Source organism: Enterococcus sp. AZ101 (assembly GCF_050499005.1).
Classification (GTDB): domain Bacteria; phylum Bacillota; class Bacilli; order Lactobacillales; family Enterococcaceae; genus Enterococcus_L; species Enterococcus_L ureilyticus.
In genome coordinates this window covers 230,685-346,027 of sequence record NZ_JBMHEZ010000002.1, presented here as the reverse complement: position 1 = coordinate 346,027, position 115,343 = coordinate 230,685, and the positions used below count along the sequence as shown (strand labels likewise).

Here is a 115,343-nt window from a genome sequence, read left to right as displayed (position 1 = left end):
AAAAACCTAGAACCATTCCATTTAGATAGATATTTTCATATCCATTATATTCTGGATTAAATCCTGATCCCAGCTCTAATAAAGCGGCAATTTTCCCGTCTATTTCAATACTTCCGCTCGTTGGTGTCAATACACCCGTAATGATCTTTAGTAAAGTTGATTTTCCTGAACCATTTTCACCTACAAAACCGATCATTTCACCTTTTTCAACAACAATATTGACATCTTTTAATGCATAAAATATATCATGATAGCTTTTCTTTAAAGGATTCAAAGCTTCTTTCATACGATCTTTGGGTTTTGCATACATATTATACGTTTTAGTTAAATCTTTTATTTCAATTGCATAATCAGACATAAGTCAATCTCCAATCCTATTTTATAAAACATCCGAAAAGTGTGGTCTCAATCGTTTGAAAACAACAGAACCCACTAATAACAATATAAATGTAATAATCCAAAAATAAACAGTTTGTGCCCAATGTTGCCAGAACCAACCTTGACCTAAGAATGCTTCACGATATCCATTGATAACATAATACATAGGATTAAATTTTAAAATCTTGATTACCCAAACTGGAAAGTTTTGTGGACTCCATAAAATAGGTACTGACCACATCAATGCCTGCATGATTACTGCTATAAATTGACTAATATCAGAAAAAAATGGTTGAATTGATGCAGTAATCCAAGTTAGTCCAGTCAAAAATGCACTCATGCAAATTAGATAATAAATAATTTGAATCGTTTGAGCTGTCGGAAAAATTCCGTAAATAAATGTGAGAATAAACGTTACTGCTAAAAAGAACAGATGAGTATATAAATTTGATATTAACTTAGCAGTAGGTAGTATTTTTATATTGAACACTACTTTTTTTACTAAATAGCTATACTCTCTGAAAACACCTGTCCCACTTGATAACACATCAGAGAAAAAGAACCATGGCACAATCCCTGTTACTAAATAAACAATAAATGGAATTCCTTCTGTTGGTACAGCTTTCAATCCAAAGCCAAAAACAAACCAATAAGTGAATACCATAACTAAAGGGTTAATAAATGCCCATATAATCCCGAACATAGATCCTGCATAACGTGACTTGAAATCATTATACGAAAATTGTATCAATAGTTTTCGGTTTTTGAAAATTTCTGTAAAAAAAGAAAATAAGTCTTTTAACATTTTATCTATCCTTCCAAATGAAGCCTTTTTGTTTTAATAAATCAGTTTTTGTATCCTACCTCACTTTTTAACCAATACTAACATTTTACTTAAATTGCCGTTGAAAAGCAAGAATTCTTTAGTTTATACAGTAAACTATTAAGAAAAAATAAATATCCACTAAAATGTATTTCATTATATAAAAAATACGTACTTTTAGTGGATATTATTCAACATTATTTTACTTCAACCGGAGTTGCAACCGTTCCGTTCACCAGTCCATTGTTAGAATATAAGTAAACATGCACTGTGTAATTGCCAGTATTATATTTGTGATCTTTTATATCTACTTTTACTTTATAGGTGCCATTTGTTTGTCTGGTTGCCGTATACCAAATTAGATCAGAACGATCTGCTTGACTCCACACAGGTATACGGATATTTTTTACTCCTGAGACGGTGGTTGGTGTTACTATTACATCAAAACTATTTGTCTCTTTGTTATACGTCGTGGTTTTTACGTTCATGTTTGGCGGTGTAACATTAAATGTATCTGAAGAGATACATTGCATTGTACCATTTGATAATTTCACGTAGGTATCCGCAAAATATTTTCCCGCATTTTTATGATTCTTGATATCAATTGTTGTATTATAGGTTCCATCACTATTTTTAGAAGCTACATACCACTTCAAATCATTACCTGACCACGTAGCTACATATACAGTCATAGCTCCTTGATAATTTCCTTGGTTAACTGTTGTGGTGGCTTTATAAGTTGTTTCTTTGCCATTTGTATCTTTAATCGTTGTTTTACCTGTCAAAGACCAAGAAACCTCAACTGGAGTTGCAACCGTTCCGTTCACCAGTCCATTGTTAGAATATAAGTAAACATGCACTGTGTAATTGCCAGTATTATATTTGTGATCTTTTATATCTACTTTTACTTTATAGGTGCCATTTGTTTGTCTGGTTGCCGTATACCAAATTAGATCAGAACGATCTGCTTGACTCCACACAGGTATACGGATATTTTTTACTCCTGAGACGGTGGTTGGTGTTACTATTACATCAAAACTATTTGTCTCTTTGTTATACGTCGTGGTTTTTACGTTCATGTTTGGCGGTGTAACATTAAATGTATCTGAAGAGATACATTGCATTGTGCCATTTGATAATTTCACGTAGGTATCCGCAAAATATTTTCCCGCATTTTTATGATTCTTGATATCAATTGTTGTATTATAGGTTCCATCACTATTTTTAGAAGCTACATACCACTTCAAATCATTACCTGACCACGTAGCTACATATACAGTCATAGCTCCTTGATAATTTCCTTGGTTAACTGTTGTGGTGGCTTTATAAGTTGTTTCTTTGCCATTTGTATCTTTAATCGTTGTTTTACCTGTCAAAGACCAAGAAACCTCAACTGGAGTTGCAACCGTTCCGTTCACCAGTCCATTGTTAGAATATAAGTAAGCATGCACTGTGTAATTGCCAGTATTATATTTGTGATCTTTTATATTTACTTTTACTTTATAGGTGCCATTTGTTTGTCTGGTTGCCGTATACCAAATTAGATCAGAACGATCTGCTTGACTCCACACGGGTATACGGATATTTTTCACTCCTGAGACGGTGGTTGGTGTTACTATTACATCAAAACTATTTGTCTCTTTATTATACGTTGTTGTCTCTACGTTCATGCTTGGCTGCGTAACATTAAATGTATTAGACGAGACACCAATTTGGGTATTTCTGTTCATTTTTGCATAAGTGTGTACTATATACTTACCCGCTTTAGCATGATTCGTGACATTTATATTAGCTGACCATGTTCCATTTTCATTTCGTTGTGCACGATACCATATTAAATCGTCTTGGCCTCCATCTTCTGACCATGTCGCAAAATAAACTTCAGCCGGAGAATAGCCACCGGCATCAATGTTTGCCGTTGCTTCAAAGATAGATTCATTTCCGCTTTTGTCCGTTATCTTTGTCGATCCTGTCACAGGAATAGAATTATCCCACCCACTATCACCAGTAAACAGCCCCGTATAATCCGTATTAATATCAAATGGATGAGCGATACCAGGGAAATAAAAATTCGATGACCATTGCCAAGCGCTATAATCATTATTCCATTTTTGAGAAGCAGTAGGTGTAAAAGGATATTGAGCTACCCAAATATTTCCTTTTCCAAAAATATTCGTTTTAAAATTTCCGCCTGCAATATCTAGCCAACTTCTAGACATATAGTACGCCACACTACCATATCCCAATGAATTCAATTTTTCTTTAAAAGCAGTTGTATTAGCATTTAAATTTGCTGTATTCATTGATGGCTCTTCAATATCTGAAACCATTACTGTAGTTTTAGTTAAACCTAATTCATTTGCTTTGTTTGCAAAATAAGTAGCTTCAGATACTGCACCTGCTCTAGAAGTATAGTGGCTATAATGATAAACAGAAACAGTCATACCAGCTAATTTAGCGTTCTGGATTTGTGATTTTGCATAAGAATTGAAGTAAGTTACTCCTTCAGTCAATTTCACAACCACACCTGTCACACCATATGATTTCATCATTTGGAATTGGTTAACTGAAATATTTTCATTATGAGAAGAAATATCAATAAAATTAGCTGCTGGTCGATTATTTTCACCCGCCTTAACTATGTCTATTGTATTTCTTGTCATTCGACTGTTAATCGATGGTTCAGTAGTTAAATCAGAACGACTTCCAACAGAAGGTTCATAATAATCATCAACTTCTTCTGTTAGGTTGTCCTCTTCAGCTTTAACATCATCAGTCCTAGACATTTCAGTAGTATCAAAAGTTTTATCTGTTTCTGATGTCAATGTGTCACTAGTTGCTGCAGATGATTCTATATTCTGTTCAGTAGTCGTTTTTGTTGAATCGAAGGACGCAACTGTACTTTCTGATGATTCAACAATTTCAGCATTTACTTGAATCATAGGAACAAAATTACTAAGAATAAGATATGTACAAAGAGATGTATACACTATAGACCTTTTTTTCATGGTATTCCTCCAATTTTTTATTCAAACCAGTATCGCACATATTCTACATGATTGAAATTAATAAATCAAATAGCTCTCAAAAAAGCTCAAATTAAGAAATGAAAAAAAATCATTTCATTAAAAATAGATTTTTATATTAAATGAATTATAGCGATATGTGTAATTAAAAAAGATAGATAAAATCAGATTTGCTCTATAGAAGTTTTTAGAGTAAAATCAAGGATGATACTTTAGTAGGAAGAGAGACTTTTATGAATAAATTATTAAAAAAAGCGTTTAACATTTGTGGAAATATTATTACTTTGATTGCTATTTATTTTGTCTTTAAAAAATTGTTTTCAACTGACTTAGATTATTCAGAAATATTTAATCAAAAAGATATTTCTATTGTATTGATTGTTACAATTATTTTGAGCATTATCATTATTTTAAACTGTTTTCCTTGGAAAACATTGGTAGAGATGTTTTCCAAAGAAAACATGCCTTGGCTTGATACAACAAAGGTTTATACAAAATCTAATTTATTAAAATATCTACCAGGTAATGTTTTTCAATATGTTGGTAGAAACCAACTTGCTTCTAAAATGAACATTTCTCATATTCAAGTTGCAGCAGCTACCATATTCGATGTTGCGGTAAATGTTTTAGCTGGAATTGTTTTGGCCTCTATTTACCTTTTTAAAAATAATTTATTTGCTGATTTTTTTAAAAATCTGCCACTCGGATTGACATTAGGCTTCTGTCTATTACTTATTCTTTTTATAGGAACAATACTCTATGTTTTGAGAAACAAAATTCAACCAATTTTTTTAAAATATCGTTACCTATTTACCAAGTCCACTGTTAAAAGTCTGTTTATTTGCTTAGCTTACTATATTTTAACTATGCTGATTCAAAGTTTATTGTTCATTGTTGTACTCGTTTATGTGGTTGGAGTATCACTTGATCTAAATCTATTTTTAAGTTTATTTTCTGCCTATACTTTTTCTTGGTTAGTAGGTTTTGTAACTCCAGGTGCTCCTGCTGGTATCGGGATTAGAGAAGCGGTGATGGCTGGTGCAACTGGCGGATTAATCAATGAAGGAACCATAACCTTTGCAATGGTTATCTTCCGTGTCTTAACAACTTTAGCTGATGGCATTGCCTTTTTAGCAGTCTTAGGCTACGATAAGTTAGCAAAAAAGAATAAAAATTACCACTAAATATCTTAGTTTCACTTTAGAGCTACTAAAAATAAATAAACAATCTTAGCGCATAATGTTCGTCAAAAAAGAAAGGAGCTGAGCTTAGGATCTAGATCCCAAGTTCAGCTCCTTAAAAACCGAATAAGAAGTATGCGCTTTTTTCAATGCTTCTAAAAAAATCAAGTAATCGACCTCATGCTATTCCGGCTCTATACTTTCTGATGTTGGTGAGAAATCACCGGCATCTTTTTAATGCAAAATAATAGAAAAGACACCCTGATATCCTTTAGAATTAAGTCGTCTAAAACCATTCGAAAAGGAGGAAATCAAGATGTCCTACACCAATCTTATCAAAGAAACCTTAGATATTCTAGACTTAAACATTACTTTTAATGAAAATGGCTTAAAAAAAGAACGAATCAAAGGTAGAATCTGTCAGGTCTTCTCAGGTACGCTCGATTATGCTGCTCATGTTTGTCCTCATTGTGAATCGAAAGAGAATGCCGCCATTATACGTTGGGGCTTTACAACTTGTCTGATTTTACTGAATGATGTTTCGGAGTATCAAACGTATTTACGATTGAAGAAACGCCGTTTCTTCTGTTACTCCTGTAATCGATCGTTCGTTGCTAAAACGAGTCTTGTTGAAAAACATTGTTCGATTTCAACTAAAGTGAAGCTATCCATTGCCGATAGACTCAAAAAAACCACTTCTATGAGTTTTATCATGATGGATGGTCAAACAAAGCAGTTAATTGATGTCGTTGAAAATCGTCAGCTCCCTTTTCTAGAGCGGTATTTTTCACGTTTTCCTTTGGCTGTTCGTAAAACGGTTAAGTATATTGTTTGCGATATGTATGGCCCTTATTTTTCTCTCGTTAAAAAGTTATTTCCGACGGCTCAGATTATTCTTGATCGCTTTCATATAGTCCAACTCATCAGCCGAACCTTTTTAAAGCACCGTATTCAGAGAATGAATACATTTCTTCATCAGGGAAATACAGAAGCAAAAAAATATCGACACTTGAAGAAATACTGGAAACTTCTTCAAAAAAATCAGTCGAAGCTTGATTTTGAAAAACGCCTTTGGCGTTCTTCCTTCCGCACCTATTTAACTGAAACAGAAGTCGTGGATCGTTTACTTGCGTATGATGACGAATTGAAAAGTGGCTACACCTGTTATCAGGACTTTCTTTATGCCGTACAGACAAGAGATTTTGCTCGGTTTTATGCACTATTAGACGAAGATTTTTGTCGTCTTCCTACCTATTACCAAACGACTATTGGTACTTTTAAGAAGTACAAAAATGAAATTAAAAATGCGCTAGAATTGCCTTATTCTAATGGACCATTGGAATGTTTAAACAACCATATTAAAGTGTTGAAGAGAAATGCTTATGGGTTTCGTAACTTTTACAATTTTAAGTTGAGAATTTCTTTATGTTTTGGCACTATTCTTTTTCAAGAAAATAGAAAAACCTAGAGGAAATTTCCTCTAGGAATCATATTAATCGATTTAATTCTTTAGATTTTCTTCACCAACATTAGTTGACAAAGAGCCGCTATTCCCTGTCATACTCGAGATAGTTTATAGATTGATCACTTGATTTTCATTTTATTTCATAGCGGTAATCTTATGAATATTCGATCCAGTCCAGTCTATTTTTGGTTATCTAGTTTCAAAAATTTTTCTGCAATTATTTTACCTTGATTCTTTACATAGTCTCATCTTTATTAAACAACTAAATAATCTTTAAAATAGTATAAGAAATAAATGAAATCACCGTATAACAGAAGCAAAATGAATACAATACAGAAAATAGAAATAGCATTCGCTATAAGCTTACTTGATGAACGTTCTTCAATTGACACTCTTTCAATAAAACTATCTCTTGTTTCACTTAACAACTTAACACAAATAAAGCCTAAGACTGCTATAAAACACAAGTAGTATCTTGTTTGATGTGTCCCTGGATAACCATCTAGATAAAAACGATCAATTGATGTTTTAAATTGGAGAAGCACAGTAAATAAAATAGATGAATAGAATACTTTTAGCAATGTCATCGTATTATCTTTTAGTTTATTCTTTGTAACTAAATAAATAGTTGGTAAAATTAAAACAAGTATCGAACCTAATTTTTCAAGTGATAGCCAAGAATTTTCCTTAGATAAAGACACATGAGATTCGATAGATGTCCAAGATTGAAATAATTTAGGGAAATAATACATAATATATTCTGAAAAATTCATTTGCATTCTTTCACCAAAAGTTTTGTAGAAAACAGAATTATAAAAATCTGGTATATCCATTGACTGTAATGCCGGTTGAAATGTATCAAATCTTTTATAAACAAGTATGAAGTACACAAAGGTGATAAGATACAATGGTATAGTCATAAAAAATTCTTTGCATAGAATAAACTTGACGTTCTTTTGTTTGTAAATAGAGTAAGCTAAATAAATTACAGCTGCCAATATTACTCCAATTCCGGCAGTTACTTTCGTCCACATTGTTAAGTTAATTCCTAATGCGATTAATAAATACGTAAGGAAATTTAAACGATTTTCAGAGAAACGGAGCATGCCCAAAAAGAAAATGGTAACAGTCAGCAATGTCAAATTATCGTTGTTAACACCACTAAAGCCGTATATAAGCATTGGAATACTTGTTAAAATACTGGCGTATAACAAGTGATAAATTGGTTCTTTTTTCAGCCTAGAATAGCCAACATAAAATGCTAACAATAATCCTGACATACCAATCATAATATTCATAATCAATAGTCGCTTATCTTTAACAAGATATGATCCATCTCCTTGATTATCTACCACTCTAGCCAAATGAAGAATTTCATAGTATAACGGAGGATGGCCTAAATAATTATAAACTGCCTCATCATGAATGACCAATCTATCCTTATCTTCCAATACACCTACTTTAATCTTAAAATAATCAGGAACAAAAAACTTATTCTCATCTTCTAGATAAGCTAAATAAGAGATATGTGCATCTTCATCAGGTGTCCGCCCCACATATTCATGATAATAATTTATCCGATACACTGAATAGATAGAAAATACCAGATAAATCAATATAATTGCCCATTTAGCAGGAATATTCAATTTTTTATAATTTAATACGATCAATAAAAATAGTACCCCAACACAAATTATTATAATTAATGTTGCTTGAGCATTAAATCGTTCAAATATCGGCATAAATACTATGCTATTCGATTCCTGCACCTTATCACTTTGCATATTAGCAACTAAATAATTTGAGCTCTCTCCAGTAGCAATTTGTGCTGGAAATTTTTTTACTTCATTTATACTATTTAGAATTATTCTATAGCTTTTGGCATGAGAATTAGCTTGTTTTTCAAATTTAATCCTATGAGAACTTTCATTGCCTTCAATTTCTTCACCGTAAATAATTTGTTTTGTTATTGTTTGTCCACTATCGACATCAAGTAATGAGAGGTAAATATCTTCTGTTTCTCCCTTTTCACTAGGGTATAAAAATAGTTCAATACCACTCAAGTCGTCAAAGCTAGACATAAAATTTTGGCTATATTCTTTGTCCAGTGCTACTGTTTTTACAGGATCTTCTGTAATAATTCCAAGATCTTTACTATTTGAAGCATTTGTGTAGTTCAAGCATAGATTACCAATGTACAAAATCAAAATTCCAGCTGCAAGCATAGCTCCTGTATATTTTAAGAAAGAGACTTTTTTAAAATAAAGGATTCTTAAACAATAAGCAATATATACCACCAGTACCAGTGCATATAAATATAATTTAATCACACTTTTTTTGTAGATGACTTTTTCAAATTCATTTCTAAACTCTTTAGAAAAAGTCAATTTGGCTTTGCCATCTGATTCTTTTAAAGAAATATTATTATTTTCATTAGAAATCGTGCCCTTATTATCTATTAAGTACTTCGATAGTTCATCTCCACTGTAATTCTTTATGAGTAGCTTTTTATCCTCCGTACCAGAATTAATTTCTATATTCTTTATTAAAACGCTCTTTTCTGAAACATTTTCAAATAAAAGTTCTAGTTTATCTAATTTAAAATATTGAGGATCAATAGCGAAAACTGATTGACTATTCACTACCCTTTTAGAATTAGTTTCTATACCGGATTTGTTATTTTCCATTACCAAAGAAGTCTGACTCATTTCAATATCGTTATCATAATTAACAACAAAACCAATGTTAGTTGGTAACACATTGATCAATCTAATCAAGACAATAATCATAATGCATACCAAACTGGCTATTAAAACTTTAGTATTTTTTTTTGTCATTTTTCTCCCCTATTAACTAGTTATCATAATCCATTTTTTTTACTCGGTATTGAATATCTTCCAAGATTTTTCTATTTGCAGAAATCAAGTCTGCTTGTAGCCCAATGACAAAAGTTTGGAAACCAATTAATAACAGAGTGCTGGCCAAAATCAGTGACTGAATATGACCCGAACCTGACCCTTGAAAAAAGAAAACTAAAAAACGGATACCTACAATTGCACCTACGGTAAAAATGATACCACCCAAAATACTAAAAAACATCAAAGGTTTATACATCATAAATGCACGAAGTATTGTTAGCATTGATTTTTTTATGTAACCAAACATACTGCTAAATAATCTTGATGGTCTCAGCTCACCATTTGTTCTAATCGGTACAGACATCATCGCAACCTTATTTCTACCAGCTTGTACAATTGTCTCTAAAGTATATGTGTATTCATTTGCAACATTCAGTTGCATAGCTGCTTCTCGACTATAGGCTCTAAACCCACTAGGAGCATCTGGTATATCAGAATTTGAAGCTTTTCTAACAACCCAACTTCCAAATTTTTGTAATTTTTTCTTTAAAGGCGAAAAATGTTCCGTTTCAGCAATAGGTCTTTCTCCTATAACAATATCTGTTTTGCCTTCAAGAATAGGTTGTACTAATTTGGCAATATCCGCACCATTATACTGATTGTCAGCATCAGTATTTACAATGATATCAGCACCATTCCTGAGGCAAGCATCTAACCCTGCCATAAACCCTTTTGCCAAGCCTTTATTTCTTTTAAAATTAACTACATAATTGACCCCCCAATTGCGAGCCACTTCTACAGTGTTATCTTGACTACCATCATTAATAATCAAAACTTCAATTTCATCGATACCACTAATTCTTTTTGGTAAATCGTTTAACGCAATTTCTAATGTTTCAGCTTCATTGTAACAAGGTATCTGAATTATAAGTTTCATCGTTTCCATCCTTTGTATTTTTATATTAAACCATTTCGTACCAAAATATAATTGCTAGGTTATAGTTTCATAATAGCTATACCAGCTATTATTACAACGGTACCAATTATCTCTCGAGCACCTATCGTCTCATGTAATAAAAAATAAGAACCCACTAAGATAGCTATATTGATACAAGCGATTGACAATGGATAAATGTAAGATAGCTCTGATTTATTTACAATAACTAACCAAAGTAAGAAACTAGCCAGATAACATAAAATCCCTGCTATAACAATCCAAGACATTGACAGAGAGAAAAGCCCATTCTGAAGCAACATCGTTAAATCCTTCGATCCTAACTTAAATAAAATTAATCCTAATGAAGATAATACAACATATATAAAAAATAAAATCATCGATTGTTCTCCTTCTCTTTTTCAGATTTGATTATTGAAATTTCTTGAATCAGATTCTTAATTTTCTCTTCTTGAGTAGACATTAACACACTCTGAAATATTGAGAAAGCTAATAAAAAGATGATTGCACAAAAATACAAAAAGTTAGAGGTTGTTTCAAAACCAAAAAAAATACTTAATGCTTCTGGTAATTTGGGAAACAATGAAAAGATAACTAATCCCAGAGAGAGAACCAAGAGACTAGTAGAACGTTTTAAAGTTAATTTATTTTGATTAATTGATCGCACAACAAAAATGAAAAATGCTATTGCAACAATAAACATCTCAATTCGAAAAATAGTCGTCAATTTAATCTCCCTCCTTCATGAATGCAGCAATAAGAATCGCTCCTCCAACTTCAATCATATATTTTACAGATTTAAAAGAATGAATGGAAGATTGTCCGCCCATTCTTTCTTTCATATTTACAGGACATTCTTTTACCCGTACCTTCTTTTTTATCAAATGAACAATCGTTTCAGGCTCAGGGTACTCTACCGGATAACGACTACAAAACATTTTAATAATATTTTTATTTGCAGCTCTATATCCAGAAGTAACGTCATATATTTTTTCTTTCGTCACCAATTTAATCAACATTGAAATGATTCTTATACCTAGACGTCTCATATATGTTGTTTGAAATCCAGATGATGTAGAATCAATAAAACGGGAGCCAATACAAAAATCTGCTTTATTGTCAATGATTGGTTGGACGATTTCAAGAAGACTATTAATATCATGTTGCCCATCTCCATCAAATTGGACAGCAATATCATAATCATGTTCAAATGCATATTTATATCCAGTTTGAACGGCTCCACCAATTCCTAAATTTTGTATCAAATGAACAGCCGCTTTATTGTGATTTTTTAAAATCTGTTTTGTCCTATCCGTAGATCCATCATTTATTACGATATAGTCTAACGTCAAAGAATGTAGTAATTGTTTGTTCTCTTTCTTAAAATTTTCAATCGACTCAATGGTCTCTAAAATACTGGCTTCTTCATTATATGCTGGAATGATCAATAGAACCTTCAAATTAGCACCTCTCTCCTATTTAAATACTATAAAATGCTATTGTAAAAATTATCATGCTTATGACAAAGTAGGTTGATATAGAGATAAGCCAAAGATTTTTTTCTACATTTAATTTTTTCTCTTCTTTTCGTTTTTCAATAACTACTTCATCAATCAAAATTTGTTCAGTTTCAACATTTTGTTTGTAAAAAAGATTTGAAACATTTGTCAAAACAGGTATTAAAACAAATAATCCTATAAAATATCTCCCCTGAACACCTATAACAGTTAATTCACCTACTGGAGTCCATGTTAAATATTGACTTAAAATAATCATTAACATGACACCAACAATAATGAGAGAGAGACCTAATTTATTGAATGACGATAATTTTTTCTTCACATTGAAAGGGAAAAAGAGACACATTCCGCCAAAATACGCTAAATATAAAAGTCCAACATGAGCAGAAAAATATTTTAACCATCCAAATCTAAAGTTCATTTGAAAAAGATTTATACTATCTACTAGTGCAGTAATTAACACACGCGTAGAAATAACAAGATTCTCTTTAATAAAACGCAACTGTTCGCTAGGGTTAACTTGAGCACCTCTATGAACAGGCTGAATCGTTGAATAATACAAGTACCAACTTAGTGTTGCTACTATCAGTACGCCTAATAGAGCAAGCGCCATAAAGTATGTTTTTTTGTCTTTATATTTTTTAGGTTCTATAAAAATAAGTATCCCTGACAGTATTACATATGGTAATTTACATGAAATCATAATCAAGCATAATATAAAAAAGGTAAACAGTTCTTTATGCTCAATCTTCTCAGTAGCGAAAAGTAAATTGACTAAATATGAACATGTAAGCAGGATCAACCCATTTGCAAGTGCATCTTGGCTGTACGAAGCTGCCAAATAAATAGACATTGGAAAAACAGCAATCGTAGTAAACATCGGCTTATAATATTTAACCTTTTTGATAGCCAAATATGCAAGCAATGCATAAATCATTAAATTAAATATCCGTCCCAAATAAAAAGTCCAATATAAACCTAATGATAACACCTTCCCTACAATTAAACCTAAAGCTTGAGGAATATATCCAATAAAAGAATAAGTCGAAGTCGTAGTAATATAAACTTGTGCTTGTTTTTCACTTGAAGTTTTGACAGAGCCTAAATCATTTTTAAAAGTCTGTTTCACTCGCTCATTCATTGCTTGATAATCTTTTGATATCTTCAATTTTTCTACTTTATCACTCATACCTAAATTTCCTTCTGCAACATAAAACGCACGTGCCAAATGACTCGGCTCATCTGGAGTATCTAAAACAGGAGTGATAAAAGTAAATACTGTACCTAAAACAAGAATACAACATAGTGCACTTGTCTCTAGTTTTTCTTTCACAAAAACAATAGGAATAGCAGATAAACAGACTAACAAAATGATTAACTTTTTAGGTATCGGATTAAATTGAAAAAAGAAGATTGTAGCTATTAATACAACCACTACCAGTCCAAACAAATACTTCCACCTAGTTTTTAACAGATTGTGGAAATAAGAAGTAATATTACTCACCGCACTCATTAATTTTCCCCTTTTACACATTATTTATTTAGGTATTGACTACTAATACAAATATCACTTAAATATAAATCCGTTACTTTTTAAATATACAGATTTAAATAAAAAATCCACATAATTCAACACTTTCCTAAAAATTCTAACACTTATACTGTGTTATTTCAAGTAGTGCGAGATTACTCTAATGAAAGAAAAATGTCTTATAAAGAGGCTCTTTTAGTCCCTTTCAAAAATATCTCTAGTATAAACTTTTGCCTTCACATCAAATAATGTATCTTCCATTCGATTCGTCACAATTATATCTGAATCTTTCTTAAACGTATCAAAATCTTTCTCAACTTTTGAGTTATAAAATTCTTTTTCCGTTAATGTAGGTTCATAAACAATAACCTCTATGCCTTTTGCTTTTAGTCGCTTCATGATTCCTTGGATAGAAGAATATCTAAAATTATCCGAATTAGCTTTCATTGTTAATCGATAAATACCAACAACCTTAGGCTTTTTAGCCAATATTTGTTCAGCAATAAAATCCTTACGAGTTGTATTGGCATCCACTATCGCTCCAATTATATTATTAGGTACTTTATCATAATTTGCGAGCAACTGTTTCGTATCTTTAGGCAAACAATATCCGCCATAACCAAAAGATGGATTGTTGTAAAATGAACCAATTCTCGGATCTAATCCAACCCCTTTAATAATTTGTTTAGCATCCAATCCTCTAACCTCAGCAAATGTATCTAATTCATTAAAATAGGCTACTCTGAGTGCTAAATACGTATTGGAAAATAATTTGATTGCTTCAGCTTCTGTAGCATGAGTCAATAATAGTTCAGAATTTTTTTCAATCGTATTTTCTAAAAACATATTTGCAACTTCTTCTCCACGCTCTGAACATTCACCAACAATAATTCTAGATGGATGTAGATTATCATACAATGCTTTTCCTTCGCGTAAAAATTCAGGTGAAAAAATAATATTCTCCGTTTGATATTTTTTTCTTATACTATCTGTATAACCAACAGGTACAGTTGATTTTATAATAAATACAGCATCTTTTCGAATAGCCAATGCTTGTTCAATAACATTTTCCACAGTAGACGTATCAAAGTAATTTCTATCTTCATTATAATCCGTTGGAGTAGCAATAATCAGATACTCACCAAAATTAACTGCATCTTCAAAATCCTTCGTAAATTCTATAGTTAAATCCTTTCTATCTAAAAATGCATGTATTTCATAATCTTCTAAAGGAGAAATACCTTTATTTAACAAATCAATTTTTTCTTCAACAATATCATAAGCCTTCACTTGTTCATTTTGACTTAGCAATAAAGCATTTGCCAATCCTACATATCCTAACCCAAATACTGAAATTTTTTTCATTTTTTATTCCTCCAATCAATATCATTCATGATTTCAACTCAATAATTATATCTTAGATGTCAGTAAAATAAAAGATAGCTTATTTTGTATACTACGCTTAAGTTTCACAACTACTATGTATTGAAGACTGAGATATAAGTTAACTTATATCTCAGTCGTATAAATTAGAAACGACTATTTCGGTAACAAACCAGCCTGCACAAAAACCAGTAATGGTTCAAACCTGAATACTCAATGCCTTATTCAAAAAATAATTTTTATGAATTTACTTTTATGGTTATAAAAAATGATACGACAGAACAAAATCGGCTTTTCATTAAATATGCTCATTATTTAAAGACAAACTGCTTTTAAGTCAAGCTTTTTACAATGTATTCAACATCATTTGCAACGCTTCTTGCCAAGTAGGAATTTCAAATCCTAAGGCTTTCGCTTTACTAATATCCATCACTGAATATTTAGGTCGAATTGCTTTTTGCGGAAATTTACTTGAGTCAACTGGTAGGACTTCTACTTTGGTATCTTTCAAAATTTCTTTGGCAAATTCATACCAGCTACAGCTATTATCATTTGACAGATGGTATACGCCATAAGGTGCCTCTTTTTTAATAACAAATACCATAAATTCTGCTAAGGTTCTAGTCCAGGTCGGACGTCCAAATTGATCATTGACTACAGTCAGTTGATCACGTGTTTCGGCTAATTTCTGCATTGTAAAAACAAAATTATGACCATACTGACCAAACACCCAAGAAGTCCGTATAATGTAATATTTTTCCATCGATTTTTGAACGATTTGTTCCCCTAGCAATTTTGTACGACCATACTCATTTTGAGGATTTGTTTGATCATCAACCTTATACATCTCTTCTTTTTTTGTGCCATCAAATACATAATCTGTACTGATATAAACTAACGTTGCATCGACAGCCTTGGCAGCATCGACTACATTTTGTGTTCCCTCTACATTAATTTTTTCATCTAGCTCTTTTCCTTCATCCTCAGCTTTGTCCACTGCCGTATAGGCTGCACAATGATAAATCAATTCAGGTTTTAAATTAGTAATAAACGCCATTGTCTGTTCCGCATTTGTAATATCCATTTCTTTTGAGTCAGTCGAAACATATTCTAATCCTTGTTCATCCAATAAATGACGCAATTCTGTTCCTAATTGGCCATTGCCACCAGTTAAAAGTATCATGGTTATTTCCTCCCTCAAGAAAAAAAGCAGGACTTCTCCTGCCTTACTAATTTTTATTTCAGTCACTGTGTCAAAAAGCGTTAACTTTTTTTATCACAAGCTACTGCCCATTTTTAGCATAATTTGCTTCTACAGCAGCTTTATCAGCTGTCCACCAATCAGAATTTTCTGTATACCATTGAATTGTATCAGCTAATCCATCACGGAAGTTCGTAAATTCTGGTGTCCAACCTAATTCTTCGCGTAATTTTGAAGAATCGATTGCATAACGTAAATCATGTCCTGGACGATCATTTACATGCTCATAAGCATCTTGGGGTTGCCCCATTAGCTCTAAAATCAGTTCCATTACAGCTTTATTATCTTCTTCTCCATCAGCACCAATCAAATACGTTTCACCAAGCTTGCCTTTTGTTAAGATTGTCCAAACCGCTGAAGAATGGTCATTTGTATGAATCCAATCGCGGACATTTTTACCGGCACCGTATAGTTTTGGTGTGATTCCGCTTAAAACATTGGTAATTTGACGCGGAATAAATTTTTCAATATGTTGATAGGGTCCATAATTATTTGAACAGTTAGAGATCGTTGCTTTCAGTCCAAACGAACGTCCCCAAGCTTTTACTAATAAATCTGACCCTGCTTTCGTTGAAGAATAAGGACTAGATGGGTTATAAGGTGTTTCAGCTGCGAATTTTTCGCCTTCCCCCTCACCATGTCCTGGTAAGTCTTCACGTAATGGTAAATCCCCATACACTTCATCTGTGGAAACATGGTGATAACGTACGTCGTGTTTACGACATGCTTCGATTAGTGTATATGTCCCAATGATATTAGTTTGTACGAAAGGAAATGGGTCATTCAATGAGTTGTCATTATGAGATTCTGCTGCATAGTGAACCACAGCATCTGTATTTTTGACCAAACGATCAACCAATTCAGCATCTGCTATATCTCCGACAACTAATTCAACGCGATTGGTTGGTAATCCTTCAAGATTTTTTTCGTTCCCAGCATATGTCAACTTGTCTAATACAGTGACATGAACTTCGGGATGATTGTTCACTACATAATGAACAAAGTTTGATCCAATGAAACCAGCTCCACCAGTAACAATAATGTTTTTCATCTTCAAGCTCGCTCCTAGTCTTTTATATTTCACCGTAAATAAACGGATTTTCTGATTCAAATTCTTTTAAGGTTGGATGCTTCTTGTCTTTTTCAGATGTGATTGCTTTTTCAATAGCAATCGGCCATTCAATTGCTAAATCAGGATCATCAAAGGCAATCCCACCGTCAGCCGCTGCATTATAATAATTATCACACTTATACATAAAGTTAACATCTGGCGTCAAAGTAACAAAGCCATGTGCATAGCCTTTAGGAACTAATAATTGACGATGATTATGTTCTGATAGAATATACCCTTCCCATTGTCCATAAGTTGGGCTTCCTTTTCGGATATCAACGATGACGTCTAGCACCGCACCAGTAACTACACGAATCAATTTGGTTTGAGCGGCTTTACCTTTTTGAAAGTGCAACCCACGTAGTACACCGGCTTCACTGGATAACGAGTGATTGTCTTGGACAAAATCGAAATCTAATCCTTGTTCAGCAAACTTTTCTTTAGAATAGCTTTCAGTGAAAAAACCACGATGGTCTCCAAAAACGTCCATTTCGATTATTTTTACATCTTTCAGCTTAGTATCCATAATTTTCATTATCTATTCGCCCCTACTCTGTTTCTGCTAATCGTAATAAGTATTGTCCGTAACCATTTTTTTTCAGAGGTTGGGCCAATTCAACTAACTGTTCTTTCGTGATGTACTTCATTCGATAAGCAATTTCTTCTAAACAAGCTACCTTTAAATTTTGGCGCTTTTCAATTGTTTCAATAAATGTTGATGCTTCTAAAAGAGACTCATGGGTGCCAGTATCTAACCAAGCAAAACCACGACCCATTAATTCAACAGATAGATTATTTTTTTCCAAATAAACTTTATTGACGTCTGTGATTTCTAGTTCACCACGATCAGATGGTTTTATGTTTTTGGCAATCTCGATTACCTCATTATCATAAAAATACAGACCTGTTACGGCATAATTTGATTTTGGTTTCTCTGGTTTTTCCTCTATAGAAAGAGCTTGCATATTATTGTCAAATTCAACAACACCAAATCGTTCTGGATCATTTACGTGATAGCCAAAAACAGTAGCGCCATTTTCTTTTGAGGCAGCACGCTGCAGCATATTAGATAGACCGCCACCGTAGTAAATGTTATCGCCTAGAACAAGACAAACACTATCGTCACCAATAAATTCTTCACCAATAATAAACGCTTGCGCTAGTCCATCTGGGCTTTCTTGTACTGCATATTCAATATGGATTCCAAGATCTTTCCCATCACCAAACAGGCTTTCAAAACGCGGAGTATCATCAGGAGTTGAGATAATCAAAATTTCATTGATTCCAGCCAACATCAAGGTTGACATTGGGTAATAAATCATTGGTTTGTCATAAATCGGCATTAATTGTTTTGAGGTTGCCTTTGTTAATGGGTATAGTCTTGTTCCACTTCCGCCAGCTAAAATTATTCCTTTCATGGAAAAACTCCTTTAATTTATTTATTTCGTTTAATTGCTTACGCCACTAAACATTATCGCATTATCATAGAGACTTGTCATGCTTTTTGAGGTTATTTTACAAAACTGTAAAATAACTCTCATTTTACTTTCAGTATTTTTCTCCCTATAAGAGCGATAATGAGTGCCATTCGCCATTTTAATTGCTGACAGCGACTTGCGCCTGTATCAATTTCACTTGCATTACTAGCATGTCTGCGATAAAGAGTAAGTTTTTGTGGAATCATCGCACTTTTGTTTTTTGATGCAGCAATTAGACCAATCCACATGTCATGCATCGGCACATTATTAGGAATGGGTAGTATTTCCTTTTTTAAGGTCCCACGAAACGCCATACCAGCTCCAATGTACTTATTCTTAACGATATTATGAATAAACCCAAGTTTTACATTACGATAATCAAAATAAGAGGCTTCTATTACATCAAGACTCTCATTTACGATCACTAAATCACTAATTACCAAATCTATTTTTGGATGCTTTTGGAAGAAAGCTATTATTATTTGAACCTTTTCTGGTAACCAAACGTCATCTTGGTCTGCTAAAAAAATAAACTCTCCTTGACTTTGTTTAATTGCAAACTCAAAATTAGCAATTACGCCTTTTCCAGGACCTTTAAAAAACTTGATCCGCTGATCTTGCTCCTGATAGTTTTTAATGATATTCAACGTTTCATCTACAGATCCATCGTCAGATATTATCAGCTCATCAGAAGGTCCTATTTGAGGCAAAATACTTACAAGTTGTTCTTCTAAATATTTTTCACCATTGTATGTAGCAATACAAACTGAGATCATTTACTTTCCTTTCATTAATGTTCGATATTCTAAGAATGTTCGGCGCCAAATGTTACGATTTTTAACAAATAAAAATTGCTTGACTGCTCTCAAAAACAAATGCCTTCTGTGAGTATAAAATTTATCTTGATCGTATTTTTGATAGAACAGCGTTTCTGCACGAATAATTGATTCATACCTTTGGCTACTGACCGTTTCATAATTTAACACAGATAAGTCATGCATCAGTTGATGGTCTAAAACGCTGATTTTTTTATTTAAGTTGCGTATTTCCCAAAAAAGCCAATGATCTAAAAAATCCAAAGGAAAAGCTGTGTTAAATGGCGCAATCTTGTCGAGCATCTCTTTTGAAATAGCCGTCCCTGAGTTGATCCCCATGATAGGTTCTGAATAGACACCGACTTTTGGTAACTTAGAGTCACGTCCGATATATTGATCGGAAAATACCGGTGATATCTGTCTCCCATGAGAATGAATAATTGGAACATAGGCGCCAATAGCTTGATTTACTTTTAAATTCAATAATGTCTCAATATAAGTATCATCTAAGAGGGTATCTTGATCCAGTAACAGCAATAAATCGCCTTGAATCTTTTTAAGATACAGACTTCCTTTATTGTATGCCTCAGCTAAGCCTGGATTTGTTTTATCGTGGATATACAGGACATTTTCTCTATGAAAAAATTTATTGTCTTGTATTTTTTCACTATTATCGTAAACGAATAAATAAACAGACTTATTCTTCTTAATCGCTTTTTTGATAATTTCATAACTGGGGGTTTGTGAGAATTCTGTTCGATATAGAACCATTGTAATGACTAATTTGTTCTCCACTAGAAAAACCTCCAGCCCCATTTATTAAAGTATTTGACCATTGATTGTAAGAAAATTTTAAATAACTTTTTATTTTTGTGTGCCCCTTTTTCGTATAAATGAATCACCGTTTCAAAAGGTGTATACAAAATTTTATATCCTGCTTTTCCAAAACTCATACAAAGATCGTTGTCTTCAAAATACATAAAGAATCGCTCATCAAAACCACCAATTTGCTTGAATTTATCGACATCAACGACCATTAAACAACCTGATCCCATTTTGATATAAGAAGTTTTATCCTCTGGCAAATCGCGGCATTCATAGTAACTCAAGCGTTTATTAAATAGTTTCTTAACAGATTGAAACGGAATAAAACGAAGCATATAATCAAACACATCTAATTTTTGTCGGACTAAATACTGGGTTGTTCCATCTGAATTTAGTACCTTAGGGCAAACAGCGGCCAATTGCTCTTCTTTTTTTATCCGTTGCATCATCTTGTCTAAAGTATCTTTGGTAATCAAAACATCTGGATTAAAAATAACGCCATAACTAGTTTCTACCTCTTGTAAAACCTGATTATGTCCATAGCCAAAGCCTTTATTTTCTTTACAAGCATGCAGTGTAATAAACGAACCATAGCGCTCTAATTTATTTAAATAACTTTGCTCTGACCCATTGTCAAATATATGTATGTCATATTTTGATTTGAAGCCTAATTCATTTTTTAAATTATCAAGCACATCAAAAATATGACGGCTATTGTGTGTAACAATGGAAATCGTTATGCTATCATTCATATTTTTGCCCCTCGTTTACGATAAAATCAGGTAAATCATTCAATTTTAAACTATTTAGCTATAGCTTTAGCACACTTGTTAGACGACTAAAACACGCTGTACAGTTTTCATGAATCATTGAACCCATGAGAGCGGAGCAAAACTTATTATGTTTTGTCCCGCTCTCACCTTTACTCAGTCTACAAATTATAACAGAGCTTAACAAATCTAAAAAGAAACGCATCGATTATTTACTTTTTCTTAGAATGTTTGCCCAATCGTTTTTCCATCTGCTGTTGACGAAATTCACGATTTCCAAATACTCGCAAAATATACATCAATGGTTGATGATTTTCACCAACTAATCCAATCATTTCAATAAACAATTCTAAGCCAATAGCACTAAAGACAATCAACAGAATCGAACCGACATTACTTGCATAGCTAAACAGCAATGCTACAAACGAAAAAACTAACGCTAAGCCATAGATCGTCATCACTGCTCCCTTATGGGTAAAACCTAGTGACAGCAAACGATGGTGTAAATGCATTTTATCCGCTGAAGAGATCGGTCGTTTGTTCATTAAGCGTCGAATAATTGCATAGACGGTATCTGTGATCGGTACACCTAAAATGATCATAGGTGTAATCACTGTAATAAACGTAGCATTTTTCAATCCCTGCAATGACATGACCGCAATCATAAAGCCTAAAAACAAAGCCCCAGTATCACCTAGAAACACCTTAGCAGGATAAAAATTATAAGGAAAAAATCCTGCAATACTAGCGACTAAAACAAAAATTACAATTGGAATAAAAACCGTTTTCGCATGGAGGAAAAAATAACCAATTACACCAATTGTTGTTAAACTGATAATGGAAACACCTGATGCTAAGCCATCTAGTCCATCGATCAAATTGATCGCATTAGTGATTGCTAGTATCCAAAATAACGTTAGTGGTAAGCTAAACCAACGTAAGTCGATTTGACCGAAAAAAGGTAAGCTCACAAAATCGATTCGAATCTCTGCTACAAAGTAGATAACTAAGGCACCTAGTAAGATACCCACTGTTTTTTTCTTTGGAGATAACTCATAAATGTCATCGATCAAGCCTGTCGCCACTACTATTCCTGCGCCCAAAAGAATCGGCCATATATAATCTATGGGAATGATCGACTGAAATAATACTAAACAAGAAAACGAAAAAACAAAATAAATACTCAAGCCTCCAGCTGTCGGCATATTTTTTGTATTTATCCTTCTTTCACTTGGCGCATCATATGCCCCTATTCTAAAAGCCAACAGCTTTACTATTGGCGTTACAATCAACGATAAGATAAACGTCAGAAATAGACGAATCACAATTTCATAAATAAACATCGACATGATGACCCTACTTTCTTAATGTACATCGTATATTATACCGAATCATTCAACATTTACAAGTTGGAACAGGTGTTTCCGCTGAAGAAGAAAGTCTAATCTCTTATTCTTTTGTTGAATCAAGCAGATTCAGTCTATTTCTTTGATTTTTCTTTAATCTTATCTACTAGACGATTGATCAAGCCATAGCGGTGTTGAATTTTTTCGTTTGATAGATACTCTTTGACTACTGCATTGATAATACCGCCCAAAATAATGATTGTTGCTGCAAAATTCAGCCATAACATCAGGATAATGAAACTTCCAATGATTTGATAGCTGGCGATTTTTGAGCTGAAATATTTGATATATATCCCAAAAGCTTGTGAAAGCAACATCCAACCGACCGTTGCAAAAACAGCACCTGGAATAATCGAACGAAAACTCAGCTTCGCATTAGGAACAACTCGATAAATCAGACACATAATGACAAGTAAAACCAATGACGTAATCGGCCACTTCAACGCTTGGAAGGTATCAATAAAATCAGTTGAAAAATGCAGTATTGGTTGCAGCAAATCTAAAATCGTTTTACCTAAACCTAAAACACCCACAACACCAACGATTGCAATCATAAACAAGAGAAGCACAAGTAAAGACATAATACGAACAATAATAAAGTTTTTACGTTGTTCAACACCAAAAGCTTTATTCATTGCCGTCTGCAATGCATTGATACTTTGACTAGCACTCCATAAAGCCGCCAACGCAGAGATTGACAGCAATCCGCCCGAACGTTGTGTAAGCAAAGATTGAATTGCTGGTTTTAAGTCATCGAAAATGGCCTTAGGGATTGCTTCTGCAATGTAAGGCAAGACTTCGTTTGGATCGATATGTAAGTACGGCAGCAAATTCCCCACCGCAATCAATAGAGGAAACAGGGACAAAAGTAAATAATAAGCTACCACGACCGACGTATTGCCAATCTCTGAATCAACCATGCGATGCTGTGTTGTTTCAATAAAACGCATAAGGTTTTCATTTTTTTTTACTTTGTCCACCAGTTTCATAAAATTCTCCTCTAATCGATTAGTATGTTCCTTCTTCTCCTTGAGAAGTTAAAATTTTAGGACCATCTTTTGTTATAGCTAGTGTATGTTCAAATTGACAACTTATGCCACCATCTAAAGTATATGCTGTCCAACCATTTGGATCCATTTTCATACGCCAAGTTCCTGTGTTGATCATAGGCTCGATCGTAATGACCATTCCTTCTTTCAAGCGTAACCCTTTACCAGCCTCGCCATAATGAGGAATAACCGGGCTTTCATGAATGGTCGGTCCAATGCCATGGCCTACAAAGTCTCTTACTACAGATAGATCTTCACTTTCTACGTATGTTTGAATCGCGTGTCCAATATCTCCAATGCGATTACCGACTTTTGCTTGCTCAATCCCTAAATAGAGAGCTTTTTTAGTGACTGCCATCAAATGATCTAATTCTGGCGTAGAGTTGCCCACTACATAAGCCCAGCAAGAATCTGAAACTGCTCCTTTTAGATCGATACACATGTCAACTTTGATCAAATCGCCGTCTTTTAACGGTTTTTTCCGAGGAAAGCCATGACAAATTTCATCATTGATACTGCAACATGTTGCATATTTGTAATCTTCAAACCCAATTTGTGCTGCAATTCCACCATGGCTTTCAATAAAGTCTCTAACAAATACTTCAATATCCCAACTCGTCACTCCTGGTTTTATAAACGTACGTAAATGACGGTGTACATCTGCCAATAATTCTCCAGATTCATCCATCATTTCAATTTCTCTTGGTGATTTTAGTGTAATCATTTACTATCGTCCTCCTAAATTTAAAAGCTGAAAGAGCTTGGTCCGCCTTGACTGGAAAATAAAAAAAATAAATCTGGTGCTCCTTACCACAACTATTTTTATCTTTTTCCCGAAACCTTCAATCCATAGAGTTTTAGCTCTTAGGAATTGATACGATTGGGGCAGCGCTTAGTGACTAGCCCACGTAGCTAGATAATCTTTATCTAAGAGTATTTTATCATATTTTATGAAAATTTCACTGAAAAGTAGTTGTTAAAAATCGTTTACTTTCAAATTCCCTCCTCTCGCCTTCCATAAACGGTGCTATATAAGCCGATTCTTCTCCTCTAAGAATCATTTTGTAATTTACATGTCCTTTGTTCTTCTGATATAATCAAAGTGGTATTATTTGAAGGAGGAAATCCAATGACCTTAGCTAAAATCGTTTATGCAAGCATGACTGGAAATACAGAAGAAATCGCAGATATCGTCGCTGAAGCCTTTGAAAATTTAGATATTGAAGTTGAAATCAACGAGTGTACTCAAGTTGATCCTGAGGACTTTGAAGATACAGATATTTGTGTTGTCGCAACCTATACTTATGGTGATGGCGAATTACCAGATGAAATCGTCGATTTCTATGAAGAGTTACAAGAAATCGATTTATCTGGAAAAACATATGGTGTCTGCGGTTCTGGCGATACGTTTTACGATGATTTTTGTAAATCAGTAGATGATTTTGATGCTGTTTTCACAAAAATTGGGGCTGTAAAAGGCGCAGAAAGTGTAAAAGTCGATCTAGCAGCTGAAGAGGAAGATATTCAAAATCTTGAAGCCTTTGCTAAAAAGTTATCAGAAGCAGTAAAATAAAAATCGAACAAATGGAGGCAGGAATAAAACTTAATGGGTTTTACTCCTGCCTCCTCTTTCAATTAGGTTTAAATATCGATATCGATTGGCTCTTCCCGCTGTAAAATCTGATCGATCGCTTCTTTCATTAACTGTTCAATTTGTTGATCACTTGGACGAATGATGCCAGAAGTCATCAAGGCTGCGATGCCTGTTGCAACGATCCATGTGCCCATATGAAGTGAATTGATTTGTGTATCACTTAATTTCTTATACACAGGATCTTGCTTGACTGCATTCGAAAAGTAACTATAGGAAAATTCCTGCATTCTTTTTCCGCCGCCATATTCTTCTAAATACAACGAACGATATAATTTGCTTTCATTTTTAGCAAAGTGAATATAATTCAAGGCTAAGTCCACAATTGTATTTCCAGTATGAGTCACAGGAAATACTTCTTTTGCTAAATATTGATGAATCTTTTCAAATAGCTCTTCTTTTAAATCATCCATATTTTTAAATTCTAAGTAAATTGGTTGTGTTGAGCATTTCATTTTGGTTGCAATGTTCCGTGCGGTGAATTTCGAAAAGCCTTCAGTGGCCACTACTTCGTATGCAGCATTTAAAATCTGATCTTTAGTAATCGTTTTTTTTCTTGCCATAATCTTCCAATCCCCTCTGCCTATCCTTTAGAACGCTTCCATATAAATACTATAGTTATTGTAACACGATTTGTTTAATCTGCAAAATACTAGTCCTTCAATTTATATTATTTTATTTATTTGATTAGACTGGACTTTCGAGCGTCTTTTTTACTAATTAAATAATGACTGTAGCCTTCTCGATTGTTTGAGTTCGTACTCTGTACGTGTTATGATATGGACGATTATATGAATGAAAATCTAGGAGGTTATTCTATGACATTACCGAATTTTGATGAGATTTTAAAAAAATACGCTCGACTTATTGTCGAAACTGGTGTCAACGTTCAAAAAGGACAAAGTATCGTTTTACAAATTAGTGTTGATCAGGCGCCTTTAGCCCGATTAATTACAGAAGAAGCCTATAAATTAGGGGCAGGCGAGGTAATTGTCCAGTGGAATGATGATAGTATTCAACGTGAATTCTTATTACATGCAGACGAAAAATTTATAGAAACTGTTCCTCAATATAAAATAGACCAAACTGATGATTGGGTTGCTAAAGGGGCTAGCCGTATCAGTGTTGTCTCAGCCGATCCTGATGCTTTAGCTGGAGTTGATGCAAATCGCGTCGCTACTTTTCAATCAGCTACTGGAAAAGCATTGGTCAACTTAAGAAAAGCAACACAGGCCAATAAAGTTAGCTGGACAGTCGTTGCAGCTGCTGGAAAACAATGGGCTGAAAAAGTGTTTCCTGATTTGGAAAATAGTGAACAACAGGTTGATGCTCTTTGGAATGAGATTTTTAAAACTACTCGTATTTATGAATCCGATCCAGTTGCAGCTTGGAAAGCCCACGACAATAAGCTTGCCACAAAAGCTGAAGAGTTAAACAAAGAGCAATTTAAAGCACTGCACTATACTGCTCCTGGGACCGACTTAGTCATAGGCTTACCTAAAAATCATTTATGGGAAGGTGCCGGCAGCGATAACGTACGTGGTGAAAAGTTCATGGCCAATATGCCAACAGAAGAAGTCTTTACCGCACCAGATAGACGTCATGTTGACGGTGTTGTTTCAAGTACTAAACCCCTAAGTTATGCAGGAACCACTATTTCTGGAATGAAGTTCACCTTTAAAGATGGAAAAGTTATTGATTTTTCTGCTGAACAAGGTGAAGAGGTACTGGAAAAATTACTAGAAACAGATGAAGGGGCAAGACATTTAGGTGAAGTTGCCTTAGTTCCAGACCCATCTCCGATTTCTCAATCGGGTATTATTTTCTATAATACTTTATTCGACGAAAATGCCTCAAATCATTTGGCTTTTGGCTCAGCGTATGCCTTTAATTTGCAAGGTGGAACAGAAATGAGTGAAGAAGAACTAACAGAGGCTGGTCTAAATCGCAGTCAAACTCATGTTGACTTTATGGTTGGCTCAGATCAAATGGACATTGATGGAATTAGAGAAGATGGTACACGGGTGCCCATTTTCCGTAATGGGGATTGGGCATAAGAGATAATGGTACAAACTAAATCCCTACGAAATGTTAATTTCGTAGGGATTTATTACGTTCCCGACTGGAATCGAACCAGCGACCTATCGCTTAGGAGGCGATCGCTCTATCCTACTGAGCTACGAGAACATTCTTTCTCTATTTTAAAAGTCTTTATAGTCACTGTCAATGAAAAATAAAGAAAGAGGAATCCTGACTTAAAATCAGAATCCCTCTTCTCCTTTATTTTTTACTTTCTTTTTTGCCCTTCAGCATTTTAACGAAGTAAAGCCCTCCGATGACTACAGCTAAAGTTTTGCCGATCTTACCATTTCTTGCAACTTTTTCTTCTTTTGTTTTACTCATACTTTTCACGGCCTTTCATTAATTGACAATTTTGTGCCTCTATATTTATATTATAAGGACTTTCACTAACTTGTACCAATCATTTGCTCCTAAACAAAAAACTCGCTTAGTATTTTTATAGATGTTAGGATAGAACTGTACCACTTGCAATCAACAAAAAAAGAGATGGAGGTAACATGTATGACTGATAAGACAAAAGAAAAGATTTTTGCCGAGCGTCAAGATCAATATAAGCAGGAAAAAGAAGACATTTTTAAAGAAGCCTTAGAAGAGTACCATGACTCCCCTTCAAAAGAAAAGACGCAAGATAATAAAAGGAAACCATAAATCCAAATAGGCGAAGTGAGTGTTTAAATAACGAACTCACTTCGCCTATTTTTTAGAAATAATCAGCTAAAATCGGCTTACCTTTCACTAAACGCTGGTCTAATGACTGGATCAATTCTTCATTTCCACCAAGCTTTCCATAAAACCTTAATTCACTCCCCGTACGATAGCCCATGAAAAGCTGCGTCAAGATTTGGATTGTGCTTACAATCATTTCATCTTCTCTCAATGATTCAGGAATTTGTTCAAGTTTTCTTATAGAACTCTGACCACTTTTGGTTACGCACAATTCCCATATCCCTTCATTCCACTGACCGTACTCATCTTCAACTTTAAGAATATAAGTTTCTTCATTCCCTTTTACAAAAGGATATTTACCAAGAAAACCTTCTAGATCAACAATTCTTCCCATCATAAAAGACGTGATGTTCATTTCTACCAATGGAGAGGACATTAGATAGCTTAAATTCGTGCCGTCAAACCCTATTTCTAAATGAAATTCTCTTGACGAACCATTATGCGAACCAATGAATCGAACGAGAGATTGAAAGGCTGACTTCGTTAAATAGCCCCATTCTTTAATCACAAAGCGTTCTGCACTCGATTGATAAATCAAGTATCCCTGTGGATTTCCCAATTCATCTTCATAGAGTGCAAATTGATTCTTATCATCTAGACCAAATGTATAATTAAACCACCAAGCATCCCGAATCACAGCCCCTCTTTGATTGTTTGGTAAGTCAGAGTAAATGTGCTGACAAACACTTTTAGCTTCTTCATAAGTAACTCGTTTTATCTTACCAGACATGGCCTTCACATTTGGCCAATCTTGGGCTTTAACTGTATAACTAATTTGTTCAAAGACTTGCTCAAAACCATATTTCCGATAAAAAGGATAAGAAAATGGGGCTAAGTAAGCAAGTTCCACCTTAGTTTCAGCTAATTCTGTTAACATCTGTTTCATAATCGTTGAAATACCACCTTGTCCACGATATTCAGGATAAGAAGATACACAACCGATTCCAGCCATTTGATAACTTATTCCATGAAATGCTACTTTAAATGGCGTACAAATCACTTGACTGGTTAAGACATCCTCTGAAAAATACCCATAATTCAAAGAATGTCTAACTATACTCTTAAAACGCTCTTTGCGTTCTTCAGTTCTAGCGGCATTAAAGGCATATGCAGCTAAATCAAACATCCCATCAATTTTTTCTTCACTCATAAGACAGACTTCTTTTTCCACTGTGACCACCCTAACTAAAAGTAACTCTTTATTTTTCATTGTACCCCAATGAAAAACGATGTCCAGAAAAAAGCTAACGCTGCAACCTATAAAAATAACTGGGACACGACCACTAACGTCGTTATCCCAGTATCGTTCATTCATATTCATTTACATTAAACCATCACAATAGCTGTTTCGCTTATTCTTCTGGCTCACCTAGAGTTGGATCCATTTTATTGGCTGCAATCACAAATGGCGCCCAGATTACCAATGCGACAGCCAGATTTACAAGGGTTAAGACAATTGCACGCCAATCACCAGCCGTTGCTAAGAAGCCACTAATGATCGTCGGCATAACCCAAATCACATTCACAACTACAGGATTTACTAAACCAGCCATTGTCGCAAAGTAAGCGATTGTAGCGGTTGCTAATGGTGCAACAATGAATGGAATCAGCATAATTGGATTCAATACAACCGGCATACCAAACATTACTGGTTCATTGATATTGAAGATTCCTGGCCCTAAGCCGAGTTTACCGACTGTTTTGTAATCCGCACGTTTAGAGAACAGTAAGATTGAAATAATCAAAACGAGTGTAACACCTGCTCCACCTGGCCACACAAAAGCCTCAAAGGAACCAGCAACCCATTTATAAGGGATTTCTTGTCCTTGTTGGTAAGCATTCGTATTATCAACCATTGCCACACCATAAATTGATTGTAAAACGGGGGACATAATGTTGGTGCCATGTAAGCCGAAGAACCATAACACATGTACGAGCAACACAATCAAAACAACTGCCCCGTAGCCCTGAGACAAACCAAGTAAAGGCGTCTGAATCGATTCTGAGATCCAGTCAATCAATAGTTTACCTGTTAATTTTTCAAACACATGATAAATCAATCCTGAAACATATAAAGCGACCACACCTGGAATAATAGCAGCAAACGCTTTTGAAACTGCTGGAGGTACTGAATCAGGCATTTTGATGACAATATTTTTCTTGATCAATTTAGCAAAGATAATAACAGAAATAAAACCAAAAATCATTGCGGTAAATAAACCTGTTCCACCCATGTATTGACTAAATGGGAAATACCCCCAAGCACCTGCATCTACTGCTGAAACACCATCAACTGTGTTAACAGTAGCACCTGCATCCGTGAAAAGTTGGGCAATATTCTTTGGCAATTTTTCGGCCAAAGTAACAGTCGCTGTTGCACTTTGTGGCAACCCAATAAAAAATGCAGCTAATGAGACCAACATACCTGATAAAGCATCGACATCATAAGCTCTTGCAATGTTATAGCCCAAAGATGCAGCAAAAACAACGGCCATGATCGCTAAGGTTCCGGTCCAAACTAAACCATTGATTGCAATCACTGGTTCAAAGAAACTAGTAATAGCATTCCCTTCCCCAATATACGTGTTAGGGAAATCACGCATAAATGCATTTAACAAGACAGCAATGGCTCCCGCCATCGTAACCGGCATCATACCGATAAACGCATCTCTGAGTGCAACTAAATGTTTCTGTGACCCAATTTTCGCAGCTACAGGTAAAATGTATCTTTCCATCCAAGCTGTTAATCCATTCATTTTTTTTCCTCCCAAAATTTATTTATTCAAAAAGCTTTCACTTTTTAAAACAGATTCATCCAGACCAGTTCATAAACGCATTTACAACACAAAAATGTTGTATCAATATAATCTTACATTCTTATAATAAGCAAAAATCATGCCAAATTGATCTAGACCAAAACCTTTGTATCATAAAGCGCTTTCTTTACACTCTGCTTTTACACACAATATACACAGTGCAATTTGTGTGTAAAAGAACGTAAAAAAAAGAGTGCCTTTATGAAGTGAGCCCCCTAAGTTAGACCAGAAAATCTAACTTAGGGGGCTTTTTATAGTGGCTAAATATGATTATGACTTTAAAAAATCAGTAGTTGAAGCGTATCAGAGGGGAGAAGGTGGGTATGTGGCTCTAGCTCGCCGATACGGTATTCCAGCGGATTCAACAGTAAGAAAATGGGTAAAGATTGTAGAAAAATTGGACTTTAATGCCTTAAACCGACGTAAAAATAAACAAACTTATTCTTCCCAATTCAAGCAAGATGTCATACACTATTATTTGACTAGCGGTGACTCTTACCTTAATGTCGCATTGAAATATGGATTGCCATCTGGAAATCTACTCCAACATTGGCACCAACTATTTCTGCGTGAAGGCATTGAAGGTCTCTTACCGAAACTGAAAGGAAGGCCTTCAATGACTAAGAAAAAGAAGAAACAAATACCAAAAAGGCCGTTAACGCGTGAACAAGAACTGGAACGAGAAAATGAACTGCTTCGTGCAGAACTGGCCTTCGTAAAAAAGCTCCGAGCTTTAGGGATGAATATCCCAGATCGACTCAAGAACGAGATGCACGAATCATCCACGAACTCCGAAAGGAGTTCCGATTAACGATTCTTCTTGAAGCGACAAAATTTCCTAAAGCGACATACATGTATTGGCAAAAGCGATTGAATCGTGGGAATCCAGATGCCAAGCTAGAGGAAACCATTCAAGAAATCTTCGAAGAAAACGATGGGAACTATGGGTATCGTCGGATTCAAATCGCCCTGAACGAACAGGGAGTAAAGGTAAATCAAAAGAAAATCCGTCGAATCATGCGTAAGCTTGGGCTGAAGAGCGTAAAGTTTACACGCAAATCACGTAAGTACAATTCCTACAAAGGGACTGTTGGACGAGTGGCAAAGAATCGGATTCACAGACGATTTGTTACCTCGGTTCCTCATCAAAAGATTACAACTGATACTTCTGAATTTAAGTATTATGAACAAGATACGAACGGAAAACCTGTCATCAAGAAGCTGTATTTAGACCCATTCCTAGATCTGTTTAACGGGGAAATTCTGTCCTATCGAATATCAGAAAAACCAAATGCAAAGGCCGTTCTTGATGCTCAAAAAGAAGCCATAGAACAAACCGCGGACTGCCCCTATCGTCGGACTTTCCATTCTGACCAAGGCTGGGCTTACCAGATGAATGGTTATAGAAAGCCTTTAGCGGAGAAAAAAATATTCCAGAGCATGTCCCGAAAAGGGAATTGTCTTGACAATTCACCGATGGAAAGCTTCTTTGGTCTATTAAAGCAAGAAATTTATTATGGTGTGATTTATACAAGCTTTAAAAGGTTGAAGAGGGCAATTAAAGAGTGGATTAATTACTATAATCATCACCGAATCAAAACAAGGCTCGGCTGCAGTCCCGTTCAATATCGCAAACGGATGACCGCATAAAAACCCGACCAAATTTCTTCGGTCGGGTTATGGTCTAACTATTGGGTCTCACTTCATTATGACACTCTTATCAATATGACTCTTCCATCATTTTTAACATTTTAGTAAACTGGCGTTTTTTAAAAAACATAAGTATCGTACCAAGTACAGCATCATTCATTTTTTGTAAAAATCCATACGATTCCATTTTTTCATTATACCGAATTTCACACGATTTTTCATCTAGTGGTTTGATATCATATTGAACCAAGAAATCATTTTTTGTGGTAGATGTTCGAAAATGGTAAGACGTATTTTCAACAAGTTTTTCTACTTTGATACGCGCTCGACTATTTTTCGAAAATTCCTTAACATATTCAAAGTTGTTGAGTTGTTTTCTGGTTAAACTTTTGCCCGTATGCTTTCGTATATCAAACAAAACAGAATCCATGACTTGGTCATAAAAAACAGATGCAGGAATATTCATTTTCTTGATAATTTCCATTATCTTTTCACCTCGTTGTTCTTTTTCTTATTTTGTTCTTCTTTCTTTCTTCCTTTGAAGAAAAAGTAGCCTCCAACAACTACTAAGAAAATACCTGTCGTCATACTTAACAAATCATATTTCATTGATGCAGGATTAAGCGCATATAAAATTATAATTAAGCCAATACTGCAGACAAATAAACCATTTCTTACCATTTTACATCCATCCAATCTTTTTAAACTGCAGCTGCTTGGAAGAACAAGACACCGCCCCAAGGTTGTGCTTTGATTAATTCTTTTGCTTTTTTAGCTGCTTCTTCTTTGTCCCCTGTTACGTCAAATGCTAATTTGATGCCTTTTTTTTCTTTAAAAGTGTATGTAAAATCTCCACCCTCATAGCTTTCTAATAAGTTCTTGATTTCTTCTTGTTGCATTGCACTTGCGATTGTGATCATTTTAATCTCTCCTTAAATAATGAAGCAGTTGCTCTCACCTTGTTAAAAGTGAAAGCAATCCGCTATTTAATTTTAGTTTATTCGAAATCAGTTGGTTCCATTCTGTTAGCCGCAATAACGAACGGTGTCCAGATCAAGAATGTTACAACCATACATACAATTGTTACGATTGGTGCTCTCCAGTCTGCTCCTGTTGCTAAGAATGATAGCAAGATTGGCGGAACAACCCATGTTACTTGTTGAGATACTGGCGCTACTAAGCCGAAGTATGTTGCCAACCAACCAATTGTTGTTGCAACAACTGGTGCTACTAAGAATGGTACAAACATGATAGCATTTAATACGATCGGTAAACCAAACATGATTGGTTCGTTGATGTTGAAGATACCAGGTCCTAATGATAATTTACCAACAGTTAGGTAATCAGCACGTTTAGAGAATAACAAGATAGCAATGATCAAGACGATCGTACCACCTGAACCACCAAACCACGCAAAGGCGTCAAATGAACCACGAACCCACATGTACGCTTTGCCTTCATCAATAGCTTTCAAGACAGCTGGTGTACCAGTCAAGCCTTTGTAGCCTTTTTGGAAAATATCGATATTGATCAATTGTGCTTGTCCCCAGATTCCTTCTAAAACTGGTGCCAATACGTTTGGACCATGAATTCCGAAGAACCAGAAAATTTGAACAAAAATTGTTACAATTAATACCGCACCTAACCCTTGAGATAAGCCCAAGAATGGTTCTGCAATATATTTTTGGACCAGATCGATGATCAATTGTCCATTTGTTAATTTACCTACTACAAAGTTAATAATTGCGATAACATATAACGCGATCGTTGCAGGCAAGATCGCAGCAAATGCTTTTGATACTGCTGGCGGAACTGAATCAGGCATTTTGATCGTAATATTCGCCAACATTAATTTACAGAAAATAATAACAGAAATTGCACCCATGATCATGACAGTGAAATATGCATTACCATTTAGGTGATCTAGTTTTAACCAACCCCAACCGCCTGCTGTTAAGCCTTCAGCTGTAGCTGACCAACCAGAATCTGCAGAGCCAGCATTGATTGTGTTCATTAATTCTTTTGGAACAGCTGTCTCTAAAGTATTAGAATAAGAAAAAGCAATTCCTTGAATCAATGTTGCCAAACCAACGATACCACCAGCTAAGTCGTTTACTTTGTACGCTCTTGCTAGATTATAACCCCAAGAAAAAGCAAAAATCAAACCAGCAATTGCCAAAGTTCCGTTCCAAACAAATCCATTGATGCCAATAATAACATTAATAACTGCAAAGATTCCCTTGTCTGCGGCAAGGTTTGTTGCGTAATCAGAGAAAAATTGTTGGGGCAAGTCACGAATTATCGCGTTGATCATTACGGCGATCGAACCTGCCATTGTTGCCGGCATTGTCCCAATAAAAGCATCACGTAGTGCGACTAAGTGCTTTTGTGCACCAATTTTGCCGGCCACAGGTAGAATGTATTTCTCCATCCAGGCTGTTAATCCATCCATTTTTTAATTCCTCCTATAAATAATATATATTTAAAGAGCAAAGATACTCCTTAAAACAATGTAGTTGTTAAAGCTCCGTTCAAAAACTTTAACCTCTATTTTCTTCCGTTCAAAAAAGAAAATAACATAGCTTACTCGTTGTCCATACGGCGATATAAATCAATGATCTCTTTTGCTAGATCTGTAAAAGCGATCGATGTCATTAAATGATCTTGACTGTGAACAGTCAATAAAGTCACTTGGATATGATTTCCTTGCGCTTCTTGTGTTAGCATTCCTGTTTGAGAATGATGTGCTTGGACTAAAGATTCCTCTGCATCAACGATTTTTTGATCTGCTAATTCAAAATCTCCTGCTTTCGCAGCCGCAATCGCTTCCATTGCATCGCTTTTAGCATTCCCACCATACATAATCAATCCCATTACTGCTTCTAAATTTTGTTGATCTTCCACGTTTTGTAACTCCGTTCATTTTTTATTTTTTTATTTGTCCATTAAAGCAATTGCTTGATCAAGGACTTTCTCACCATTCATCATGCCATAGTCTGACATATTAATTACATCAAACGGAATACCTTTAGGTGCTAGTTTTTGTTCAAATTGCGCTTTCATGAAACGAACTTGCGGACCTAAAAGTAATACGTTTACATCTTTTGCTTCTAAGTTGTTATCAGCATCTGATGCAGATACTGCAAAAATGTCTGTTTCCATTCCACGATCTTCTGCTGCCTTTTGCATTTTTGTTACTAATAGACTTGTACTCATCCCTGCTGAACATACTAACATAATTGTTTTTTTAGCCATTATTACCACTCCTTCTAATTTTTTTGTACTTACACTTTTATATAAAGCAAGAAGTGTGCCAAAGATACGTATAGACCAAATCCGATTGTAACAAGGGTTTTGGTCTATACATATTGTGTACACACTATTTTCCATTAGCTACACACTGATTCACGTGTACACACTACTATATTTTTTTATACTCAGTTGCTACTTCGATCCTATTTTCTAAAAATAGTTGCGTTAGGTGGGCAATATCCGATTCTGTAAAGGATAAGCGATATGTTTTTTCAATTGCCATCAAATTAGTTCTGATTACATCTGATTCTAAACGGTTTTTCTTCATAAACTCCGTCAGATTATCGAATTCGTTTGATTTTTCTCTTTTTAAAATCCCATCGATTAAGAAAGCTAGATGAATCACGATCCCTGCGTCTACCCCAGGTTCGACAATAATATGCATGTCCGTTTGAATCTGATGTACTGTTTTTTGTAATGTAATAATCAATTTTTGTAAAGAATCAACTGCTGTAATCGTTCCACTTAATGATTTCACGATTTTTTCTGTCGGCACTTCATCGCCTGCAATACGTTTTAGTACGTTCAATTTTTCATCATCAAAGATATCGTATGCAGAGAAGAAGGGAATATTCTGATACTCAACATCTACTGTTCCCGCAATGGCTTTGATTTCATATTCTTCCATTAAACTGTCGATATGCTTTTTAAACGCTTCACGTTCTAAAAATTGCATTTGGATAATTTCGACTTTGTTTTCATCAATCACAGGTAAAATTCGCTGATACAGTTTAGCGGCAACGCCTTCCCCAGTAAAACAAGTCACAACAACAGCTTTTTTGACTTCTTCTCGATTTTGAGGACTGGTTCTAAACTGTTCTCGGATAATACTTTCAAAGGACATTTGAATATTTTGGTAGATATCTTCTAAGCTTCGTCCAACACTAGCCATCCGGATCGCTTCTAAAACGATCATCGTACTAGTCATAGTAATCGCTTTTGTCCGAATACCCGTTTCTTCAAAAATTAGATTTCCAAATGAGTTCAATGAACCCATATCTGTCAAAAGCAACATCCCATTCACCAATTTCTCGCGATGACTCAAGACAAAACTTTTTAATTGTTCATACATGGTTTGAACTTCCATTGTAAGCGGCATATTCATCGCTGCACCGGTTTCCGTGCCAAGTAATTCTTGCGCGGTTTTTAACATACTGGAAGCTGTTGAATCCCCATGCATCAAAACAACTACACCTACATTATTTTCGTGAACTTTTTCTTTGTTTCCCACATTGATCGATAAAAACATACTGATAAACCCAATTTCGTCGAATGGGATTTCAATATTGTTCTCTTCTTCGATAATGGCAGACAAGTCCATTGCTACTTGAAATTCTTTTTTCATTTTCTTACGGACATTATTCAAATTAGGATGAACGATCACATGCCCTTCTCTCACTCGATCAATGGTACTTTGTAGATGTAGGGCAAACGCAAAGCGAGCTTTTTCATTATACATACGTTCTAATCTTTTTTCTGCAATATCATATAGGCGGTCTGTCAATTTCCAAATCGGTTCTGGTAATAATTCTTTATGCACAGGATTTTGTGTCAATTCGTCTACATAGGTTTGAAAATAAGCATCCATGTCACTAGAAATCAGCTGTTCTAAATTCACATTCTCTAGTTCGTTTGCTGATAAGGTTGCAACTTTTTCTTCAATTTCATTGTACACTTGCATATCACGAGCTGGATCTTGTGACCAGACCACTTCATTTGTCCCCGGCTCAAAGCTTAAATAATTACTTTTGCTATCAACAAAGCGATCTAAACGATCCGATACTTCTTTGATTTTTAGTAATCCTTTTTGCACTTGCAAAGGTAAATCTCGTTTTCGGATGACTAAACTAGACTCATTATGCGTACGATAATGCAGGAATGACTTGGCACAAACCAGTTTCAAATCTCGCTTGACTTGACCGATATTCCCTTCTGCTTCATAAAGCATAAAAGCCAAAATGGCTTCTCGTTTAATATCGATCCGCTGATTTAAACGGTTGGCTTCTTGTTTGATAAACAACGAGATAATGTCATAGCGCTCATCCAGCGAGCGAGCATCTAAGGACGGTAACGTGATCGCCATTGGAATTCTGCGGTTAAACGTCGTCAAAAAGCTTTCTGAAGATTCTGTTGTTGCCCCAATGATTTGGACTGATGCTTCATAGGTTTGACCACTTTCACCAAGTGGACGATAGATTCCTTTATCAATAAAGGTAAAGAGCATTTCTTGTCCTTCTGGTGGTAAACGATGGATTTCATCTAGGAACAGAATCCCGCCATCTGCTTTTGACATCAAACCAGGACTGTCTTCATTTGCCCCAGTATAGGCTCCTTTTTTCACACCAAAAATATGGCCAAACAGTAACTGTGGATTCTGAGCATAGTCAGCACAATTAAATGAAACAAACGGTGCGTCTGATGCCAATGTTTTAGAATCAACAGCAAAATGATACATACATTCTGCAAAAAGCGATTTACCGGTTCCAGTCTCCCCAAAAATAATTGTATGTAAGCCACGCGGTGGATATAAAATCGCCGCTTTTGCCTGTTGGATACTGACCTTTAAAGAATCTTGTGCTCCGACTAAGTTATCAAAGGTGACCTCGCTAGAATTGTCTACATGAACCTTTTCTTCTTCCGTTACAACGGAATAGACAACTGGACGTCCGTCACTTTTAATTATTTTCTGTTCTTTAAATAGCTCACTTAGATAACGACTGGCATTGCTTCGATCGATTGCCATCTCGTTGGCAACATCAGCTGCTGTCATCCCTTGTTTTTTTAGTTCTAAAACTGCTAAAATCTCGTCTTTTCTCGATTTCATGGATAGCCTCCTCAAATCATGACGTTCTTACTTATTCTCTATTATTGACGATTTGCGTCTAGCACCTTTATTTTTATTGTTTTTTGGACGCTTTTTAGGCTTTGCTGTCTGCCCACTAGTGTCTTTTTTTGTTGGTGCATCTTTCTTAGGAGTCGCAGTTATTGCACCTTTGTCTTCAGTAATACTTTTTTCTTTTCGTGTTGAATGGATGGCTCCATCGTACAGAAAGACTTCTTGGTAAGGGAGCTCGATTTTTTTCATCAAACGTTGATAATCTCTTTTCGTTGCATCGTTGACAAAGGTGATGACAGAACCTGCAGCACCCATTCGGCCAACACGTCCAGCTCGATGGATATAGCTTTCTTCTGATAAAGGGACTTCAGCATTGACAACAAAGGGAATCGCATTAAAATCTAAGCCTCTAGCCGCAATATCCGTTGTCAAAAGCATTACTGCCCGTTTTTTAGAAAATTGATCGATCGCTAATTTACGTAAAGTTTTGTTCTGATCCGAAGCTAATCCAGCCACCGCTAGTCCTTCGTAAAGTAATTTTTCTTCCACAGAGCCTAGATCAGCCACTTGATTGAAAAAGACCATTGCACGAAAATCCGGCGTATACGCTAAACTTCTTAAATAGTCACTTTTTTTCCGCGGTGATAAGGCTATAAAATGATGATTTACAACTCCACTGGATTGATCTTCTGCTGTTACATCGATCACGGTCAGCTGATCTGCTAATTTTTGCGCTTCTTCGGCCACTCGATCTGCTGTCGCTGAATAAAAGACTAATTGAAATTCTGTTGGTGCACTCGTTAAAATTTGTTTCGTTAAATTTAATTCTTTTTCATGGAAAAGCTGATCCACTTCGTCCATCACAATTGTGTGTAACAAGTGACTTTTAATTTTTTTGGTCTTGATCAACTCTAATACTCGCCCAGGTGTCCCGATTAAAATTTCAGGTTTCTTCTTCAATTTCTCGATTTGACGGCCTACATTTGCCCCGCCAATCAGCGTTTGTGTTTTTAAATGAAGTAACATTGCCCAATCACGAACAACTTGACTAATTTGTACCGCCAATTCTTGTGAAGGCGCTAAAATCAATAATTGACTGCCTTGACCTTTTTCTACATTTAAAAGTAACGGCAATACATACGCTAATGTTTTACCTGAGCCTGTTGGTGAAATACCTAGCACATTTTCTTTTTCTTTTAAAGGTTGGAAGCTTTTCTCTTGAATCATTGATGGCTCGCTAAAACCAGAAGCTTGCCAATGGGTTTGCCACGCTTCTGGTAAATTTTTAATAATTGTCATAATAGTCCTTTCCTCATTAAAACTACTTAATCTTTGTCGGCATCAAACACAATACCGGCACTTTTCCTTAATGTTGTAACAACTTTATTCACATTACGTGACAATTCCACCCACTCTTCATAACGTACACCTATCGTTGGATCATCAGGATTTTCTAGTACATCTGCAAAGTCATGGGCTTCTTCGATCATCGGATTTTCTTCGGTCGTTAACGCAATGATATCACGTTCCTGGTGATTTCGATCATGAAATTCAGCTTTGGAAATTGCGTTCACACTATCCAAAATCAATGTGCCGCCTTCAAAATATATTTCGGAATCTAAAAATGAATCTGCATTTTTTCCAGTTTGAAGTGTCACATCAAATAAATCATATCTTAAAATCGCTGTCCCGATCCCATCAACACCAGTTTGAATTTTTCTTGCAAAATAATGACTTTCATTTGGCAACCCAAACCAACCAACAGCGGCATAGACCAAGTAAACACCTAAATCAGCCATAGCTCCTCCAGAAAAATGGGGAGAAAAAATATTTGGTTCTTGTCCGTCAAGCACTTGATCATAACGTGAGGAGTATTTCATATAGGTGAAATTTGCACCTGTAATTTGATTTTTTAAAGGTAATAGTTCGCCGATTTTTTTAAAGCTTTTCTCATGAATATTTCGTGCTGCTTCAAAAAAGAAAACTTGTTGTTGGTTTGCTAATTCAATAATTTCTGCCATCTCTTCAGGAGTTGAGAAGGCTGGTTTTTCAACAATAATATTTTTTTTTGCAAGAAGTGCTTGTTTTGCTTGTTCAAAATGTAATGAATTAGGAGAAGCAATATACACTGTATCCATATGAGAAATCCCAAAAAATGTCGCTAAATTTGTAGCGTATTCAACATCACCATATTCTTCACCAAATTTTTGAGCCGTTTCCAGCTTGCGTGAATAAACAGCAGTTAAATCATAGCGATTGGTCTCCAATGCTGCCTTGACAAATTGATGGCTAATCCAGTTTGTTCCAATAATACCTAAGTGAATCATATTTACCCTCACCTTTCTGAATTTGGATCTTCAAACATTTTTGTGACATCAAATGGTACTGGATGTTCTATTGCTATTGTATCAGGTGTGACACGACAATTGTAAGCAATGACACTTAGACCTTGTTTTTGCCCCGACAAAATCATTGCTGCTAAGGCTGGCTGCATGTTGGTATGGATCGTAGCCGCTTCAACGTTTTCAAACTGAATCACAAATAAGACATAGCTTTGATAGCCCTCTTTGATGGCTTCAATCAGTTCAGTCACATGTTTTAAACCACGTAAGGTTGGGGCATCAGGAAATGCACCTAACTTGTTATTTTCTAAGGTCATTCCTTTGACTTCAACAAAGGCTTGATGTCCTGTATCTGTTTCTACCAATATATCAAATTGAGACTGTGCAAATTTTTTTTCTCTTTTGACTGTGACGATCTTTCCTTTTAAATCAGGTAAAACGATTGTACCATCCACTAATGCTTGAGCTGCTAACGCATTAGGAACTTGACTATCGATATTGAACCAAGCATCCTTTTTTTTGACCGCAATCAAATCATAATCTGTTTTTCTCTTTGGTGAAGGCTGGTACGACAACGCAACTTCCACCTCTGGATAAAATAGTTCTTTACAACGACCAGTGTTTTTTACGTGAACCGTTACCATTTTACCGCTTTCACGCAGACGACACTTTGCAATAAAACGATTTGGTCTATCAATAAAATGTGCTAAATACACGTTTGGATATGTAATCATTGTAACACCCTTTCTTGAAAACAATACCATATTTTGAATGAAAAAGCATCGTCAAACTTTTGTTTTGACACTCCATGCGTTGAGCAAAAAATTTAGTCGAAAAAATGAGTTGGATAAATCAAAATACCAACTTCATTAAGTTTTTTTATAGGAAGGGATTTTCGAATAGTCTGTTTTTTAATTTCGTGCTATGATTATTTTGGAGGAGAATGATAGTATGAAAAAACATTGGTCATTATTTTTAGGTGCATCACTTGTTACTGGAATCGCTGGGTCATTATTCTTGAAAAAGAAACAGGAAAAACCTCAGGCTGATTCAATTATTCCTAATTTATATAAACGTTATTTAGGGAGCTGGTGGTTCGTTAACAAACAAAAAGCGATTCAACATACCTTGAAGATTGAAAACGATCTCCAAATGTTTGTTGATGGCAAAAAATTAAGTTATATGCTAGTTGAATTAACGAATAAACGGTTAGTAGCCCAAGATGAATATGGGTATCATCTCATCGTACAATGTCTAAATGGTAACCCCGCTTCATTGTATGATGAAGCAGATGATGTTACGTATGTTCTAGAAGCAGTTGATTCTTTGAATGATCCAACTGAAAAATAAAGCAGCCTGTCTCATAATTGTTTTTTATGAGAGGCTGCTTTATTTTTTAACTTTTTTAAAGTTCATCAATTTGTTTACGCTCTTTGGTTTTACTTAATTTTCCTTCTCTTTTCGCTAATTCAGCTATGATTTCTTCCAAAGAAATGTCTCTTTCAACTAACAAAACAAGCATATGATAAACGAGATCAGACGTTTCAGCAATTAGTTCTGCTTGATCATTTTTAGCGGCAATGATCACCTCTGTCGACTCTTCACCAACCTTTTTCAAAATTTTATCTAATCCTTGTTCAAATAAATAATTGGTATACGATCCTTCTTTTGGGTGTTCCTTACGTGCAAGTATCTCTTTATATAGCGCTTCGATCATACGCCTTACCTCCTTTAGGTTAAATAATCACATTAAAAAAGCAACTATGTTCTCCAGTATGACAAGCAGGTCCTGTTTGCTCTACTGTAATAAGTAATGTATCTGAATCACAATCCGTCACGATCCGTTTTACTTTTTGAGTATTGCCACTTGTTGCTCCTTTATTCCACAACTGTTGTCGTGAACGTGAATAAAACCAGGTTTGTTTGGTTTCAAGTGTTTTTTGATAACTTTCTTCATTCATATAGGCCAGCATTAGTACTTCCTTTGTTTTTTCTTCTATTATGATTGCAGGTAATAAGCCTTTCGTAAAATCTGGTTTCATCGACGAACCTCCATCCCGTTACGTGCTAACTCTTCTTTTAATGCTGGAATTGCTACTTCGCCGTAATGGAAAATACTCGCAGCTAAGGCGGCGGAAACTTTGGTCTTTTGGAATACTTCTACGATATCCGCTGTACTGCCGCAACCGCCTGACGCAATAACTGGGATATTCACTGCTGAGCAAATGGCTTGATTCAAAGCAAGATCATAGCCTTCTTTAGTTCCATCTGCATCCATACTTGTCAGTAATATTTCACCTGCGCCCAATGCAACCACTTTTTTTGCCCAGGTGATTGCATCTATTCCTGTATCTTCACGTCCACCTTTCACAAAGACATGCCAAGAATCTTCGACTCGTTTCGCATCGATTGCTACTACGATACATTGTGAGCCAAATTTTTCTGCTCCTATTTTGATCAATTCTGGTTGTTTGAGTGCTGCAGAGTTGAGAGATATTTTATCTGCCCCTGCCTGCAGCATCTTTTTCATATCCTCAATTGAGCGAATACCGCCACCTACAGTCAAAGGAATAAAAACTTCTGCCGCAGTTCGTTCAACCAATTCAATCATCGTCTCTCGCTCATCACTTGTCGCCGTAATATCCAGAAAAATCAGTTCATCTGCTCCCTGATCATTATAAAAGCGTGCGATATCAACAGGATCACCAACATCTTTTAAGCCAACAAAGTTCACTCCTTTAACGACACGTCCATCTGTCACATCTAGACACGGAATAATTCGTTTAGTCAGCATATGCTTCTACCTCCAACATTTCTGTTAAGGTGATCGCCCCATTGTAAAAGGCTTTACCAACAATTGCTCCGGATAAACCTAACTCAGCTAGTTGTATTAAGTCTGCTTGACTACTTACGCCACCAGAAGCAATGATTTGTACAGCTGGTACAGCTTTTAAAAGCTTTTCATAGTCATCAAAAGTTGGGCCAGTTAAGGTTCCATCTTTTTCAATATCTGTATAAATGATCGTTTTAACCCCAATTGCTGCCATTTCTTGTGCCATTTGTAAATAATCGGTTTCACTAACATCTAGCCAGCCACTGATTGCTACTTTTCCATTTTTAGCATCAATCCCAACTGCAATTTTATCCCCATACTTTTTGACTGCTGCTTTCACTAATTCAGGATCTCTTAAGGCCGCCGAACCGATAATGATCCGATCGATCCCAATTGCCACATAGTTGTCTATTTGCTCTATTGTCCGGATTCCTCCGCCAAGTTCTATTTTTAAACCCGTCTTTCTCTTCATTTGCTCAATCAAAGAAGCATTTTCTGCTTTTCCCACTAATGCACCATCTAAATCAACGACATGCATCATCTCTAGGCCTGCATCTTTAAATTCTTGTGCTTGCGCTACTGGATCATTATTCACAATCGTTTTTTGTAAAAAATCACCTTGCACTAAACGAACCGCTTTTCCTTCTCTAATATCAATCGCCGGCAATATTCGCATGTTCGACCACCTCCTTAAATCCGTTTAAAATCATCAGTCCTGCTTCACTACTTTTTTCTGGATGAAACTGTGTTCCGTATATATTTCCCTTTGAAATCATTGCTGGTATTTTGATTGAATATTGTGCTAACGCATCAATCACATCAGGTTCACAATCTGCGTAATAAGAATGAACAAAATAAACATATTTGCCGTTCACTTCTTTTGTGAGCGAGGTTTCATGGGTGACGATCAGTTCATTCCAGCCCATATGCGGCACTAGTAAATTAGGATCATCTGGCAATCTTTCGCAAAGCCCTTCAATCAATCCCAAGCCTTCTGTAAAACCATTTTCTAGGCTCCCGTCTAGTAAAAGCTGCATCCCTAAACAAACACCTAGAATGGGTGTGCCTTTTTTAGCTGCCGCTTGGATCACGTTGACTAATCCCCGTTTTTTAAGCTCCTCCATCGCTAATGAGAAAGCACCGACACCCGGTAAGATCAAGCCATCTGCTGCTTGTATTTCAATAGGATCAGCCGAAATTTTATTTTCTAACCCAACGTAATCTAATGCTTTTTGGACATTTCGAGTATTCCCTGTATCATAATCAATGATAATAATCATCTAAAGTATTCCTTTCGTGGAGTTGACTCCTTGAATTTCTGGATTTTCAGTAATGGCTTCTCTCAATGCTCGCCCAGTCGCTTTAAATAGTGCTTCGATTTTGTGATGGGTATTTTTCCCATGTAAAATTTTTAAGTGAAGATTCATTTGAGTATTGAAAGCGAGTGCCTGAAAAAATTCTTCAGTCAATTCTGTATCAAATGAGCCTAATTTAGGATTATCAAATACGGCATCAAAAACAATATATGAACGCCCACTTAAATCCAATGAAGCCATCCCTAGCGTTTCATCCATTGGTACAAAACTTGTCCCATAACGATTAATGCCTTTTTTATCGCCCAACGCTTCACGGATACACTGACCTAAAACGATCCCAACATCTTCTACTGTGTGGTGACTATCTACGTCCAAATCCCCCACAACATTGACTTCCAATGAAATACGACTATGACGCGCAAACAAAATCAGCATATGATCAAGGAATCCAACTCCTGTTGCAACAGTTACTGGTTCTTGGCGATCTAAATCTAGCGCTAATTCAATTTTGGTTTCTGCAGTTTCTCTTTTTAAAGTAGCTGTTCTCATTCTTCTTCTCCCTTCAAATTTAAAGACATTAGTCCGTTCTGCTAGAAAATAGCATCAGTTGAAGCGACACTCGACCGCACGAGCATGTGCTTCTAAGCCCTCTTTTCTTGCTAAAATTGTAATTGCATCCTTTGCATCGGCTAAAGCTTCTTTTGTATAATAAGTGACTTGACTATACTTCACAAAGTCGTAAACGCCCAGCGGTGAATAAAATTTTGCAGTGCCGCTTGTTGGCAAGACATGATTGGTTCCTGAAAAGTAATCGCCTACGGGTTCTGAGGCATATTCTCCTAGAAAAATCGATCCAGCATTTTTTATTTCATGTAAATAGCTGATTGGGTCAGTCAGTTGCACTTCTAAATGTTCTGGAGCAATTTCATTCATGATCGTAAACATCTCTTCAATAGTTGCTACGATGATGATGCGACCATGGTTTTGAATCGCTTGTTCTGCGATTTGCTTACGAGGCAAGGTCGCTAGTTGCCGCACGATTTCTTTTTCTACTTGGGTCGCAAGGTTCGGAGAATTCGTTATGAGTATCGCTCTAGCAAGCGTATCATGTTCTGCTTGAGACAATAAATCTGCTGCAATATAAACTGGATTGGCTGTTTCATCTGCTAAAATCCCAATTTCAGAAGGACCTGCAATCATATCGATTCCTACTGTACCAAATACTTGTTTTTTAGCGGTCGCTACATAAATATTCCCTGGTCCTACGATTTTATCGACTTTTGGCACTGTTTCAGTTCCATATGCAAGCGCCGCTATTCCTTGAGCACCGCCAACTTGGAAAATTTTATCTACTCCAGCTACTTTTGCTGCTGCTAAAATCACGTCAGGAATGCCCTCATCCGAAGGAGGCGTGACCATGATGATTTCTTTGACACCAGCAATTTTTGCAGGTAAAACATTCATAAGTACAGAAGAAGGATACGCAGCCGTTCCACCAGGCACATAAACCCCTACACGTGCTAAGGGTAAGACTAGTTGTCCACGTAAAACACCCTTTTTTTCTGTGTCCATAAAGTCATGTTGTTTTTGTTTTTGATGATAACTGACAATATTTTCTTTGGCCGCTTCTAAAGCTTTAATCACTTCTATTTCTACTCGTTGATAAGCCAAATCGATCGTCTCTTTTGAGATGGACAAATCCTGCAACGTGACTTGATCGAATTTTCTAGAATAAGCTTTTAACGCTTGATCACCGTTCTGGATGACTGCTTGGATGATTTGACGAACTTGCTCTTCAACTTTTTGATTGTCCACTTGCGTCAGTTTTGCCTCTTCGTTTAATGCTGTTAAAATCTCTTCCGTGTTTCCAGTCAGCCATTTCATCTCGTTTTTCCCCCTTCAATCACGCATTCTAATTCATCAAACAACTGAAATATAGCTTGGTGCTTACGTTTAAGCATTGCTTTATTGACAATTACTCGAGCCGAAATTGGACAAATATCTTCAAAAATTTCCAAACCATTTTCCTTTAGGGTCGTACCTGTTTCAACAATATCAACGATTGCATCTGCCAATCCCAAAACTGGTGCAATTTCCACGGAGCCTTCGATCTTGATGATTTCAACATCCTCCCCTTTTTTACGAAAGTGTTCTGAGGCAACTGTTGGGTATTTGGTTGCAATGCGTTTTCTTTTATAGTCATCTGGTCGATATTGTTTGGTAGAAGCGACTGAGAATTTGCAGACCCCGATTTTCAAATCTAGCATTTCATAATAGCCAAAAGGATGCTCGATCAGCACATCTTTCCCAACGATTCCAAGATCCGCTACGCCATGGCGTACATAAGTCGTTACGTCAGCTGCTTTTACTAAAAGAAATTTAAAGCGTTGATCGGGACTAGTGAAAATCAATTTGCGCTGTTTGTCTTGCATAAAGGAGACATCAATTCCTGCTTGTTCAAATAAAGTTAATGTTTGCTTTTCCAAACGTCCTTTTGTCAATGCAATGGTCAATGGTATCAATTTCGCTCACCCACCTTTATTACCTGTATTTTATCTTCTGTTATTTCGATAATTTGCTGATACTGCCATTTTCTCCCATAGTCTAGTGCTTCTGCCAATGTTTCGAACAATGATAATTGATAATCATGATGCTCTTTCACTAGTGCTTCTGCTTGTGCCAGTTGCGTTATACTACTATGTACTAACGTCGTTGGCTGATCTAAAGCTGCAAGATTATTGAGTTGGTATTGCAAAGCAACCAACGTATCTAAATTAATTCCTAGCCCCACAGCTGGAATCACAGGATGTCCAAATTGTTCCGCTAAATGATCGTAGCGGCCCCCTCTTAAAAAAATATCCGGTACTAAATCAGCATACCCATTAAACAGAACCCCTGTGTAATAATCCATCAATGTCACTAAGCCTAAATCGACAGTGAGCGAGATTTTTTGATGATAGCTGTTAATAATGTCCATTAACGTTTCGATTTCATCGATTACGTTGATGATCGTTGACTCGACCGGCAACAGTGCCTTAGCAATCGGTAGCACCTCTTGTGCTTCACCAAATAGTCGCGGAATTGCACAAATAAATGCATCTAATTCACTAGGATAACGTTCAACAAATTGCTTGAGATCGGTTAAGCTTTTATTACTAAAATGGTTTTGAAGTTCTGTTTTTGCGGCTTCATCTAATCCCAGTTTCATTACGATCAAGCGGAAAATTTGTGCATGGCCTAATTCAAAATGAAAATTGGGTATTTTTAAGGCTTCTAGAATTTCAATAGCGCAGGTAATACATTCAATTTCTGCTTTTAAAGAAGAATAGCCGATCAATTCAATTCCGGCTTGTGTCAATTCATTTTGCTCGCCCAACATATCATCATTTGAGCGAAAAACTTTGCCACTATACGCTAATTTAAGAGGAGGCTGAATACCTGTTGTGGCAATGACACGACCGATCGGCATCGTCATATCCGGTCGTAAAACAAGCAAGCGTCCTTGCTTATCAAAAAAACGGTAAAATTCTTTTTCATTTTTTTCTTCACTGTAAAAGACATCTTCAAATTCGATCACTGGTGTATCGATTCGTTGATACCCTCTTTTTTTCACAATATCATTGACTTGCTTTTCTAATTGATACGCCCCATTTGCTTCTCGGAATAACTTATCTTTTGTTCCTGACGGTAAACTACGATTCCATTTCATATGAATTCCTCCTAAACTTAAAAGTATAGCGCGCTCGTTCAGCTCTAACTGAAAAATAGGAAAAATCGATCATGGTGTTTTTTTACCACAAACTATTTTTATCTTTTTCCTGAAGAGCTAGCTTGCGAAGCTAGATAAAAAAATCGTCCCCTTGGCAAAAAAGCCAAGAGGACGAGAAAATTTTCACGTGGTCCCACCTCAGATTTGCTTTTACTTCACAGTAAAAGCCTCTGTTAGTTCGATAAACTAAGGAGTGATAACGGACTCTCCGATTTTTCCTACTCATTTAGAAAAAAACAAACGTTATTAAACTAAATGTTGTATTTCAGAAAAACAACTTACAGGCGTGTTCGATGAGGGTTCGTTATTTCCTTGCAGCAAGCGGAAACTCTCTAAAACGAAACAATTCATCTACTATTCTGATCATCGTTCTTTCATTTTATTCTCACATATTTTTAAATAATTTATCACGAAAATCAAATATAGTCAAGAGTTTTTGAAAAATTCACATTAAACACTAGAGAAATTTTTTTCTATTTAAAATCGTGTATACTTTAATTATTCATGAAAAAGGTAGCAGATTATACTGCCAGAACAATTGATTTTGTTATAAAACGATATCAAAAAAAAACTGAATAACTCCATTAGCTAAAGCAAATCGGGAAATCTTAGAATTCATTATCCACAAGCAAAGATAAATTGAAGCAATTTTTGATTAAGGGGTATTTAAACAAATAGCGTTAAGATATAGAGACGCACTTCCAAAAGCATGAATGCGTAGCTTCATTTAATTAATCGGCACACAAAATTCGCAATAACCTGCCTCAATTTGATTTACAGCATATCTTTCTAAAATAGAACGTTTGAAATCAATCGTAATAGAATGTTTCTTTTGAAAATCAGGTTTCATCAACGCCATCCAAAATTCTTGAACTGCTTCGTCAGTATGGTTTACCTTAAAAATCGCATATTTTCCATTTTTAAGTATCGTCTCCTCCATGCCTTCGATGTTGTTTTGTTCTACTGATACAACCACACAAACATCATAGATACACTTCTCTTTCGGTGTATTTGGTTCACTCCAAGCGATCCCATAGATAATTGTCTCTTCATCAAACAAATTCTCTGCTTTTACTCGTTCTTTAAAGGTTGTCATCAATTCTTTGTTGGCTTGTCCATAGCCTCCGATTCGTCTTAAATAAAAAATTCGTTGGCTGGGTATGATATCAATTTTCATCTGTTATCTCCTCCTTTATATTTGAGAGGATATTGATCAATGTCGTTCTCAAATATAGAGTAATGCCTATTAAAATGATTTTCAAGACTTATTTTAAAACTTTTTTAAAGCCATGAATACAAATTAAAAATAGCAGACCAACAGAATAATTATCTGTTGACCTGCTATTAACGCTCACTATCTCTTTAAAGTGCTACTGGGAAATAGACTTCAACAATATTTTTGTCTGATTCTGTGGTGTTAGGATCAGTTTGATAGATTTCAAAAGGTGCACCGTTCATCTTATATCCTTGTTCCTCGATCCACTTCAAAATTTTACTATATACTGAAGCCAGTTCGGTGTATGGTCCAGTGTATGTGGATGTGGCACATAAGCTTTTTGGAAAAACTCTTGTTTGTTCATTTTTTTCAGCAATCAGACAGGTAAGTCGGTAAGTCGACTTCCCAATTTTCGTAAGGTCATTCTCTACAAAAAGCTGAAATATAACTCTACAAGTCACATCTCAACCTCTCCATTAGCCAAATTAAATCGTTTCTATTTTTCCGTTAAAATCAATATAGTCGGTCATCGGTGTAATAAACTTAACGCTATCTTCTGATAAGTAAACATTGGGTTTGACTTGGTCTTCGTAAACTAGTAATTCTAATTTCATGCTCATAGAAGCCGCTAGTGATAAATCTTTTGTCGCAAACATAAACGCTTTCGCTTGCTCTTCACTTAATTTACCAAGATCATATTGTGCTTTGATCAATTGCCATTCGCTATCTTCTAGTCTGTCACGGATTGTAGCAGAATCAGTAATGATCTGACTTGGTTCGCCTAGCATACTGATTACTTGTTCTTTATTGTATTGCGAATAGTCTGGAACAAAAGCAGAGATATTACCATCACCTGATGACTGATAGCTTACTTCCTCATCATCATCCTCTGGATTAGGTGTAAAAAGATGCCCATTTACCTCAGTCTTTTTCGTTTCTTTTTTCGGACTGCTTTCAGTTGTGGCTGCTTTTTTTGTTTCACTTTTTTTTGTGCTTGTAGAAGTTTCAGTTTCTTTTGTTGTACTTTCAGCGAGAACACTAGAAGTTCTTGTCTCTTTTGTTGTTTTATTCGTTTTGGAACTTGCCTCTTCTTTCGCAGTGCAACCGCTCATTAATACTAGAAATACCCCACAAAACACTATTGTTTTTTTCATTTTACTCTCCTTTGTTTTATATTCGTCAACCCTTAATCAAGCTTATCATAACTCTAAAGTAAAGAAAATAGATTGAATAAGATAATCGTTTTAAATTGAATTGCCTAACTAGACTAGATCATTTGTTATGAGAAAACATGATAAATGTAATGCAAAAAGGCACGACTGTAATCGTTTAAAAGAAGGTAATGAAATGAGCAACGGCATAAAAATAGATGCCTATACTTTTTCAAAATAAATTTATACCTACTATTTGATACAACATTCATTTATGCGTTTATTTCAATCAAAGTAAATCCTACCATTAAATAATCATCTTACCGTTCTCTCTCATTTTTGTAAGGCATTTGTTCGACGATTCCAACGCCAAAAACAATTATTTTTTTTATACTGTAAAAAGTAATAAAATAACATTTACTTAGGAGAATCTAATGAACGGAAATCAATTAAAACTATTTATGATGAGCTTGATGCTTCTTGATCACCTTGTGCCACTTCTACCACCACAATTTGGTACACCGATCCATATGGTGACTCGTTGTGTCGCTGTATTTTTTGCTTTTATGGCGGTTGAAGGGTTTCATTATACAAGAAACCGAAAAAAATATCTGCTTCGTCTTTATGTCTGGGCAGCAATCATGTTTGTAGGGAATACATTGATCAACACACTGATCATCAAAGACCCAATGTATTATTCTTACAATAATATCTTTCTAACGTTAGCAATCGGTGTGAGCATTTTAACCCTGATAGATTTTGCAAAACACAAAAAAGACCTAGTCTTTAAAATTTGCTTAAATGCCTTAGCAATCATTTTAACGGGAGCAACTGTTTTAGGACTGATTCCTGCTGAGGGAGGTATCGTTGTTATTCCATTTATGTTGCTTAGTTATTTCTTCCGAGATACCCCTAGAAAAAGAGACATATCCTATCTTGTTTTAGCAATTCCGTTGTTTATAATACCGTTATTAGGCTTACCAGATTACTCTTTTAACATAATCAAAATGATGCTTGAAGGAAATCCTGATTTTCTATTTATTTTAGTGATTCCTTTTATTCATCTCTATAATGGGAAAAAAGGCAGCAATAATCCAGGCTTTAAATACTTATTTTATGTATTTTATCCAGCACATTTATGGATTATTAACTTGGTTAATTGGTATTTGAATCATTAGAATTATATAGAGAAAAAAAGACCCGTGTAAAAACATTTTGACACAGGTCTTTTTTCATGATAATCTATGTATAAACGTTTTTACAAGTTGAATAAACGTTTATACATAAAACTATTTAGGAGGATTATTATGATTTATCAATCAAAAAAGGCATTGATTCTGTTGGTTTCAAATGTGGTTATTTTCTTTTATTTATATTTAGGTCACTTAAATAAATTGCAATTAAATCAAGCTGACGTTCTTTCATTATGGGGCGAGTTCTTTTTAAAACTATTGTTAGTTTTAGTCATCTCTAATATCGTTGTATTGATTATTTTTAATCTACTCAATGACATGTTCAGCAAAAATAAGGCTCCAACCATTTCAGATGAACGGGATCGTTTGATCGAGCTCAGAGCTGTTCGAAATTTTTGTTTTCTATTGGCTTTTGGTTTCTTTTTAGCAATGGGTGCATTAGCCATCCATCAACCTATTTCTACAATGTTTACAATTTTGGCTTTCACTGTGTTCGTCTCCGATGTTATTTCTTACGTTTCTTACATTTTTTATTATGAAAGAGGGTATTAAATATGGGAAAGTCATTAATTAGCAATACGATTCGGAAACAGCGCTTTATGCATGGCGAAATGACCCAACAAGCTTTGGCTGATGCTGTAGGTGTTACAAGACAAACGATTATTTCATTGGAACAAGAAAAATATTCTCCATCCTTGGAACTAGCATTTAAGATTGCTAAAGTATTTGATCAACCATTAGAAGTAGTATTTTCTTACAAAGGATAGTAACCGAAATTTTAGGAGATGAGGAAAAAGGATATGAAAGCAATCATCTGTACAGGCTATGGAGTACCAGATGTTCTTATGTTACAAGAGATCGAAAAACCTACGCCGAAAAGCAACCAAATTCTTATAAAGATCCATGCAACAACAGTGACATCTGGCGACTGTGTTGTTAGAGGAGCAAAACAATATGGTCCGATCATGAAAATCATGTTTGGCTTTAAGCGACCTAGACAACCCATTTTAGGCACTGAGTTTTCAGGTATTATTGAAGAAGTTGGTGAAAATAGCACAAAATTCAAGGTGGGAGATGCTGTATTTGCCTTAACTGGAATGAAGTTTGGTGGTTATGCAGAATATATCTGTTTACCCGAAAACGCTATAGTTTCGTTAGCTCCTAGAAATGCTACTTTTGAAGAAACTGCTACATTGGCTTTTGGCGGAACAACAGCTCTTCATTTTTTAAGAAAAGCTAGTCTTGCACCCAATCAAAAAGTCTTGATTTACGGCGCTTCTGGCTCCGTCGGTGCAGCAGCTATACAGCTTGCTACCTACTTTGGCGCAGATGTTACTGGAATTTGTAGCACTCAAAATCTTGAATTTGTTCACTCACTTGGTGCCAATACTACTATTGACTACACAACCGAAGAATTTAACACACTAGATAAAACATATGATATTGTCTTTGATGCTGTTGGAAAGCTAAACAAATCAAAGAGAAAACAGCTTACAAGTAAAAATGGGAAATTCGTTTCCGTATCCAAAGGAATGGTCAAAGGGCTTGTAGAAGATTTGTATCTTCTTAAAGAGCTAGTTGAAAAAGAACGATTCAAAGCAACGATCGATAGAACCTACTCATTAGCAAATGCAGCTCAAGCGCATGAATATGTGGAAACTGGTCGAAAAAAAGGCAATGTAGCATTAACTGTGACCAATAATTACACTTTACCATAGATAAAAACGACAAAGACCACGGTTGCCTTTGTCGTTTTTATCTTCACTTATTCATACTTTGCTTGCACTTTCTTAGTCAATTTCCCAAAAACTAATGTATAGGATTTTCTCAAAAACACCGCCAACTGTTCATCTGTAAATGATGACTTTTCCAGTAAAAACGAATTCCAATGGGTCTTGTTCGCATAGTATCCAGGAATCACATCGGAGTATTGCTCACGTAGCAATTCATTTTCCTTAGGATCACCTTTAACTGTCATCACCCAGTCACCTGTTTTATTGGTTCCAAGCATGCAAAAGCATTTTTTCTCGATCCCAAAATAATCGCAATCCCAGTCTTCTCGGTAATTGACCGTTGCACCGGGCCATTTTTTTGCTTCTTCTTTTAAATAGTGAATGGTCTCTTTCATCTTTTTATACCTTCTGCTCATTACAAAATAGACTGAGTAGATTACCATCTGGATCTTTTATGATCGCATAATATTGTCCCCAAAACGCCTGCCAAGGTTCACGAAAAATTTCATAACCAAAGTTTTTCATTTCCTCACACCGCTGATCGATTTCGGCTGGATCATCACAAAGAAAGGCTAATTCGATTTTATCTCCGTCACTTTTTGGTGGGTAACCATAAATTCCTTCAATCATTTTTTTTGTATTTAGTGAAATTCTTATCTCTGCCTGATTCAGCTCTACATAATCAGCCTGTTTTTCTCCTATTGCTTCAAAACCTAAGCGTTCATAAAATAGAATTGCTTGCGCCATTGATTCTACAATGATTCCGACCATATCTAAACGCATCTTGATGCCCTCCATTCTTTTCTTCTATTATAATCAGTCGCTTAATACTTGTCTTGTAAAATTCCGACATATTGCTTTATTTGACTAGGCGTTAAACCCGTCATTTTTTTCATTTTTCGCGTGTAGTGCGCCTGATCAAAAAAATGGTACTTTTCCACAAGATCCAGTTGCTTGATCTGAGGATCGATCAATAACTCTTGGTAAACTTTTTGAAAACGCAGTACGTCAAAGGCTTCATAAGGTGACAAGCCAGTTTCTTCTCTAAACAAGCGCTGTAAACTTCTCTCAGAAATCAGATTATTTATTCCCTCTTTTCGATAGTCTATCGTCTCATAATGACTCGTGATAAATTCTCGAACTAGCTGAGAAATCTTTTTTGTTTCCAAACGATTGAAACGCTTCAGGAAATAAAAATCGACACTTTTAATTATCGCAGCAAACGATTTTTTCCCAGAAAGTACGTCAGCTAAATCATTAGCAAATACCTTATCAATAAAATTTAATGCTAAAAGCTGATTTTTCATTTCCTTGAAAGAGTGATTGAAAAAAGGATACAGACCACCTAAATAAAATCGGATCCCTAGATATATAACTGGTTGTTCTACAATTGAATAAAAGAAGTTCGTGCTTGGACCGCAAAGCTCAATGGATAAAATATCCAACTCAGGGCTTAATTGAACAATCAAATCTGAACATAAATCTGGGATGATCCTAGCTGGTTCCTCGGTACGATCACCATGGCTAAACCAGTAAGATTGAATGTAAGCGTTCAGACGATTATCAGGTTTGATTTCTTGGTACGTACTGGTCAAGCCTTGCCAAACTTCTGGTTGATACATTGATTCGCCTCCTTTATATCATCAGATTCATTCTTTCTTTTTATAAGCCATCGTTGCATGAACCGCTTGACGCCAACCATCATATAGATCATTGCGTTTTTCTTCTGTGATTTCCGCTTCAAATCGTTTGCCGGTCTGTACAAATGATTTGATTTCAGCTAAGTCTTGCCAAAAACCTACCGCTAAACCTGCTAAATAAGCTACACCTAAGGCCGTTGTTTCAGAAAAATCAGCCGCTTCCACTGGTCTATCAATGATATCTGCTTGAAATTGCATCAACAAGTCATTCTTTGAGGCACCGCCATCAGCTCTTAATAATTTGATCTCAATATTTGAATCATTTTCCATTGTTTTGATCACATCCGCACTCTGATAAGCAATCGATTCTAATGTGGCACGAATCAGATGCTCCTTTGTTGTTCCTCTAGTCAACCCAAAGATTGCGCCTTGTGCTTCTTGGTCCCAATAAGGTGCTCCTAAACCAGTAAACGCTGGAACGACATACACGCCATCAGAATCCGTGACTTGCTCTGCTAAGGCTTGCGATTCATTCGCCTTTTCAATCAGTTTTAGCCCATCACGCAACCACTGTACAGCAGAACCTGCAACAAAAATGCTTCCTTCTAATGCATACGTCACTTTTCCATTGAGTCCATAACCGATCGTCGTCAGTAAACCACTGGTAGATAGAATCGCTGTTTCACCAGTATTCATCACAATAAACGCACCAGTTCCATAGGTATTCTTGACCATTCCTTTTTCAAAAGCAGCTTGTCCGAATAAGGCTGCCTGCTGGTCACCAGCCATGGCAGCGATTGGTATATTTTCTCCATAAAAATGATAATCTTCTGTATAACCATACACTTCTGCATTAGAGCAGACTACTGGCAACATTATCCGAGGAATATCCAAGATATCCAAAATCTCCTGATCCCAATCTAAGTTGTGGATATTAAACAGCATCGTACGACTAGCATTGGTATAATCTGTTTTATGGACTTTCCCTCCTGTTAATTTCCACAAAACCCAAGTATCGATTGTGCCAAAAAGCAATTGACCATTTCGTGCCCGCTCTTTCGCTCCTGCAACATTATCCAGTAACCACTTTACCTTAGTTGCTGAAAAATAAGAATCCACGATCAACCCTGTCTGTTGTTGAATAAAGGCTTGGTGTCCATTAGCTTTTAGTTCATCGGCAATTTCATTTGTCTGCTTTGATTGCCACACGATTGCTCGGTGGATCGGTTCTCCCGTTTCCTTATCCCAAACAACTGTTGTTTCACGCTGATTCGTAATCCCAATCGCTTTGATTTGAACGGGTTTCAGCTTAGATTCAATCAATACATCGGCAATCACAGATTGAACCGAGTTCCAAATTTCATTTGCATCATGTTCTACCCAGCCAGGATTTGGAAAATATTGCGTCAGTTCTTTTTGCGCTTTCGCTATTTCTTGTCCTTGATGATTAAAAATAATCGCTCTTGAACTTGTCGTTCCTTGATCGATTGATAAGATGTAGTTATTTTTTAGCATGCCTCGTTCGCTCCCCAAAAATGATACTTTCATTATAAAACATAATTCAATCAAAAGTCCTGTTCTAGCACAAATAAAAAAACATGCTAAGATTTTTAGACTCTCAGCATGTTTTTCTATTTTGTTTAAGCATTTAGTTTTTTGAAGCACTTCTTAATTCTGATAAGTATAAATTCGTTGTATCAGCATATATAACTTTACTTAATATAATTAATCTAAAGATCAAAGATACAAATGATCTTAAATCAAAATCGAACAACAGAAAAACAATATTGATGACCGAAATAACCATTAAAACTTTTGTTAAATAATAGCCCCAAATACTTCCTCTGATCAGCAATACTCCAACAACAATTGAAAAGACTACACTGAGCAAACTTAGCCACATTAACACGCCCAATACAGCAAAGGTATAACCAATACCTATTTCAACAATTAATTTTAGTAGACCAAATAAACCAATCAACGGAATGATCACTAAAAACCAACCTAGTCCCTTCCAAATCCCCGGTACTTTCATTTTACTCCCCCTTTACATTTCAGTTACTTTGTTAGTTTAACCATTCCTAAAAGAATAATCAATAGTTATTTTACTCATAAAAAGATATTGAGAATTTTTCTGTCTAAAACTGATTTCTCATCATTTTTTAACAATTCATTTTTATTAGATACTAAAATGCACTAAGCATTTGAGCTTTCATTCCATTATCCCTAAAGAAAACGTTATCAATACGATGTTTGTTTATCCTGTTCGTCTATAAATAGCAGGACAAAGATTTTTTTGAAGATTAACATATTATTAAATGGTCAAAAAAACAATTTTCTGATAAACTTATCCTGATGGCTTCTTTGAAAGGATGAACTATATGACCCCGAATCGCGAAGACTACTTAAAACTGATATTTGAATTAGGTGGCGATGAAAATAAAATCAACAATAAACAAATCGTTTCTGGCTTAGACGTTTCAGCCGCTTCTGTCAGTGAAATGATTTCAAAGTTAGTAAAAGAAAAACTGGTTGAACATTCACCTTATCAAGGTGTTCAACTTACTGAATTAGGCTTAAAAAAAGCCAGTACGCTGATTCGTAAACATCGTTTATGGGAAGTATTTTTAGTTGAACATCTAAATTATTCTTGGAATGAAGTACATGATGATGCAGAGGTGCTGGAACATGTTACGTCTCAGACGTTGGCGAATCGTTTATCTGCATATTTGAATCAGCCTAAATTTTGTCCTCATGGTGGGGTCATCCCGGGAGATGATCAACCTGTTCACGAAGAAAAACGACAAACTTTAATAGATTATCCTGTTGGAACGACCATACGGATTGCTCGAGTATTGGATGAAAAAGAGTTATTAGACTATCTAGTCTCGATCGATTTACAAATTCATGAGGAATACACGATTAATGCAATTGCAGCCTATGAAGGTCCAATCAGCATAAGCAATACTAAAAAAGAATTAGCGATCAGCTATAAAGCGGCAAGTACGATTTTTGTTGATCAACTATAAGAAAGTGGGGACATAAAATGAACGAAAAAATAGCGCTATTTACTATATTTGGCGGCACTGGCGATTTAGCAAAAAGAAAACTGTATCCTTCTTTATTCCGTTTATATCGCAAAGGAAACTTAGTTGATCACTTTGCTGTTATCGGAACAGCAAGAAGAGAATGGTCAGATGATCACTATCGTGAAATCGTACGCGAGACAATTAAAGACTTGAATCCAACAAAGGAAGAAGCAGAAGCTTTTTCAAGTCACTTCTACTACCAAGCTCATAACGTGAATGATTCTGACCATTACGATACTCTAAAAAAATTATCCGACACCTTAAATGAACAATATGGGTTAGGTGGTAATCATATCTACTACTTAGCGATGGCGCCACAATTTTTCGGCACGATCGTCCAACACTTAAAATCACAAGCGATTTTAACTGATAATGGCTTTGATCGTTTAGTGATCGAAAAACCATTTGGCTCTGATTATGCTTCAGCTTATCAATTAAATGAAGAAATTCGAGCAGTCTTTCCTGAAAAAGATATATTTAGAATCGATCATTATTTAGGAAAAGAAATGATCCAAAATATTTCAGCGATCCGCTTTGCAAATAACATTTTTGAATCACAATGGAATAATCGTTACATCGATAATGTTCAGATCACGTTTGCAGAAAGTCTCGGTGTTGAAGACCGTGGTGGTTATTATGACCATAGTGGGGCCTTAAAAGACATGGTTCAAAATCATATCCTGCAAGTCGTGGCTTTACTTGCAATGGAGCCTCCTGTTGCCTTTTCAGAAGCTGAAATTCGTGCTGAAAAAGTCAAAGCCTTACAAGCGATTCGTCTGTATTCAGAAAAAGAAGCCCTAGAAAACTTTATTCGAGGGCAATATGGTCAAGGAGAACTTGATGACCAAAAATTTGTTGCCTATCGTAAAGAACCAAATGTTGCGGAAGATTCTCAGACTGAGACATTTGTTGCTGGGAAATTCCTGATTGATAATTTCCGTTGGTCTGGGGTTCCATTTTACATTCGGACAGGAAAACGTCTGACCGAAAAAGGGACACGAATCAATATTGTTTTCAAACAAGTCCCAGTCAATGTCTTCAAAGATGATATCGATAAATGTGGAGAGAAAACCGATCTACCACCGAACGTCTTAACCATTTACATCCAACCAACAGAAGGCTTCTCAATGACATTGAATGGCAAAGAAATTGGGCAAGGATTTACTACAACGCCTGTAAAATTAGATTATCGACACAGCGCTGAAACGACAGGAAATAGCCCTGAAGCGTATGAAAAACTTTTATTAGATAGTTTGAATGGTGATGGTACAAACTTCTCTCATTGGGATGAGGTTGCGCAATCTTGGCGCATTGTGGATATCATTCGTCAAGCTTGGGATAAAACATCTGTTGATTTCCCAAATTATGCAGCGGGTTCCATGGGACCTGATGCTGCATTTGATTTATTGAAACAAGATGGTTTCACTTGGGATTGGGAACCTGATATTTGGTACCGAGAACGTGGAAAATTAGAATAAAAAAAGAGTGTGAATCAAAACGAAAAATGAAGTGAGACCCAATAGTTAGACCATAACCCGACCGAAGAAATTTGGTCGGGTTTTTATGCGGTCATCCGTTTGCGATATTGAACGGGACTGCAGCCGAGCCTTGTTTTGATTCGGTGATGATTATAGTAATTAATCCACTCTTTAATTGCCCTCTTCAACCTTTTAAAGCTTGTATAAATCACACCATAATAAATTTCTTGCTTTAATAGACCAAAGAAGCTTTCCATCGGTGAATTGTCAAGACAATTCCCTTTTCGGGACATGCTCTGGAATATTTTTTTCTCCGCTAAAGGCTTTCTATAACCATTCATCTGGTAAGCCCAGCCTTGGTCAGAATGGAAAGTCCGACGATAGGGGCAGTCCGCGGTTTGTTCTATGGCTTCTTTTTGAGCATCAAGAACGGCCTTTGCATTTGGTTTTTCTGATATTCGATAGGACAGAATTTCCCCGTTAAACAGATCTAGGAATGGGTCTAAATACAGCTTCTTGATGACAGGTTTTCCGTTCGTATCTTGTTCATAATACTTAAATTCAGAAGTATCAGTTGTAATCTTTTGATGAGGAACCGAGGTAACAAATCGTCTGTGAATCCGATTCTTTGCCACTCGTCCAACAGTCCCTTTGTAGGAATTGTACTTACGTGATTTGCGTGTAAACTTTACGCTCTTCAGCCCAAGCTTACGCATGATTCGACGGATTTTCTTTTGATTTACCTTTACTCCCTGTTCGTTCAGGGCGATTTGAATCCGACGATACCCATAGTTCCCATCGTTTTCTTCGAAGATTTCTTGAATGGTTTCCTCTAGCTTGGCATCTGGATTCCCACGATTCAATCGCTTTTGCCAATACATGTATGTCGCTTTAGGAAATTTTGTCGCTTCAAGAAGAATCGTTAATCGGAACTCCTTTCGGAGTTCGTGGATGATTCGTGCATCTCGTTCTTGAGTCGATCTGGGATATTCATCCCTAAAGCTCGGAGCTTTTTTACGAAGGCCAGTTCTGCACGAAGCAGTTCATTTTCTCGTTCCAGTTCTTGTTCACGCGTTAACGGCCTTTTTGGTATTTGTTTCTTCTTTTTCTTAGTCATTGAAGGCCTTCCTTTCAGTTTCGGTAAGAGACCTTCAATGCCTTCACGCAGAAATAGTTGGTGCCAATGTTGGAGTAGATTTCCAGATGGCAATCCATATTTCAATGCGACATTAAGGTAAGAGTCACCGCTAGTCAAATAATAGTGTATGACATCTTGCTTGAATTGGGAAGAATAAGTTTGTTTATTTTTACGTCGGTTTAAGGCATTAAAGTCCAATTTTTCTACAATCTTTACCCATTTTCTTACTGTTGAATCCGCTGGAATACCGTATCGGCGAGCTAGAGCCACATACCCACCTTCTCCCCTCTGATACGCTTCAACTACTGATTTTTTAAAGTCATAATCATATTTAGCCACTATAAAAAGCCCCCTAAGTTAGATTTTCTGGTCTAACTTAGGGGGCTCACTTCAAAACTCGTTTTGGTTCACACTCTTTATCTGTATAATGATAAGAAAAAAACGGCAATTTGTAGGCGAGACACTTTTTTCCTCAGCCTTTTTTAGTTCTTACTCTTCAAATCCTTCTGCTACAGCTTCTGGATAATTTTCTTCAACGATTGCTGCGCAACGTCCGCATAAATGAGGTAATTTTTCATCCTCCCCAACATCCGTACGTACCGCACGGCAACGGTCACAAGTTTCCCCCGCTGCTTTTTCTACAAGAATCGACATATCATCGAATTTTTCAACATTTTCTGGAACTTCTGCCGTTCTTGAAGCCACCTCAAAATCTGAAACAATCAATAATTGTGCCACATCTGCATCTACAGCTGTTAATAACTCATGGATTTGTTCATTAGGATAGACGGTTACTTTAGCTTCTAATGATTTACCAATCAATTTAGAATTACGTGCTTCTTCTAAAGCTTTCAGTACATTATCTCTAAAGTCCATAAAGGCTGCCCATGTATCTAAAAGCTCTTGTTGGTTGGCAAACTCTTGATAACCTGGGAATTCAGATAATTGTACATAGTCTTCCTCTTCTTTTAGGAAGCTCCAGATTTCCTCAGAAGTATGAGGGATGATCGGCGTTAACAGTTTCGTTAATGCAACAGCTGTTTGATAGAACACCGTCTGCATGCAACGACGTTGATCGTTATCTTCCGCCTCAATGTAGACAACATCTTTCGCAAAATCTAAATAAAATGAAGATAGATCAACTGTTAAGAAGTTCATCACTGAACGATAGATTTGCATGAAGTTGTATTTTTCGTAGCCTTTTTCACGAATTTCTTGAATTACTTGGTTTAGACGAACGATCATATATTTATCCACAGACCGCAACTCTTGATAGGATACAGTATGCTCTTTGGGTTCAAAATCACTTGTATTTGCTAATAAAAAGCGCATTGTATTACGGATTTTACGATAAACTTCAGAAACTTGATTCAAGATTTCCATTGAAACACGTACATCTGCTTCGTAATCCACACTACTTACCCACAGGCGTAAAATATCCGCACCCATTTGTTTGATTACTTTATCAGGTAAAATTGTATTCCCTAAAGATTTACTCATCTTACGGCCTTCACCATCTAATGTAAAGCCTTGTGACAAGACTGCTTTATAAGGTGCTACACCATTGATAGCTACACTAGTTGTAATACTTGAATTAAACCAGCCACGGTATTGATCAGAGCCTTCTAGGTACATATCAGCTGGGAAAGTCAGTTCTGGACGTTGACGTAAAACAGCTTCATGTGATGACCCTGAATCAAACCAGACATCCATGATATCTGTTTCTTTTGTAAATTCACCATTTGGCGAACCTGGATGTGTAAAGCCTTTTGGTAATAATTCTTTTGCTTCACGTTTAAACCAAACATTAGATCCATGTTCCGCAAATAAATTGGCAACATGTTCGATTGTTTCCGATGTGATGATTGCCTCTCCATTTTCAGCATAGAAAATCGGCAATGGTACGCCCCACGCGCGTTGACGAGAGATCACCCAGTCACCACGATCACGAATCATATTGTAAAGGCGTGTTTTTCCCCATGGCAGAATCCAATCAACTTTTTCTACTTCATCTAAGATATTTTGGCGGAACTTATCGATAGAGGCAAACCATTGTGGTGTTGCACGATAAATCACCGGTTTTTTTGTACGCCAGTCATGTGGATAACTGTGAGTAAAGAAATCTAATTTTAATAAGGCATCTTTTTCATCAAGTAAAGCTGTGATCATTGGGTTTGCTTTATCATAGAAAACACCTTCAAAGCCAGGTGCTTCATCAGTAAATACTCCTCTGTTATCCACAGGTGATAAAACATCTAGATTATATTTTTTACTTACAATGTAGTCATCTTCACCATGTCCTGGTGCAGTATGAACCAATCCAGTACCAGCTTCTAATGTGACATGATCGCCAAGCATTACTAATGACGTACGATCATAGAACGGATGTTGAGCTGTCATGTACTCCATGTCTTTACCAGAAATCGTTTCAAGAACTTCGACCTCTTCCCAACCAATCGCCTCTTTAACTGTGTTTAGAAGATCTTTCGCTACTACATATTTTTTACCGTAGGCATTTACTACAACATATTGATACGCTGGATTTACTGAAATCCCTAAGTTTGCTGGCAGTGTCCAAGGCGTAGTTGTCCAGATCACAAATGATGTATCTGTATCTAAAATTCCTTTTCCGTCAACCACTTTGAATGCAACATAAATAGAGGCTGATTTAACATCTTTATATTCGATTTCAGCTTCTGCTAAAGAAGACTCACTTGATGGAGACCAGTAAATTGGTTTTAAGCCTTTATAGATGTACCCTTTTTCAGCCATTTTTCCAAATACACGAATTTCAGCTGCTTCATAGGTTGGATCTAGTGTGACATAAGGATGATCCCAATCACCAGCAACCCCCAAACGTTTAAAATCAGCACGTTGAGTGTCGACTTGCGAACGAGCATATTCTTCACATTTTTCACGGTATTCAGCTAAGGTCATTTCCTTTCTTTTGATTCCTTTATTCGTTAAAACTTGTTCAATTGGTAAACCATGAGTATCCCAACCAGGTACATATGGTGAACGGAAGCCTGACATAGATTTTGAACGAATGATGATATCCTTACTAATTTTGTTTAGGGAATGACCTAAATGGATATTTCCATTAGCATATGGCGGTCCATCATGCAAAACAAACGTTGGTTTACCTTCATTTAATTCTTGACGCTTTTCATAGATTTTTTGCTCTTCCCAATCTTTTTGCCATTCTACTTCACGGTTCGGCAAATTCCCACGCATTGGAAAAGCTGTTTTTCCTAATTGTAATGTTTCTTTCATTTTCATTTTTATTTCCTCACTTTCTTTTGTAGCTATTAATACTGTTGTTCGATTTAATAGCGTATAAATTAACTTTTTACAATTTTTGATTGGGTATTTTATTGTCTCGCTAGGATTAATCGTACTATCATAGTGTGATTCATTAGTACGGATACTTCGCTCTCTTCGTTCGCCAAGTACTGTTCATCATCTACTCTGGCGAAGCCAATCGTAGTCCTTCAATTCTTTGTGCTTTAGCCTTATAAATTGATGAGATTGAAACGAAGTGTAGTGATGAACAGCAAAAAGTACCTTCATCCCAAGGGACGAAAGTACTCGCGTTACCACCCAAATTTAAAATAATTAAGCCATTCAATTATTTCCTCTGTTGATTGTTAACGAAATCACTCGTCAAGTTTTACTTGCTTCAAACTTGAGTAAAATAGAGGATCTTTTCAATACCAGGATCTGTCAAACTTTCACTATCATTGACTCGCTAAAAGAATGGTTATTGACTTTTCTGTTCTATTTATTTACTAAAATTATTTAGGATCTTGATTTAATAAATCAAGCATTGCTTTTGGATCCAATGCCGCTTGTTCAAGTGTCGGCTTTGCTTGTGTATCAGCTTCAACTGGTTTGACAGCCGCATCGTCACTTTTATCAAGTTCATCTGCTAATACTTCTTTGATCACAGTATGTGAGTCACTTACATAGCTTGAAAATGGTTTTAATAATTCATTCCACTCTTCACTTTTCACTTGTTCTAATTGTGCTTCTAACATCAAACTTAAACGTTGATGAAAAACACGTGTCTTTTTCTTCAAATCATCTGTTTCAGCGGCTAATTGACGCGCACGATCTGTTGCATCTGTTAAAATTTCTTTTGCTTTTTCTTCTGCAGATGTAATAAGATTACTTGAGCGCTTTTCAGCAGAAGAAATCATTTCATTTGCTGTATTTTCAGCGGATGTTACAATTACTTCTGATTCTTTGTTTGCACTTGTTTTTACTTTATCAGCAGTATCTTGTGCTACAATGATCGATTGGTTCAATGCATCTTTCAATTCATTGAAATATTGTAATTTTTCCTCGGCATGCTTTAATGATTTTTCAAGTTCTCGTGTTTTTTGTAGAGAATCTTCATAATCTTTCGTTACTTGATCTAAAAAATCATCTACGTCGTCTTGATTGTACCCTCTCATTTTTGAAGAAAAATTTTTATTTTGAATATCTAATGGAGTTAATGCCATATTCCTTCACCTCTTTGGATTATTTTCGTAGAACTCCCAATAACAAACGAAACTTGTCCTTTTTCGTCTTACCTTCTAACTCTTGGATCTGAATTCGCCCAAATCCTCTAATCGACACAATGTCTAGCAAATCTACTAAGAAATCTGGTCTGACATTCTCCGTCCAATTCACTTTGACTTTTCCAGATTCGATCAACTGCTTTGATCTTTGTCTAGATATATTATATACGCTAGAGATCAAAATATCTAGACGTAAGGAACTTATTGTTGTCCGTTCATGTGTCCAGTCATCTTTAGGCAGTATGATCTCTGTATACTTTCTTTTTTCTAATCGCACAGATATTTTCCCGATTTTTTCTACCTGAGTAATCACGAAATTGACTATTTCTTTTGCAATAAATACTTGCCATCTCTCACCATCAGAAATAATATCTCCAAAGTATTCACGCTTAATCCCTGTATTCACTAAGGTACCCAACACCTTACTGTGAGATAACGTAGAGAATTTTACTGGATAAACGATTTCTAGTAATTCTACTTCAAAATCTTCCTCTTTTGGCTCGTAATAATCTGGAAATATCAGACAGCGTTTGCGCTCAGCCTGCTCATATCCACCATAAAATTTAAACTCAAGCTCACTGCTTTGCCTTATCAGTGTCTCTAAGATATATGCTTGTCTAGGATCTAAAAAATCAGACAAATATGGTGCATATTGACTTTCAACTTGTTCTAACCAATCACCAACAGAATCAATAAAAGGATGCTCATCTTTTCGAAAATGTTGGTACACATTTGCGTTCATAGATAGATCATCCTTTCTTTTATTAATACATGATTGATTGCAAAATCCGACCTAATCCACTCGCTGCTAAGTTCAACACGATAATTGCAATCATTACATTAAACCCTACCATACCAATTCGCAAATTTAATCGATCAAATAGGCTCAAATAAGGTTCAGCAATTCTTGAAATCAAACGGCCAAACGTAGAATCATATGCTCCTGGAAACCAAGATAATAATGCATAAATAATTAAAATACCCGAATAGATTTGGACACCTCTATACAATAGAAATATAAATAGAGCGATACTCATTACCTCCTAACTAAAAATCAAACATTTGTTTCTTAGCTAACGATTGTGCGGTAGCACTATCGATTTCTATGTTTGATGGTGTACAAAGAAAAATTTCATCGCCTACACGTTGAATGTCTCCATCTAACGCATAAACAGTTCCCGTAAGAAAGTCAACAATTCTTCTTGCTTGATTTTCTTCCACTAAATGAAAGTTGATCAATACAGCATCACTTGCAATAATATGTTTAGCAATGTTCATTGCTTCAGAATAAACCCTTGGTTCAATAATTGTAATCTTACCTGGTTTACTTGTACTATGTGTATCTTGCGAACGTTTTGAATTTGAGTTATTAGAGCTACGCATGGAGACAACTTTTTGCTCATTAAATGCTGTTTCCTGACGGCTTTCTTTCTTATCTTGATGCGTTTCTGTTGAACGATAACGAGCAGATGGTTTTTCGGTTAAAGGTTCAGTTGCAGTCGGTCTTTGTACTTGTGCTTGTCGAACCGTCTGTCTGGGTTGTTCGTTAACAACCTTTTGCTCTTCATATTCATCATAATTATCATATTCATCTTCACCAGATAATCCAAAAAAGCTCGATAACGCATTTTTACTAAAAATTGACATAGATTCCCCTCCTTTACGCACCTCTGAAAATTGCTGTTCCGATTCGTACAAAAGTTGCACCTTCTTCAATAGCAATTGGGAAATCATTACTCATTCCCATGCTAAGCTCTGTACATGGTGCATATGACAGATGCTGATTATTTATTGCTGTTTGTAGTTTTTTCAACTGAGAAAACACCTCGTGAAGAACTTGCTCAGAAGCATCCAACGGAGCCATAGTCATTAATCCTACAACTTTTATTCTATCAAATTCCGCTAATTGATGAATAAAATCAATTACTTCATCTGATTTGAAACCGTGTTTACTCTCCTCACCAGTGATATTCACTTCCACAAAACAGAGAATTTGCTTCTCTGCTCGTTTTTGGATTTCCTCTGCTAGTTTGAAACTATCTAAAGCGTGAAAATAATCTATCTCATTTATTATTGATTTTACCTTCCTACGTTGTAAATTACCAATTAAATGCCACTTAATCGATGAAAACTTTCTCAGTGCCATCTTTTTTTCTAATAATTTATCAACTCGGTTTTCAGCCATATTCTCAATACCAAGTTCAGCAAGCTCCTTGGCAGTGCCACTTTCCACAGATTTAGTCACGGCAATCATGGTTACATCATTGACTGACCTAGTAGACTTTTGACATGCTAGCTGAATTTCTTGATTTATTTTTTCTAAGTTATCAACTAGCATAATTAAAAATCGCTCCTATCTTTTTCTGCGGAAAAATGGTGGTGTATTTAATTCATCGTCATTGTTATGCGATGGTTCTTCACGATGAAATGTTTCAAAATCTTTCTTTTCAACATTTTCAAACGTTGTATCTTCGACTTTAGGTCGTACGTTTTGCTCACGACGGATATCCCAGTCACCAAAAGCACTTGTTTCTTCTTGTGGCTGTGGTTGTGATGGCGCAGGTTTTGACTGTTCCATATCCAAGACTGGTGCTTGTTGCACGGTTTGGATTTGAGTAGGTCGATTTTGACGGTGTGGTTTACGATCTTTTTTTGAAGGGTCGATTCCTGTTGCAATTACTGTAACACGAATTTCATCGCCTAAATCTTCATTGATCGATGTACCTAAAATAATATTTACATCTCCTGTTGCAGCACTTGTCACAATATCAGAAGCATCTTGTGCTTCAAATAATGTCATATCTAAACCGCCAGTGATGTTCAATAACACTTGTTCGGCTCCATCGATAGATGTTTCTAATAATGGAGAAGAAATTGCTTTTTTAGTTGCTTCGATCACACGATCTTCACCACTAGCAACACCGATTCCCATCAAAGCAGTTCCTTGGTTTTCCATAACAGTCTTCACATCCGCAAAGTCCAAGTTGACATAGCCTGGGGCTGTAATCAAATCTGAAATACCTTGTACACCTTGACGCAATACATTATCTGCTTCACGGAAAGCTTCAAGCATTGGTGTCTTTTTATCAACAACTTCTAATAGACGGTTGTTCGAAATGATTAGTAATGTATCAACGTTTTCTTTCAAAAGAGCGATACCTTCAGCAGCAAATCGTCCACGTTTTGGTCCTTCAAAGCTAAATGGTCTCGTAACGACCCCAACTGTTAAAGCGCCCAATTCTTTGGCGATTTTTGCAACTACAGGAGCTGCTCCAGTCCCGGTTCCACCACCCATACCAGCAGTGATAAAAATCATATCAGCTCCTTGTAAGGCATCTGAGAGAACTTGTTCACTTTCTTCTGCTGATTTTTGGCCAACTTCTGGTTGAGAACCAGCACCTAGACCACGTGTATATTTAGGACCAAGTTGAATCACTGTTTCTGCTTTCGAGTTTTTAAGAGCTTGTACATCTGTATTTGCAGCGATAAATTCAACGCCTTTGACGTTTTCATCGATCATGCGGTTAACAGCATTACCGCCGCCGCCGCCTACACCGATAACTTTGATGACTGCGCCATTGTTAATGTTATTATCTAAAGAAAATTCCATAGTATCGTTTCCTCCTGTTTTAATTGTTAGTCAAAAATGTTTGAGAAGAAGTCTTTGATTTTACCTGTAACTTTTTCACCAGATTCGTGAATTTCAGAATCATCGTAATCATCTTGAGTTGTGTCTGCATAAGTATCATATTGTACTTCTTGCTGAACAGCGATTGGTTGCGCCGATTTGATTTTCTCTCCTGGAATCGCGCCTTTGGCAATATGATAAATATCATTTAATTGAGCTGAATATTCTACGATACTAATCACATTTGTAAATACTGGATTGCGTAATCCCATATGATTTGGTACGTATAGTTTCACACTCGCATCAAAAATTTCTTGTGCCAAGTCAACTACTCCTGGAAGGCTTGCACCGCCACCAGTTAAAATTACTCCGCCGGGAAGTTCCAAAGCGTCGATTTCGTCTAATACTTCTTTTGATTTTTTAAAGATTTGTTCCACTCTTGCTTCGATCACTTCTGAAAGGTAACGTTCATCAACTTTTACAGGTTCAGACTTGCCGATCACATCAACTGGAAATTCTTCGCTGACAGACGTTCTTTCAGGGTATGCATCACCATAATTGATTTTCAGTGCTTCCGCATTATTAAATGAAGTATTTAATACAATCGAAACATCTTTAGTGACAAATTCGCCGCCTTCTTGATTCACATGAGTAAATTTCAATTGTTTATCATGCATAACAGAGGTCGTTGTCTGACCGCCACCCATATCGATGACAATCGTACCAAAATCTTTTTCACCGTCTGAAAGAACTGTTTCTGTCAACGCTAATGGCATAATGACTAATTCATTAACGATCAACCCAGCTTTTTCAACACATTTTCTTGTATTATGAATAATCGTTTTCGGTCCTGTGAAAACTACGCCGAACATTTCTAAACGAACGCCAATCATTCCTCTAGGATCTTTGATCCCTTCGAATCCATCCACTGTAAACTCTTGTGGTAGGATTGCTACGATTTGACGTTCAGGAGGAGTTGAACGAACCAGAGCTGCCGATGCAACGTTTCTTACATCTTCATCAGTGATTTCTTTTGACTCACTACTAACAGCGATCATCCCTTGACAATTTTCAACTTCAAGTAAGTTTGCTGGCAACCCCACATTCACACTTTTAATTTGAATTCCCGCTTTTTCTTCTGCTTGTCTTACTGCTCTTTGAATCGCGTTTACTGTTTTATCGATATCGACAATGATCCCTCGATTTAATCCATCAGATTTTGCGTTTCCTACGCCAATGATATTCATTTGACCTTCAATAAACTCAGCCACTACAACTTTTACTGATGTTGTACCAATATCAAGGCCTACATACATTCCTGTCTTTGCCATGAATGGGGTTCCTCCTCCTATTAATTCCAATATGTACGTGGCAAAAAATGCCCATTTACATATATATTTTTTATGAATACTCACTTCTTTCAATTTTACCATAAACATAGGCTTTTTAGAAAGCAGATTCTACTATTTTATTCTTTTATTTTTATTAACTTCATTCTAGTGCCTGTGAAGATTCGTCTACACTTTCTTCAGTTGACTCATTATTAAAAGGATATGAGAAAATCCCGACTTCCATATCAATGATTCCTGGTTTCTCCATTTGGCTTGCTACCTTCCCATAATACGCCATCTTCTCTACTAATTGAGAGATATTAACAATTACTTCATTAGCATCTTTCATGTGAAGAGTGATTAATTCTTTGTTTGCATTAGAAGGTGTATAGCGAATTTCTGAGATATTTTGTTTTATATCTTCAGGAAGTTTTTTATAAGAATCCATTAAGTTTTTTATAATTGATTGGTCCTGAAAGTTTTGAAAAACTGGCATACCACTTATTGGCGCACTCATTTCTTCTGGTAAAATCTTACCGTTTTCTAAAATAGGGTGGTAGACATTATTGACTGATTCTAAAGCCACTACTTCATATTCATCAATTTTTATATTCAATGAATTGATCCCACTCAATGAGATTGTTGCTTTTTTGACACGTGGCAATTGACGCTTGATCTTTTCTTCATAAATTGTTCTGTCACCAAACTGCTCCCATAAACTTTTACCTTTTTCCAGTTTAGATTGGACAATGACTTGCTGGTTATCAACAGACACACTTCCAGTTACACTTATACTCCCTAACTTACTAAGTGGTGAAACAAAATAAAGTACGATTAATATGGCGATTAAAAAAACCGAGACGATCAACGTCAGCCGACGGTATAATCGTTTGTTTCGTACTTCTTTTATTTTTGGTAAGCGGTCTGCAAAAGATTCGTAAGTTTTCTTTTGTTTTTCTTCTGTTTCAGGCTCTTCTGTTGAGTCTTCTGTTTCAGTTGCATTTTCTTCCGTCACTTCTTCTTGTTCTGCTTCTTCAGAAACAACAGACGGATTCCATACAGGCTGATTACCGTGTTTTTTTAAGTACTCTAGATTTTCTTTTTGCCATGGGGTCAGTTTTTGCTCATCTGGTTGTTCAGCAGACTCTAGTTGTTGGTCTGTTTGACCCTCTGAATCCTCTTTTTTCTTACTGATCTTTTACACCCCCTATCAAATAATTTCTTTTACCACTTCGTAAAGTCGTTTTGCCGCATCAGGAATACCTTCTTTTTTTGAGGCATTCGCCATCAATTGATGACGAGTTTCATCCAGTAAAATGGCATCGATTTCGGCGATCAATTTATGCCCTGTAAGCTCTTGGTCAGTAATCATTTCTACTGCTCCAGATTTGACTAAACTTTGTGCATTCTTCGTTTGATGATCATTGGTAACATATGGACTTGGGATCAAAATAGCAGGTAACCCTAATGCTGTAAATTCCGCAATTGAAGTTGCACCCGCTCGACCAACCATTAGGTCCGCAGCAGCTAAAACTTCTGCCATTTTATCAATATAAGGCTGAATGCTGATGTTTGTCAATTTTTTTTCAGAAAGATTTAAGGTTTCTTGTAATTCTTTAAAATATCGCTCTCCTGATGCATAAAGAACTTGATATTCTCTCTTTTCAAATAAAGGAAATGCTTCAATGAATGCTTGGTTTATTTTCAATGCACCTCGACTACCGCCAAAGATCACAACCGTCTTCTTGTTAGGATCTAAGCCATACTCTTTAAGGATATTCGTTTTTTCGATCATTACGACCTCTTGCGCTCTTGGATTACCGGTTAAAATCACCTTATCTTTAGGGAAGTAATCAGCAACGTCAGGAAAACAAATGGCCACTTTTGTAGCATACTTACTTAAAAATTTATTTGTCATTCCAGGGATGCTATTTTGTTCATGAACGATTGTTGGTATTTTCAAGCGTGTAGCAGCATACACAACAGAACCAGATACATAGCCCCCTGTTCCAATCACAATATCTGGTTGAAAATCTTTAATAATTTTTTTTGCTTTTCCAATACTATTTAAGAAAAGGTAGACCGTTTTGACATTCTGAGGACTAAGTGAACGACGAAATCCTTGAATCTTGATTGTTTTAAATGGGATCTTGTATTTAGGAACAATCTGACTTTCTAGGCCGTTTTCAGTTCCTACATACATGAATTCGGTATTCGGTTCGATTTTTTTTACGTAGTTAACGAAAGCCAAAGCAGGATAAATGTGTCCGCCTGTTCCGCCGCCTGTTATCAATATCTTCATAATTCTCTCACTTTTCTATGTCTTTTAGCTGGTGCATTGCTTGAATAAAGGCATTACCGCGCAGTTCAAAATTAGGATACTGGTCCCAACTTGCGCATGCGGGCGATAATAGAATAGTATCATCTTTTTCAGAAAAATCATAGGCGTCACGTACAGCCGTTTCAACATTTTTTGTTAATTTAATTGTTTTGACGCCTGCTTCGATTGCGGCTTTGTGCAGTTTATCTTTTGTTTCACCAAAAAGAATGATTGCTTTGATTCCTATTAATGAAGGAATCAGTTCATCAAAGCTATTCCCTCGATCTAATCCGCCTGCTAACAAAATCAGTGCAGAATGATCAAATCCGCTTAATGCCATCTCAGTTGCTAATATATTTGTCGCTTTTGAGTCATTATAGAATTTTCTTCCCGCGACCTCCCCCACATATTGTGTGCGGTGAGGAACGCCAGTAAAGACCATCAATGTTTGTCTGATTACATCTGTAGGAATACCTTTTAACTTTGCTACAGAAATTGCAGCCAGTGCATTCTCAATATTGTGACTGCCAGGTATACCTAATTCACCAGCAAGCATAATGAATTCATCTTTATAATATATTTTCTCATCTGCAAGATACGCTCCTGCGACTTTTTCTTTTGTTGAAAAAGGAATAATTGCAGCTTTCGTTGTTTTACTTAATTCTTGAAGTTCTGCTTGGTTCCAATTTAATATAAGGAAATCCGTTTCCTGCATATTTTGTTGAATTGCCCATTTTGCTTTCACATATTCTTCTCTTGAACCATGATAGTCTAAATGTGCTTCATACACATTTGTGATGACAGCAATCTGAGGGCGAAATGTTTGAATTCCCATTAATTGAAAACTTGATAATTCCATAACAATATCATCATCAGCCCTAGCACTCTCAGCGACCTCACTGGCTGGATAACCAATATTTCCAGCTAAACGCGCTGTCCCACTTTCACGATCAGCATTTAAAAGTAACCCGATCATTGTCGTTGTCGTTGTCTTTCCATTTGTTCCAGTAATCCCGATAATTGGGCACTCGGCAATCTGATAGGCTAATTCAACTTCTGTCAAGATAGGTAATTTCATGCTTAACGCTTTTGCTACTAAAGGATTCGAGTAAGGAATACCAGGATTTTTTACGATCAAGGAAAAGTCTTCATCTAACAGCTCGATTGGATGACCACCTGTAACAACACGAATACCCAAGGTTAATAAATCTTGGGCTTCCGGGTTTTGATCAAATTGTTTAAAGTCATTGACTGTCACTAACGCACCTAACTCATGCAACAACTTCGCCGCACTAACGCCACTTTTAGCAAGTCCAAGAACAAGGACTTTTTTGTTTTCATAATCTGTTATTTTTTTCATTATCATTTCCCCTTATCTTAGAAAAGCTGAAAAAAGCGGTTAACTCTGTAGAAAGTTAGGAATAGTGAGGTGGAACGCTTTTAGTTCCAGTTCACTATTCTCTACTTTCTTAAAAGCTCATTCTCGATGTTAGATAGAATCAAAATCTCTGAACTTTTTAAAATACGATCCACAATGTGATGGCAGAGCAAATAGCTCCAGTCAACCAAAAAATAATATCGATTTTCCACTCTGACCAGCCACACATTTCAAAATGATGATGGATCGGCGACATTTTAAAGATCCGTTTACCAAAAAGTTTAAATGATGCCACTTGCAAAATTACGCTGGCTGTCTCACAAACATAAACAAGTCCTATCAATAATAATGTCCATTCTTGACGTAAGATAATAGAAATAGCTGCAAGCAAACCACCTAAAGCAAGCGAACCAACATCGCCCATAAAGATTTTGGCTGGCTTTCGGTTATAAGGAAAGAAGCCTAATAAGCCTCCAATTACACTCAAGCAGATGATCACTACATCAAATTGTTGCTGTTTCCATGCAATGATCGCATAAGTAGCAAATGAAATCGTCCCTAAGCCTGCTACTAAACCATCGATACCGTCAGTCAAATTCACTGCATTTGAAAATCCAACTAGCCAAAAAATGACGAATACACCATAAAAAATACCCAAAGGTAATGTCACTACACCAAATAAATCTAATGTATCAGGTAAGCCTTCTGAACGGTAAACAAAATAAAAAACAAGTCCGCCAATGATTTGTCCAATCAGCTTTTGGCGAGAATTTAAGCCTAGGTTTCTTTTTTTAAACACTTTGATAAAATCATCTAAAAATCCTAATAGTCCATAAAGAACCAAAATAAATAGAATAATTAGTAAAGACGGAGTAAGCTCTTGTTTCCATAGTCCCACTAATAGTGACGTGATAAAGCTTGCTACTAAAAAGACTAACCCACCCATCGTTGGTGTCCCAGTTTTGACGTTATGCCAAGTAGGACCATCTTCGCGTGTTGTTTGTCCTTGTTTTTTCATTTGGAAATAACCGATAAACATTGGCATCACTGCCACTGTTATAGCAAAACTACATACTATGGGAATAAAAATCTGTGTCCACTCCATGATATCTCTCCTAATTATTCGACTCGTATTGGTCTACCTTGATATTCTTTTAACTATTTATTTCGCTGCATCTACCGATTCTGTTGATTCACTGTCCATTGAATCCATTACCACTTTCATTAATGGATTCGCAATTTTTGCAAGCGCCTCTCTTGTATAAGTTTGAGGTTTTTTCATTGTAAGATACAAAATATATTCAGGGTTATCTGCTGGAACCATTTCTACCACTGAGTAGGTGTAATCTGTTAGTCCTGCCATATAACCATTTTCTCCAGTAATTTGAGCCGTTCCCGTTTTAGCTGCTACATGATAACCTGGAACTGAATATACATCATATGCAATCCCATAATTAGGATCTTCTACAGTATCAACCATATAAGTCCGAATATCGCTTGCGGCTTGCGGAGTTATTACAGGTTGACCCACTTTCTCTGTCTGAGTTACTTTTTCTTCACCAGTATCCTTATCCACGATTTTACTAATATATTGTGGCTTCAACATAGAACCATCATTTGCAATCGCTGTATAAGCTTGCATCATTTGAAAATTTGTTACCGAAACAGCTTGACCAAACGATGACATCGCTAGATCGACCCAGTTATCACCAGGAAGTTCTCCAGCAGATTCTCCTGCTAAGCCTGAATTCGTTGATTTTCCAAACCCAAATTTTTCTAAATAGCTTTTCCAAACTTCACCAGTTGGATCCATCGCCTGTTCCAATGTCAGCATTCCGACATTACTAGACCAAGAAATCGCTTGACGGAATGTTAATGGCCCAACCGCACCATAATCATGATCGTTCACTGTACGGTCATCTAACTTGTACCCACCGGCTGGATAAGTAAACGTTGTGTTAGGGCTGAATTTCCCTTCTTGCATCGCTGCAGCTGCCGTAAATAATTTCATAGTTGAACCAGGTTCAAATTTATCTTCTACGAGAATATTACGCCAAACTGTGTCTTTGTCTAATCCTTCTTTTGTTTCCGGATTAAACGATGGGCGTTGTGACATCGCGAGAATTTCTCCTGTTTTAGCTTTCATTAACATTGCCGTCATATCTTCCGGCTTGAATTCTTCTACCACTGGATCGAGCAATGATTCTAAGCGGCTTTGAATACGAGTATCCAGCGTTGTATAGATGTCTTTTCCATCAACAGCTTTCTTCTCACTAGCAACTGTCCCAGGTAAAGGATTTCCGTATACATCCTTTTCGTAATCGATTTTGCCATCTTGTCCACTTAAGATGTCATTATACGATTTTTCAATTCCCATTTTTCCGATTAACCCTTTTGAATCGTCATCTGCGTCGGCAGAGTCAGTATATCCAATAAAATGAGAAGCAAAGACGCCATTTGGATAGATTCTTGCTGGATGGCCTTCAAAATAGAGACCCGCAAGTTTATTTTGTTTTAGTTCATCTTCAATTTTTTGTCTTGTTTCTAATGTGATATCTTTTCCTTTAGAACCAAATTCTACTTGGAATTTTACAGTTCCATCTTCATTTACTCCACTATTAAGAAAACCTAATGCTTCATCTTTGGTCAGCTCAGTATTTCTATCTAAGATTTCTGCTAGTGTTTGAAAATCTTTTTTCTGTGCATAAAGTTTTTTATTTTCTTCACCTAAATAAGTCTCAGACAAGATTGCATAAACGGAATAAGAGGTAGCATCTTCTGCAATAACTTCCCCGTTACGGTCTAAAATAGCTCCTCTTTTCGCTTTGACCACACTGCTGCCTTGATAAAGATTCGCTGTCTTTTCAGGAAGAGAAACACCTGCGACCTTTCCTACAGCTACAATGTACGTTAATCTAAAGGCAAATAAAAAGAACAATCCAATACTCGTAGCAAATAAAATAATGCCTACTTTTTTACGATTGTTCATTGGATTTAAGTTCTTCTTTTTGACAAAATTCTTTATTTTATTTTTTATGCTCATTTATTTCACTTTCCTTATATTATCAAGGTTATCTGAAAGACCTCTGTTTTTAGCAACTTCTTTGATACGATCTGCTTTTGATAATTCATTTTTTTGTTGTTCTAGCTTCAATGCAGACTCTTCTTTTTCTTGGATTATTGCTTGTGTTTCAGTGATTTCATTGGTCATTTGTGTAATGGAGGTACGTACTTGAATGGTGAGAATTGCTATACCAATAATCGCTACGAGTAATAAAAAGCCGATTGTCTTTTCTAAAAGTGAGATATTTCTCAACTTCCTTTTAGGAGATTGGGGTAGGTCTACATTTCTTTGAACCTTAGGCTCATGTTCAGGACCAATGACTGGTTCATCAATTACTGGAATATCATATTGAAAATCTTCCATTTTTTTTAGCTCAGCCATGTCGTTACCCCTTTCTTTATAAGATTAATTTAACTTTTTCGGCAATTCTTAATTTAGCACTTCGTGAGCGATTATTCTCAGCCAATTCAGTCTCACCTGGTAAAATCGGCTTTCTAGTAATAACTTTTAATTCTGGTTGGAATTCTTCTGGAACCACTGGAAGACCTGGTGGTAAATCTTGCATCGTACTATATTCTTTAAACATGTTTTTTACAATTCGATCTTCTAAAGAGTGGAATGTAATCACACTGATTCGACCATTTTTATTCAGTAAAGCAATTGCTTGCTCTAACGACTCTTCTACAACACCTAGCTCATCATTCACAGCAATTCGAATGGCTTGAAAGATTCGTTTGGCTGGATGTCCGCCTTTACGTCTAGCAGGTGCAGGGATTGCAGATTTAATGATTTCTACTAATTCACTAGTTGTTTCGATCGGTGCTTTTTCCCGTACTCGTTCGATTTCTCTAGCAACCTGCTTAGAAAATTTTTCCTCACCATAGCGGAAGAAAATCTTCACTAATTCGTGATAGCTGTAATCATTAACGACGTCATAAGCAGATAAGGGTGCATCTTGATCCATCCGCATGTCAAGCGGCGCATCTTGATGATAGCTAAATCCACGCTCAGCTTCATCCAATTGCGGAGAAGACACTCCTAAATCGTATAAAATACCATCGACATGATCGATTCCATCATTCGCTAATTGTTGTTTTAAATGTCGAAAATTCGACTTGATAAAAGTCACCATGCCTTGATCAACATATTTTTTTAATCGTTGTGCTGCAAAGTCCAAAGCTTTTTGGTCTTGATCGAATGCGTATAAGTGCCCATGCTCCCCTAATTGCGAGAGTAGGTACTCACTATGACCTGCACCGCCCAATGTGCAATCGACATAAATGCCATCTTCTTTCACATGTAAGCCGTCAACTGTTTCTTTTAATAAAACAGTATAGTGCTGAAACTCTTCCGTCATAATGCTCCTCTTTCTAAAAACCAAAATCAATCATTGTTTCTGCAATTTCATCAAAATTTTCTTCAGCTTCAGTTGAAAATTCTTGCCAACGGGCTTCATCCCAAATCTCAATTCGATTTGAAACACCGATGATTACACAAGCTTTTTCCAAACTACCGTGTGTTCTCAAAGCGGCAGGGATATTGATCCTACCTTGCTTATCGATCTCACATTCCGTAGCAGCCGAGTAAAAAAAGCGGACAAATGTGCGGGCATCTTTCTTAGCTAGAGGCATTTCTTTTAACTTTTCCTCTAATTGCTCCCATTCGGACATTGGATAACCAAATAAACAGCCATCCATTCCCCTAGTTACCACAAATTTCTCACCCAATTGGTCGCGAAATTTAGCTGGTACAATGAGTCGGCCTTTGGCATCTATATTATGTTGAAATTCACCCATAAACATAGCCAATTCCTCCCACTTTTCCACTTGATAGAAACAGTCTACCACATCCCACCACTTTCTACCACCAAAAACAATAAATCTTCTTTCTTTTAATAGTTATTTAAAAAGTTTGTAATATTTCAATTGGTGGTTTAATTTCGAAGAAAAGCGTTCTCATCATCTATGTAATTGATTTTTAAAAGAAATCACCTGTTTATTTCTCCGTCAACTCTCTCATAAAAATATTACAAACAGGATGCGTGGGGAGAAGTGGCAGATAGCTGCCCAACCTATTCTATTTTATGAAAAATAATGGAGGATATTTAATAAAACGAGTACTGCATATAAGACTAAGCTAAGAAGAAAGACTAAGCGCCAAAACATTTTAAAATATCTGCCATACAGAATTTCCCCATAATAATAGGCTTGAAAAACTGCCACACAAATACCGAGTAATAAAACAGAGATGATCATATAAGGCACAATTGATTGTCCATAACTGTCTTTGGATAGTTCATTTAATCCTATAAATAAAAATGGAATCGAGATATCTGGTGCTTTGACTTTAAAACGTTCCGTTAAGGAAAACGTTGAAATAATAAAATTACACGCAAATAACACAATTACTGGAAAAACATACCAAAAAAGCATAATGACTGAAAACGACACCATTTACTAACAATTCCTTTCGTAACACGCTTTATTAACTATACTTTATTTTCTTTACACCTATGTTTCATTTCGTTTAAATGTTCATGCCTAAATAATACTAATTTCTAGGGCCTTTATTCGCCAAAAACAGGTCAAGTCTATTATAATGGAGGAAAATAGATTTGAAAAAATGAGGTGGCACTTTGATCAATTATTTGAAAATAGAAAATAGACGTTTCACTCCATCGAGAACCGATACAGAGGATACAGTTTGGCTTGCTGTTGAAAAGCCTACTGAAGAAGAAATCGATCACTTAGTCACGACTTACAAGCTCCCTAAAGATTATATCACAGGTGTACTAGATGATGACGAAAATTCTCGTTTTGAAGGTCTTCATCAAAATGTACTGGAAGAACCTGCCCTGATGTTGATTCAGTATCCCCATGCAACAATTAGCCCCAGCGGGTATACTCAGTTAAATACCTTTCCGTTTGCAGTCATTTTAACGACTGATGGAAAAGTAATTACAGTGATCAACAATTCTGCTGATTTTATAAAAAAGGCTCTTTCTACAGAAGTTCCAACAATTGAATTACCAATTCAAGAGACACTTATTTTATATTTATCTTGGCAGATTTCAACTTGCTATAATCGTTTTTTAAAAGAGTTGATTAAAGAAACGAATAAATTAGAAGGCGAACTAAAAGTCTCTACAGAAAATAGCCAGCTTTATCAAATCATGGATATCCAAAAAAGTTTAGTCTATTTCGAATCGGCGATCAATTCCAATCTTGACGTGTTAAATATGCTTTATAGTGCCAGTCTTTTCAAAGATCCCAGAGCACATTTACCACGCCTCCATGATATTCTTGTCGAAACGAAACAAGCGGCCACAACAACGAAGATCCAATTAAAACTTGTAGATAAAATCAGTGACACTTTTTCAGCTATCGTTTCCAACAATCTAAATAATGTCATGAAGATTTTGACTTCTTTGACAATTGTCTTAACGATCCCAACGATCATCGGGGGAATTTTTGGAATGAATGTTAAACTCCCTTTTGCAAATCGTGAAGATGCCTTTTTTTGGATTTTTATCATAACCACAGCGACTTGCGTTTTCGTTATCCACAGGCTAAAGAAACGAAACCTTTTGTAAAATTTCTAGTTGCTGATTTTAACAAAAGGATGTAAACTGTAGGAAGTAAAGAATAAGGATGTGTATGATCAATGAACGATAAAAAGACAAGTACATTTTCTAAAGTCACAAAAATCGTTGTTTGGTTGATGCTGATTGCCATTGCTGGCTCAACAATTTTGACTGCTGTAATGAGTTTAGGATAATCAACTAAATAAACAATTAGGAGAAGAACATGATGTAAAGCATCGTCTGTTCTTCTCCATTTTTTACTGTATTCAAAAAGTTTTTTAACGACTTTTCCGCTCATTTCCAGCCATATTCAGTAATTCTTTAGCATGTTCTGTGGTTAGTTTAGTGATTTCACTGCCAGAAAGCATGCGGGCTATCTCTGCCACACGTTCATCTTGATTTAATCTACGAACTTTCGTTTCAGTCCGCTCACCAATAATTTCCTTTTCAATAAAATACTGGTAGTCCGCAACAGCTGCAACCTGCGGAAGATGGGTGATACATAAAACTTGTGAATTTTCAGAGATTTGATAGATTTTATCGGCAATTGCTTGGGCAACGCGTCCGCTCACACCTGTATCTACCTCGTCAAAAACGATGCTAGTGATTCCTTGAGATTTAGAAAAAATAGTTTTTAATGCCAACATCACACGAGAAAGCTCTCCACCTGAAGCTACTCTAACTAGAGGTTTTAATGGTTCACCTGGATTCGTCGTAATATAAAATTCAACTTGGTCCAACCCTTCTTCTGTGATTTGTTCTTCGGCCAATTCTGTAAAGCGAATATCAAAGACCGTTCTTTCCATATATAATTCTTTTAATTCTCGCAAAATATTTTTTTCTAATTTTTTGGCAATTTTTTTTCTGATCGTTCTCAACTTCAAGCCATTTTCAATCACCTGATTTCTCTTTTCAACCAGTAATGATTCCAATTCACCCGTACGACCTTCTAGAAAATCAGCATCCGCCAACTCACGCGTGATTTCTTGATAGTAATCAAGAATCGACTCGATCGATTCACCGTATTTTCTTTTCATCTGCCGAATCAGTTCTAATCTGGTTTCAACTTCATTCAAGCGGTTTTCATCCAGTTCTAAACTATCGATATGCCGCGACAAGTCGCCGCTTGCTTCTTGCAGCAGATAATAACTATTTTGAAATGCTTCTGAGATTGCTTTGTATTCTGGATCAAGTGTTTCAATCGACGATAGTTCATTCATTGCATAGCCAATTTTATCCAGACTACTTTCAGACTCTCCATTAACGGCTTCATAGCTTGTTGCTAATGCATCTGCGATTTTTTGGAAATTCCCTAACTTATTTCGTTCTTCGATCAATTGTTCTTCTTCACCTAAGACAAGTTCTGCGCTAGCAATCTCATCGCTTTGAAACTGTAGCATATCCATCCGCTGTGCAAATTCTTTTTCGTTTTTTTGACGATTTCTAACTTTTTTTTCGATCATACGGTATTCAGAATACAACTCTTCATATCGTTCTTTTATTTTAAGCAACTCTTTACCGCCAAAATCATCCAACATACCCAAATGTTTCTCACTTTGCATCAATTCTTGATGCTCATTTTGACCATGGATATCAACTAAAAATTCACCGACCTTACGTAAATTGGCGATATTGATGATCCGACCATTGACGCGGCAAACATTTTTACCAGAAGTTGAAATATCGCGTTGGATCACGATCGATTCTTCATCCATTTCGATGCCTAGCTCATGTAAAAGGTTATACAATTCTTGATTTTTAGGCATTGTAAACAAACCTTCTAATGTACATTTTGAAGCACCCTGACGGATATAATCGCTTGATCCTCTTCCCCCAGTCAACAAGCTCATGGCATCGATAATAATTGATTTACCTGCACCCGTTTCACCTGTTAAGACAGTCATTCCCATCTGGAATTCTAATTGTAAAGAGGATATGATCGCAAAATTCTTTACAGAAAGTTCTTGCAGCATTTCTATTCACCTCGATTTTATAGATATCGGAAAAATTCATTTTTTAAAAATTCAGCATCTTTTTCAGTGCGTGCAATGATCAAAACACCATCATCGTCATTGAGTGTGGCAAAAACAATCTCTTTATAATGCTTTTCTATTAAATTGGAAGCAGCCGCAGCATTCCCTGGTATAGTACGCAAAATAACCTGCTTTTCCATCTGGTCAACTGAAACAAATGCATCTTTTAATAATTTTTCTAATTTTACCGACGTATCTTCTTTTGTTTCAGCGGGAATACTGTAACGATAACCACCATCGATTGAAGGAACTTTGATCAACTTCATTTCTTTAATATCACGAGAAATTGTTGCCTGAGTGACCTCTATTCCTTTTTCTTCTAGATATATAACAAAATCTTCTTGTTTCTGAATATTTTTATCAGCTAATAAACGAGTAATCAAACGATGCCGATCCTTTTTCCTCATAAATAATTGACCCCTTTTTCGTTTCATTTCCATTTTATCATAGCGTATTTTTATTCATTTTGAAAGTGTAAAAGCTAAGAATCCATGGGAATATGCAAGTCTTTAGCTACGATCTAGTTCATGTTATCTATTGAATACTTGTTTTTTCATCTAAAGAAATACTTAATCCTATTCAAAAAAAGTCATCTACTATTGACAAATCGAACAAGAAAGCGCTAACATTACAACTACATCAAAGAAAGGAAGAGAGTTTATATGAATAAAAAAAGAGTGTTTGTTACTGGTACAACAGGTACGATGGGCGGCGAAACAATGAAGCAGCTCTTAAATCGATCTGATCGATTTCAAGTGGTTACTTTAGCAAGAGATTCAGAAAAAAATCGAACATTTATGGAACAGTACAAGAATAATTCTAGCCTAGAAATCTACTGGGGGGATCTTGTAAATTATGACGATGTCCTTCAATGTGTCACTGGCTGTGACTTTGTGATTCATTGTGCTGCATTTGTCTCTCCTGCAGCTGATCGTTATCCTGCCGATGCAATGAAAATCAATTATGGCGGTACTCTAAATTTAATCAAAGCGATTTTAGCTCAACCCAACAAAGAGGAGATTAAGTTGGTCAATATCGGGACCGTAGCAGAAACTGGTGATCGAACAGCACCTATTCATTGGGGACGCATCGGGGACCCTCTAAAACCCAGTGTTCATGATTATTATGCTGTATCAAAAATCGCAGCTGAACGTGCAGTTATTGAATCTGGCATCAAACATTGGGTGTCTTTACGTCAGACTGGCATCATGTCGATCAAAGAATTCAGCTTAAATGAAGGGATCGCTTTTCATCAACCGTTAAATAATGTTCTTGAATGGGTGACCGATCAGGATTCTGGTGTGCTGTGCGCCAATGCTTGCGAGGAGTGGGTCGATAGTGATTTCTGGGGACATGTGTACAATATCGGCGGAGGTGAAGACTGTCGAAACACAAATTATGAATTAATGGCTGCTATGATGAAGGAAATCGGTGTTGAACAGTTTAAAGACGTGTGCGAGCCAAATTGGTACGCTACACATAATTTCCACGGTCAATGGTATTTAGATTCAGATAAATTAAATGATTTTCTTCATTTCCGTTCGCAAACAACAGAAGATTTTGTTCGTTATTATGGGCAAGTGATGCGTGAACAAGCGCCGGAAAATGCACCTGTTATGACGAGTCAACAGATTGCGGCTATGATCAAGCAAGGGAATGAGCAAGTTGCTTTAACTGATACTGGTACCTTACATTGGCTTATTCACAATCAAGATGAACAACTAAATCCTTTCTTCATTTCAAAAGAACAGTGGGCTAAGATTCCTGGCTGGGATCGCTTTATTCTTTATCGCCCAGATGGCGATGCGATTGTATTGGATCACGGCTATGACGAAGCAAAACCAGAAGCAGAATTAACCATCAACGACTTGCAACAAGCGGCTCACTTTAGAGGTGGCACTTGTCTTTCAGAAACAATGACCACAGGCGATTGGACGACTCAATTGGCTTTCGTCTGTCATAAGGGGCATACATTTTCTGCCAGCCCTCGTCTGATTTTAGAAGGTGGACATTGGTGTGATGAATGTGAGCGAACAAGCTGGAATTATCATGAATTAGCTAAACATAGTCCATTTTTTGCTCAAGTCTGGAATCCTCTTCATGACAAATCAGAACAAGCACATGAGTATAAAAAACATGTCAAAGATACGGATATAACAGCAACTGTTTAAGCACAAACAAAACAAGCACTAGCGTACACGACGATTATTCAGTGTATACTGGTACTTGTTTTTTTCTATTTTTTTAATTGTTGGTGTGCAGTTGCTACAGTTTCATCTATGTCTACTGTAGCTTCAAGACTACCTTGACCTTCTACAGACGTCAAGTAAGCCAAAAATTCTATATTTCCTTCTCCGCCTGTAATAGGAGAAAAATCTAAGCCGCCAATTGAATAACCATGCTCTTGTGCAAATGTAAGAATCTCATTCAACACAAATTTATGGGTTTCTGGTTCTCGAACGATTCCTTTTTTACCAACCAATTCTTTTCCGGCTTCAAATTGCGGCTTGATCAAGGCGACAACTTTCCCACCAGGTTTTAAAATGTTGTGCAGTGGAGGTAAGATTAGTTTTAGTGAAATAAATGATACATCAATCGTAGCGATATCTGGAACACCTTCTTGAAAATCTTCTGGTGTACTGTAACGAAAATTCGTTCGTTCCATGACTACTACACGTTCATCCTGACGAATCTTCCAAGCTAACTGATTGTAACCCACATCTAACGCATAACTTAAACGCGCACCATTTTGCAAAGCGACATCCGTAAATCCGCCAGTTGAAGAACCGATGTCTAACATGGTTTTCCCAGCAACATCTAGACCAAATACGTCTAAAGCTTTTTTCAATTTCAAACCGCCACGCGACACATAAGGTAATGTTTGTCCTTTTACCTGAAGTGACGTTTCAATCAAGATTTTCTCACCTGGTTTATCCAACCGTTCATTCTTGTCATTATAAACTAATCCAGCCATCACTGCTCGTTTGGCTTTTTCTCTTGTCTCAAATAATCCTTGAGTAAACGCTAAAATATCTACGCGCTCTTTTTTCATAAGGGCCTTCTTTCTATCATAATCGCAATTGTTCGACTAATTCTTGTAATAATTCCGAATGAAACTCACAGCTAGTTTGCTTTATTGTCTCTAGAACCGTACTGGCAAAAACCAATTGTTCCTCTAGCGCTTCTTTAGCACCCGTTAAACCCAGTAGGCTTGGATAGGTACTTTTGTGTAACGCTTCGTCACGTCCAACCTGTTTTCCTAACGCTTCTTCTGAACTAGTCGCATCCAATAAATCATCTTTGATCTGAAACGCTAACCCTAAATGTTGGGCAAATGTGCCTAATAAAAGAACGATCTCTTCTGGTTGCTCAGCTAAAATACCGCCTGCCAAAAGTGCAAATTCAATCAAAGCCCCTGTTTTCTTTTCATGGATATCTACTAATTCACTCAAAGAGAGCGATTGATTTTCACCTTGTAAATCTCCTGCTTGGCCTGCGACCATTCCCTGGGTACCAGCCGCCTTACTTAATAATTGAATCAGCAAGATCTTTTGATCTGACTCAATTTGGCTGATAGCTATTAATTGAAATGCTGCGGTCAGTAAACCATCGCCAGCTAGTATTGCCTGCGCTTCTCCAAATACTTTATGATTTGTTGGCTTACCGCGTCTTAAATCATCATCATCCATTGCAGGTAGATCATCATGAATCAAGGAATATGTGTGAATCATTTCTAAGGCTGCCGCTACTTGATAGTCATGTGTTTGCACTTCTTTGTTAAAAGCCTGAAGCACAGCTAATACTAGAAGTGGACGAAATCGCTTGCCTCCTGCACGAATCGAATACAACATTGCTTCTTTTAGTTGGTTATTTGTCGTGTAGTCATTGATAAAATTTTCCATTTCTTTTTCTATAAGCGGTAGACTCTGCTCACGAAAATCATTGAAATCTTCCATCAATTTTCCTCACTTTCTTCAAAAGCGACTTCTTCATCGTTTGCCGTCATAACTTTCGTCAATGTCTTTTCTGCTTTTTCCAAGGTATCTTGGCATTGTTTGCTTAAAACCATCCCTTCTTGAAAGGCTGATAGGGCTTCTTCTAGAGGAACATCACCACGTTCTAAACGCTGAACGATTTCTTCTAATTCAGCTAATGATTCTTCAAATGTTTTTTCGACTGCTTTTTCTTTGGCCATCTTTCTACTCCTCTTCAACTGGTGTTATTTTCTCAATCACCGTATCTACTAATCCATCGACATAATGGATTTGGATTTTTTCTTTTACTTGTAATTCATTGACCGACTTGATCACTTGTTGATCTTTGGTCGTATAACTGTAACCGCGGCCCATGATTTTTAACGGGCTTAACAAATCAAGTTGCTGAACAGCAGAAGTAAATTGTTTTTGTCTGTCTTTCATGTATTGATCCATTCGGTCATGAAGTGATTTAGCCAAAAAACTTAGTTGCTGCTGTCCTTCTCTAATTTGTCCAAGCGGTGTTTGTTGTCTAAATTGTGCAATGATTTCCTGTGCTGTTCGTTGCTTTTGATGGTAAATCGTTTCCATCGATTGAAACAGTCTTTGATTGATTCGATCTAATTTAATCGTTTGACCTTCATATAAACGCTCAGGCTGTTTAAATACATAGGAGTTTTTCAATCGTTGGTAACGCTCGTTTTTTTGTTGTAGTTGATAAAGGAAGCTTTGCTCTAAACGCGTTTGTCGTTCCTTGATCCTTAGCAATTCTTCATTTAAAACAGGGACAGCCAACTCAGCTGCAGCCGTTGGCGTTGCGGCTCTGACGTCTGCTACCATATCGGCAATCGTCACATCCGTTTCATGTCCCACTGAAGAAGTGATCGGTGTGTTTGCTTGATAAATGGCTCTAGCAACTTTTTCTTCGTTAAAAGGCCACAGATCCTCGATCGAGCCACCACCACGTCCAATGATCATTGTATCAAATGTCCCAAGTTCTTCAATGCGTTGAATATTACGAACAATATCATCAGCCGCTTGATCTCCTTGAACAAGTGTTGGAAATAAGACCAATTGAGCGATCGGATATCTTCGTTTGACTGTCGTAATAATATCTCGAATCACTGCGCCGCTTGGACTAGTAACCACTGCAATCCGCTTAGGATATCGAGGTAATAGCTTTTTAGGTCCTTCAAACAAACCTTCTTTGCCTAATTTTTCACGCAACTCAGCTAAAGCTTGATATAAAGCTCCCACACCATCCGGCTCCATATGCTCGACATAAATTTGATAAGAGCCCCCGCTTTCATATAGTGAAACCCGACCAACCAATAAGACTTTCATCCCTTCTTTTGGTTGAAACTTTAGTTTTTGAAAAGCAGATTTAAACATGATCGCAGAAATCTTAGCACCATCATCTTTTATACTAAAATATTGATGTGCATTTGGGCGCAGACGAAAATTGGAAATTTCGCCTGTTAAATAAACCCGTTCTAAATATGGATCAGCATCGAATTTACGTTTCAAATATTTGGTTAAAGCTATGACTGTTAAATACTGCTGTTCCATCTTCTCACCTTACTTTTGTTTTTTAGCGGCTTCAACTGTTTGATACATTAACATCGTGATGGTCATCGGACCCACACCTTTTGGTACTGGTGTGATAAAGCTCGCAACTTCTGAAACTTCGTCGAATTTTACATCCCCGATCAGTTTGCCATTTTCATCTCGATTCATGCCAACATCGATCACGACTGCACCTGGTTTGACAAATTCTTTTGTCACAAAATGCCCCCGACCAATTGCAACAACTAAGATATCCGCCTCTTTTGCTACTGCTGGTAGATCAACGGTCCTTGAATGGGCAATCGTTACCGTCGCGTTTTTCATCATCATTAATTGAGCCATTGGCTTACCCACGATATTACTGCGACCAATCACAACTGCACGTTTTCCTTCTAGGTCAATATTATAGGCTTCAAACATCTTCATAATGCCATAAGGAGTACAAGGGATCATCGTCGGCTCACCAATGAATAAATGCCCCATATTCATTGGATGGAAACCATCGACATCTTTGTTAGGATCAACAGCTAACAAAACTTTTTCTTCATCAATATGCTTTGGTAGCGGCAACTGAACCAATATACCATGGTAATTTGAATCTTGATTGTACTGTTCGATTACAGAAAGTAGCTCTACTTCTGAAATAGTTTCCGGCAAACGTTCGATTTTCGAGCGAATACCGATTTTAGCAGCAGCCAAATCTTTGTTTTTCACATAGGTTTGACTTGCCTGATTTTCACCAACTAATAATACAACTAACCCAGGATGAATGCCTTTTTTTTCAAGGTCTTGCACTTCTTCTTTGATTTGTGCTTGCATTTTATCTGCTAATTCGCGGCCGTTGATTAACTCTCCCATAAGATCACTCCTCATTTTTTGATTATATTCTTTTATTTTAGCATAATTCTGCTAGTCTTAACACTCTATACTGTCTATCTCCTTGAATTGTATATCAATGAAACTTCTCTCCCTTTACACGCCTTGTATTGTTCATCATCTACTCTGGCTAAGCCAGTCGTAATCCTTCAATTCTTAGAGTTTTAACTCTTAGTGGTTCTCTAGTAAGGTCACTTCTCTCCCTTTGCACGCCTTGTATTGTTCATCATCTACTCTGGCTAAGCCAGTCGTAATCCTTCAATTCTTAGAGTTTTAACTCTTAGTGGTTCTCTAGTAAGGTCACTTCTCTCCCTTTGCACGCCTTGTATTGTTCATCATCTACTCTGGCTAAGCCAGTCGTAATCCTTCAATTCTTAGAGTTTTAACTCTTAGTGATTCTCTAGTAAGGTCACTTCTCTCCCTTTGCACGCCTTGTATTGTTCATCATCTACTCTGGCTAAGCCAGTCGTAATCCTTCAATTCTTAGAGTTTTAACTCTTAGTGATTCTCTAGTAAGGTCACTTCTCTCCCTTTGCACGCCTTGTATTGTTCATCATCTACTCTGGCTAAGCCAGTCGTAATCCTTCAATTCTTAGAGTTTTAACTCTTAGTGATTCTCTAGTAAGGTCACTTCTCTCCCTTCGGTCGCCAAGTATTGTTCATCATCTACTCTGGCTAAGCCAGTCGTAGTGATTCACAACAAAAAAGATTCAAAGTATTTCTACTTTGAATCAATTTCTTTCATTACATTCGATAAGACACCATTAACAAATTTTCTTGAACGGTCGTCACTATATTTTTTCGCTAATTCAATTGCTTCGTCTAAAGCGACTGTGTTAGGAACATCTCCCACATAAAGCATTTCAAAAATTGCTATCCGTAAAATGATCAGATCCATTTTAGCAATACGGGTGATTGACCAATTGTTCCCTAAATGTTTTTTGATAACCTCGTCAAGTTCTGCCTTTCGATCACAAACGCCACCTACCAATAAATCTAAGTAAGTTGGAACAAATTCTTCTCCGTCTTCACTAATGATTTCTTGATTATCTAACTCTAATGCATAAGAAATTGCATCTTGTTTTGTTAAGTCAACATTAAAATCTAAAGGAAATAACGCTTGAAGCGCTTTTTCACGAATCTCTCGACGAGTAAAACTTGGCTTACTCATTTTCGCCCTCATCTTCCGGGAATAATTCATCAAAATCTGGTTCAGGAAGCTTTTCAGGAACAACAGCGACGACATGAATATTCACTTCTACTAAATCGATATCCGTCATGAATAATACCTGTTGTTTCACACGATCTTGCATCTCTAATGCTACTTTAGGGACAGAGATGCCATAATTTAAGTAACAATAAATATCGACTTTTAATCCTTCTTCTTCAGCTCTTAAATAAACGCCTTTACCGTGAGCGGCACGGCCTAAAAATTCTGTTACATTATTAGCAAATGTTCCTCGCATGCCATATACACCATCAATTTTAGATGCTGCAATACCAATAATGACTTCAATTACTTCCGGCGCAATCACGATTTCGCCTAAAGAATCTTTTGTATTGATCACTAGATTTTTTTCGTCAGTCATTTTAATCCTCCTTATAATAAAAGCGTAGCTAGATAAACACACAAACGTAATTGACATTCAGTTATGACAAGAAACTTTTTAAATCATCAAAGCTTCTATCCATTTACCTATCTAATGTTTCCATTCTTCCATAGTTTATCATTAATTCACTCGTTTCGCTACCAAAAAAACTATGAGAAAATGAGTCAAAAACGGTTTGAGCTTAAAATAAAGGGTCACTCCAGAAATCTACTGTTTTTTTCTTATGAGTATGCTCATTTTTATAATATAATCAATTCTTTAGGGGAATGTGTCAGTACTCGATTCCCATCTTTAGTAATCAATAAATCGTCCTCGATTCTAACACCTCCAAGGCCAGGCAGATAAATTCCTGGTTCATCCGTAATTACATTTCCAGGAACAAATTGTTGATCTGCTCTAAAGGAAACATTTGGTCCTTCGTGGATTTCTAAACCAATCCCGTGACCTGTACTATGACCAAATGCCTCACCGTAGCCATAAGAAACGATATGATCACGAGCAATCGCATCCAATTGAATACCTGTTAAGCCAGGTTTTGCCTCATCTAATACTTTTAATTGTGCTTCTAAAACAATTTGGTAGATGTCTTTTAATTTGCTATCTGGTTCCCCAATTGCAAAGGTTCTAGTCATATCTGAAACATAGCCTTCATAATAACAGCCAAAATCTAGTGTGATCAAATCCCCTTTTTCGATAACCTTTTGACTCGCAACGCCATGAGGCATTGCTGAACGAACACCGCTTGCAACGATTGTTTCAAAAGATACGCCCGAAGCACCTAAAGAACGCATATAAAAATCTAATTGGTTGGCAATTTCAATTTCCGTCATACCTGGTTTGATTACCGTCAAAATGTGCTTAAAGCCCATATCTGCAATGCTGCACGCCTTTTCAATAATCGCAATTTCTTCTTCATCTTTAACTTCACGAAGCTCTTCGATCAAGCCTGCTACTGGAATTAAATCACACGGTGTAATTTCTTCCAATAAGCTATATTCTGCAAAACTAACAAACGTTTCTTCAAATGCCAAATTAGCCAATTGTTCTTTTTCTGCGATAGCCACAACTTCATCATAAATCGGACCAGAATTTTGAATGATTTCAAACCCTTGTGCTTGCTCTGCTGCTTGTTCAGTATAACGAAAATCCGTTATAAAAAAAGCTTTGTCCAACGTGATAACGGCTAATCCAGTTGTTCCTGTGAAATTCGTTAAATAACGTAAATTATACGGACTTGTCACTAAAAACCCTGAAAGATCGTTTTTTTTCATCAATGTTCTTAATTTATTTACTCTTGCCATCATTTTTTTCATCCTTCTTTCCAAAATAGGTTCTTCCTTATTATAACAAATAATGATTTTGAAAAACACCGAAGACATACAACCTCTAAATTATTCTAAAGTTTCTCCAGTATAAGCGCTAATTTTATTCTTTTTTAATTTATTTCAGTTATAGTTTAAAGCGAAAGTGAGGTTACTGAATGAAGAAAAGATACTTTATCTATTTAACTCTGTTCGCTATCATCGGTATAATCGTTTATGCCTTTTTTATAGAACCAAAAAGGATTGTCGTACATAACTACACAATTGGAAATAATGACGGAAAAAAACCAGTCAAAATTGTTCAACTTTCAGACATTCATATTCAAGAAAAATATCCTGTTACCCAACTAGAAAAAATCGTAACAAAAGTAAATAATGAAAATCCAGATATCATTGTATTTACAGGTGATTTATTCGATAACTACGCTAAATACGGACCAGCCGAAGAAGTAATCGCCGCTTTGAGCCGCTTAAAAGCTCCTCTAGGGAAATACGCGGTTTGGGGCAATCATGATTATGGCGGTGGTGCGGCTCGCGTTTACCCCGATATTTTAGCAGCTGCAGATTTTCAGCTACTAGAAAATACGGGCTTAAATGTCTCATTGCCTAACGAAAAATCAGTTTATATCGGCGGTTTAGATGATTCCATGTTGGGAAATTCATCCATCGATGACACTTTAGTTGATCGTCAAAGTGAGTATACTATTCTACTAAGTCATGAGCCAGATAAAGCTGATGACGTTCTTGATCACAATGTTCAATTGATTTTATCGGGTCACAGCCACGGCGGTCAAATCAAGCTCCCTTTTATTACTATTAAGAATACGTTGGCAGAAAAGTATTTCACTGGCTTTTATGATTTAGCAAACAACACAACTCTCTATGTCAATACAGGGTTGGGAACGACAAAAATTCCAGCACGGTTTAGAGTGCCCCCTGAAATTGCCGTTTTCGATCTTTATATTTAGAATCAACAGGAAACGACTACCCCAAAATAATATTATTTTGGGGTAGTCGTTTCCTGTTAGTTTAGTACGTTAATCAAGTTCCTTTACTCGACCGCCAATTTTATCAGCGAATTTTTTTGCATAATTTTTAGTTTGAAAGATTCGAACACTTTTTTTATCTCTTGTACGTTGCCCGTCTCTACCAATATAGCCATGTAATACTTTTACAGCGTACATTACCATTCCCCCTTTATCATTTATGAACTGTACTAATTGATGTAACTTAACTATAGCCAACACAACTTAACCCAAACATAAAAATCCTCGAAGATTTTATGAACACTTATTAAGACATTACGAAAAACAATTATTTTTGCTTAAAAATATTTTTTCTCCTTGAAAAACAAAAAAGAGCGGAGATCGTTTATTCTCTCAGCTCTTCACAATAAATGATCAAAAAAACGACTGACTGTACTGCTAAACAATAATGTCTTTTGTTTTCTTATCCATATGTATTCTAGCTGTCCAAGTTTCGAAAGTAACCAAGACAGGTTCTGGATGATTCAATTCTTTTTGATAGGAGGATAATTTAGGTTCGATCATTTCCATTGATTCAATCTGCTCAATGGCAAACTTCCCTTTTAAAAGCAGACTCTCATGTTCAATTTCTTGATAGCAACAAACCGATCCGTTTTGATTACATTGAATATTTTTTACTGTTTCACCATGTCCATCTAAATAAAATTGTAACTTCAATAAGCCCTCTCTCCATAGCGGTTCAGAAACAGTAATAACCGTTGGAAAATCACGTTTATCAATTGTTGAAATCAAAAATACGGTACTTGAATTTAATAACCTGACAATTCGCTCATGTATTTCCATCGTTGAAGGCCCCCTGTTAATCAAGTTTCTATTAATTATAACAAGGTTATAGTGCTTTTGGAAAGCTATACCCTTTTTTAACAAAGGAAAAAACGAGAAGAACATTTGCCACAATTTCTTCTCGTTTCAACAAGCCTACTCGCTGATTTGATTCTTTTCTTTCAACCAATTGCTTTGGCGACTTTTACTTAAAATCCAGCGGCAAAGCGGACCGACAATCAATAATTGTAGCGGCAACGCCATAATTAAATTGCTAAAAAAGCCTCCAATATAATAGCCTAAGAAATTTTGTGTAAACCCAAATTGCATGACAACACCATACATTGACATAAAAAAGACCATTCCCAAAACCATACAACTAGAAACAGCAATGATCATATGAATTTTTTTTGATTTATTGATCGGTAGAGCAAAAGCAATTTTTTTAGCAGGTGTTGCAACAACTAAGACATCGAATAAAAAGGCAACGATAAAACCTGGAACAAGCCCTACCAATAGATTACTTAGTGAAAATTGTCCGTGTAGTAAAAGATTATAGGCACTCATAGAAAGCACCATTGAAAAACAGACAATCGTTGTAAAAAATATTCCTTCTTTTTTATTTTGCGGCATATAGACACTCCTCTTTGATTTTTGTAGCAGAGTTTATGCTATCATATATAAAAAAATCTCGTAAGTTAAATTTTTCTAATTTTAGAGAAAAATCCAAAAATATTTTTTAAAGAAGGAAAAAATAGAGAACGAATGAAATTTTTCAATCTATTAAAAATCAATATACTTGTTTTTTCCAGCTATTTTGGGATAAATTAAGGCTAAAATGATTGGAGAATAAAAATGATGTATGTAGGTTTTACTTTTAGCATTATTTTCAATTTTTTGGTGGTAAGTCTAAAAAAACGACTTATAGTTGGGAAAAGAAAAAAAGAACAACTGTTTTCCTACTTATACTATCGCTGATTTTAATTGTAATCTTGATGGTTTATGTCTTTATTTCAATGTTCAATGGTTCTGTTATATCTTTTTGATTATATAATCAGAATTTCCCAGATAAGTCTGAAACGTTTTTTGTATTAATATAAGAACACTTTGCTAATCAAATAAATTAACAAGGTGTTCTTATATTTAAAATTTATCACAAATCACATTTTTCTTCCTCTATCTTTTAGCTTACAACTAGAAAAATGATATTGCCTTTTTATTTCCTGAGTGTGATTTTGGAAATCTGCTCCTTTTCACCCTCAACATCCAGTATTCTTATCAATAGTTTGTACTCTTAGATTGTGTCTCGATTAATCACCGCTAATAATCGCGCATACATTGGCCCACTTGAATTCCAACTGAACTCTGGAATATCCTTACCATTATTCGCCTTATAAATATCATTCAGCACTTTCTTTTCGTCTGGATGCCCTACTAATCGCACCTTTTTCCCATCAAAATAGTAAATCTGCGCTTTATTGTCAATCTTATAAAAACAGTTCATTGTTATCTCTCCTTTTTTTGTTTGTTCTGGTTTTGATTCGCTTGACTCTAAAAATAAATTTGCTTCATCGTATCTTCTATCCACAAGTCCTTGTAAAATTTTTCCGTTAGCATACACGTATTTTTGCATCTCACTTGCAGCTAATTGCCACTGTTGGCTATTTATATAAACTAACAGTTGTGAGTTTTGTAAAATGTATGCACCTAAGTTAAAATGAAAACTTACTAAAGCATCAAATTGATTTTGATTAAGTTGTACTGTCACAAATCGAAAAATACCTGTAACATGACTTTTAACATCTTCATCTAAAAATGAATTAGCTTGATCTTCGGTTATTGTCATACCTGGAGTAACACCAGATGTATGCCCATAACCGATAGTCCAGATACCAACAGAATCTTGATATGCAGTTAACCGTAACCCTTCCCACTTAGCAATTAAATTACGTCCTTTAGACGATAATTGCATATTTTCATTAGCCAATACTTATTCACTCCTAACATAATTTAGTTGTAAGATCTTACAAAATTTATTGTAGTATATAATTGTCTATCTAGACTTTCGTTATTCTGTCATTATTCACCCAATAAAAAAGACTGAAACATAATCAATAAAGGCTATCTTATAAACGCTTCAAAAATTGTAATTGACTATTTTAGTAATCATTATTACTTTAAAATTATTGATTTTTACATCTGCTGTTTCGAGATAATTCTTACCAAAAAAATTGTATCTGTATTCTTATTATCAGTATTTTAAAACAAGGTTTCTTCTTTTGTTAATAATATCTTCTTGTACAACACTACAACTACAAGAATCTTCTTTCTATCATTCCTATTCCAAATAAAGAGAGCACTCAATGAGTGCTCTCTTTATTTTATATACTTAAATTGTTTCTCGATTAATTACCGCAAGTAATCGTGCATACATCGGTCCACTCGAATTCCAATTAAATTCTGGAATATCTCTACCATTGTTCGCTCTATAAATATCATTCAAAACTTTTTTTTCATCTGGCGCACCTACACGTCTAACCTTTTGCCCGTCAAAATAATAAATTTGTGCCTTATTGTCAACCTTGTAAAAACATTGCATAGTTACCTCTCCTTTTTTTGTTTCATTCATATTCTCTTGTTCATAATTTGGTCGAATAACTCCCCAAACACCGTGCATATTGTGTCTAATTCTCGCTGCTGGACTACCTACAGTTAGACTTGGATTGAGCCAATTTTGGTCAATCGAAACAAAAGTACCATTAGAACTTCCATCTTCAATCGCAATAGCAGTATGCCCATACGTAGCGAACTCTCCTAATCCCCAGATTAAAATATCTCCTGTCTTAATCTGGTCCGCACTTGTTACTCTTACTCTTGAAAAACTATTTGGGAGATTTTGTGAAGTTAATTCAATCGCATTTCCGTATGGATGCCAACCGAAGTAACGTTTCATAATATGAACAGTTAAATCCATACATTGCGAGCCATAAGCTCCATCTTCATCAACTGATTTCCCTACTAGACTTTCTGTATAGCTTACAACTTCTAATACCCTAACCATGTTCTACCTCCTAACACTATTTATTTCGTAAGATCTTACAACACTAGTATATTAGAACATTTCACTCTAGACCTATCAATTCTCTATCAATAATCTCCCATAGAAAAAAGCCACCACATAAATGCTGGCCATACAAATACAAAATACCAATATTAATGCTACCTTTAAGTTCAGGTAAAGACTTTCATTATACCTAATAACATTGGCAAACCAATACAATATATAACTAAAAACATACATAAACTCTAAAAATAAATAAGTAATAACAACATTAAAAAAACTGTAACCCTTCTAATACAAGGATTACAGCTACATTATTAATTATTATTGAGCTACTGGGTAAACAGACACTTGTTTTTTGTCACGGCCTTTACGTTCGAAACGTACTACACCGTCAACTTTAGCAAATAAAGTGTCGTCTCCGCCAATACCTACGTTTGCTCCTGGGTAAATTTTAGTTCCGCGTTGACGGTATAAAATTGATCCACCAGTAACAGTTTGTCCATCAGCACTTTTAGCACCTAGGCGTTTAGATTCTGAATCACGACCATTGGAAGTCGAACCTCCACCTTTTTTGTGGGCGAATAATTGTAAATTCATGTTTAATAACATCGTCTGCACCTCCTATTTTTCATTTATGGTTTTGACTTGAATAAAGTCAAGATTTTCTCGCTCGACTGCTTGTAGACCTAATAAAAGGTTTTCCAAGAGAATTTGGGCGATGTTGGTTTGTTCCTGATTGGCCTTTGAAATCACTTCAACATAAAGGTAACCACCTTCATCTTCGTTGGTTTCAACAATCGGTTCAAAGCCAGCTAGCGCATCGATCCCATTGACAGTACTGATCGTTAAAGCAGACACAGCTGCACAAACGATATCACTCCCATATGGACCTGATTCTGCATGCCCTGAGACTTCAAAAGAAACAATTTGACCTGAGTCATTTCGTTTAAAAGAACTTTTAATCATTGATAGGCCTTCTTTCCTATGCAACTTAAAAGAATTATGCGTTGATTGCGTTGATTACAACTTTTGTATATGGTTGACGGTGACCTTGTTTGCGGTGAGTGTGTTTTTTAGGTTTGTATTTGAAAGTCACGACTTTCTTTTGTTTGCCGTGTTTTTCTACAGTTCCTTCGACAGTTGCACCTGCGACAGTTGGAGCTCCTACTTTCGTAGATTCGCCACCCACTAAGATAACTTCGTCAAAAACAACTTTTTCGCCAGCTTCTACGTCTAATTTTTCAACGTAAATTGCTTGACCTACCTCAACTTTTACTTGTTTACCACCAGTTTTGATAATTGCGTACATGCTATACAGCACCTCCTTCTTCTAAACTTAGACTCGCCATCCCAAGTGACAACATAACTGTTCTACTTAAAAACTTGTTCTGTGCGGTTGTAGCTGTGGAGTCCACAATTACAACATTAATACTATATCAAATTAAGGACTGAGAGTCAATAAAAACTTAATGCTTTAGTCCTATAAATCACTTTTCAAAAAAATTAGTTGTTATTTCAAATTTATGATTGACTTTATTTTATATGTTCATTATAATAAACTCTGTTGCGTTAACATATTGCGCCAATAGCTCAGCTGGATAGAGCACTCGCCTTCTAAGCGAGCGGTCGGGAGTTCGAATCTCTCTTGGCGTATTATTTTAAACGTTTATATGAAAAACACCAACCATTTATTGGCTGGTGTTTTTTTATTGTTCTTATGATAGTTCTACTTTTCCCGTGTACAGTTGATGATAAATTCCTTTTTCTTCTAGTAAATCTTCATGACTGCCTCGTTCGATGATACGACCATGATCCATCACCATGATGGCATCCGAATTTTGGATTGTTGATAGACGATGAGCGATAACGAATACAGTTCTGCCCTTCATCAAACGATCCATCCCCGCTTGTACATGTTTTTCGGTTCTGGTATCAATACTAGAGGTTGCTTCATCTAAAATCATCACTGGTGGATTAGCAATGGCTGCTCGTGCGATTGCTAATAATTGACGCTGTCCTTGTGACAAGCCTTCTCCGTCACCTGTGATCACAGTATCGTACTTCTCAGGTAGATTATTGATAAAATCTTCTGCATTGGCAAGTTTGGCTGCATGGATCACCTCTTCATCAGATGCATTCAATTGACCATACCGAATATTTTCGCGAATCGTTCCAGTAAATAGATGGGTGTCCTGTAAAACAATTCCTAAAGATCGTCTTAAAGAACTCTTTTTGATTTTTTTTACGTTGATCCCATCATAGCGAATTTTACCTTCTTGAATATCATAAAAACGATTGATCAAATTCGTGATCGTGGTTTTACCAGCTCCGGTGGCGCCGACAAAGGCAACTTTTTGACCTGGTTCTGCGTACAGATTGATGTCTTTTAATACTCGATGTTGACTATTGTAGCCAAAGGACACATCTTCAAAACGAACATCTCCAGTTAATTCCGTATAGGTTACCGTGCCATCGTGATGCGGATGCCTCCATGCCCAAATACCAGTTCTTGTGTCGCTTTCAAAAAATTTATCTCCATCACGATTCACATTAACTAACGTCACATACCCGTCATCTACTTCTGATTTTTCATCAATCAATGTAAAAATCCGATCTGCTCCAGCTAAAGCCATAATGACAAAATTGATTTGTTGGGACACTTGACTGATCGGCATATTCAATGAACGACTCAATTGTAGAAATGAGGCAATCATCCCAATCGTCAAACCAGAAACACCATATACCGAAAAGATTCCTCCAACGACTGCCAAAAGGACATATTGAATATTTAATAAATTCATCATGATCGGCATTAGGCTATTGGCATACTTATTGGCTTGTGTAGCACTTTGACGTAGTTCTTCATTGATTTCTTTAAATTGCTTGATTGTTTGAGGCTCATGATTAAAAATTTTCACGACTTTTTGCCCATGCATGATTTCCTCGATATAACCATTCACACTACCTAAATCCCGTTGCTGTTTGCCAAAATAACCACTGCTGCGCCCAGCTATCATTCGAATGGTCACAATCATTATAGAAACAGAGACGAGCACCACTAAAGTCAATGGCACACTGATGGTAAACATTGCAATAAACACACTGATAAAACTAACCACCGCTGCAATCAGATTAGGAATACTTTGAGAAATCATCTGCCGCAAAGTATCCGTATCATTTGTAAAATGACTCATGATATCCCCATCAGAATTCGAATCAAAATAGCGAATCGGTAATGTCTCAAGATGGGTAAACATTTCATCTCGAATCGTTTTTTGTGTGCCTTCGCTGATACGTACCATAATGAGATTAAACCCTAAATTTGAAATGATCCCAACACCATAAATTAGTGCCATCGTCGTAATTGCCTTCAATAATCCAGAAAAATTAGGATTACTTTGTCCAAGTAATGGTGTGATATAGTCATCAATCACAACTTGTAAAAATAACGAGCCTCGAACATTGGCGAAGGTACTCAGCAAAATGAGAATCATTACTAATACGAGACGAAACTTATATTTTTTAACCATATATGAAAACAGTCGCTTTAGCGTTCTCAAAGGATCTTGACTTTTGCGAATCCCTTTTGTTTGTTCATCACGCATTCTCTTCACCAAATCCTTTCTCCTGAGACTCATAGACTTCTTGATATATTTGATTAGTAGCAAGTAATTCGTCATGGGTTCCGATGGCATTGATCAAGCCTTTATCCATCACAATAATACGATCAGAATCTTGAACAGAAGAAACACGTTGTCCGATGATAAAGGTTGTCGTTCCAGGAATTTCTTGTCGCATTCCTTCCCGAATCAAACGATCTGTTTTTGTATCTACGGCACTTGTCGAATCATCTAAAATCAAAATTTTTGGTTTCTTCAACAACGCACGGGCAATACATAGACGTTGTTTTTGCCCACCAGATACATTATTCCCACCTTGGGAAAGCATCGTATCATATTTATCAGGAAATTCTTCAATAAAACTATCCGCTTGTGCAATCTTACAAACTCTGATCAAGTCTTCATCTGTCGCATCTTCATTTCCCCAACGTAGGTTTTCCTTGATTGTTCCTGTAAACAATACATTGTTTTGTAAAACCATACTGACTTGATCCCGCAAAGATTTCAAATCATACTCTAGCACATCATGTCCGCCAACTTCGACCGATCCTTGCGTCACATCATATAATCTTGGGATTAACTGGACTAATGTTGATTTAGAACTCCCTGTTCCACCAACGATCCCGATCACTTCACCTGATTTGATTTCCATATTTGCATGCATCAATGCTAATTTGTCAAGATCATTCGCATAGCTAAAACAAACATCATTAAAGCGAACAGAGCCGTCTGGGATTTCATAAAGTGGATCTGCATTGTTTTTTAAATCACTTTCTTCTGATAAAACCTCAGTGATTCGCTCAGCAGAAGTCCGTGCAATCAGTACGATGACAAAAACCATTGATAACATATTTAAACTCATTAAAATCTGCATTGTATAGGTAAACATACTGACCAGTTCCCCAGTAGTCAACGTGCTCCCTACTACAAATTTTGCCCCTAACCATGAAATCAACAACATACATGTGTAGACTGCAAACTGTAAAATCGGATTATTGAAGGCAACAATGCTTTGTGCTTTCGAGAATGTTTTGTAAATATCTTTAGAAACCGTTTTGAATTTCTCATCTTCATGCTTTTCTCTTACATAAGATTTAACAACACGAATTCCTTGTAAGTTCTCTTGAACAACGTTATTTAATTTGTCATAAATACGAAAAACTTTATTAAAATTTGGGTGAGCAAAATAAATAACTGCCGCTAAACCAATCATCAAAAATGGCACGACGCCTAAATAAATCAAGGACAGATCCTTATTGATACTATAAGCCATGGCTAATGAAAAAATCATGATCAATGGACTCCGGACTAAAAGCCGAATAATCATTTGATACGCATTTTGAACGTTGGTCACATCTGTTGTCATCCGTGTGATCAGGCTAGAGGTTGAAAAACGATCAATATTTGAAAAAGAAAACCCTTGGATGCGAACAAATAATTGGTCTCGCAAATTTTTCGCAAAGCCAGCTGATGCAACTGCGGCATATCGACCGGACATCGCACCAAAAAATAACGCAATGATGGCACAAACAAATAAAATCGCGCCATACATCAAAATGGCTTTGGTATCGCCTTTTTCGATGCCGTTATCGATCATCATTGCCATAACCAATGGGATAATGATATCTAAAATTACTTCTCCAGTTACATAAAGCGGCGTAATGATACTTTCTTTTTTATAGACACCGATATTGGCGATCAGTTTTTTTATCATGTAATCCGTTCACCTTCCTTATTTATTTTTTTGCTGTTTTCTGATAATTTTTCCAATAATTTGAAAAAGATTGCTAGTTCTTCTTCTGGAATTCCCTGCATGAGCAACTCATCAAATTTATGTAGCTTCACGATATTTTCTTTGACTTTATGTTCGCCTAATCCCGTTAGAATAATCGTTTTGTAGCGGTTGTCTTCTTTACAACTGCTTCGCTCGATAAATAAGCGTTTCTCCATTGTTTGTAGAACGCCTGTTGCAGTGGAACGTCGAATGTCAAATTCTTGTTCGATGTCTTTTTGATAGACTGGGATTTGTTGACTATTACGGCGGTGAATGAAGTTTAGAATGCGCATTTGGATACTTGAAGAGGCTTCGCCGTCTTCTTCTTTTAGAATTTCTGCTGACTTTCGATTGAGTTCGTTGGCTAAAATTCTGATTTTTAGACCGATTTTTTTGTTCATTATTTTCCTCCTCGCTACATAGTTCGGTTCCTAACTATATTACGATAAGAGTTACATATCGGTCAAGTTAAATTCGAAACATCAAATGTAATTCTCAAAGCTATTGGTTAAAATACACTTATATCATTCAAATTAAAATAACATTAACTGGTATGAGTTCGGTTCACTTCCGAAATCATACCAGTTAATTAGTCTATAATTCATATACCTTTTTTTGCGAAACACTTCATTTTTTTCTTAATAACTATCACCATAAAGTATAGATTTACTATTCTAATTTATACGTTTCCATATATAAACTGTCATATATGGTTGTAAATTACTAATTGGTCTACTTGACTCGTCTCCGGCATCATATGGATCAGTTGCTATAAATTTTCCTTTTTCGACATTTCCACTTTGCCAAGGAGAATAAGAGATATTTCCACCTTTCCATGAAGTCCATTTAATTACTCTATTCGGTATATTCCATATAGCTAGCTGATGCGTTTTTTCTCCACCAATTTTTCCACTTGTAAAATCTGTATCTGCCTCGTCTACACCGATAAGTACCCTACCTTTAATTCTTTCCCAGGAACCTCCCATGATAGTACTTGGATTACTTGCATCTGTACTTTGAAAAATGCTACCAATTGGATAAAAAATATCTAGCAAATTTTTTCCATTAACCTGAATACTATTTTTAAAGTTTTTAACTCCAGTGATTTCCTCATCACCAGTCTTTTTAACAACTGTTTCATCAAAATTATCAATCGCACTTACATGAGTCTTCGGATAAAGTAAATTCCCTTTTTCTTCTAATTGTACAATATCTGCCATTAGACTGATCCCACCTTACTAAACGTTATTGTTGGTAATGTATCTAATTTTTCCTTGTCGGCTGCACTCATCAATCCACTTGCAATTTGAGTTGCCACAGCTGTTGTTGTAGCATTTGTCCCAGCTGGTCCTGTAGCTCCAGTTGCACCTTGTGGACCTGTGTCTCCTTTTTCACCTTTGATTGTTGTCATTCCTTCAACCGCACTGACATGGGTTTTAGGATAAACAACGAATCCATCACTTTTTAATTCAACGATATCCGTCATACTGTTCCCACCTTCTCTATTGTTATTCCTGTTCCCTCAACACCTAAATCTTTAGCTGTTAAGGTGATGTCGCCTGTTTTTCCATTGATCGATCTAACACCAATTCCTGCTGTTGCAATTTGATCTAAACCAAGAACTGCACTAACATGGGTTTCAGGAAAAACTTGACGTTGTACACCTGATTCCTCGGTTTCCATAACTTTTTTGATTTCTACTTCATGTGCCATTAGACTGAGCCTACCTTTCTTAGGAAGAAAGTATGTTGTTTTTCACTGTCGATTTCAGCTATCACTAAGGCTGAAGCTTCTTTTTTATGAGTAACGCTTCCTACTTTCGTCACCTTATGATTCAAGCTAAATTTATCATCTCGAATCGTTCTAAGAATTCCGGTTTCACCACTTTTTAAAGTAAAATGTGCTCGTTTTAATTCTTCGATCAAATGCAAAAGATTTCCCGCTGCATTTTCATCTAAAATTCCTTTGATCGTAGCAAACCATTGGTCAAATTCTGTTCTTTGACCTTGTGACCATTGATCATAGCGCTGCTGGTTTGTTGTGATCCACTCTTGGAATTCAGCAATAATCCGCTGTAGTTCTTCTTGTGCTACCACATACCAGTCATCATAGACCTCCTGACATGTTTTCACCCATTCAGTAAAATAACGTAAAATTTCTTCAAATGTCCAAATGTAGTTACTATCTTTGACCCCATCATCATAAATGCTTTTTTTGACTTGATACGTAAAATCACTGGTAGAAAATTGTTGGTGCCAGCTTAAGTCTTTTTGCAGTTCTCTAAAGCTAAAGTAAGCCGTATTTTCTCCAATATTTTGCATATCGTAATTGGTTAAGGTGTATTCTAATGTTCCTTTTTTTGCGTCGATGATTTTAGTGACTTTTTGTTCCGATAAACCGAGACCTGCATGATGTCCTTGTTTGACGCAGAAAAAAGGGGTTAAATTTGAAATGTCTTTTGGTTTTCCATGTTCTGTTATAGTTACAGCTAAGACTTGGCTTCCTTCGTCAAATTGACGAATCATGATCGAAGGAATATTATCGTTTGGTTGTGTTGTTGATAAAAAAATTGGATAGACGATTGACATTTACTCACTCCTTTCTAAAAAATTGTTTATTTGGGTGGGATGACAATTGAGCTGATCTCACTTGCTCCGACCCATGATCGCTCATATTTGCCGACTACTTGTCCTAATCCGATATTTTGTTCATAGGTTTGGAAGCCTCCATTGGTTAAACCACGGATGACACCTGTGTGACCATACGTGCTGTCGACAGTAAAGCCGCCAATATTGCCGCCACGTTTCCAGTTGATGATCGCCCCAACGACTAACTGTTGATAAGACGGGTTATAAATAACTTTCCAACCAACTGCGGCCCAATTATATCCACTACCAATTTCAGCCGCTGCTTCAGTATTTCCGATCACATGGCTTAAGGGATAGCCTGTATTAGCGCCTAAACCACAGCCTCCTAGAAATCCAGAATACTCTGCTGAGACAGCATAACATTGTCCATTACCTAAAGGCTGTTTGTACAATGTATCTAAATGAGCCAAGCCTGCTGCTCCAGTAGCAGCTCCAGGTTTTAAATTTCTTAATTTGTCATACCAATACTGAGCTTGCTGAGCTCTGGCTGGTTGATTTGGATATTTAGGATGCTCATAAAATGCAATAAAATATTCCGCTGCCAGTCTAACATCTGATAATTTGGTAAAGTCCCTAAATGATATAGTTGATAAGTCTGGGCGTTCATAATTGGGAAACCACTGTTGGTTGTTTTCCATTTCCCATTGAATTCGTTGGCATTGAGTATCAAGCGTTCGATAGTCTAATCCATGTTCATTACACCAATTAACCAACTTAGTTTTAGGTGTCCATTGGGTTAACCCATAGCCACCTCCACCACTTAACTCGTCAATATCGGGCATAATCCCAGATTCTGATTGAATATTCCCGAGCATTCCAGCGATAGATTGTTCCGTCCAGCCTTTATTTTTAAAGAATTGCCAAATTCCCCAAGCATTTTTTTCTTGATTTGTTGTCAGCTCTGGTGGGATGCCACCGTCTCCACCAGACCCGCCGCTGCCGTTTCCTGTAATTTCTTTTCCATTAAGAAATAGTTTACCGTTTATATTTAATTCACCTTTGAGAGCAACTTTTCCAAAAATCTCTAGCTTAGGATTATCTGCTGTGCTGTCGGGTGGAATACTAATCACATTGGCATGATTTTTAGCATCGGTTGATTGTGTCGCTATATTGATCGAATAGCCTGATTTTTGGATAATGGTATAACCATCTAATTTGCCTTCTGTAAATGCTGGAGCAATTGCTCCGAGCTCTTTTCCTGTTTTTGAATTAAGAAAGCGAATTTTACCATCAAGAATATGCACTTTAAATCCATTACTATCTGATTCAAATTGGGAGCCGTAAATATTTACGCCTTTAATATCAATGGCTCTCAAAGTACCCGTGTTAATATAATCAGCATTAAATTTCCCATCGATTGTCCAAGCAGTTTGAGGTTTATTGGTAAATTTGTCTTTAACAAAACCTATGCCGTCAGAATTCATTATCAAAAAATGTTTACTATTTTCTAGCGAATTGCCATTCATAAAAACTTGCTGATATGGTTCACGACTTTGGGATTTACCTGTTTCAATCCCATTCATCAATTTTATCGAGCCGCCTTTAGCTCCACGAATAATATCATCTTGCCATTTCGAAATTTCTTCTGAGTCATAAAAAGTCATCTTCTTCTCTTCTAAAGAATCAACATTCCCCTTTAAATCAGATGTGGCTTTTGAAATGCTTTTCGTGATGTTATCCCCTAAGCCTGCTTCGACTTTGCCAGTTAAACGATCGATCTTCACTTTAAAAATCCGTGTTTGATAATGATAATTCCGATCGTGTCGATGAATCGTTACGGTATTGCCAATTGTATCGCCGCCTAAAATCTCAGTTTTAAACTGGACAAGTGGTCGAGAATACTCCACCAGAGACTGATAGGTTTGCTGTAGTAATTTTTCTGGACTTTCTTCATCGTCAAACGTGATGACTTTTTCTCGTCTGCGCATGCCGCCATTTTTTAAGGGAATACCATATAGTTTGGTCATTTCAGGAAATTCTAACCAGTTTTGGCCCTTGGGTTTATTCAAAGGATTGCCATTGCTTTTTTTCCACTCTACATTCGTGAATTCGATCCGTTTGCCCTTGCCATCTCCCACATCTTCACCACGTCCGCGGCCAATCAAGCTTGTATATACTTGATTACGGTCTTGTTCTTTCACAATGCTTAATGCCTTGTCACCGTAAGTAAAACGTTGTTTGCTTTTTACACCGATTTCACGATAAACTTCTATCCATTTATCTGTAATCCCAATGCCATCTATCTTATATTTAAAAAGAATTTCACAGCCTTGTGTTTGAATATTTTTTAATGCATCCCGTACAGATAGGAAACTGAAATCGTCTGTTATTGCAGGTAAATTTGCGTCTAATTTGTCTACGCGCCATTCTGTTTCTACTAATAATTTTTGAATTGTACTCTTGACTGATTCATTTGTTACTTGAATATTTTTAACAACATATGAATCAAGCTCGTCAGGTGCAAAGCTAATTCCCACAAAGGATAACAAATTTTCCTCTTCACTATCTAAAATAATTCTGTATAAACTATAGGAAGATGCTTCTTCTTTCACAGCCATATAAGCTGCTTGTTTTAATTCGTCATCATATAGAGTAGATACATTTAGAGTATCATTCATCAATTCCTCTTTGTTTGCGGTAATTTCCTTTTCCTGGATGACTTCTATCAACTCATTTTCTTTCACGATTCGTAACAAGTGCTGGCGCTCATCAAAGAAATAAACACTTTTATTCATAACTGAACCTCCCTATAGGAAATAGTCATTTTACCATTGTTGCACTGAACAGTTTGACCTTCTTTAATACTAAAATTCTCAAAATCACTTTCTAAATCTAGTAAAAAGGTTTGATCTAGTTCATTGACAAAGACTTTTCCCTTTAAGAAATCAAAAACAACTTGGTCGCCCGCACTTAAATTATAGCTTGTGATTTTGATTGTTTTTGCTCCATTTGTAATCACTAAAGAACCAAACGCTGCAATAGTCACAGCAATTTTTTCTGGTGCTGTATGATAGGGTAAATAGGTCGTAATCGCTCCGTCTGTTTTTAACAGAACGGAATATTTTTTTGGATCTGTACAAAGAATTTCAAAACTTGCAATAATATTATTTGTATCTCCCCGAACATCATCTGTCGTCCTATATTGTCCATGATAATGGTAGTCCAATTCGTCTTTGAAGCGAATCTCAACATCTGACTCTTTATAAAGTAAATGCATCAATTGCCGGTATTTCTTCTGTATATCTTTCGCATCATTTCCGATCAATTGATAGCTTACTTTGATTGTTCGAGCTGGTAATTTTTGATTCAGTTTGATGCTCCCTACTTGTGTTTCTTGTGTTTCAATATCCAGTGATAGCATTTCTCTACCTGTTACAGCTAACGTACGGTAGCCGTCGATCATTTTTTCTAGATACACACCGTCATACATCATGGCTGAAGAAGGAAGGATCAAATCATCTTTATGGACTTTTTTCGTTGTGTCTTCAAAATAATACATGTTTTCCCTCCTTCTAAAATGCTAAGTTAATAGCAGAATCTTGTCCCATTGCTTCTGAAATATCTGAAACAAAGGCTTTGAATTGTTGATTGCCGAGTTTGATGTTGAATGTTGCTGGTTGTTTGGTTTGAACTTGCATTTGTTTACTGCTGGATTGGACGGACACATCTTGTACTGTTGCCAAATGCTGATCTAAACTGTCTAGGCTTGGTAGCATGATTTGTGAAGCTAGTTTGTCCATTGGTTGATCTACTACATGAGCATTTCTTTCGATCCCAATGGCAAGACCTGCTGGCAGCATTGCGCCGATTTCATCTCGCATCCAGCGAGATGGCGAATGGATTTTGAACAGACCTTTGAAGGTATCTCCAATGCTTTTTCCAATGTCCATAACGGCATCTAACGCTGCTTTAGCCATACCACTGATCCCATCAATCAGGCCTTGGATTAAGTTTGTGCCGGCTTCTTTTAAATCTGGAACCGCTTTGATCACTGTTTCAAGAAGTTTCAACACAATTTTAGCACCAGCTGCAATGATTTTCGGGATACTTTCTCCGATGCCTTTTACTAGAGCTAAAATAAGTTCAACTGCGGCAGCTAAGATTTGTGGCAAATTCGCTAACAATCCTTCGCACAGTTTTCCAACAATTTCTACTGCTGCATCTAATAGTTTCGGTAAATTTTCAGATAGGGTTCTAACTAAGGTCGTAATAGCTTGCAATGCCACTGGAACTAATGCAGGTAAAACAGAGGCTACCCCTTCAGCTAGCTTGGTTAAAATTTCGATCCCTTTGTCAATGATCAACGGTAAATTATTCGTGATATTTGCAGTGAAGGCCTCAATTATATTGGTTACTGTATCAATGATTTGGTCCTTATTCGCCAGTATTCCGTCAACTAACGCAATCAATAAATCTAAACCTGTCATCAACAACTGTGGTGCTGCTGATAGTAAACTTGTGGCTAAAGATTCGATCAACATTAAAGCTGCTGGAATCAAGGTTGGTAAGCTTTCAATCACACCTTGAACGAGTGCGTTAATCAGATCGACTGCACTTTGCATGATTACAGGAAGATTGACAGCGATCGCTTCTGCAAGACCTGCAATCAATTGTGTTCCTGAAGCCATTAAATCGGGTAATTTGGAAATGATTCCACTGATAAAACCTTGGATCACTTCGGGGCCTTTTTCAATTGCGGTAGTAATCATTCCTCCCAGCTGATCTCCGAATTGGCTGTTCACTAATCCTAGACCGACAAGAGCAACACCCAAAATCGCTGCTGGCCCCAGTGCTTGTAAAGCAACCCCGAAAACAGATGTTAATCCTTGAATCATTGTCGTCATAGCGGTTGTCCCTACTCCGGCAGATTTTTGGATTCCTTGACCGATGCCGCCAAAGGCTTTTGTGACTAAGGGAACTTCTCCAGCAATTTTTTTAGAACCTAATGAAATCGATTCAAAAAAACCTACTACATTCAATGCACCTGAACCCATTTTATCCATTGCTTTTCCTACGCCTACTTCTAAAGACAGCATGCCATATGCCATCTGTGGCGCTAAGCTTGTCACTGTTTTGGCTAGATTTTGTGTAAAGCCAGTTACTTTAGAATCTAATGAGATAAACGGGTCTAACATTTTTGTAGGTAATTCTTTAAAGGGTGATTGCATCTTACTAAAACTAGTTGAAACAATCCCACTTAGTCCCTGTGATTTTTTACCTAGTGCATTGAACGCCTCTGCAGCTTTTCCTAGTTGACTTGTTGCCTGTGAACCAAAGCTTGTAAACATTGATTCAACAGAGGGTAAACCAAATTTCTCTAAAGCACTATCTAATTCTTCTAGGGAGCCTTTTATTTCATTAAAAGTATCCTTTGCTGTGCCCGGGTTTGAAACAGAAGAAAATAATTGATTGATTTGTGTTTCTAATTGAGCAGTGCTTTCAGTTATTTGAGTTAATGCTCCGTTTAAGCCTCCATCTACAGCAGATAAGATGGCCTTTACATTAATTTTATAGTCCATTTTTCCCCTCCTTTCCTATGAATTAAAATTCGCGATCCAATTTTGAAGTTTTTCTTTATCTGGAGACGTTCTTTGTTGTCTGCCTAGTAGTTTCTTTTCTGCTTTGCGATAATCGAAAAATTTATCAAAGGTCCTAAAAATTGGTTTGCCTTTTCGCGTTTGTCCAGCCATCACTGTAGCCCATGCTTGCATATGGATCTCATATTGCCGATCCAGTTGCTTCAATTGATATGCTCTCATTCGCAACTCATAATCAGGAATCGTCAAGCGGTCGATTTCAGTAAAATCTTCGATTTTCAAAAAACGTAAACAGTTTAAACGAACCTGCTCATAGACTTCATCAAATTCGATCGATTTTACGCTTGTGTTTCTTCCAACATCTTGCTGGTCATCATCCCGGTATATTCCGACTTTTTTAGCTCATCGATCACTTCTTCAAACAGATTCTTCGTACCGTTTTGTTCAACGTACTCTTCTAAACATTTGACTGTCATTCGCGGTTTCTCGGTCATATTTGCAATCAACAATACTTCAAAAAGAGTATCTACATCTGATAAAAGCAAATTTGAAACGATGGCGCCAACGCCTAATTTCAACTGCATTCCACCACGTTCTACTGAATAACGCTTATTGATTTCTTTTAAAAATCCGTACCCAAATTTACAGCTGACTATTTTTTCGTTCATTGTAAGTTCCATATTTATTCCTCCTGATTTCCAAAGAGGTTAGTCAGACTAACCTCTTAAAATGTGTACTTGCGTATCAATCATTACGGCGTTGTTTCCACTTTAACAGTGTCTTTGAATTCATAGTCGCCACCTTCAGAAGTATCAAGCTCCAATGCTGCAAAACCATTCTTACCTGCGCCTTCGATTGCCCATTCCAAAGAGTATTCCACTTTATTTTCAGCTGAATCTGTTTCTTCAAACGAAGTAAAATAGCCTTCAAAATATTTCGCTTTGAATTTCCCTTCGTTGTTGCCAGTGCCAATCTCCTTGGTGTTGATACGCCAAATTTGAACACGTTTATTTTCATCCATTGCTGTTTCTAATTTATCGATTTGTGTTGAACCGATTTTATATAGTGTTGTTGCCGTTACGGTTGTTTCGGTTGCTCCTGGTGTCACTACGCTACCATCTTTCGTAACAGTTGATTCACTTTCTTTTGATTTTGAATAGCCATTTTCTGTGCTGTATGCTAAGCCCCAGGCACGTTCATTTCCTTCGTCTTCGGCTAAACGAAAACGCCAAACTACATCTACTCCGCTTAATGCTGTCATCTGTTTATTTCCTCCTTAGTGTGTTGTTGCTGCTTCAATTTTTTTAATTGAGATGCAAGCTGATTTTTTCGTCGTTGTTCTGCTTTCACCCTTTTTTGCAGCTTTCCGATCACTTTCAATTGTTTTTTGATTGCCTGATTCTGCTGCTCAAAAGTAAAATATTGATTTTCTGACACAAAACGATCATTTGATTTCAACTTGACATCTCCTCTCATTTAAAGTCACGGGCGACTTAAGTATCAAATCGTTACAGCCGTTCGTACTTGATGAACCTAGTATACAAAGATATAACGATGCGAAACTCCCAGGGTTCTGTTAAAATCATCCCAAGATTCTGTTACTTTCCTTTCACAGTTTGGCTTTTTACAACGTGTTTTTTACAGACTTAACCTATTACTATGGTAAAATAGAGAAACGTTCTTTCTGATAGATAGCTGAAGCATTTGTATGAATGATATGTGAAAAAGTGCCTTAAAAAAACAGAACTTTAATGATCAAAACGAAGCATCAACGGAGCACATGGTCCTTTGTCTATCTTGAGTGAACGTCTAAATTAAAGGAGAAAAGCGATGGTAAAAAAATAAGCGAAAATGAACAACTCTATTTAAGAGAATTCACACCCGCTGATTTTGATGATTTATGTTTGATTTTACAAGATAAAGAAACGATGTACACCTATGAATCAGCATTTTCAGAAGAAAAAGTCAACGCATGGCTGAACTGGAATTTAACAAGCTATCAAGAAAACGGCTTTGGTCTGTGGGCGATCATCGATCAAAAAAAGCAACACTTTATTGGTCAATGTGGGATTGTCTATTCTGATGTTGAAGCTGAATCATTATTAGAAATTGGCTACTTAGTCAATAAACGCTATTGGAATCAGGGATATGCAACGTCTGCTAGCCAATTGTGTATAAGCTATGCGAAAAATGAATTAAAAGCGGAAAAAATCTGTTCCATCATTCGAGATACGAACCTTTCTTCTCGCATGGTTGCTGAGAAAAATGGTATGACCATCGTCAAAGAATTTGATAAAGACTATTCTGGTCTGCCCGTTCGTCATTTTGTATATAGTATTGATTTAACTAATTAATCATGGAGGGATCACATGCCTTATCTAAGTGTTTCTGGCGCAACTATTTATTTTGACTCTAAAGGATCAGGACCACATCTGTTGCTGATTCATGCTGGAATTGCGGATTCACGAATGTGGGATTATGAATTTCATTCATTATCTCAGCAGTTTCAAGTCACTCGATTTGATTTACCTGGCTTTGGTCAGAGTTCATTTACAGGAGGCGCTTTTTCTTATACAATGATCATTAATGAACTCCTAGATCATTTGAAAATTAAGCAAACGTACATTTTTGCCGCTTCATTTGGTGGAAGAATAGCCTTAGATTTTGTCACTGAAAATCCTGAACGGTGTTTGTGTTTGGCTTTAGAGTCTTCCGCCATTGACGAATGGAATTTTTCAGAAGCCTTGCAGCAATATGATGAAAAGGAAGAGCAGTTATTGACAGCGAAGTCCTTTGATCAAGTAGCAGAGCTTAATTATCGAACGTGGATTCTAAGAGATCGTCGACCTGAAGCAATTGCTCCTCAAATAAAAGAGCGTATTCGTGAAATGCAAATGACGGCTCTTACTAAACCGGAACCAGCTCGACCAATCAAAGAAATGTCACCAACTCAACCCTTGTCTGCTCGATTAGATCAGCTCAAGTTACCAGTATTGATTATGATTGGCGATTTGGATGTTGCTGATTTTCAAGATATTTCTACCTTTTTATATCAAAAAATCAGTCATGCTAAAAAAGTAGGGATTCCCAATGTCGCTCATTTAGCAAATTTAGAAGCGCCAGAATTGGTTGCATCACTTGTGATCGACTTTTTTCTAAGCGAAGCAGTTCCTAATCATTGATCAAAGAAAGTAGGGAATATCTTGTTATTTTTAGATCATAGTCCTGACCTTAGCCCCATCGATTTAGAAATCTATAAATATGTTGCAGCTCATATTGACGAAGTGGTGTATATGCGGATTCGTGAGCTCGCCCAAGAAACCCATAGTAGTACTGCTAGTATTTTGCGTTTTTGCCGAAAATTTGGTTGTGAAGGATTCTCTGAATTTAAAATCAAATTGAACTTATATCGCAAATCTTTGGCAGAACCTGTGACAACCCATGCTGTAGATGAAACCTCTTTTACTCATTTTATCCAACGGTCTACTGAGGCTTTTTTTCAAGAACGAATTCAAGCCGCGGCTAAATTGTTGTCTGAAAAAGATCTTGTTTTATTTATTGGAACAGGCTCTTCAAATATCATTGCTGAATATGGTGCCTTGTATTTTTCTTCTATTTTCAGTATGGCGTTTCATATTGAAGATCCGATCAACCATCCTGTGAATTTTTTCAATAAAAGTATGGCGAAAAATGTGTGTGTGATTGCTCTTTCAGTTAGTGGTGAAAATGAAGCCATCATTAATTATTTGAATCATTTTATTACAAATGATAGTACGATCATTTCGATCACGAATAGTGAAAAATCTCCGATTGCTGCGCTTTCCGATGTAAATATT

121 protein-coding genes, 2 tRNA genes and 2 other annotated features (2 of these 125 cut by a window edge) are annotated in these 115,343 nt (G+C 36.3%); of the genes, 21 read left to right on the top strand and 102 right to left on the bottom strand.

Going from position 1 to position 115,343, the window contains the following annotated elements:
* From IGJ50_RS11000 to IGJ50_RS10990, 3 genes are all read right to left on the bottom strand, one after another.
* On the bottom strand, positions 1 to 358 hold the 5' portion of the coding sequence (locus tag IGJ50_RS11000; RefSeq protein ID WP_429950386.1) for an ABC transporter ATP-binding protein. Its footprint begins 848 nt before the window's first position; 358 of the gene's 1,206 nt are visible here — the first part of the coding sequence; it begins with the start codon at positions 356 to 358; its stop codon lies beyond the left edge, outside the window.
* Between the two features lie 21 nt (positions 359 to 379).
* Positions 380 to 1,183, bottom strand: coding sequence for an ABC transporter permease (locus tag IGJ50_RS10995; protein ID WP_429950384.1), 804 nt, complete (start codon positions 1,181 to 1,183; stop codon positions 380 to 382).
* A gap of 215 nt (positions 1,184 to 1,398) precedes the next feature.
* Positions 1,399 to 4,209, bottom strand: a complete 2,811-nt coding sequence (locus IGJ50_RS10990) for a GBS Bsp-like repeat-containing protein (protein WP_429950382.1) — start codon at positions 4,207 to 4,209, stop codon at positions 1,399 to 1,401.
* A gap of 251 nt (positions 4,210 to 4,460) precedes the next feature.
* Between IGJ50_RS10990 and IGJ50_RS10985 the strand changes: the two genes are divergently transcribed.
* Together IGJ50_RS10985 and IGJ50_RS10980 are read left to right on the top strand one after the other, a co-directional pair.
* Complete coding sequence (locus IGJ50_RS10985) at positions 4,461 to 5,411, top strand: hypothetical protein (protein WP_429950380.1); 951 nt, start codon at positions 4,461 to 4,463, stop codon at positions 5,409 to 5,411.
* Positions 5,412 to 5,724: 313 nt separating this feature from the next.
* Entirely contained in the window at positions 5,725 to 6,876 is a 1,152-nt protein-coding gene (locus tag IGJ50_RS10980) for an ISL3 family transposase (protein WP_429950379.1), read from the top strand.
* A gap of 251 nt (positions 6,877 to 7,127) precedes the next feature.
* Here the strand turns inward: IGJ50_RS10980 and IGJ50_RS10975 are convergent, their stop codons facing one another.
* The 17 genes from IGJ50_RS10975 to map form a co-directional block, all read right to left on the bottom strand.
* Positions 7,128 to 9,710 carry a hypothetical protein gene (locus IGJ50_RS10975; protein ID WP_429950377.1) on the bottom strand — a complete coding sequence of 861 codons (2,583 nt, stop codon included), beginning with the start codon at positions 9,708 to 9,710 and terminating at the stop codon, positions 7,128 to 7,130.
* Positions 9,711 to 9,726: 16 nt separating this feature from the next.
* Positions 9,727 to 10,668, bottom strand: coding sequence for a glycosyltransferase family 2 protein (locus IGJ50_RS10970; RefSeq protein ID WP_429950375.1), 942 nt, complete (start codon positions 10,666 to 10,668; stop codon positions 9,727 to 9,729).
* A 59-nt stretch (positions 10,669 to 10,727) separates the two neighbouring features.
* Positions 10,728 to 11,066 (bottom strand): hypothetical protein, encoded by a 339-nt coding sequence (locus IGJ50_RS10965; protein ID WP_429950373.1) that lies wholly within the window; start codon positions 11,064 to 11,066, stop codon positions 10,728 to 10,730.
* On the bottom strand, positions 11,063 to 11,413 hold the full coding sequence (locus tag IGJ50_RS10960; RefSeq protein ID WP_429950371.1) for a DUF2304 domain-containing protein: 351 nt from the start codon (positions 11,411 to 11,413) through the stop codon (positions 11,063 to 11,065). The genes IGJ50_RS10965 and IGJ50_RS10960 overlap by 4 nt, the downstream gene beginning before the upstream one ends.
* A gap of 1 nt (position 11,414) precedes the next feature.
* The gene (locus IGJ50_RS10955) at positions 11,415 to 12,146 is read right to left on the bottom strand and encodes a glycosyltransferase family 2 protein (RefSeq protein WP_429950369.1); all 732 of its coding nucleotides are present in this window, start codon (positions 12,144 to 12,146) and stop codon (positions 11,415 to 11,417) included.
* A 19-nt stretch (positions 12,147 to 12,165) separates the two neighbouring features.
* A complete protein-coding gene (locus tag IGJ50_RS10950; RefSeq protein WP_429950367.1) occupies positions 12,166 to 13,656 on the bottom strand; it encodes a DUF2142 domain-containing protein in 1,491 nt (496 codons plus the stop codon).
* Positions 13,657 to 13,932: 276 nt separating this feature from the next.
* Positions 13,933 to 15,102, bottom strand: a complete 1,170-nt coding sequence (locus IGJ50_RS10945; RefSeq protein ID WP_429950365.1) for a nucleotide sugar dehydrogenase — start codon at positions 15,100 to 15,102, stop codon at positions 13,933 to 13,935.
* Between the two features lie 364 nt (positions 15,103 to 15,466).
* Complete coding sequence (gene rfbD / locus IGJ50_RS10940; protein ID WP_429950363.1) at positions 15,467 to 16,303, bottom strand: dTDP-4-dehydrorhamnose reductase; 837 nt, start codon at positions 16,301 to 16,303, stop codon at positions 15,467 to 15,469.
* A 100-nt stretch (positions 16,304 to 16,403) separates the two neighbouring features.
* Positions 16,404 to 17,432 carry a dTDP-glucose 4,6-dehydratase gene (gene rfbB / locus IGJ50_RS10935; protein WP_429950361.1) on the bottom strand — a complete coding sequence of 343 codons (1,029 nt, stop codon included), beginning with the start codon at positions 17,430 to 17,432 and terminating at the stop codon, positions 16,404 to 16,406.
* 22 nt (positions 17,433 to 17,454) lie between these two features.
* Positions 17,455 to 18,027, bottom strand: a complete 573-nt coding sequence (gene rfbC, locus IGJ50_RS10930) for a dTDP-4-dehydrorhamnose 3,5-epimerase (RefSeq protein WP_429950359.1) — start codon at positions 18,025 to 18,027, stop codon at positions 17,455 to 17,457.
* A gap of 13 nt (positions 18,028 to 18,040) precedes the next feature.
* Complete coding sequence (gene rfbA, locus IGJ50_RS10925; protein ID WP_069640509.1) at positions 18,041 to 18,910, bottom strand: glucose-1-phosphate thymidylyltransferase RfbA; 870 nt, start codon at positions 18,908 to 18,910, stop codon at positions 18,041 to 18,043.
* A gap of 119 nt (positions 18,911 to 19,029) precedes the next feature.
* A complete protein-coding gene (locus tag IGJ50_RS10920) occupies positions 19,030 to 19,746 on the bottom strand; it encodes a glycosyltransferase family 2 protein (protein WP_429950357.1) in 717 nt (238 codons plus the stop codon).
* Positions 19,747 to 20,580, bottom strand: a complete 834-nt coding sequence (locus tag IGJ50_RS10915) for a glycosyltransferase (protein ID WP_429950355.1) — start codon at positions 20,578 to 20,580, stop codon at positions 19,747 to 19,749.
* A complete protein-coding gene (locus IGJ50_RS10910; RefSeq protein WP_429950353.1) occupies positions 20,580 to 21,362 on the bottom strand; it encodes a glycosyltransferase family 2 protein in 783 nt (260 codons plus the stop codon). Before IGJ50_RS10910 ends, IGJ50_RS10915 begins: the two co-directional genes overlap by 1 nt.
* 230 nt (positions 21,363 to 21,592) lie before the next feature.
* Positions 21,593 to 22,729 carry a glycosyltransferase family 4 protein gene (locus tag IGJ50_RS10905; RefSeq protein ID WP_429950351.1) on the bottom strand — a complete coding sequence of 379 codons (1,137 nt, stop codon included), beginning with the start codon at positions 22,727 to 22,729 and terminating at the stop codon, positions 21,593 to 21,595.
* A 131-nt stretch (positions 22,730 to 22,860) separates the two neighbouring features.
* Positions 22,861 to 23,775, bottom strand: a complete 915-nt coding sequence (locus tag IGJ50_RS10900; protein WP_429950349.1) for a YihY/virulence factor BrkB family protein — start codon at positions 23,773 to 23,775, stop codon at positions 22,861 to 22,863.
* A 19-nt stretch (positions 23,776 to 23,794) separates the two neighbouring features.
* The gene (map, locus tag IGJ50_RS10895; RefSeq protein WP_429950347.1) at positions 23,795 to 24,559 is read right to left on the bottom strand and encodes a type I methionyl aminopeptidase; all 765 of its coding nucleotides are present in this window, start codon (positions 24,557 to 24,559) and stop codon (positions 23,795 to 23,797) included.
* 405 nt (positions 24,560 to 24,964) lie between these two features.
* Between map and IGJ50_RS10890 the strand changes: the two genes are divergently transcribed.
* Positions 24,965 to 25,408 carry a flavodoxin gene (locus tag IGJ50_RS10890; RefSeq protein ID WP_429950345.1) on the top strand — a complete coding sequence of 148 codons (444 nt, stop codon included), beginning with the start codon at positions 24,965 to 24,967 and terminating at the stop codon, positions 25,406 to 25,408.
* Positions 25,409 to 25,476: 68 nt separating this feature from the next.
* On the opposite strand, the gene IGJ50_RS10885 is transcribed toward IGJ50_RS10890, so the two are convergent.
* Positions 25,477 to 26,049 (bottom strand): TetR/AcrR family transcriptional regulator, encoded by a 573-nt coding sequence (locus IGJ50_RS10885; protein WP_069640501.1) that lies wholly within the window; start codon positions 26,047 to 26,049, stop codon positions 25,477 to 25,479.
* Positions 26,050 to 26,304: 255 nt separating this feature from the next.
* On the opposite strand from IGJ50_RS10885, the gene IGJ50_RS10880 reads away from it, so the two are divergent.
* Positions 26,305 to 27,543 carry an aminopeptidase gene (locus IGJ50_RS10880; RefSeq protein ID WP_429950343.1) on the top strand — a complete coding sequence of 413 codons (1,239 nt, stop codon included), beginning with the start codon at positions 26,305 to 26,307 and terminating at the stop codon, positions 27,541 to 27,543.
* Positions 27,544 to 27,599: 56 nt separating this feature from the next.
* Here IGJ50_RS10880 and IGJ50_RS10875 read toward each other — a convergent pair.
* Positions 27,600 to 27,673 (bottom strand) — tRNA-Arg (locus IGJ50_RS10875).
* 93 nt (positions 27,674 to 27,766) lie between these two features.
* Positions 27,767 to 27,889 carry a hypothetical protein gene (locus IGJ50_RS10870; protein ID WP_275579434.1) on the bottom strand — a complete coding sequence of 41 codons (123 nt, stop codon included), beginning with the start codon at positions 27,887 to 27,889 and terminating at the stop codon, positions 27,767 to 27,769.
* 180 nt (positions 27,890 to 28,069) lie between these two features.
* On the opposite strand from IGJ50_RS10870, the gene IGJ50_RS10865 reads away from it, so the two are divergent.
* Complete coding sequence (locus tag IGJ50_RS10865; protein ID WP_429950341.1) at positions 28,070 to 28,216, top strand: hypothetical protein; 147 nt, start codon at positions 28,070 to 28,072, stop codon at positions 28,214 to 28,216.
* 52 nt (positions 28,217 to 28,268) lie between these two features.
* Here the strand turns inward: IGJ50_RS10865 and IGJ50_RS10860 are convergent, their stop codons facing one another.
* Complete coding sequence (locus IGJ50_RS10860) at positions 28,269 to 29,444, bottom strand: GNAT family N-acetyltransferase (protein WP_429950972.1); 1,176 nt, start codon at positions 29,442 to 29,444, stop codon at positions 28,269 to 28,271.
* Positions 29,445 to 29,646: 202 nt separating this feature from the next.
* On the bottom strand, positions 29,647 to 31,050 hold the full coding sequence (locus IGJ50_RS10855) for a PTS sugar transporter subunit IIC (protein WP_069640498.1): 1,404 nt from the start codon (positions 31,048 to 31,050) through the stop codon (positions 29,647 to 29,649).
* A gap of 316 nt (positions 31,051 to 31,366) precedes the next feature.
* Between IGJ50_RS10855 and IGJ50_RS10850 the strand changes: the two genes are divergently transcribed.
* Positions 31,367 to 32,760 (top strand): IS3 family transposase gene (locus tag IGJ50_RS10850; protein WP_429949949.1). Its coding sequence is split into 2 segments (ribosomal slippage): positions 31,367 to 31,907 and positions 31,907 to 32,760, totalling 1,395 coding nucleotides; the frame shifts between segments, so codons are not numbered across the junction.
* 70 nt (positions 32,761 to 32,830) lie between these two features.
* On the opposite strand, the gene IGJ50_RS10845 is transcribed toward IGJ50_RS10850, so the two are convergent.
* The 10 genes from IGJ50_RS10845 to sfsA form a co-directional block, all read right to left on the bottom strand.
* Positions 32,831 to 33,244: a DUF3284 domain-containing protein gene (locus IGJ50_RS10845; protein WP_069640497.1), complete on the bottom strand. Its 414-nt coding sequence runs from the start codon at positions 33,242 to 33,244 to the stop codon at positions 32,831 to 32,833.
* The gene (locus tag IGJ50_RS10840; RefSeq protein ID WP_207121683.1) at positions 33,244 to 33,441 is read right to left on the bottom strand and encodes a DUF3188 domain-containing protein; all 198 of its coding nucleotides are present in this window, start codon (positions 33,439 to 33,441) and stop codon (positions 33,244 to 33,246) included. The genes IGJ50_RS10845 and IGJ50_RS10840 overlap by 1 nt, the downstream gene beginning before the upstream one ends.
* Positions 33,442 to 33,461: 20 nt before the next feature.
* The gene (locus tag IGJ50_RS10835) at positions 33,462 to 33,680 is read right to left on the bottom strand and encodes a hypothetical protein (RefSeq protein WP_069640495.1); all 219 of its coding nucleotides are present in this window, start codon (positions 33,678 to 33,680) and stop codon (positions 33,462 to 33,464) included.
* Positions 33,681 to 33,757: 77 nt separating this feature from the next.
* A complete protein-coding gene (locus IGJ50_RS10830; RefSeq protein ID WP_422851604.1) occupies positions 33,758 to 35,191 on the bottom strand; it encodes a PTS sugar transporter subunit IIC in 1,434 nt (477 codons plus the stop codon).
* A 152-nt stretch (positions 35,192 to 35,343) separates the two neighbouring features.
* Positions 35,344 to 35,664 (bottom strand): PTS lactose/cellobiose transporter subunit IIA, encoded by a 321-nt coding sequence (locus tag IGJ50_RS10825; RefSeq protein ID WP_069640493.1) that lies wholly within the window; start codon positions 35,662 to 35,664, stop codon positions 35,344 to 35,346.
* 30 nt (positions 35,665 to 35,694) lie between these two features.
* Positions 35,695 to 36,015, bottom strand: a complete 321-nt coding sequence (locus tag IGJ50_RS10820; protein WP_069640492.1) for a PTS sugar transporter subunit IIB — start codon at positions 36,013 to 36,015, stop codon at positions 35,695 to 35,697.
* 166 nt (positions 36,016 to 36,181) lie between these two features.
* Complete coding sequence (locus IGJ50_RS10815; RefSeq protein WP_069640491.1) at positions 36,182 to 38,896, bottom strand: sigma 54-interacting transcriptional regulator; 2,715 nt, start codon at positions 38,894 to 38,896, stop codon at positions 36,182 to 36,184.
* Between the two features lie 27 nt (positions 38,897 to 38,923).
* Entirely contained in the window at positions 38,924 to 40,207 is a 1,284-nt protein-coding gene (locus tag IGJ50_RS10810; RefSeq protein ID WP_207121681.1) for a DEAD/DEAH box helicase, read from the bottom strand.
* A 26-nt stretch (positions 40,208 to 40,233) separates the two neighbouring features.
* Positions 40,234 to 41,235 (bottom strand): Gfo/Idh/MocA family protein, encoded by a 1,002-nt coding sequence (locus tag IGJ50_RS10805; RefSeq protein WP_429950337.1) that lies wholly within the window; start codon positions 41,233 to 41,235, stop codon positions 40,234 to 40,236.
* A gap of 8 nt (positions 41,236 to 41,243) precedes the next feature.
* Positions 41,244 to 41,981, bottom strand: coding sequence for a DNA/RNA nuclease SfsA (gene sfsA, locus IGJ50_RS10800; protein ID WP_429950971.1), 738 nt, complete (start codon positions 41,979 to 41,981; stop codon positions 41,244 to 41,246).
* A 220-nt stretch (positions 41,982 to 42,201) separates the two neighbouring features.
* Between sfsA and IGJ50_RS10795 the strand changes: the two genes are divergently transcribed.
* Positions 42,202 to 42,600, top strand: a complete 399-nt coding sequence (locus IGJ50_RS10795) for a DUF4828 domain-containing protein (RefSeq protein ID WP_429950335.1) — start codon at positions 42,202 to 42,204, stop codon at positions 42,598 to 42,600.
* Positions 42,601 to 42,655: 55 nt separating this feature from the next.
* On the opposite strand, the gene hisE is transcribed toward IGJ50_RS10795, so the two are convergent.
* From hisE to IGJ50_RS10735, 12 genes are all read right to left on the bottom strand, one after another.
* Positions 42,656 to 42,967, bottom strand: coding sequence for a phosphoribosyl-ATP diphosphatase (gene hisE, locus IGJ50_RS10790; protein WP_207121679.1), 312 nt, complete (start codon positions 42,965 to 42,967; stop codon positions 42,656 to 42,658).
* A gap of 19 nt (positions 42,968 to 42,986) precedes the next feature.
* Positions 42,987 to 43,292, bottom strand: a complete 306-nt coding sequence (gene hisI / locus IGJ50_RS10785) for a phosphoribosyl-AMP cyclohydrolase (protein WP_069640486.1) — start codon at positions 43,290 to 43,292, stop codon at positions 42,987 to 42,989.
* Complete coding sequence (hisF, locus tag IGJ50_RS10780; protein ID WP_069640485.1) at positions 43,289 to 44,044, bottom strand: imidazole glycerol phosphate synthase subunit HisF; 756 nt, start codon at positions 44,042 to 44,044, stop codon at positions 43,289 to 43,291. The genes hisI and hisF overlap by 4 nt, the downstream gene beginning before the upstream one ends.
* Positions 44,034 to 44,759: a 1-(5-phosphoribosyl)-5-[(5-phosphoribosylamino)methylideneamino]imidazole-4-carboxamide isomerase gene (hisA, locus tag IGJ50_RS10775; RefSeq protein ID WP_069640484.1), complete on the bottom strand. Its 726-nt coding sequence runs from the start codon at positions 44,757 to 44,759 to the stop codon at positions 44,034 to 44,036. Before hisA ends, hisF begins: the two co-directional genes overlap by 11 nt.
* Positions 44,737 to 45,363 carry an imidazole glycerol phosphate synthase subunit HisH gene (gene hisH / locus IGJ50_RS10770; protein ID WP_429950332.1) on the bottom strand — a complete coding sequence of 209 codons (627 nt, stop codon included), beginning with the start codon at positions 45,361 to 45,363 and terminating at the stop codon, positions 44,737 to 44,739. Before hisH ends, hisA begins: the two co-directional genes overlap by 23 nt.
* On the bottom strand, positions 45,364 to 45,948 hold the full coding sequence (hisB, locus tag IGJ50_RS10765) for an imidazoleglycerol-phosphate dehydratase HisB (RefSeq protein WP_429950330.1): 585 nt from the start codon (positions 45,946 to 45,948) through the stop codon (positions 45,364 to 45,366). It lies immediately after the preceding gene.
* A 54-nt stretch (positions 45,949 to 46,002) separates the two neighbouring features.
* Positions 46,003 to 47,283, bottom strand: coding sequence for a histidinol dehydrogenase (gene hisD / locus IGJ50_RS10760; protein WP_429950328.1), 1,281 nt, complete (start codon positions 47,281 to 47,283; stop codon positions 46,003 to 46,005).
* The gene (gene hisG, locus IGJ50_RS10755) at positions 47,280 to 47,921 is read right to left on the bottom strand and encodes an ATP phosphoribosyltransferase (protein ID WP_429950326.1); all 642 of its coding nucleotides are present in this window, start codon (positions 47,919 to 47,921) and stop codon (positions 47,280 to 47,282) included. The genes hisD and hisG overlap by 4 nt, the downstream gene beginning before the upstream one ends.
* A complete protein-coding gene (gene hisZ, locus IGJ50_RS10750) occupies positions 47,918 to 49,108 on the bottom strand; it encodes an ATP phosphoribosyltransferase regulatory subunit (protein ID WP_429950324.1) in 1,191 nt (396 codons plus the stop codon). Before hisZ ends, hisG begins: the two co-directional genes overlap by 4 nt.
* Positions 49,109 to 49,272: 164 nt before the next feature.
* Positions 49,273 to 49,544 (bottom strand) — a binding site (T-box leader).
* A 351-nt stretch (positions 49,545 to 49,895) separates the two neighbouring features.
* Complete coding sequence (locus IGJ50_RS10745; RefSeq protein ID WP_429950322.1) at positions 49,896 to 50,345, bottom strand: GyrI-like domain-containing protein; 450 nt, start codon at positions 50,343 to 50,345, stop codon at positions 49,896 to 49,898.
* A 185-nt stretch (positions 50,346 to 50,530) separates the two neighbouring features.
* Positions 50,531 to 50,845, bottom strand: a complete 315-nt coding sequence (locus IGJ50_RS10740) for a GyrI-like domain-containing protein (RefSeq protein WP_340689703.1) — start codon at positions 50,843 to 50,845, stop codon at positions 50,531 to 50,533.
* A gap of 24 nt (positions 50,846 to 50,869) precedes the next feature.
* Positions 50,870 to 51,538 (bottom strand): DUF4947 domain-containing protein, encoded by a 669-nt coding sequence (locus IGJ50_RS10735; protein WP_207121671.1) that lies wholly within the window; start codon positions 51,536 to 51,538, stop codon positions 50,870 to 50,872.
* A gap of 431 nt (positions 51,539 to 51,969) precedes the next feature.
* Between IGJ50_RS10735 and IGJ50_RS10730 the strand changes: the two genes are divergently transcribed.
* The 4 genes from IGJ50_RS10730 (at position 51,970) to IGJ50_RS10715 (ending at position 54,446) form a co-directional block, all read left to right on the top strand.
* Complete coding sequence (locus IGJ50_RS10730; RefSeq protein WP_429950320.1) at positions 51,970 to 52,713, top strand: TraX family protein; 744 nt, start codon at positions 51,970 to 51,972, stop codon at positions 52,711 to 52,713.
* A gap of 129 nt (positions 52,714 to 52,842) precedes the next feature.
* Positions 52,843 to 53,280: a hypothetical protein gene (locus tag IGJ50_RS10725; protein WP_429950318.1), complete on the top strand. Its 438-nt coding sequence runs from the start codon at positions 52,843 to 52,845 to the stop codon at positions 53,278 to 53,280.
* A gap of 2 nt (positions 53,281 to 53,282) precedes the next feature.
* Positions 53,283 to 53,495 (top strand): helix-turn-helix transcriptional regulator, encoded by a 213-nt coding sequence (locus IGJ50_RS10720; protein ID WP_069640473.1) that lies wholly within the window; start codon positions 53,283 to 53,285, stop codon positions 53,493 to 53,495.
* A 33-nt stretch (positions 53,496 to 53,528) separates the two neighbouring features.
* A complete protein-coding gene (locus IGJ50_RS10715) occupies positions 53,529 to 54,446 on the top strand; it encodes an NAD(P)-dependent alcohol dehydrogenase (protein ID WP_429950316.1) in 918 nt (305 codons plus the stop codon).
* Positions 54,447 to 54,493: 47 nt separating this feature from the next.
* Here IGJ50_RS10715 and IGJ50_RS10710 read toward each other — a convergent pair whose 3' ends face one another.
* From IGJ50_RS10710 to IGJ50_RS10690, 5 genes are all read right to left on the bottom strand, one after another.
* On the bottom strand, positions 54,494 to 54,856 hold the full coding sequence (locus IGJ50_RS10710) for an MmcQ/YjbR family DNA-binding protein (protein ID WP_429950314.1): 363 nt from the start codon (positions 54,854 to 54,856) through the stop codon (positions 54,494 to 54,496).
* A 4-nt stretch (positions 54,857 to 54,860) separates the two neighbouring features.
* Positions 54,861 to 55,244: a VOC family protein gene (locus tag IGJ50_RS10705; protein ID WP_207121665.1), complete on the bottom strand. Its 384-nt coding sequence runs from the start codon at positions 55,242 to 55,244 to the stop codon at positions 54,861 to 54,863.
* A 41-nt stretch (positions 55,245 to 55,285) separates the two neighbouring features.
* Positions 55,286 to 56,083, bottom strand: coding sequence for an AraC family transcriptional regulator (locus IGJ50_RS10700; RefSeq protein WP_429950312.1), 798 nt, complete (start codon positions 56,081 to 56,083; stop codon positions 55,286 to 55,288).
* Between the two features lie 27 nt (positions 56,084 to 56,110).
* Positions 56,111 to 57,616, bottom strand: a complete 1,506-nt coding sequence (glpK, locus tag IGJ50_RS10695) for a glycerol kinase GlpK (RefSeq protein ID WP_429950310.1) — start codon at positions 57,614 to 57,616, stop codon at positions 56,111 to 56,113.
* A gap of 133 nt (positions 57,617 to 57,749) precedes the next feature.
* Entirely contained in the window at positions 57,750 to 58,136 is a 387-nt protein-coding gene (locus IGJ50_RS10690; protein WP_069640467.1) for a hypothetical protein, read from the bottom strand.
* A 346-nt stretch (positions 58,137 to 58,482) separates the two neighbouring features.
* On the opposite strand from IGJ50_RS10690, the gene IGJ50_RS10685 reads away from it, so the two are divergent.
* Positions 58,483 to 59,130 carry a metal-dependent transcriptional regulator gene (locus IGJ50_RS10685; RefSeq protein ID WP_429950308.1) on the top strand — a complete coding sequence of 216 codons (648 nt, stop codon included), beginning with the start codon at positions 58,483 to 58,485 and terminating at the stop codon, positions 59,128 to 59,130.
* 17 nt (positions 59,131 to 59,147) lie between these two features.
* Entirely contained in the window at positions 59,148 to 60,668 is a 1,521-nt protein-coding gene (zwf, locus tag IGJ50_RS10680) for a glucose-6-phosphate dehydrogenase (protein WP_429950306.1), read from the top strand.
* Between the two features lie 83 nt (positions 60,669 to 60,751).
* Here zwf and IGJ50_RS10675 read toward each other — a convergent pair.
* The 18 genes from IGJ50_RS10675 to IGJ50_RS10590 form a co-directional block, all read right to left on the bottom strand.
* Positions 60,752 to 62,145 (bottom strand): IS3 family transposase gene (locus IGJ50_RS10675; protein ID WP_429949949.1). Its coding sequence is split into 2 segments (ribosomal slippage): positions 60,752 to 61,605 and positions 61,605 to 62,145, totalling 1,395 coding nucleotides; the frame shifts between segments, so codons are not numbered across the junction.
* A 150-nt stretch (positions 62,146 to 62,295) separates the two neighbouring features.
* A complete protein-coding gene (gene ileS, locus IGJ50_RS10670) occupies positions 62,296 to 65,085 on the bottom strand; it encodes an isoleucine--tRNA ligase (RefSeq protein WP_429950304.1) in 2,790 nt (929 codons plus the stop codon).
* A gap of 515 nt (positions 65,086 to 65,600) precedes the next feature.
* Positions 65,601 to 66,311: a DivIVA domain-containing protein gene (locus IGJ50_RS10665; protein ID WP_069639237.1), complete on the bottom strand. Its 711-nt coding sequence runs from the start codon at positions 66,309 to 66,311 to the stop codon at positions 65,601 to 65,603.
* A 19-nt stretch (positions 66,312 to 66,330) separates the two neighbouring features.
* A complete protein-coding gene (locus tag IGJ50_RS10660) occupies positions 66,331 to 67,113 on the bottom strand; it encodes an RNA-binding protein (RefSeq protein ID WP_069639238.1) in 783 nt (260 codons plus the stop codon).
* A 22-nt stretch (positions 67,114 to 67,135) separates the two neighbouring features.
* Positions 67,136 to 67,408 carry a YggT family protein gene (locus IGJ50_RS10655; protein WP_069639239.1) on the bottom strand — a complete coding sequence of 91 codons (273 nt, stop codon included), beginning with the start codon at positions 67,406 to 67,408 and terminating at the stop codon, positions 67,136 to 67,138.
* Between the two features lie 10 nt (positions 67,409 to 67,418).
* Positions 67,419 to 68,018 (bottom strand): cell division protein SepF, encoded by a 600-nt coding sequence (locus tag IGJ50_RS10650; RefSeq protein ID WP_069639240.1) that lies wholly within the window; start codon positions 68,016 to 68,018, stop codon positions 67,419 to 67,421.
* Positions 68,019 to 68,031: 13 nt separating this feature from the next.
* Entirely contained in the window at positions 68,032 to 68,709 is a 678-nt protein-coding gene (locus tag IGJ50_RS10645; RefSeq protein WP_069639241.1) for a YggS family pyridoxal phosphate-dependent enzyme, read from the bottom strand.
* Positions 68,710 to 68,724: 15 nt separating this feature from the next.
* A complete protein-coding gene (gene ftsZ, locus IGJ50_RS10640) occupies positions 68,725 to 69,981 on the bottom strand; it encodes a cell division protein FtsZ (protein WP_069639242.1) in 1,257 nt (418 codons plus the stop codon).
* Positions 69,982 to 70,007: 26 nt separating this feature from the next.
* Positions 70,008 to 71,330 (bottom strand): cell division protein FtsA, encoded by a 1,323-nt coding sequence (ftsA, locus tag IGJ50_RS10635; protein WP_069639243.1) that lies wholly within the window; start codon positions 71,328 to 71,330, stop codon positions 70,008 to 70,010.
* A 160-nt stretch (positions 71,331 to 71,490) separates the two neighbouring features.
* The gene (locus IGJ50_RS10630; protein WP_429950300.1) at positions 71,491 to 72,345 is read right to left on the bottom strand and encodes a cell division protein FtsQ/DivIB; all 855 of its coding nucleotides are present in this window, start codon (positions 72,343 to 72,345) and stop codon (positions 71,491 to 71,493) included.
* 195 nt (positions 72,346 to 72,540) lie between these two features.
* On the bottom strand, positions 72,541 to 73,632 hold the full coding sequence (murG, locus tag IGJ50_RS10625) for an undecaprenyldiphospho-muramoylpentapeptide beta-N-acetylglucosaminyltransferase (protein WP_069639245.1): 1,092 nt from the start codon (positions 73,630 to 73,632) through the stop codon (positions 72,541 to 72,543).
* A 7-nt stretch (positions 73,633 to 73,639) separates the two neighbouring features.
* A complete protein-coding gene (murD, locus tag IGJ50_RS10620; protein WP_429950297.1) occupies positions 73,640 to 75,010 on the bottom strand; it encodes a UDP-N-acetylmuramoyl-L-alanine--D-glutamate ligase in 1,371 nt (456 codons plus the stop codon).
* A 157-nt stretch (positions 75,011 to 75,167) separates the two neighbouring features.
* Entirely contained in the window at positions 75,168 to 76,133 is a 966-nt protein-coding gene (gene mraY, locus IGJ50_RS10615; protein ID WP_069639247.1) for a phospho-N-acetylmuramoyl-pentapeptide-transferase, read from the bottom strand.
* Positions 76,134 to 76,190: 57 nt separating this feature from the next.
* Complete coding sequence (locus tag IGJ50_RS10610; protein ID WP_429950295.1) at positions 76,191 to 78,071, bottom strand: peptidoglycan D,D-transpeptidase FtsI family protein; 1,881 nt, start codon at positions 78,069 to 78,071, stop codon at positions 76,191 to 76,193.
* Entirely contained in the window at positions 78,072 to 78,473 is a 402-nt protein-coding gene (gene ftsL, locus IGJ50_RS10605) for a cell division protein FtsL (RefSeq protein ID WP_069639249.1), read from the bottom strand.
* Positions 78,474 to 78,489: 16 nt separating this feature from the next.
* Entirely contained in the window at positions 78,490 to 79,449 is a 960-nt protein-coding gene (gene rsmH, locus IGJ50_RS10600) for a 16S rRNA (cytosine(1402)-N(4))-methyltransferase RsmH (protein ID WP_069639250.1), read from the bottom strand.
* Positions 79,450 to 79,462: 13 nt separating this feature from the next.
* Positions 79,463 to 79,894, bottom strand: coding sequence for a division/cell wall cluster transcriptional repressor MraZ (gene mraZ, locus IGJ50_RS10595; protein WP_010762855.1), 432 nt, complete (start codon positions 79,892 to 79,894; stop codon positions 79,463 to 79,465).
* A 279-nt stretch (positions 79,895 to 80,173) separates the two neighbouring features.
* Positions 80,174 to 80,545, bottom strand: coding sequence for a DUF3397 domain-containing protein (locus IGJ50_RS10590; RefSeq protein ID WP_069639251.1), 372 nt, complete (start codon positions 80,543 to 80,545; stop codon positions 80,174 to 80,176).
* Positions 80,546 to 80,727: 182 nt separating this feature from the next.
* Between IGJ50_RS10590 and IGJ50_RS10585 the strand changes: the two genes are divergently transcribed.
* Positions 80,728 to 81,684: a magnesium transporter CorA family protein gene (locus IGJ50_RS10585; RefSeq protein WP_429950293.1), complete on the top strand. Its 957-nt coding sequence runs from the start codon at positions 80,728 to 80,730 to the stop codon at positions 81,682 to 81,684.
* 71 nt (positions 81,685 to 81,755) lie between these two features.
* Positions 81,756 to 81,869: a DUF4044 domain-containing protein gene (locus tag IGJ50_RS10580; RefSeq protein WP_083244299.1), complete on the top strand. Its 114-nt coding sequence runs from the start codon at positions 81,756 to 81,758 to the stop codon at positions 81,867 to 81,869.
* A gap of 84 nt (positions 81,870 to 81,953) precedes the next feature.
* Here IGJ50_RS10580 and recN read toward each other — a convergent pair whose 3' ends face one another.
* A complete protein-coding gene (gene recN, locus IGJ50_RS10575) occupies positions 81,954 to 83,648 on the bottom strand; it encodes a DNA repair protein RecN (RefSeq protein ID WP_429950292.1) in 1,695 nt (564 codons plus the stop codon).
* A 17-nt stretch (positions 83,649 to 83,665) separates the two neighbouring features.
* Positions 83,666 to 84,115 carry an arginine repressor gene (locus IGJ50_RS10570; protein ID WP_069639255.1) on the bottom strand — a complete coding sequence of 150 codons (450 nt, stop codon included), beginning with the start codon at positions 84,113 to 84,115 and terminating at the stop codon, positions 83,666 to 83,668.
* A gap of 255 nt (positions 84,116 to 84,370) precedes the next feature.
* Between IGJ50_RS10570 and IGJ50_RS10565 the strand changes: the two genes are divergently transcribed.
* Complete coding sequence (locus IGJ50_RS10565; protein ID WP_429950290.1) at positions 84,371 to 85,879, top strand: NAD-dependent epimerase/dehydratase family protein; 1,509 nt, start codon at positions 84,371 to 84,373, stop codon at positions 85,877 to 85,879.
* 65 nt (positions 85,880 to 85,944) lie between these two features.
* Here IGJ50_RS10565 and IGJ50_RS10560 read toward each other — a convergent pair whose 3' ends face one another.
* The 8 genes from IGJ50_RS10560 to IGJ50_RS10525 form a co-directional block, all read right to left on the bottom strand.
* Positions 85,945 to 86,760 carry a TlyA family RNA methyltransferase gene (locus IGJ50_RS10560; RefSeq protein WP_429950288.1) on the bottom strand — a complete coding sequence of 272 codons (816 nt, stop codon included), beginning with the start codon at positions 86,758 to 86,760 and terminating at the stop codon, positions 85,945 to 85,947.
* Positions 86,761 to 86,776: 16 nt separating this feature from the next.
* Positions 86,777 to 87,664, bottom strand: coding sequence for a polyprenyl synthetase family protein (locus tag IGJ50_RS10555; protein WP_069639258.1), 888 nt, complete (start codon positions 87,662 to 87,664; stop codon positions 86,777 to 86,779).
* Entirely contained in the window at positions 87,664 to 87,903 is a 240-nt protein-coding gene (locus IGJ50_RS10550; protein WP_069639259.1) for an exodeoxyribonuclease VII small subunit, read from the bottom strand. The genes IGJ50_RS10555 and IGJ50_RS10550 overlap by 1 nt, the downstream gene beginning before the upstream one ends.
* 4 nt (positions 87,904 to 87,907) lie before the next feature.
* Complete coding sequence (xseA, locus tag IGJ50_RS10545; protein ID WP_429950287.1) at positions 87,908 to 89,251, bottom strand: exodeoxyribonuclease VII large subunit; 1,344 nt, start codon at positions 89,249 to 89,251, stop codon at positions 87,908 to 87,910.
* Positions 89,252 to 89,260: 9 nt separating this feature from the next.
* On the bottom strand, positions 89,261 to 90,106 hold the full coding sequence (locus tag IGJ50_RS10540; protein WP_069639261.1) for a bifunctional methylenetetrahydrofolate dehydrogenase/methenyltetrahydrofolate cyclohydrolase: 846 nt from the start codon (positions 90,104 to 90,106) through the stop codon (positions 89,261 to 89,263).
* 739 nt (positions 90,107 to 90,845) lie between these two features.
* Positions 90,846 to 91,295 (bottom strand): transcription antitermination factor NusB, encoded by a 450-nt coding sequence (gene nusB, locus IGJ50_RS10535; protein ID WP_069639262.1) that lies wholly within the window; start codon positions 91,293 to 91,295, stop codon positions 90,846 to 90,848.
* Complete coding sequence (locus IGJ50_RS10530; RefSeq protein WP_069639263.1) at positions 91,288 to 91,713, bottom strand: Asp23/Gls24 family envelope stress response protein; 426 nt, start codon at positions 91,711 to 91,713, stop codon at positions 91,288 to 91,290. Before IGJ50_RS10530 ends, nusB begins: the two co-directional genes overlap by 8 nt.
* A gap of 260 nt (positions 91,714 to 91,973) precedes the next feature.
* Positions 91,974 to 93,038, bottom strand: coding sequence for a M24 family metallopeptidase (locus IGJ50_RS10525; RefSeq protein WP_069639352.1), 1,065 nt, complete (start codon positions 93,036 to 93,038; stop codon positions 91,974 to 91,976).
* Between the two features lie 176 nt (positions 93,039 to 93,214).
* Here IGJ50_RS10525 and IGJ50_RS10520 point away from each other — a divergent pair, with 176 nt between their 5' ends.
* On the top strand, positions 93,215 to 94,024 hold the full coding sequence (locus IGJ50_RS10520) for a metallophosphoesterase (RefSeq protein ID WP_429950286.1): 810 nt from the start codon (positions 93,215 to 93,217) through the stop codon (positions 94,022 to 94,024).
* A gap of 69 nt (positions 94,025 to 94,093) precedes the next feature.
* On the opposite strand, the gene IGJ50_RS10515 is transcribed toward IGJ50_RS10520, so the two are convergent.
* From IGJ50_RS10515 to rplU, 8 genes are all read right to left on the bottom strand, one after another.
* On the bottom strand, positions 94,094 to 94,240 hold the full coding sequence (locus IGJ50_RS10515) for a hypothetical protein (protein ID WP_167351662.1): 147 nt from the start codon (positions 94,238 to 94,240) through the stop codon (positions 94,094 to 94,096).
* Positions 94,241 to 94,480: 240 nt separating this feature from the next.
* Complete coding sequence (locus IGJ50_RS10510; RefSeq protein ID WP_069639265.1) at positions 94,481 to 94,885, bottom strand: hypothetical protein; 405 nt, start codon at positions 94,883 to 94,885, stop codon at positions 94,481 to 94,483.
* 135 nt (positions 94,886 to 95,020) lie between these two features.
* Positions 95,021 to 95,497: a DUF2798 domain-containing protein gene (locus tag IGJ50_RS10505; RefSeq protein WP_069639266.1), complete on the bottom strand. Its 477-nt coding sequence runs from the start codon at positions 95,495 to 95,497 to the stop codon at positions 95,021 to 95,023.
* A gap of 661 nt (positions 95,498 to 96,158) precedes the next feature.
* Positions 96,159 to 96,851 (bottom strand): lysozyme, encoded by a 693-nt coding sequence (locus tag IGJ50_RS10500; protein WP_429950284.1) that lies wholly within the window; start codon positions 96,849 to 96,851, stop codon positions 96,159 to 96,161.
* A 402-nt stretch (positions 96,852 to 97,253) separates the two neighbouring features.
* Complete coding sequence (locus IGJ50_RS10495) at positions 97,254 to 97,925, bottom strand: CHAP domain-containing protein (RefSeq protein ID WP_429950283.1); 672 nt, start codon at positions 97,923 to 97,925, stop codon at positions 97,254 to 97,256.
* 324 nt (positions 97,926 to 98,249) lie between these two features.
* Positions 98,250 to 98,537, bottom strand: coding sequence for a 50S ribosomal protein L27 (gene rpmA / locus IGJ50_RS10490; RefSeq protein ID WP_010762831.1), 288 nt, complete (start codon positions 98,535 to 98,537; stop codon positions 98,250 to 98,252).
* Between the two features lie 12 nt (positions 98,538 to 98,549).
* Complete coding sequence (locus IGJ50_RS10485) at positions 98,550 to 98,894, bottom strand: ribosomal-processing cysteine protease Prp (RefSeq protein WP_429950281.1); 345 nt, start codon at positions 98,892 to 98,894, stop codon at positions 98,550 to 98,552.
* A 34-nt stretch (positions 98,895 to 98,928) separates the two neighbouring features.
* Positions 98,929 to 99,237, bottom strand: coding sequence for a 50S ribosomal protein L21 (rplU, locus tag IGJ50_RS10480; protein WP_010762829.1), 309 nt, complete (start codon positions 99,235 to 99,237; stop codon positions 98,929 to 98,931).
* Between the two features lie 19 nt (positions 99,238 to 99,256).
* Positions 99,257 to 99,336, bottom strand: a sequence feature (ribosomal protein L21 leader region).
* 171 nt (positions 99,337 to 99,507) lie between these two features.
* On the opposite strand from rplU, the gene IGJ50_RS10475 reads away from it, so the two are divergent.
* Positions 99,508 to 99,581 (top strand) — tRNA-Arg (locus IGJ50_RS10475).
* A gap of 62 nt (positions 99,582 to 99,643) precedes the next feature.
* On the opposite strand, the gene IGJ50_RS10470 is transcribed toward IGJ50_RS10475, so the two are convergent.
* The 14 genes from IGJ50_RS10470 to IGJ50_RS10405 all read right to left on the bottom strand — a co-directional run bounded on the left by IGJ50_RS10470 (position 99,644) and on the right by IGJ50_RS10405 (position 112,965).
* On the bottom strand, positions 99,644 to 101,533 hold the full coding sequence (locus IGJ50_RS10470; RefSeq protein ID WP_429950969.1) for an ABC transporter ATP-binding protein: 1,890 nt from the start codon (positions 101,531 to 101,533) through the stop codon (positions 99,644 to 99,646).
* A complete protein-coding gene (locus IGJ50_RS10465; RefSeq protein ID WP_429950280.1) occupies positions 101,526 to 103,262 on the bottom strand; it encodes an ABC transporter ATP-binding protein in 1,737 nt (578 codons plus the stop codon). The genes IGJ50_RS10470 and IGJ50_RS10465 overlap by 8 nt, the downstream gene beginning before the upstream one ends.
* On the bottom strand, positions 103,259 to 103,723 hold the full coding sequence (locus IGJ50_RS10460; protein ID WP_429950279.1) for a MarR family winged helix-turn-helix transcriptional regulator: 465 nt from the start codon (positions 103,721 to 103,723) through the stop codon (positions 103,259 to 103,261). The genes IGJ50_RS10465 and IGJ50_RS10460 overlap by 4 nt, the downstream gene beginning before the upstream one ends.
* 273 nt (positions 103,724 to 103,996) lie before the next feature.
* Positions 103,997 to 104,542: a phage baseplate protein gene (locus IGJ50_RS10455; protein ID WP_429950277.1), complete on the bottom strand. Its 546-nt coding sequence runs from the start codon at positions 104,540 to 104,542 to the stop codon at positions 103,997 to 103,999.
* The gene (locus tag IGJ50_RS10450) at positions 104,542 to 104,808 is read right to left on the bottom strand and encodes a collagen-like protein (protein WP_429950275.1); all 267 of its coding nucleotides are present in this window, start codon (positions 104,806 to 104,808) and stop codon (positions 104,542 to 104,544) included. The genes IGJ50_RS10455 and IGJ50_RS10450 overlap by 1 nt, the downstream gene beginning before the upstream one ends.
* Complete coding sequence (locus IGJ50_RS10445; RefSeq protein ID WP_207120996.1) at positions 104,805 to 105,035, bottom strand: hypothetical protein; 231 nt, start codon at positions 105,033 to 105,035, stop codon at positions 104,805 to 104,807. Before IGJ50_RS10445 ends, IGJ50_RS10450 begins: the two co-directional genes overlap by 4 nt.
* Positions 105,035 to 105,910 (bottom strand): phage baseplate upper protein, encoded by an 876-nt coding sequence (locus IGJ50_RS10440; protein WP_429950273.1) that lies wholly within the window; start codon positions 105,908 to 105,910, stop codon positions 105,035 to 105,037. Before IGJ50_RS10440 ends, IGJ50_RS10445 begins: the two co-directional genes overlap by 1 nt.
* Before the next feature lie 26 nt (positions 105,911 to 105,936).
* Complete coding sequence (locus tag IGJ50_RS10435) at positions 105,937 to 108,705, bottom strand: phage tail spike protein (protein ID WP_429950272.1); 2,769 nt, start codon at positions 108,703 to 108,705, stop codon at positions 105,937 to 105,939.
* The gene (locus IGJ50_RS10430; RefSeq protein ID WP_069639283.1) at positions 108,702 to 109,469 is read right to left on the bottom strand and encodes a distal tail protein Dit; all 768 of its coding nucleotides are present in this window, start codon (positions 109,467 to 109,469) and stop codon (positions 108,702 to 108,704) included. The genes IGJ50_RS10435 and IGJ50_RS10430 overlap by 4 nt, the downstream gene beginning before the upstream one ends.
* Before the next feature lie 13 nt (positions 109,470 to 109,482).
* Positions 109,483 to 111,489: a phage tail protein gene (locus IGJ50_RS10425; RefSeq protein WP_429950270.1), complete on the bottom strand. Its 2,007-nt coding sequence runs from the start codon at positions 111,487 to 111,489 to the stop codon at positions 109,483 to 109,485.
* 15 nt (positions 111,490 to 111,504) lie between these two features.
* Positions 111,505 to 111,789 (bottom strand): hypothetical protein, encoded by a 285-nt coding sequence (locus IGJ50_RS10420; RefSeq protein WP_083244301.1) that lies wholly within the window; start codon positions 111,787 to 111,789, stop codon positions 111,505 to 111,507.
* 56 nt (positions 111,790 to 111,845) lie between these two features.
* A complete protein-coding gene (locus IGJ50_RS10415; protein ID WP_069639285.1) occupies positions 111,846 to 112,187 on the bottom strand; it encodes a tail assembly chaperone in 342 nt (113 codons plus the stop codon).
* A gap of 71 nt (positions 112,188 to 112,258) precedes the next feature.
* A complete protein-coding gene (locus IGJ50_RS10410; protein WP_069639286.1) occupies positions 112,259 to 112,768 on the bottom strand; it encodes a phage major tail protein, TP901-1 family in 510 nt (169 codons plus the stop codon).
* Positions 112,765 to 112,965, bottom strand: a complete 201-nt coding sequence (locus tag IGJ50_RS10405) for a hypothetical protein (RefSeq protein WP_242551023.1) — start codon at positions 112,963 to 112,965, stop codon at positions 112,765 to 112,767. The genes IGJ50_RS10410 and IGJ50_RS10405 overlap by 4 nt, the downstream gene beginning before the upstream one ends.
* A 383-nt stretch (positions 112,966 to 113,348) precedes the next feature.
* Here IGJ50_RS10405 and IGJ50_RS10400 point away from each other — a divergent pair, with 383 nt between their 5' ends.
* The 3 genes in view from IGJ50_RS10400 to IGJ50_RS10390 are tightly spaced (at most 21 nt apart) and all read left to right on the top strand, a layout consistent with a single transcriptional unit that may run on beyond the window.
* The gene (locus tag IGJ50_RS10400; protein WP_429950967.1) at positions 113,349 to 113,861 is read left to right on the top strand and encodes a GNAT family N-acetyltransferase; all 513 of its coding nucleotides are present in this window, start codon (positions 113,349 to 113,351) and stop codon (positions 113,859 to 113,861) included.
* 15 nt (positions 113,862 to 113,876) lie between these two features.
* Positions 113,877 to 114,689: an alpha/beta fold hydrolase gene (locus tag IGJ50_RS10395; RefSeq protein ID WP_069639289.1), complete on the top strand. Its 813-nt coding sequence runs from the start codon at positions 113,877 to 113,879 to the stop codon at positions 114,687 to 114,689.
* 21 nt (positions 114,690 to 114,710) lie between these two features.
* On the top strand, positions 114,711 to 115,343 hold the 5' portion of the coding sequence (locus IGJ50_RS10390; RefSeq protein ID WP_069639290.1) for a MurR/RpiR family transcriptional regulator. Its footprint extends 120 nt past the window's final position; the window shows 633 of its 753 coding nt (coding positions 1-633); it begins with the start codon at positions 114,711 to 114,713; the stop codon falls past the right edge of the window.

What these genes read in the sequence shown, in the direction of transcription:
- murD (WP_429950297.1), bottom strand. Translation starts at nt 75,010, where the DNA reads ATGAAAAAAATAACAGATTATGAAAACAAAAAAGTCCTTGTTCTTGGA.
- ileS (WP_429950304.1), bottom strand. Translation starts at nt 65,085, where the DNA reads ATGAAAATGAAAGAAACATTACAATTAGGAAAAACAGCTTTTCCAATG.
- IGJ50_RS10715 (WP_429950316.1), top strand. Translation starts at nt 53,529, where the DNA reads ATGAAAGCAATCATCTGTACAGGCTATGGAGTACCAGATGTTCTTATG.
- IGJ50_RS10890 (WP_429950345.1), top strand. Translation starts at nt 24,965, where the DNA reads ATGACCTTAGCTAAAATCGTTTATGCAAGCATGACTGGAAATACAGAA.
- IGJ50_RS10445 (WP_207120996.1), bottom strand. Translation starts at nt 105,035, where the DNA reads ATGGCACATGAAGTAGAAATCAAAAAAGTTATGGAAACCGAGGAATCA.
- hisE (WP_207121679.1), bottom strand. Translation starts at nt 42,967, where the DNA reads ATGATCGAAGCGCTATATAAAGAGATACTTGCACGTAAGGAACACCCA.
- IGJ50_RS10705 (WP_207121665.1), bottom strand. Translation starts at nt 55,244, where the DNA reads ATGCGTTTAGATATGGTCGGAATCATTGTAGAATCAATGGCGCAAGCA.
- IGJ50_RS10995 (WP_429950384.1), bottom strand. Translation starts at nt 1,183, where the DNA reads ATGTTAAAAGACTTATTTTCTTTTTTTACAGAAATTTTCAAAAACCGA.
- IGJ50_RS10725 (WP_429950318.1), top strand. Translation starts at nt 52,843, where the DNA reads ATGATTTATCAATCAAAAAAGGCATTGATTCTGTTGGTTTCAAATGTG.
- IGJ50_RS10410 (WP_069639286.1), bottom strand. Translation starts at nt 112,768, where the DNA reads ATGACAGCATTAAGCGGAGTAGATGTAGTTTGGCGTTTTCGTTTAGCC.
- IGJ50_RS10660 (WP_069639238.1), bottom strand. Translation starts at nt 67,113, where the DNA reads ATGAACGCAAATGTGTACCAACATTTTCGAAAAGATGAGCATCCTTTT.
- hisI (WP_069640486.1), bottom strand. Translation starts at nt 43,292, where the DNA reads ATGAAACCAGATTTTACGAAAGGCTTATTACCTGCAATCATAATAGAA.
- IGJ50_RS10830 (WP_422851604.1), bottom strand. Translation starts at nt 35,191, where the DNA reads ATGGAGAAATACATTCTACCTGTGGCCGGCAAAATTGGTGCACAAAAG.
- IGJ50_RS10975 (WP_429950377.1), bottom strand. Translation starts at nt 9,710, where the DNA reads ATGACAAAAAAAAATACTAAAGTTTTAATAGCCAGTTTGGTATGCATT.
- IGJ50_RS10645 (WP_069639241.1), bottom strand. Translation starts at nt 68,709, where the DNA reads ATGCTAGTTGATAACTTAGAAAAAATAAATCAAGAAATTCAGCTAGCA.
- IGJ50_RS10555 (WP_069639258.1), bottom strand. Translation starts at nt 87,664, where the DNA reads ATGGAAGATTTCAATGATTTTCGTGAGCAGAGTCTACCGCTTATAGAA.
- rfbB (WP_429950361.1), bottom strand. Translation starts at nt 17,432, where the DNA reads ATGAAAAACATTATTGTTACTGGTGGAGCTGGTTTCATTGGATCAAAC.
- IGJ50_RS10655 (WP_069639239.1), bottom strand. Translation starts at nt 67,408, where the DNA reads ATGAGTATCGCTCTATTTATATTTCTATTGTATAGAGGTGTCCAAATC.
- IGJ50_RS10945 (WP_429950365.1), bottom strand. Translation starts at nt 15,102, where the DNA reads ATGAAAAAAATTTCAGTATTTGGGTTAGGATATGTAGGATTGGCAAAT.
- murG (WP_069639245.1), bottom strand. Translation starts at nt 73,632, where the DNA reads ATGAAGATATTGATAACAGGCGGCGGAACAGGCGGACACATTTATCCT.
- rsmH (WP_069639250.1), bottom strand. Translation starts at nt 79,449, where the DNA reads ATGACGGAAGAGTTTCAGCACTATACTGTTTTATTAAAAGAAACAGTT.
- IGJ50_RS10430 (WP_069639283.1), bottom strand. Translation starts at nt 109,469, where the DNA reads ATGTATTATTTTGAAGACACAACGAAAAAAGTCCATAAAGATGATTTG.
- IGJ50_RS10920 (WP_429950357.1), bottom strand. Translation starts at nt 19,746, where the DNA reads ATGATCTCAGTTTGTATTGCTACATACAATGGTGAAAAATATTTAGAA.
- IGJ50_RS10470 (WP_429950969.1), bottom strand. Translation starts at nt 101,533, where the DNA reads ATGCGTGATGAACAAACAAAAGGGATTCGCAAAAGTCAAGATCCTTTG.
- hisA (WP_069640484.1), bottom strand. Translation starts at nt 44,759, where the DNA reads ATGCGAATATTGCCGGCGATTGATATTAGAGAAGGAAAAGCGGTTCGT.
- hisH (WP_429950332.1), bottom strand. Translation starts at nt 45,363, where the DNA reads ATGATTATTATCATTGATTATGATACAGGGAATACTCGAAATGTCCAA.
- rfbA (WP_069640509.1), bottom strand. Translation starts at nt 18,910, where the DNA reads ATGAAAGGAATAATTTTAGCTGGCGGAAGTGGAACAAGACTATACCCA.
- ftsZ (WP_069639242.1), bottom strand. Translation starts at nt 69,981, where the DNA reads ATGGAATTTTCTTTAGATAATAACATTAACAATGGCGCAGTCATCAAA.
- ftsL (WP_069639249.1), bottom strand. Translation starts at nt 78,473, where the DNA reads ATGGCTGAGCTAAAAAAAATGGAAGATTTTCAATATGATATTCCAGTA.
- xseA (WP_429950287.1), bottom strand. Translation starts at nt 89,251, where the DNA reads ATGGAACAGCAGTATTTAACAGTCATAGCTTTAACCAAATATTTGAAA.
- IGJ50_RS10665 (WP_069639237.1), bottom strand. Translation starts at nt 66,311, where the DNA reads ATGGCATTAACTCCATTAGATATTCAAAATAAAAATTTTTCTTCAAAA.
- IGJ50_RS10515 (WP_167351662.1), bottom strand. Translation starts at nt 94,240, where the DNA reads ATGTACGCTGTAAAAGTATTACATGGCTATATTGGTAGAGACGGGCAA.
- zwf (WP_429950306.1), top strand. Translation starts at nt 59,148, where the DNA reads ATGAACGAAAAAATAGCGCTATTTACTATATTTGGCGGCACTGGCGAT.
- IGJ50_RS10440 (WP_429950273.1), bottom strand. Translation starts at nt 105,910, where the DNA reads ATGTCAATCGTCTATCCAATTTTTTTATCAACAACACAACCAAACGAT.
- hisF (WP_069640485.1), bottom strand. Translation starts at nt 44,044, where the DNA reads ATGCTGACTAAACGAATTATTCCGTGTCTAGATGTGACAGATGGACGT.
- IGJ50_RS10720 (WP_069640473.1), top strand. Translation starts at nt 53,283, where the DNA reads ATGGGAAAGTCATTAATTAGCAATACGATTCGGAAACAGCGCTTTATG.
- IGJ50_RS10530 (WP_069639263.1), bottom strand. Translation starts at nt 91,713, where the DNA reads ATGACTGACGAAAAAAATCTAGTGATCAATACAAAAGATTCTTTAGGC.
- hisB (WP_429950330.1), bottom strand. Translation starts at nt 45,948, where the DNA reads ATGAGAACAGCTACTTTAAAAAGAGAAACTGCAGAAACCAAAATTGAA.
- IGJ50_RS10580 (WP_083244299.1), top strand. Translation starts at nt 81,756, where the DNA reads ATGAACGATAAAAAGACAAGTACATTTTCTAAAGTCACAAAAATCGTT.
- IGJ50_RS10710 (WP_429950314.1), bottom strand. Translation starts at nt 54,856, where the DNA reads ATGAAAGAGACCATTCACTATTTAAAAGAAGAAGCAAAAAAATGGCCC.
- IGJ50_RS10820 (WP_069640492.1), bottom strand. Translation starts at nt 36,015, where the DNA reads ATGGCTAAAAAAACAATTATGTTAGTATGTTCAGCAGGGATGAGTACA.
- IGJ50_RS10795 (WP_429950335.1), top strand. Translation starts at nt 42,202, where the DNA reads ATGAAAAAACATTGGTCATTATTTTTAGGTGCATCACTTGTTACTGGA.
- IGJ50_RS10505 (WP_069639266.1), bottom strand. Translation starts at nt 95,497, where the DNA reads ATGCCGCAAAATAAAAAAGAAGGAATATTTTTTACAACGATTGTCTGT.
- IGJ50_RS10455 (WP_429950277.1), bottom strand. Translation starts at nt 104,542, where the DNA reads ATGGCAGATATTGTACAATTAGAAGAAAAAGGGAATTTACTTTATCCG.
- IGJ50_RS10855 (WP_069640498.1), bottom strand. Translation starts at nt 31,050, where the DNA reads ATGAATGGATTAACAGCTTGGATGGAAAGATACATTTTACCTGTAGCT.
- glpK (WP_429950310.1), bottom strand. Translation starts at nt 57,616, where the DNA reads ATGCTAAAAAATAACTACATCTTATCAATCGATCAAGGAACGACAAGT.
- IGJ50_RS10910 (WP_429950353.1), bottom strand. Translation starts at nt 21,362, where the DNA reads ATGAATGATAGCATAACGATTTCCATTGTTACACACAATAGCCGTCAT.
- rfbD (WP_429950363.1), bottom strand. Translation starts at nt 16,303, where the DNA reads ATGATACTTTTAACTGGTGGCAATGGCCAATTAGGAACAGAATTGCGT.
- IGJ50_RS10540 (WP_069639261.1), bottom strand. Translation starts at nt 90,106, where the DNA reads ATGGGAGAGTTAATCAACGGCCGCGAATTAGCAGATAAAATGCAAGCA.
- IGJ50_RS10685 (WP_429950308.1), top strand. Translation starts at nt 58,483, where the DNA reads ATGACCCCGAATCGCGAAGACTACTTAAAACTGATATTTGAATTAGGT.
- IGJ50_RS10870 (WP_275579434.1), bottom strand. Translation starts at nt 27,889, where the DNA reads ATGAGTAAAACAAAAGAAGAAAAAGTTGCAAGAAATGGTAAGATCGGC.
- IGJ50_RS10610 (WP_429950295.1), bottom strand. Translation starts at nt 78,071, where the DNA reads ATGAGCATAAAAAATAAAATAAAGAATTTTGTCAAAAAGAAGAACTTA.
- IGJ50_RS10565 (WP_429950290.1), top strand. Translation starts at nt 84,371, where the DNA reads ATGAATAAAAAAAGAGTGTTTGTTACTGGTACAACAGGTACGATGGGC.
- ftsA (WP_069639243.1), bottom strand. Translation starts at nt 71,330, where the DNA reads ATGGCAAAGACAGGAATGTATGTAGGCCTTGATATTGGTACAACATCA.
- IGJ50_RS10550 (WP_069639259.1), bottom strand. Translation starts at nt 87,903, where the DNA reads ATGGCCAAAGAAAAAGCAGTCGAAAAAACATTTGAAGAATCATTAGCT.
- IGJ50_RS10880 (WP_429950343.1), top strand. Translation starts at nt 26,305, where the DNA reads ATGACATTACCGAATTTTGATGAGATTTTAAAAAAATACGCTCGACTT.
- nusB (WP_069639262.1), bottom strand. Translation starts at nt 91,295, where the DNA reads ATGAGTAAGCCAAGTTTTACTCGTCGAGAGATTCGTGAAAAAGCGCTT.
- IGJ50_RS10900 (WP_429950349.1), bottom strand. Translation starts at nt 23,775, where the DNA reads ATGAAACTGGTGGACAAAGTAAAAAAAAATGAAAACCTTATGCGTTTT.
- IGJ50_RS10845 (WP_069640497.1), bottom strand. Translation starts at nt 33,244, where the DNA reads ATGGAAATTATCAAGAAAATGAATATTCCTGCATCTGTTTTTTATGAC.
- IGJ50_RS10730 (WP_429950320.1), top strand. Translation starts at nt 51,970, where the DNA reads ATGAACGGAAATCAATTAAAACTATTTATGATGAGCTTGATGCTTCTT.
- IGJ50_RS10810 (WP_207121681.1), bottom strand. Translation starts at nt 40,207, where the DNA reads ATGACAATTATTAAAAATTTACCAGAAGCGTGGCAAACCCATTGGCAA.
- IGJ50_RS10590 (WP_069639251.1), bottom strand. Translation starts at nt 80,545, where the DNA reads ATGGTGTCGTTTTCAGTCATTATGCTTTTTTGGTATGTTTTTCCAGTA.
- IGJ50_RS10865 (WP_429950341.1), top strand. Translation starts at nt 28,070, where the DNA reads ATGACTGATAAGACAAAAGAAAAGATTTTTGCCGAGCGTCAAGATCAA.
- IGJ50_RS10415 (WP_069639285.1), bottom strand. Translation starts at nt 112,187, where the DNA reads ATGGAACTTACAATGAACGAAAAAATAGTCAGCTGTAAATTTGGGTAC.
- rpmA (WP_010762831.1), bottom strand. Translation starts at nt 98,537, where the DNA reads ATGTTATTAAACATGAATTTACAATTATTCGCCCACAAAAAAGGTGGA.
- IGJ50_RS10495 (WP_429950283.1), bottom strand. Translation starts at nt 97,925, where the DNA reads ATGGTTAGGGTATTAGAAGTTGTAAGCTATACAGAAAGTCTAGTAGGG.
- IGJ50_RS10650 (WP_069639240.1), bottom strand. Translation starts at nt 68,018, where the DNA reads ATGTCAATTTTTAGTAAAAATGCGTTATCGAGCTTTTTTGGATTATCT.
- IGJ50_RS10690 (WP_069640467.1), bottom strand. Translation starts at nt 58,136, where the DNA reads ATGAAAGTACCGGGGATTTGGAAGGGACTAGGTTGGTTTTTAGTGATC.
- IGJ50_RS10450 (WP_429950275.1), bottom strand. Translation starts at nt 104,808, where the DNA reads ATGACGGATATCGTTGAATTAAAAAGTGATGGATTCGTTGTTTATCCT.
- IGJ50_RS10965 (WP_429950373.1), bottom strand. Translation starts at nt 11,066, where the DNA reads ATGATTTTATTTTTTATATATGTTGTATTATCTTCATTAGGATTAATT.
- IGJ50_RS10970 (WP_429950375.1), bottom strand. Translation starts at nt 10,668, where the DNA reads ATGAAACTTATAATTCAGATACCTTGTTACAATGAAGCTGAAACATTA.
- IGJ50_RS10460 (WP_429950279.1), bottom strand. Translation starts at nt 103,723, where the DNA reads ATGAACAAAAAAATCGGTCTAAAAATCAGAATTTTAGCCAACGAACTC.
- map (WP_429950347.1), bottom strand. Translation starts at nt 24,559, where the DNA reads ATGATTACACTAAAATCACCAAGAGAAATTGAAATGATGGATGAATCT.
- rplU (WP_010762829.1), bottom strand. Translation starts at nt 99,237, where the DNA reads ATGTACGCAATTATCAAAACTGGTGGTAAACAAGTAAAAGTTGAGGTA.
- IGJ50_RS10815 (WP_069640491.1), bottom strand. Translation starts at nt 38,896, where the DNA reads ATGAAATCGAGAAAAGACGAGATTTTAGCAGTTTTAGAACTAAAAAAA.
- mraZ (WP_010762855.1), bottom strand. Translation starts at nt 79,894, where the DNA reads ATGTTTATGGGTGAATTTCAACATAATATAGATGCCAAAGGCCGACTC.
- IGJ50_RS10990 (WP_429950382.1), bottom strand. Translation starts at nt 4,209, where the DNA reads ATGAAAAAAAGGTCTATAGTGTATACATCTCTTTGTACATATCTTATT.
- IGJ50_RS10860 (WP_429950972.1), bottom strand. Translation starts at nt 29,444, where the DNA reads ATGAGTGAAGAAAAAATTGATGGGATGTTTGATTTAGCTGCATATGCC.
- IGJ50_RS10840 (WP_207121683.1), bottom strand. Translation starts at nt 33,441, where the DNA reads ATGGTAAGAAATGGTTTATTTGTCTGCAGTATTGGCTTAATTATAATT.
- IGJ50_RS10805 (WP_429950337.1), bottom strand. Translation starts at nt 41,235, where the DNA reads ATGATTCACTTAGGTATTATTGGAACAAACTGGATTAGCCATCAATTT.
- IGJ50_RS10735 (WP_207121671.1), bottom strand. Translation starts at nt 51,538, where the DNA reads ATGAAAAAAACAATAGTGTTTTGTGGGGTATTTCTAGTATTAATGAGC.
- recN (WP_429950292.1), bottom strand. Translation starts at nt 83,648, where the DNA reads ATGCTGCAAGAACTTTCTGTAAAGAATTTTGCGATCATATCCTCTTTA.
- IGJ50_RS10885 (WP_069640501.1), bottom strand. Translation starts at nt 26,049, where the DNA reads ATGGCAAGAAAAAAAACGATTACTAAAGATCAGATTTTAAATGCTGCA.
- IGJ50_RS10525 (WP_069639352.1), bottom strand. Translation starts at nt 93,038, where the DNA reads ATGATGGCAAGAGTAAATAAATTAAGAACATTGATGAAAAAAAACGAT.
- hisD (WP_429950328.1), bottom strand. Translation starts at nt 47,283, where the DNA reads ATGAAATGGCTGACTGGAAACACGGAAGAGATTTTAACAGCATTAAAC.
- mraY (WP_069639247.1), bottom strand. Translation starts at nt 76,133, where the DNA reads ATGGAGTGGACACAGATTTTTATTCCCATAGTATGTAGTTTTGCTATA.
- IGJ50_RS10425 (WP_429950270.1), bottom strand. Translation starts at nt 111,489, where the DNA reads ATGGACTATAAAATTAATGTAAAGGCCATCTTATCTGCTGTAGATGGA.
- IGJ50_RS10520 (WP_429950286.1), top strand. Translation starts at nt 93,215, where the DNA reads ATGAAGAAAAGATACTTTATCTATTTAACTCTGTTCGCTATCATCGGT.
- IGJ50_RS10560 (WP_429950288.1), bottom strand. Translation starts at nt 86,760, where the DNA reads ATGAAAAAAGAGCGCGTAGATATTTTAGCGTTTACTCAAGGATTATTT.
- IGJ50_RS10395 (WP_069639289.1), top strand. Translation starts at nt 113,877, where the DNA reads ATGCCTTATCTAAGTGTTTCTGGCGCAACTATTTATTTTGACTCTAAA.
- hisZ (WP_429950324.1), bottom strand. Translation starts at nt 49,108, where the DNA reads ATGAAATGGAATCGTAGTTTACCGTCAGGAACAAAAGATAAGTTATTC.
- IGJ50_RS10700 (WP_429950312.1), bottom strand. Translation starts at nt 56,083, where the DNA reads ATGTATCAACCAGAAGTTTGGCAAGGCTTGACCAGTACGTACCAAGAA.
- IGJ50_RS10745 (WP_429950322.1), bottom strand. Translation starts at nt 50,345, where the DNA reads ATGAAAATTGATATCATACCCAGCCAACGAATTTTTTATTTAAGACGA.
- IGJ50_RS10435 (WP_429950272.1), bottom strand. Translation starts at nt 108,705, where the DNA reads ATGAATAAAAGTGTTTATTTCTTTGATGAGCGCCAGCACTTGTTACGA.
- IGJ50_RS10980 (WP_429950379.1), top strand. Translation starts at nt 5,725, where the DNA reads ATGTCCTACACCAATCTTATCAAAGAAACCTTAGATATTCTAGACTTA.
- IGJ50_RS10905 (WP_429950351.1), bottom strand. Translation starts at nt 22,729, where the DNA reads ATGTCGATGTTTATTTATGAAATTGTGATTCGTCTATTTCTGACGTTT.
- rfbC (WP_429950359.1), bottom strand. Translation starts at nt 18,027, where the DNA reads ATGAAAATTATGGATACTAAGCTGAAAGATGTAAAAATAATCGAAATG.
- IGJ50_RS10985 (WP_429950380.1), top strand. Translation starts at nt 4,461, where the DNA reads ATGAATAAATTATTAAAAAAAGCGTTTAACATTTGTGGAAATATTATT.
- IGJ50_RS10570 (WP_069639255.1), bottom strand. Translation starts at nt 84,115, where the DNA reads ATGAGGAAAAAGGATCGGCATCGTTTGATTACTCGTTTATTAGCTGAT.
- IGJ50_RS10465 (WP_429950280.1), bottom strand. Translation starts at nt 103,262, where the DNA reads ATGATAAAAAAACTGATCGCCAATATCGGTGTCTATAAAAAAGAAAGT.
- IGJ50_RS10485 (WP_429950281.1), bottom strand. Translation starts at nt 98,894, where the DNA reads ATGATTAAAAGTTCTTTTAAACGAAATGACTCAGGTCAAATTGTTTCT.
- IGJ50_RS10510 (WP_069639265.1), bottom strand. Translation starts at nt 94,885, where the DNA reads ATGGAAATACATGAGCGAATTGTCAGGTTATTAAATTCAAGTACCGTA.
- IGJ50_RS10835 (WP_069640495.1), bottom strand. Translation starts at nt 33,680, where the DNA reads ATGATCACAATCGCAAGTGCAATGCAACAAGAAGAAATCAAGAACTTA.